The sequence below is a fragment of the Blautia sp. XA-2221 genome, from assembly GCF_028767025.1.
GTDB lineage: Bacteria > Bacillota > Clostridia > Lachnospirales > Lachnospiraceae > Blautia_A.
The window spans coordinates 1-99,131 of sequence record NZ_JAJQXX010000013.1 but is presented as its reverse complement, the minus strand read 5'-3'; the positions used below and the strand labels follow the sequence as shown (position 1 = coordinate 99,131).

At 41.9% G+C, this 99,131-nt stretch carries 95 protein-coding genes, 1 other RNA gene, 4 pseudogenes, 1 riboswitch and 1 other annotated feature; of the genes and pseudogenes, 16 read left to right on the top strand and 84 right to left on the bottom strand.

What is annotated here, in order from left to right; all coding sequences use genetic code 11:
- The 29 genes and pseudogenes from LU279_RS11210 to LU279_RS11075 form a co-directional block, all read right to left on the bottom strand.
- A pseudogene (locus tag LU279_RS11210) lies at nucleotides 1-84 on the bottom strand (TnpV protein); the annotation flags it as partial.
- A 51-nt stretch (nucleotides 85-135) separates the two neighbouring features.
- Nucleotides 136-522, bottom strand: coding sequence for a relaxase/mobilization nuclease domain-containing protein (locus LU279_RS11205; RefSeq protein ID WP_002860781.1), 387 nt, complete (start codon nucleotides 520-522; stop codon nucleotides 136-138).
- Nucleotides 483-575 (bottom strand): hypothetical protein, encoded by a 93-nt coding sequence (locus tag LU279_RS13565; RefSeq protein WP_231307149.1) that lies wholly within the window; start codon nucleotides 573-575, stop codon nucleotides 483-485. Before LU279_RS13565 ends, LU279_RS11205 begins: the two co-directional genes overlap by 40 nt.
- A 145-nt stretch (nucleotides 576-720) precedes the next feature.
- Nucleotides 721-888 carry a transposon-encoded TnpW family protein gene (locus LU279_RS11195; protein WP_072447490.1) on the bottom strand — a complete coding sequence of 56 codons (168 nt, stop codon included), beginning with the start codon at nucleotides 886-888 and terminating at the stop codon, nucleotides 721-723.
- A 440-nt stretch (nucleotides 889-1,328) separates the two neighbouring features.
- On the bottom strand, nucleotides 1,329-2,738 hold the full coding sequence (locus LU279_RS11190) for a DNA primase family protein (RefSeq protein ID WP_227222458.1): 1,410 nt from the start codon (nucleotides 2,736-2,738) through the stop codon (nucleotides 1,329-1,331).
- The gene (locus LU279_RS11185; RefSeq protein ID WP_072447161.1) at nucleotides 2,668-3,303 is read right to left on the bottom strand and encodes a CHC2 zinc finger domain-containing protein; all 636 of its coding nucleotides are present in this window, start codon (nucleotides 3,301-3,303) and stop codon (nucleotides 2,668-2,670) included. The genes LU279_RS11190 and LU279_RS11185 overlap by 71 nt, the downstream gene beginning before the upstream one ends.
- A gap of 66 nt (nucleotides 3,304-3,369) precedes the next feature.
- Nucleotides 3,370-4,791 (bottom strand): serine/arginine repetitive matrix protein 2, encoded by a 1,422-nt coding sequence (locus tag LU279_RS11180; RefSeq protein ID WP_072447163.1) that lies wholly within the window; start codon nucleotides 4,789-4,791, stop codon nucleotides 3,370-3,372.
- 504 nt (nucleotides 4,792-5,295) lie between these two features.
- Nucleotides 5,296-7,179 (bottom strand): recombinase family protein, encoded by a 1,884-nt coding sequence (locus LU279_RS11175; protein WP_072447165.1) that lies wholly within the window; start codon nucleotides 7,177-7,179, stop codon nucleotides 5,296-5,298.
- 412 nt (nucleotides 7,180-7,591) lie between these two features.
- Nucleotides 7,592-8,698, bottom strand: a pseudogene (locus tag LU279_RS11170) (type IV secretory system conjugative DNA transfer family protein); the annotation flags it as partial.
- Nucleotides 8,695-9,186 carry a PcfB family protein gene (locus LU279_RS11165; protein WP_274422585.1) on the bottom strand — a complete coding sequence of 164 codons (492 nt, stop codon included), beginning with the start codon at nucleotides 9,184-9,186 and terminating at the stop codon, nucleotides 8,695-8,697. The gene LU279_RS11165 and the pseudogene LU279_RS11170, both read right to left, overlap by 4 nt.
- 83 nt (nucleotides 9,187-9,269) lie before the next feature.
- Nucleotides 9,270-10,067: an ATP-binding protein gene (locus LU279_RS11160; RefSeq protein WP_274422584.1), complete on the bottom strand. Its 798-nt coding sequence runs from the start codon at nucleotides 10,065-10,067 to the stop codon at nucleotides 9,270-9,272.
- On the bottom strand, nucleotides 10,064-10,882 hold the full coding sequence (locus LU279_RS11155) for a replication initiator protein A (RefSeq protein WP_274422583.1): 819 nt from the start codon (nucleotides 10,880-10,882) through the stop codon (nucleotides 10,064-10,066). Before LU279_RS11155 ends, LU279_RS11160 begins: the two co-directional genes overlap by 4 nt.
- 10 nt (nucleotides 10,883-10,892) lie before the next feature.
- Nucleotides 10,893-11,774 (bottom strand): replication initiator protein A, encoded by an 882-nt coding sequence (locus LU279_RS11150; protein ID WP_274422582.1) that lies wholly within the window; start codon nucleotides 11,772-11,774, stop codon nucleotides 10,893-10,895.
- Nucleotides 11,767-12,159 carry a hypothetical protein gene (locus LU279_RS11145; RefSeq protein WP_274422581.1) on the bottom strand — a complete coding sequence of 131 codons (393 nt, stop codon included), beginning with the start codon at nucleotides 12,157-12,159 and terminating at the stop codon, nucleotides 11,767-11,769. Before LU279_RS11145 ends, LU279_RS11150 begins: the two co-directional genes overlap by 8 nt.
- A 16-nt stretch (nucleotides 12,160-12,175) precedes the next feature.
- Nucleotides 12,176-12,574: a single-stranded DNA-binding protein gene (locus LU279_RS11140; protein ID WP_274422580.1), complete on the bottom strand. Its 399-nt coding sequence runs from the start codon at nucleotides 12,572-12,574 to the stop codon at nucleotides 12,176-12,178.
- A 13-nt stretch (nucleotides 12,575-12,587) separates the two neighbouring features.
- Nucleotides 12,588-12,986, bottom strand: coding sequence for a hypothetical protein (locus LU279_RS11135; protein ID WP_274422579.1), 399 nt, complete (start codon nucleotides 12,984-12,986; stop codon nucleotides 12,588-12,590).
- A 126-nt stretch (nucleotides 12,987-13,112) separates the two neighbouring features.
- Nucleotides 13,113-13,424, bottom strand: coding sequence for a DUF6050 family protein (locus LU279_RS11130; protein ID WP_274422578.1), 312 nt, complete (start codon nucleotides 13,422-13,424; stop codon nucleotides 13,113-13,115).
- Complete coding sequence (locus LU279_RS11125) at nucleotides 13,414-13,581, bottom strand: hypothetical protein (protein ID WP_274422577.1); 168 nt, start codon at nucleotides 13,579-13,581, stop codon at nucleotides 13,414-13,416. The genes LU279_RS11130 and LU279_RS11125 overlap by 11 nt, the downstream gene beginning before the upstream one ends.
- 4 nt (nucleotides 13,582-13,585) lie before the next feature.
- A pseudogene (locus tag LU279_RS11120) lies at nucleotides 13,586-14,506 on the bottom strand (ParB/RepB/Spo0J family partition protein).
- Nucleotides 14,496-15,281 (bottom strand): ParA family protein, encoded by a 786-nt coding sequence (locus tag LU279_RS11115; protein ID WP_274422575.1) that lies wholly within the window; start codon nucleotides 15,279-15,281, stop codon nucleotides 14,496-14,498. The pseudogene LU279_RS11120 and the gene LU279_RS11115 overlap by 11 nt, the downstream one beginning before the upstream one ends.
- 284 nt (nucleotides 15,282-15,565) lie before the next feature.
- Nucleotides 15,566-16,268 (bottom strand): annotated as a pseudogene (locus LU279_RS13560) (tyrosine-type recombinase/integrase); the annotation flags it as partial.
- A gap of 167 nt (nucleotides 16,269-16,435) precedes the next feature.
- Complete coding sequence (locus LU279_RS11105) at nucleotides 16,436-17,197, bottom strand: nucleotidyltransferase domain-containing protein (RefSeq protein WP_274422574.1); 762 nt, start codon at nucleotides 17,195-17,197, stop codon at nucleotides 16,436-16,438.
- Nucleotides 17,166-18,437 carry an RtcB family protein gene (locus LU279_RS11100; protein WP_274422573.1) on the bottom strand — a complete coding sequence of 424 codons (1,272 nt, stop codon included), beginning with the start codon at nucleotides 18,435-18,437 and terminating at the stop codon, nucleotides 17,166-17,168. Before LU279_RS11100 ends, LU279_RS11105 begins: the two co-directional genes overlap by 32 nt.
- Nucleotides 18,438-18,815: 378 nt before the next feature.
- Nucleotides 18,816-19,727 (bottom strand): WYL domain-containing protein, encoded by a 912-nt coding sequence (locus tag LU279_RS11095; protein WP_274422572.1) that lies wholly within the window; start codon nucleotides 19,725-19,727, stop codon nucleotides 18,816-18,818.
- Complete coding sequence (locus tag LU279_RS11090; protein ID WP_274422571.1) at nucleotides 19,714-20,964, bottom strand: WYL domain-containing protein; 1,251 nt, start codon at nucleotides 20,962-20,964, stop codon at nucleotides 19,714-19,716. The genes LU279_RS11095 and LU279_RS11090 overlap by 14 nt, the downstream gene beginning before the upstream one ends.
- Before the next feature lie 248 nt (nucleotides 20,965-21,212).
- Nucleotides 21,213-21,539, bottom strand: coding sequence for an MmcQ/YjbR family DNA-binding protein (locus LU279_RS11085; protein ID WP_274422570.1), 327 nt, complete (start codon nucleotides 21,537-21,539; stop codon nucleotides 21,213-21,215).
- A 48-nt stretch (nucleotides 21,540-21,587) separates the two neighbouring features.
- Nucleotides 21,588-21,893, bottom strand: coding sequence for a prolipoprotein diacylglyceryl transferase family protein (locus LU279_RS13635; protein WP_442870158.1), 306 nt, complete (start codon nucleotides 21,891-21,893; stop codon nucleotides 21,588-21,590).
- A 117-nt stretch (nucleotides 21,894-22,010) separates the two neighbouring features.
- The gene (locus LU279_RS11080; RefSeq protein ID WP_274422569.1) at nucleotides 22,011-22,769 is read right to left on the bottom strand and encodes a TraX family protein; all 759 of its coding nucleotides are present in this window, start codon (nucleotides 22,767-22,769) and stop codon (nucleotides 22,011-22,013) included.
- A complete protein-coding gene (locus LU279_RS11075) occupies nucleotides 22,766-23,542 on the bottom strand; it encodes a 4Fe-4S binding protein (RefSeq protein WP_274422568.1) in 777 nt (258 codons plus the stop codon). Before LU279_RS11075 ends, LU279_RS11080 begins: the two co-directional genes overlap by 4 nt.
- A 210-nt stretch (nucleotides 23,543-23,752) precedes the next feature.
- Between LU279_RS11075 and LU279_RS11070 the strand changes: the two genes are divergently transcribed.
- Nucleotides 23,753-24,625 (top strand): phosphoribosylaminoimidazolesuccinocarboxamide synthase, encoded by an 873-nt coding sequence (locus LU279_RS11070; protein ID WP_274422567.1) that lies wholly within the window; start codon nucleotides 23,753-23,755, stop codon nucleotides 24,623-24,625.
- Nucleotides 24,626-24,728: 103 nt separating this feature from the next.
- Here LU279_RS11070 and LU279_RS11065 read toward each other — a convergent pair whose 3' ends face one another.
- The 11 genes from LU279_RS11065 to LU279_RS11015 form a co-directional block, all read right to left on the bottom strand.
- The gene (locus LU279_RS11065) at nucleotides 24,729-25,556 is read right to left on the bottom strand and encodes a TrmH family RNA methyltransferase (RefSeq protein ID WP_274422566.1); all 828 of its coding nucleotides are present in this window, start codon (nucleotides 25,554-25,556) and stop codon (nucleotides 24,729-24,731) included.
- Nucleotides 25,544-26,287: a DNA alkylation repair protein gene (locus tag LU279_RS11060; RefSeq protein WP_274422565.1), complete on the bottom strand. Its 744-nt coding sequence runs from the start codon at nucleotides 26,285-26,287 to the stop codon at nucleotides 25,544-25,546. Before LU279_RS11060 ends, LU279_RS11065 begins: the two co-directional genes overlap by 13 nt.
- Nucleotides 26,288-26,645: 358 nt before the next feature.
- Nucleotides 26,646-28,064, bottom strand: coding sequence for an alanine/glycine:cation symporter family protein (locus LU279_RS11055; RefSeq protein ID WP_274422564.1), 1,419 nt, complete (start codon nucleotides 28,062-28,064; stop codon nucleotides 26,646-26,648).
- 104 nt (nucleotides 28,065-28,168) lie between these two features.
- Nucleotides 28,169-28,267: riboswitch (glycine riboswitch) on the bottom strand.
- Between the two features lie 150 nt (nucleotides 28,268-28,417).
- Nucleotides 28,418-29,380, bottom strand: a complete 963-nt coding sequence (gene dapA, locus LU279_RS11050) for a 4-hydroxy-tetrahydrodipicolinate synthase (RefSeq protein ID WP_274422563.1) — start codon at nucleotides 29,378-29,380, stop codon at nucleotides 28,418-28,420.
- A gap of 55 nt (nucleotides 29,381-29,435) precedes the next feature.
- A complete protein-coding gene (locus tag LU279_RS11045; RefSeq protein ID WP_274422562.1) occupies nucleotides 29,436-29,654 on the bottom strand; it encodes a hypothetical protein in 219 nt (72 codons plus the stop codon).
- A gap of 18 nt (nucleotides 29,655-29,672) precedes the next feature.
- Nucleotides 29,673-30,026 (bottom strand): cyclic-di-AMP receptor, encoded by a 354-nt coding sequence (locus tag LU279_RS11040; protein ID WP_274422561.1) that lies wholly within the window; start codon nucleotides 30,024-30,026, stop codon nucleotides 29,673-29,675.
- A 173-nt stretch (nucleotides 30,027-30,199) separates the two neighbouring features.
- Nucleotides 30,200-31,228 carry a bile acid:sodium symporter family protein gene (locus LU279_RS11035; RefSeq protein ID WP_274422560.1) on the bottom strand — a complete coding sequence of 343 codons (1,029 nt, stop codon included), beginning with the start codon at nucleotides 31,226-31,228 and terminating at the stop codon, nucleotides 30,200-30,202.
- 54 nt (nucleotides 31,229-31,282) lie between these two features.
- Nucleotides 31,283-31,511 (bottom strand) — a binding site (T-box leader).
- Between the two features lie 176 nt (nucleotides 31,512-31,687).
- Nucleotides 31,688-33,673 carry an ABC transporter permease gene (locus LU279_RS11030; RefSeq protein WP_274422559.1) on the bottom strand — a complete coding sequence of 662 codons (1,986 nt, stop codon included), beginning with the start codon at nucleotides 33,671-33,673 and terminating at the stop codon, nucleotides 31,688-31,690.
- On the bottom strand, nucleotides 33,670-34,353 hold the full coding sequence (locus LU279_RS11025) for an ABC transporter ATP-binding protein (RefSeq protein ID WP_274422558.1): 684 nt from the start codon (nucleotides 34,351-34,353) through the stop codon (nucleotides 33,670-33,672). Before LU279_RS11025 ends, LU279_RS11030 begins: the two co-directional genes overlap by 4 nt.
- A gap of 89 nt (nucleotides 34,354-34,442) precedes the next feature.
- Nucleotides 34,443-35,267 carry a sensor histidine kinase gene (locus LU279_RS11020; RefSeq protein WP_274422557.1) on the bottom strand — a complete coding sequence of 275 codons (825 nt, stop codon included), beginning with the start codon at nucleotides 35,265-35,267 and terminating at the stop codon, nucleotides 34,443-34,445.
- Nucleotides 35,254-35,913 (bottom strand): response regulator transcription factor, encoded by a 660-nt coding sequence (locus tag LU279_RS11015; RefSeq protein WP_274422556.1) that lies wholly within the window; start codon nucleotides 35,911-35,913, stop codon nucleotides 35,254-35,256. The genes LU279_RS11020 and LU279_RS11015 overlap by 14 nt, the downstream gene beginning before the upstream one ends.
- Nucleotides 35,914-36,201: 288 nt before the next feature.
- Between LU279_RS11015 and LU279_RS11010 the strand changes: the two genes are divergently transcribed.
- Complete coding sequence (locus LU279_RS11010; protein ID WP_274422555.1) at nucleotides 36,202-37,482, top strand: O-acetylhomoserine aminocarboxypropyltransferase/cysteine synthase family protein; 1,281 nt, start codon at nucleotides 36,202-36,204, stop codon at nucleotides 37,480-37,482.
- Between the two features lie 131 nt (nucleotides 37,483-37,613).
- Here the strand turns inward: LU279_RS11010 and LU279_RS11005 are convergent, their stop codons facing one another.
- On the bottom strand, nucleotides 37,614-38,447 hold the full coding sequence (locus LU279_RS11005) for a DegV family protein (protein ID WP_274422554.1): 834 nt from the start codon (nucleotides 38,445-38,447) through the stop codon (nucleotides 37,614-37,616).
- 131 nt (nucleotides 38,448-38,578) lie between these two features.
- Here LU279_RS11005 and LU279_RS11000 point away from each other — a divergent pair, with 131 nt between their 5' ends.
- A complete protein-coding gene (locus tag LU279_RS11000) occupies nucleotides 38,579-39,151 on the top strand; it encodes a TetR/AcrR family transcriptional regulator (RefSeq protein WP_274422553.1) in 573 nt (190 codons plus the stop codon).
- Nucleotides 39,152-39,153: 2 nt separating this feature from the next.
- Here the strand turns inward: LU279_RS11000 and LU279_RS10995 are convergent, their stop codons facing one another.
- Nucleotides 39,154-40,221 carry a 3D domain-containing protein gene (locus LU279_RS10995; protein ID WP_274422552.1) on the bottom strand — a complete coding sequence of 356 codons (1,068 nt, stop codon included), beginning with the start codon at nucleotides 40,219-40,221 and terminating at the stop codon, nucleotides 39,154-39,156.
- A gap of 283 nt (nucleotides 40,222-40,504) precedes the next feature.
- Between LU279_RS10995 and LU279_RS10990 the strand changes: the two genes are divergently transcribed.
- Nucleotides 40,505-41,374, top strand: a complete 870-nt coding sequence (locus LU279_RS10990) for a lysozyme family protein (RefSeq protein ID WP_274422551.1) — start codon at nucleotides 40,505-40,507, stop codon at nucleotides 41,372-41,374.
- A 183-nt stretch (nucleotides 41,375-41,557) separates the two neighbouring features.
- Here the strand turns inward: LU279_RS10990 and tsf are convergent, their stop codons facing one another.
- The 8 genes from tsf to LU279_RS10950 form a co-directional block, all read right to left on the bottom strand.
- Entirely contained in the window at nucleotides 41,558-42,496 is a 939-nt protein-coding gene (gene tsf, locus LU279_RS10985; RefSeq protein ID WP_274422550.1) for a translation elongation factor Ts, read from the bottom strand.
- A 45-nt stretch (nucleotides 42,497-42,541) separates the two neighbouring features.
- Nucleotides 42,542-43,288, bottom strand: coding sequence for a 30S ribosomal protein S2 (rpsB, locus tag LU279_RS10980; RefSeq protein WP_022067527.1), 747 nt, complete (start codon nucleotides 43,286-43,288; stop codon nucleotides 42,542-42,544).
- 194 nt (nucleotides 43,289-43,482) lie between these two features.
- Complete coding sequence (locus LU279_RS10975) at nucleotides 43,483-44,280, bottom strand: pseudouridine synthase (protein WP_274422549.1); 798 nt, start codon at nucleotides 44,278-44,280, stop codon at nucleotides 43,483-43,485.
- A complete protein-coding gene (locus LU279_RS10970) occupies nucleotides 44,273-46,495 on the bottom strand; it encodes a DUF6449 domain-containing protein (protein ID WP_274422548.1) in 2,223 nt (740 codons plus the stop codon). The genes LU279_RS10975 and LU279_RS10970 overlap by 8 nt, the downstream gene beginning before the upstream one ends.
- Nucleotides 46,470-47,372: an ABC transporter ATP-binding protein gene (locus LU279_RS10965; protein ID WP_274422547.1), complete on the bottom strand. Its 903-nt coding sequence runs from the start codon at nucleotides 47,370-47,372 to the stop codon at nucleotides 46,470-46,472. The genes LU279_RS10970 and LU279_RS10965 overlap by 26 nt, the downstream gene beginning before the upstream one ends.
- Nucleotides 47,369-47,695 carry a GntR family transcriptional regulator gene (locus LU279_RS10960; RefSeq protein WP_330684661.1) on the bottom strand — a complete coding sequence of 109 codons (327 nt, stop codon included), beginning with the start codon at nucleotides 47,693-47,695 and terminating at the stop codon, nucleotides 47,369-47,371. Before LU279_RS10960 ends, LU279_RS10965 begins: the two co-directional genes overlap by 4 nt.
- Before the next feature lie 212 nt (nucleotides 47,696-47,907).
- Nucleotides 47,908-49,674, bottom strand: coding sequence for an arginine--tRNA ligase (gene argS, locus LU279_RS10955; protein WP_274422546.1), 1,767 nt, complete (start codon nucleotides 49,672-49,674; stop codon nucleotides 47,908-47,910).
- Between the two features lie 35 nt (nucleotides 49,675-49,709).
- Nucleotides 49,710-50,579, bottom strand: coding sequence for a DegV family protein (locus LU279_RS10950; RefSeq protein ID WP_274422545.1), 870 nt, complete (start codon nucleotides 50,577-50,579; stop codon nucleotides 49,710-49,712).
- A gap of 254 nt (nucleotides 50,580-50,833) precedes the next feature.
- On the opposite strand from LU279_RS10950, the gene LU279_RS10945 reads away from it, so the two are divergent.
- Nucleotides 50,834-51,334: a methylated-DNA--[protein]-cysteine S-methyltransferase gene (locus tag LU279_RS10945; RefSeq protein WP_274422544.1), complete on the top strand. Its 501-nt coding sequence runs from the start codon at nucleotides 50,834-50,836 to the stop codon at nucleotides 51,332-51,334.
- A gap of 33 nt (nucleotides 51,335-51,367) precedes the next feature.
- Here the strand turns inward: LU279_RS10945 and LU279_RS10940 are convergent, their stop codons facing one another.
- The 7 genes from LU279_RS10940 to LU279_RS10910 form a co-directional block, all read right to left on the bottom strand.
- Nucleotides 51,368-52,981 carry a putative polysaccharide biosynthesis protein gene (locus tag LU279_RS10940; protein ID WP_274422543.1) on the bottom strand — a complete coding sequence of 538 codons (1,614 nt, stop codon included), beginning with the start codon at nucleotides 52,979-52,981 and terminating at the stop codon, nucleotides 51,368-51,370.
- Between the two features lie 10 nt (nucleotides 52,982-52,991).
- Complete coding sequence (gene ung / locus LU279_RS10935; protein WP_274422542.1) at nucleotides 52,992-53,675, bottom strand: uracil-DNA glycosylase; 684 nt, start codon at nucleotides 53,673-53,675, stop codon at nucleotides 52,992-52,994.
- A gap of 224 nt (nucleotides 53,676-53,899) precedes the next feature.
- A complete protein-coding gene (locus LU279_RS10930) occupies nucleotides 53,900-55,453 on the bottom strand; it encodes a sensor histidine kinase (protein WP_274422541.1) in 1,554 nt (517 codons plus the stop codon).
- Nucleotides 55,450-56,133, bottom strand: a complete 684-nt coding sequence (locus LU279_RS10925; RefSeq protein ID WP_274422540.1) for a response regulator transcription factor — start codon at nucleotides 56,131-56,133, stop codon at nucleotides 55,450-55,452. Before LU279_RS10925 ends, LU279_RS10930 begins: the two co-directional genes overlap by 4 nt.
- A gap of 276 nt (nucleotides 56,134-56,409) precedes the next feature.
- The gene (locus LU279_RS10920; protein ID WP_274422539.1) at nucleotides 56,410-58,134 is read right to left on the bottom strand and encodes an ABC transporter ATP-binding protein; all 1,725 of its coding nucleotides are present in this window, start codon (nucleotides 58,132-58,134) and stop codon (nucleotides 56,410-56,412) included.
- 122 nt (nucleotides 58,135-58,256) lie between these two features.
- Nucleotides 58,257-59,645, bottom strand: coding sequence for a sensor histidine kinase (locus LU279_RS10915; protein WP_274422538.1), 1,389 nt, complete (start codon nucleotides 59,643-59,645; stop codon nucleotides 58,257-58,259).
- Complete coding sequence (locus tag LU279_RS10910) at nucleotides 59,642-60,358, bottom strand: response regulator transcription factor (RefSeq protein ID WP_274422537.1); 717 nt, start codon at nucleotides 60,356-60,358, stop codon at nucleotides 59,642-59,644. The genes LU279_RS10915 and LU279_RS10910 overlap by 4 nt, the downstream gene beginning before the upstream one ends.
- Before the next feature lie 180 nt (nucleotides 60,359-60,538).
- Here LU279_RS10910 and LU279_RS10905 point away from each other — a divergent pair, with 180 nt between their 5' ends.
- From LU279_RS10905 to ssrA, 4 genes are all read left to right on the top strand, one after another.
- Complete coding sequence (locus tag LU279_RS10905; RefSeq protein WP_274422536.1) at nucleotides 60,539-61,453, top strand: ATP-binding cassette domain-containing protein; 915 nt, start codon at nucleotides 60,539-60,541, stop codon at nucleotides 61,451-61,453.
- Nucleotides 61,450-62,211, top strand: a complete 762-nt coding sequence (locus LU279_RS10900) for an ABC transporter permease (RefSeq protein ID WP_274422535.1) — start codon at nucleotides 61,450-61,452, stop codon at nucleotides 62,209-62,211. The genes LU279_RS10905 and LU279_RS10900 overlap by 4 nt, the downstream gene beginning before the upstream one ends.
- 3 nt (nucleotides 62,212-62,214) lie before the next feature.
- Nucleotides 62,215-62,946, top strand: coding sequence for an ABC transporter permease (locus tag LU279_RS10895; RefSeq protein WP_274422533.1), 732 nt, complete (start codon nucleotides 62,215-62,217; stop codon nucleotides 62,944-62,946).
- A 207-nt stretch (nucleotides 62,947-63,153) separates the two neighbouring features.
- Nucleotides 63,154-63,502: a transfer-messenger RNA gene (gene ssrA / locus LU279_RS10890) on the top strand.
- A gap of 236 nt (nucleotides 63,503-63,738) precedes the next feature.
- On the opposite strand, the gene LU279_RS10885 is transcribed toward ssrA, so the two are convergent.
- Nucleotides 63,739-64,431, bottom strand: a complete 693-nt coding sequence (locus LU279_RS10885; RefSeq protein WP_274422532.1) for an LrgB family protein — start codon at nucleotides 64,429-64,431, stop codon at nucleotides 63,739-63,741.
- Entirely contained in the window at nucleotides 64,412-64,822 is a 411-nt protein-coding gene (locus tag LU279_RS10880) for a CidA/LrgA family protein (RefSeq protein ID WP_274422531.1), read from the bottom strand. The genes LU279_RS10885 and LU279_RS10880 overlap by 20 nt, the downstream gene beginning before the upstream one ends.
- A 314-nt stretch (nucleotides 64,823-65,136) precedes the next feature.
- Here LU279_RS10880 and LU279_RS10875 point away from each other — a divergent pair, with 314 nt between their 5' ends.
- Nucleotides 65,137-66,453, top strand: a complete 1,317-nt coding sequence (locus tag LU279_RS10875) for a Na+/H+ antiporter NhaC family protein (protein WP_274422529.1) — start codon at nucleotides 65,137-65,139, stop codon at nucleotides 66,451-66,453.
- Between the two features lie 75 nt (nucleotides 66,454-66,528).
- Here LU279_RS10875 and LU279_RS10870 read toward each other — a convergent pair whose 3' ends face one another.
- The 5 genes from LU279_RS10870 to LU279_RS10850 all read right to left on the bottom strand — a co-directional run bounded on the left by LU279_RS10870 (nucleotide 66,529) and on the right by LU279_RS10850 (nucleotide 70,741).
- On the bottom strand, nucleotides 66,529-67,536 hold the full coding sequence (locus tag LU279_RS10870; RefSeq protein WP_274422528.1) for an aldo/keto reductase: 1,008 nt from the start codon (nucleotides 67,534-67,536) through the stop codon (nucleotides 66,529-66,531).
- 171 nt (nucleotides 67,537-67,707) lie between these two features.
- A complete protein-coding gene (gene efp, locus LU279_RS10865) occupies nucleotides 67,708-68,265 on the bottom strand; it encodes an elongation factor P (RefSeq protein ID WP_274422527.1) in 558 nt (185 codons plus the stop codon).
- Between the two features lie 63 nt (nucleotides 68,266-68,328).
- Nucleotides 68,329-68,853 (bottom strand): shikimate kinase, encoded by a 525-nt coding sequence (locus LU279_RS10860; RefSeq protein WP_274422526.1) that lies wholly within the window; start codon nucleotides 68,851-68,853, stop codon nucleotides 68,329-68,331.
- Nucleotides 68,850-69,353 (bottom strand): YqeG family HAD IIIA-type phosphatase, encoded by a 504-nt coding sequence (locus tag LU279_RS10855; RefSeq protein ID WP_022066826.1) that lies wholly within the window; start codon nucleotides 69,351-69,353, stop codon nucleotides 68,850-68,852. Before LU279_RS10855 ends, LU279_RS10860 begins: the two co-directional genes overlap by 4 nt.
- A gap of 26 nt (nucleotides 69,354-69,379) precedes the next feature.
- Complete coding sequence (locus LU279_RS10850; protein ID WP_274422525.1) at nucleotides 69,380-70,741, bottom strand: citrate/2-methylcitrate synthase; 1,362 nt, start codon at nucleotides 70,739-70,741, stop codon at nucleotides 69,380-69,382.
- Between the two features lie 335 nt (nucleotides 70,742-71,076).
- Here LU279_RS10850 and gdhA point away from each other — a divergent pair, with 335 nt between their 5' ends.
- Entirely contained in the window at nucleotides 71,077-72,411 is a 1,335-nt protein-coding gene (gene gdhA, locus LU279_RS10845) for an NADP-specific glutamate dehydrogenase (RefSeq protein ID WP_274422524.1), read from the top strand.
- Nucleotides 72,412-72,503: 92 nt separating this feature from the next.
- Here gdhA and sigG read toward each other — a convergent pair whose 3' ends face one another.
- Entirely contained in the window at nucleotides 72,504-73,283 is a 780-nt protein-coding gene (gene sigG / locus LU279_RS10840) for an RNA polymerase sporulation sigma factor SigG (RefSeq protein ID WP_274422523.1), read from the bottom strand.
- Between the two features lie 103 nt (nucleotides 73,284-73,386).
- Nucleotides 73,387-73,650, bottom strand: coding sequence for a PRC-barrel domain-containing protein (locus LU279_RS10835; protein WP_022066822.1), 264 nt, complete (start codon nucleotides 73,648-73,650; stop codon nucleotides 73,387-73,389).
- Between the two features lie 161 nt (nucleotides 73,651-73,811).
- Between LU279_RS10835 and nrdR the strand changes: the two genes are divergently transcribed.
- Nucleotides 73,812-74,264, top strand: a complete 453-nt coding sequence (gene nrdR, locus LU279_RS10830; RefSeq protein WP_274422522.1) for a transcriptional regulator NrdR — start codon at nucleotides 73,812-73,814, stop codon at nucleotides 74,262-74,264.
- Nucleotides 74,265-74,444: 180 nt separating this feature from the next.
- Here nrdR and LU279_RS10825 read toward each other — a convergent pair whose 3' ends face one another.
- The 3 genes from LU279_RS10825 to rsmH form a co-directional block, all read right to left on the bottom strand.
- The gene (locus LU279_RS10825; protein ID WP_274422521.1) at nucleotides 74,445-75,272 is read right to left on the bottom strand and encodes an HAD family hydrolase; all 828 of its coding nucleotides are present in this window, start codon (nucleotides 75,270-75,272) and stop codon (nucleotides 74,445-74,447) included.
- Between the two features lie 137 nt (nucleotides 75,273-75,409).
- Nucleotides 75,410-76,879 carry a polyphosphate:AMP phosphotransferase gene (gene pap / locus LU279_RS10820; protein ID WP_274422520.1) on the bottom strand — a complete coding sequence of 490 codons (1,470 nt, stop codon included), beginning with the start codon at nucleotides 76,877-76,879 and terminating at the stop codon, nucleotides 75,410-75,412.
- 440 nt (nucleotides 76,880-77,319) lie between these two features.
- Nucleotides 77,320-78,366: a 16S rRNA (cytosine(1402)-N(4))-methyltransferase RsmH gene (gene rsmH, locus LU279_RS10815; RefSeq protein ID WP_274422518.1), complete on the bottom strand. Its 1,047-nt coding sequence runs from the start codon at nucleotides 78,364-78,366 to the stop codon at nucleotides 77,320-77,322.
- Nucleotides 78,367-78,751: 385 nt separating this feature from the next.
- Between rsmH and LU279_RS10810 the strand changes: the two genes are divergently transcribed.
- Nucleotides 78,752-80,176, top strand: a complete 1,425-nt coding sequence (locus tag LU279_RS10810; protein ID WP_274422517.1) for a phospholipase D family protein — start codon at nucleotides 78,752-78,754, stop codon at nucleotides 80,174-80,176.
- Nucleotides 80,177-80,369: 193 nt separating this feature from the next.
- Here the strand turns inward: LU279_RS10810 and LU279_RS10805 are convergent, their stop codons facing one another.
- The 4 genes from LU279_RS10805 to LU279_RS10790 all read right to left on the bottom strand — a co-directional run bounded on the left by LU279_RS10805 (nucleotide 80,370) and on the right by LU279_RS10790 (nucleotide 85,299).
- Nucleotides 80,370-82,265 carry an ABC transporter ATP-binding protein gene (locus LU279_RS10805; RefSeq protein ID WP_274422516.1) on the bottom strand — a complete coding sequence of 632 codons (1,896 nt, stop codon included), beginning with the start codon at nucleotides 82,263-82,265 and terminating at the stop codon, nucleotides 80,370-80,372.
- Entirely contained in the window at nucleotides 82,258-83,991 is a 1,734-nt protein-coding gene (locus tag LU279_RS10800) for an ABC transporter ATP-binding protein (RefSeq protein WP_274422515.1), read from the bottom strand. The genes LU279_RS10805 and LU279_RS10800 overlap by 8 nt, the downstream gene beginning before the upstream one ends.
- 108 nt (nucleotides 83,992-84,099) lie before the next feature.
- Nucleotides 84,100-84,771 carry a YkgJ family cysteine cluster protein gene (locus tag LU279_RS10795; protein ID WP_274422514.1) on the bottom strand — a complete coding sequence of 224 codons (672 nt, stop codon included), beginning with the start codon at nucleotides 84,769-84,771 and terminating at the stop codon, nucleotides 84,100-84,102.
- A 30-nt stretch (nucleotides 84,772-84,801) separates the two neighbouring features.
- Nucleotides 84,802-85,299 carry an N-acetyltransferase gene (locus LU279_RS10790; protein WP_274422513.1) on the bottom strand — a complete coding sequence of 166 codons (498 nt, stop codon included), beginning with the start codon at nucleotides 85,297-85,299 and terminating at the stop codon, nucleotides 84,802-84,804.
- A 103-nt stretch (nucleotides 85,300-85,402) separates the two neighbouring features.
- Between LU279_RS10790 and LU279_RS10785 the strand changes: the two genes are divergently transcribed.
- Together LU279_RS10785 and LU279_RS10780 are read left to right on the top strand one after the other, a co-directional pair.
- On the top strand, nucleotides 85,403-87,178 hold the full coding sequence (locus LU279_RS10785) for an ABC transporter ATP-binding protein (RefSeq protein ID WP_274422512.1): 1,776 nt from the start codon (nucleotides 85,403-85,405) through the stop codon (nucleotides 87,176-87,178).
- 4 nt (nucleotides 87,179-87,182) lie between these two features.
- Nucleotides 87,183-88,940, top strand: a complete 1,758-nt coding sequence (locus tag LU279_RS10780) for an ABC transporter ATP-binding protein (RefSeq protein ID WP_274422511.1) — start codon at nucleotides 87,183-87,185, stop codon at nucleotides 88,938-88,940.
- A gap of 32 nt (nucleotides 88,941-88,972) precedes the next feature.
- On the opposite strand, the gene LU279_RS10775 is transcribed toward LU279_RS10780, so the two are convergent.
- The 10 genes from LU279_RS10775 to LU279_RS10730 form a co-directional block, all read right to left on the bottom strand.
- Nucleotides 88,973-89,401, bottom strand: coding sequence for a C-GCAxxG-C-C family protein (locus LU279_RS10775; protein WP_274422510.1), 429 nt, complete (start codon nucleotides 89,399-89,401; stop codon nucleotides 88,973-88,975).
- A 69-nt stretch (nucleotides 89,402-89,470) separates the two neighbouring features.
- Nucleotides 89,471-90,106, bottom strand: a complete 636-nt coding sequence (locus LU279_RS10770) for a sugar O-acetyltransferase (protein WP_274422509.1) — start codon at nucleotides 90,104-90,106, stop codon at nucleotides 89,471-89,473.
- Nucleotides 90,097-90,537 carry an NUDIX domain-containing protein gene (locus tag LU279_RS10765; RefSeq protein ID WP_274422508.1) on the bottom strand — a complete coding sequence of 147 codons (441 nt, stop codon included), beginning with the start codon at nucleotides 90,535-90,537 and terminating at the stop codon, nucleotides 90,097-90,099. The genes LU279_RS10770 and LU279_RS10765 overlap by 10 nt, the downstream gene beginning before the upstream one ends.
- A gap of 205 nt (nucleotides 90,538-90,742) precedes the next feature.
- Entirely contained in the window at nucleotides 90,743-91,747 is a 1,005-nt protein-coding gene (locus tag LU279_RS10760) for an asparaginase (protein ID WP_274422507.1), read from the bottom strand.
- A 390-nt stretch (nucleotides 91,748-92,137) separates the two neighbouring features.
- Nucleotides 92,138-92,941, bottom strand: coding sequence for an ABC transporter permease (locus tag LU279_RS10755; RefSeq protein ID WP_274422506.1), 804 nt, complete (start codon nucleotides 92,939-92,941; stop codon nucleotides 92,138-92,140).
- Between the two features lie 13 nt (nucleotides 92,942-92,954).
- Nucleotides 92,955-93,740: an ABC transporter permease gene (locus LU279_RS10750; protein WP_274422505.1), complete on the bottom strand. Its 786-nt coding sequence runs from the start codon at nucleotides 93,738-93,740 to the stop codon at nucleotides 92,955-92,957.
- Complete coding sequence (locus tag LU279_RS10745) at nucleotides 93,727-94,650, bottom strand: ABC transporter ATP-binding protein (protein ID WP_274422504.1); 924 nt, start codon at nucleotides 94,648-94,650, stop codon at nucleotides 93,727-93,729. The genes LU279_RS10750 and LU279_RS10745 overlap by 14 nt, the downstream gene beginning before the upstream one ends.
- 146 nt (nucleotides 94,651-94,796) lie before the next feature.
- The gene (locus LU279_RS10740; protein WP_274422503.1) at nucleotides 94,797-94,973 is read right to left on the bottom strand and encodes a chorismate--pyruvate lyase; all 177 of its coding nucleotides are present in this window, start codon (nucleotides 94,971-94,973) and stop codon (nucleotides 94,797-94,799) included.
- A 91-nt stretch (nucleotides 94,974-95,064) separates the two neighbouring features.
- Nucleotides 95,065-95,628 carry a CDP-alcohol phosphatidyltransferase family protein gene (locus LU279_RS10735; RefSeq protein WP_274422502.1) on the bottom strand — a complete coding sequence of 188 codons (564 nt, stop codon included), beginning with the start codon at nucleotides 95,626-95,628 and terminating at the stop codon, nucleotides 95,065-95,067.
- A 150-nt stretch (nucleotides 95,629-95,778) separates the two neighbouring features.
- Nucleotides 95,779-96,279 carry an HD domain-containing protein gene (locus LU279_RS10730; RefSeq protein ID WP_274422501.1) on the bottom strand — a complete coding sequence of 167 codons (501 nt, stop codon included), beginning with the start codon at nucleotides 96,277-96,279 and terminating at the stop codon, nucleotides 95,779-95,781.
- Nucleotides 96,280-96,587: 308 nt separating this feature from the next.
- Between LU279_RS10730 and LU279_RS10725 the strand changes: the two genes are divergently transcribed.
- Nucleotides 96,588-97,943, top strand: coding sequence for an MATE family efflux transporter (locus LU279_RS10725; RefSeq protein WP_274422500.1), 1,356 nt, complete (start codon nucleotides 96,588-96,590; stop codon nucleotides 97,941-97,943).
- A 253-nt stretch (nucleotides 97,944-98,196) separates the two neighbouring features.
- Here LU279_RS10725 and LU279_RS10720 read toward each other — a convergent pair whose 3' ends face one another.
- The gene (locus tag LU279_RS10720) at nucleotides 98,197-98,820 is read right to left on the bottom strand and encodes a DUF4317 family protein (RefSeq protein ID WP_274422498.1); all 624 of its coding nucleotides are present in this window, start codon (nucleotides 98,818-98,820) and stop codon (nucleotides 98,197-98,199) included.
- Nucleotides 98,821-99,131: the final 311 nt, after the last annotated feature.

The window sequence follows — 99,131 nt, the reverse complement described above, 5'->3', positions numbered from 1 at the left end:
GGCGGGTACAGTTAAGCACGGTATCAAATAATCCCCTTGCCTTTCGTATTTGCCGCCCAGTTCCTCAAATAATGATTTTGCCATTGTCTGTTACCTCCACATTCTTTTTTATTTTGAATGTCCGCAAAATCCGTCCTACATCCATTGGAGCTTATGACCGTTCTCATAATTTACGGAATTGACAATAAAGTGCGTGTGTATATGCCCCTTGTCTATATGCGTGGCTATCAGAACTTCATGCCCTTTCCATGCCTTTGTATGCTCTGCCAGCTCGACAGCGTTCTTGTGAGCCTGCTCCGGGGTTATTTCCTCGTCCTCATGGTAGGATTGCACATAATGCTTATAGGTTCTTCCGTCCGTCTTGCCCCACAGCTCCTTTGTGGCTTGCATTTCCTCCTTGACCGTCTCCGGCTCACAATGCAGACCGCTGACAAGCTTCTCCTCTGTCTTTTCTTTTTTCGTCACATAATCTATTGCGTGCCCTATGCCCGCCTTTGAAGATACCGCCTTAATGACTGCCATACTTTGTTCAGCTCCTCTCCATGCTTCCGCACTTCCGCTTCACTCGGCAACATTCCCCCCTCATTACACCTCTTTGCTATTTGGTTGAGGTTGTTCCCTATCCGTTTCAGTTCCGGGATAAGTTCTTTGATACCGTCCGTATTCTAATTTGTTACTCGCATGATATCATATTTTTTCTTTAATTACATCCCCCTAATTTTAATACACTGCCATTCGGCTTGCTTCTGTAACTAGCATCCGGTTAATTTTCTCCTGCATTGTTTCCGTTGCATCTTCATTGAAATGATAACGAACAACATAGACCGTCTGTCCTATTTTCTTTGTAAATATGTTTTTCTCTGTTTTTGTATTCATCATTTTTTCCATAATCATTTTTTTCCTTTCCTTTTGGATCCCGGCGAAGAGCCATTCCATTTGTCTCTGTCAGGACATTATTATTTAAACTCGGCTCAAAATAAGCACTTGCAGTTTCATAGGCTACCTATATATAGGCTTCTCTTTTATGCTTACAAAAATCCTTGTGATCACAGCACTTTTTTACCATAGAAGGCATTTTTTATATGCTTATATCTTGTTATACTGAGAAGCCCGACAAGGAGTAGGCACTTAAAGGTTATTCTCAGGCCCTTTATAGGCATTAAATAGGCACTTAAAAATACCTGTTTCTCCAGTGTTTATCATACTTTAGGCACTTAGGCACTTCATTTTTAAAATTAATAAGAAAAAAACATATACTTATAAAACCCATATATTTAAGCAGAATATATTTTAGGCTTTTCTAGTGCCTAATGCCTTTTCCAGCCAGATCAATAATTGACATCTTTCGTCCTCACCTTGACATGGATCCCACGAAATCCTCGGCAAAAACGACCATTTCCTACCGAGATATTCTTGTCATAAGTCATTCCATAATCAGATGACCGTTCCTTAAATCTCCTTGCAAAGGATCTTTCGCTTACGGGTACATCCAAGTTATCATTGCACCATCTGCAATAAGCAATATATAAATCTTTTGACGTAGCATGAGTGCCTTTTTCCAGTCTGATATATCCGGTTGATTCCAGGAACGATAGGATATTGTCATCATCCTCCTGCATTTCATCCATCAATAATTGGGATTTATTACTGATAGTAAACTGATAATCATTACGAATCAGTCTCTCTAATCCCTCAATACACCATAAAACTATGCCTTCCACTTCCTCCATCATCTTATCTGCCAAATAGGGATCATTGATTCTATCTGGCGGTACATCTTTTGTTTCCAGAATAATCTGACGTCTGTAAAAACCTTTACTCCTGTCAAAAAGCGACTTCAATGTACCATTTCCAAATGCCAGTATTCTGCAAACAAGCAGTCCCTGATAGCTTTGTTGGTTTTTTTTCTCTAAGTCCATTTCATCCTCAGCTGTAACAATTGCTTTAATCACATTAGTTGATGGTAATGCTTCTGTTTTCATATCATCATCCAAATACAACAGCTTGCCTTCCTGATCGGCTCTGGCAAACTTGTCGGTTTCCAGTTTCTGAAGACTTCCTGAATTCATGTTATGACCAAATATTCTTTTTAAAATTCTGCCAATACGGCTTTTACCTTCACCACCTTTTCCGATAATCAGCAGCATCTTCTGACCTCTATTGCTGGGAATGAGACAATATCCCATAAACTCCTGCAGGCAGACAATATCATCCTCTTCGAGCAATCCATCCAGGAATGCTAGCCATTTTTTTGGTTTAGATGCATCCTTGTTATAATTAACCGTCAATCGGTTTTGCGTCCATTCTTTCCGATTGATGAACTTCTGATTTACAAAATAGGTTCCATTCCTAAAATGAACCCGATCTTCTTTTATGGGAAGCGGATCTGAACGGGTGTACATCTTAAATCCATTTAAAATAGCCGTTACTTTAGATGAAATCCCGCTGGTCCAATAATGTTCAATAATATCCAGAATCTCTTTCTCCATTTCATCATTTGGAATTGAACGGTCTATATCATACAAGATTCCATTGATACACTTAATTTCATGTTGCTGTAGAATTGTCTGATACAGAAGGATTTCATTGATATGCTTGCCATCGAACCAGATTGGCAGTTCCATTTTGGATAAATTCTTTTCCACCTGTGTCTCTTCGGTTACTTCTTCAACTTTTTGTAATGCTTCCAGACGTGCAACCAGGTCGTCTGGAAGATTCTTCCTTAATTCGTTGCTCAATGCTCTTCACCTCCTCCTGACAGTCCAAAATCAATCTTGCACGATCTTCTAGTGAACCACTAAGAAGCACATCCATCTTGTATTCAATAAGTGTGTATTTTTCCATTGCTTCAACAAATAACGGATGCCAATCATCATCTTCAATTCTGGGAGCATAATCAACCTTCCATTTCTTTAAAAGATGGTAGTAGTCACTGTATACTCGAAAAAAACGAATCTGTTGTTCGTGAAAGAATTGATCCAGTGTCTGTTTCTTTTGTTTTGATTTTGGGTAATCTTTCGTCTTGTTATAGCTTTGGTATTTTTCATAAGGTACAGAAAAATCTTCTGCCAGTTTTTCAGCTGAGTCTTTTACAGAAAGATTGAAATATTTGGCAACAAAATCAATCACATCTCCATCTGCCTGACAGGCAAAACAATGATATCTTTTATCAAGCTTCATACTCGGATTCTTGTCTGGGTGAAACGGGCAGACGGCCATTCCATTTCGTCCTACTTTGATTCCATAATATTCTGCAGCACTTCTTGCAGTAACAGCTTCCTTTACAGCTTCAAATAATTTCATACCTGCTCCTTTCCGAGAAAATAAAAAGCACTCCCATTGATTCAATAACAAATACAACGGAATGCTCTATATCTCTAAATCACTAGAACGTGACTCTCCTTTATTCAATTTTCTTCTCTCTGCCTCTTCTCTCTGGATTTTTGCTACATTCTGTGCAAGTCTTTCCCTGATAGATGGCTTCACTTCCTTTTTGATTTCTTCTACAACAGTTTTTTTCTTCTCTGGCTGTTTTAACTGGTTGGTGATCCGTATGACCACTTTCTCCATTGCTGTTTCTATTTTTCTTATCAGACCATCCAGTCTTTTTATTGCATAATCCTTTTCTCTTTTGGAAGCCTTGTGTTTCGGATCCTGAATCCACTTTTTAGAATCTTCTGCCAGGCGAATATCATCTCTTCTAGTAGCCAACATTGCTTCTTTTGCAACTTTCTCTACTGCCTTGTCGTATGCTCCACTGGATACTTCGTCAAGTAAAGTTTCCACATCTTCAATACGGACTGTAAGCTGTTGCAATTCCTCTCTCTGTTCTTCAATCAGATCACCCTGCTTGAAAATACGGTCGGAATTATTAGCGAATTCTATATCCTGCTGTTTTATTTTTTCTTCCTGAGACCGAATAATTTCTTCGTTTGCACGAACATGACTTGACTGTTTTGCAAGCTCCAAACGATTTTCGTTTACCTTATCAATCTGCAAAAGGATTGTTTCCTTCTGATCCGCAATTTCTTCTTTCTGCTTCATGCGGATATAATCTTGTTTTTCCAGATATTTCCGTCCACCATATGATGGTTCTTCATCAAGTTCCAATCCATGCCGTTTACAGATATCTAAAAACATTGTCCGACAGGCAGAATCAAAAACAACCTTGCGGTTATTTGTCTTTGATCTCTTCTTTTCCGAATTTGGAAGTTCAAATCCAAGTTCCTTCAACGCTGCTTCCTGCTTCGGCTCAATCTCTCCATATTGGTTTGTAGCATCGAAAACATGACGCTCATGGATATGAGGCGTTGCTTCGTCCATATGCAGTGACCAGTCGATGATATGCACATTAGAACCAAACCGTTCATCGAACTCTTTCTTAAATTCATCAAAAACTAAAACCAGCAGTTCCACAGAAGCGTGTTCATCTATCGTCCCAAGCTGATAGATACTTTCTTCCGGACAGGTCTTTTTGTTTTTCCAAACATCTTCTACTTCTTTGCATCTGTCGGGGTGTCTGGCTTTCACATGTCTTTCATTTTGCTTCATAACGTAATTTCCATAATGCTCTTCATAGAATGCCAACTCAATTTGTTCAAAAGAAAAATTATCCTCTTTTCTCTGATCTTCCATTGTGGTATATCCCTGATAACAGTCCCAGTAAATATTTTGTCGAACTCTTTCATTGTCGATATGCTCACTGTGTTCTGGATTAAATCTTCGATCATTGTGAAGTGGATTATAAACTCCATTTTTCCCAGACCTACCGTTATGCCTTGTTCCTTTCATTTCACATTTTTCCTTTCTTTTAAGTTGTTTTCCCGAAGGGATTGCAGCGAAGCTGCTAAAAGGCTCTGTCGCTGTTACAGATAGTACCCAGTACCATATGGCGAAACGCCATATCACTGGGCAATGGCTGCCGCCCTTAACCTGCTAAGGGCTTTGCCCCTTAACCCCAGCAAGGTGTTGCCACCCTTTGCATTCCTGGCACAAAGGACTTCCAGCCCTCTGCACTCCCGGCAGACAAAACGAAACTCCTGCCGCTGTCCCTTCGGCATGTTCTCCGTTCTGTCTATTTTTCAAAAATCCTCTATTTCGGATTTTGTAAAATAAAAAAGCCGACGCAATTTCAACCTCATACAAAAGTCCAAATACATCGGCTCAATCCTTTGACCTGATCGGTCTTTATTCATTTTTCTGACTGGCTCATACAGTCCATTTTTAATAATGAGCAAAACAAAAGGCACTAATCCAGACCGTTACTGTCATCATGAATGATTCTTTCTAATTTGTTCATGCTGATGCAACTCCTTTCTTTGGTTCTGTAGGTGGAAGCAATGATACTGGAACGAACACACCTTTTGCAATATCTTCCTGACGGATTCCCTCTTTTTTTGCGTCCATCGCCGCTTTCTTTTTGGCTTTCGTACGTTCATAGTATTCTTGCTGCTTGCCATTTGCTTTTCTTTTCAAGTAATTCTGATGAAGCCTGTCTTTTCTGGCTTCCCGCTTCTTCATTTCTTCAATTTCTTCTAGTGTCATTTCTACCTCACCGAAATGTGGAGGTAAATATTTTCCAATGAAATTGAAATAGATTTCCACTTCCTGTGTTGTTTCAATGCTTCCTTTTCGATCACGCTCATGAACCACAATCTTTTCAACAAATTCGTTCAGCATATAAGTAGTCAATTCATCAAAGTTTTGGTATTTATCAACCAGAGCAATAAACTTCTCCGCCGATCTGCGACCTTCTTCATAGCCTGATAATTCAGCTTCCATATCTGCAATTTCTGCCGACAAATCTTTCTGTTCTTTAGAATACTGTCCGTCAAGAATCGCATAGCGTTTATCTGGCAGTTTTCCAAGAATATTGTCCTCATAAATTCTACAAATCAGTTTTTCCAGTTCCTGCACACGCTTTTTTGCTTCTGCTAATCTGCTTTTCAATCTCGTAATCTCACTGGACTGCTGTGAAGTCTGTGCCTTTTTTACTGTTTCCAAAAATTCTTCACGATTCAATTGTGAATACTCTGCAATAGCCCTTAACAGTTCCTTAATGAGTTCTAAAACCACATCAGCATTAATTCTGTGCTGTGTCCGGCAGAGTGTCCCAACCGGAACTTTAGAATATGCAGAACAAGTATATTGTGGTACTCGCTTGCCATTATTTACCCGGTGGACATACATTTTGGAACCACAATCTGCACAGTACATCAGACCTGTCAGTGGGTGGGCTTCTCCCCATCCATCTGGATATCGTTTCACATTGCTTCGAATTCGCTGAACATTATCAAAAGTTTCCTGATCTATGATTGCTTCCTGTGTATTTTCAAATACCGTCCAGTTATCCTCAGATACATAATGGCTTTTCTTATCCTTGAAATGCTTTCTGGTTTTGAAGTTCACTGTATGACCAAGATACTCCCTTTTCTTCAGAATACCTGCGACGGTAGAAGAGCCCCATCCATAAGGATCTTTTATTTCTTCTACTCTGCCTTTCCATAATCCAGCATCTTTCTTTGCCATATGAACAGCTGGTATCTCAACCTTATCCTCTTTCAGCGCCCTGGCAATCTGATATGGTCCGTATCCATCCATTGTCATGTGAAAGATTCTCCGTACAACTGCAGCTGCTTCTTCATCAACAATCCATATATTCGGATCATCCTTGTCTTTCAGATATCCATACGGTGTTGTGCTTGCCACATGCTTGCCGGATTTTCCTTTAGCCTTGAAAGTAGATTTTATCTTTTTACTGGTATCCCTTGCATACCATTCATTCATGATATTTCGGAATGGAGTAAAATCATCGTCCTCCCGGAAGCTGTCTACGTTCTCGTTGACTGCAATCAGGCGGACATTCTTCTGTCGCAGCAATTCCATATACTGTCCGACTTTCAGATAATCTCTTCCCATTCGGCTCATATCTTTAATCAGGATCGTTCCGACTTTCCCCGATTCCACTTCTTTCATCATGGCAAGGAAACCTGGACGATCAAATCTGGTACCCGATATACCATCATCAGTAAAATGAACAAGATTGGTAAATCCATGTTCTTTTGCATATTGTTCTAATAATTTCTTCTGGTTTGAAATACTGTTGGATTCTCCGTTTAATTCATCATCACGACTAAGACGTTCATACAACGCTGTCAAGAATCCCTGTTTCTCTGTCATAGTCAGATGTCCTCCTTCCTTCGTTTATTGATTTCCTGTTCTCATCCCATATCCGTTCCTGTACCGGGTTCTGATGTTTCCGGGACGTATTAACCATAAAAGACATGCTGAATGCCTATTCAACTCTGGTATCACTATGGGCAGGCTGTTTCGTTTTCAAGGTTCGTGTAAGAAGTAAAAAAGTTCCTTACACTAATCGAAATGCTCAGAGGTCTTTTTACAGGCTCTTATTGCAATTTTTTTGATTTTGTGCCAACTTTTTAAAGTTCCTTACACAATCTCTTTACTGACGAAACAAAATACGGACATATTTTGAATTTTTACAAAATACAATTTTGTTCTTTAAGGTAAAAAAATAAGCCTCAAGAGACTTTTTAATCATTTTGGGGCTCCAACTCTTTAAAATTAATTGATTAAGAAGTCTCTTCAAACTTACTACACCAGCCGCCATTTTGTATTTTTTATACTGTCTGACCGCAAAGTGCTGCGGCTCTCTACCTTCCAGTTCCTGGAACATCATATCCACAGGATTCTGGTAAGTTTCATCCTCTTCACGGGTTTCACTTTCATTCAAAAGATCCAGAAGGGTATTCAGATTTTTCTCTTCCTCATCCCCCTCATACCAGATAAAAGCAATCAGCGCTGTATACAGCAATTTTTCCGCTTTTATCCAAAAATCCTCGGTGGATTTTTCGCCTTCCCCTTTGGTGTTGGCAATGATTGTCGTCACCAGTTTCAGGATATCTTTTTCAGACCGTATATAGGCAAACGGGTTGTAATGCAGGGATTTGGAAAAGTTGATGGTATTCAAGACCTTAATCACATAAGGTTCATGTACCACTTTCCCAGATTTATCTTTCAGGACATTTCCAGCTTTATCCCTCTTAGGCGGTCCCTTCGCCAACATCTTCCCACACTCCTCGATCAAAGTGCCTTTTGGATCAGTAATTACCATGGAACAGTTCATCTGCATGACCGATGGTTTTACAAAAAAACGTGTCTTACCGGAACCACTCCCGCCGATGACTACAATATTTTTATTTCTTGCGTATTTCGGCTGTTTCGGTCTGCTTTCCATGGTCAATGCTTCTGTTGCTGTCAGGGGAATGTTCATCCATGGATCTTCTGACATATAAGGCTTGATATCCTCTGCATTTCCCCATCTGGCTGAACCATATTCGATTCCTTTCCGAAGTTTCTTTGCATCCGACTGTTTCTGCCAGACTAAAAGTTTCAGAACCACTGCGACAGTAACTCCAACCAATAGGTCTCTCAGGTCAAAACTTATCAGAATCCCCGCAAAGATCCGGTCAGCATGTTCCATCGCATACAACAGTTTATTCCCCATATCTTCACCTGGGCTGCTTCTGTATAGGCAGTATGCCCGATCCGCATAAAAAGCGGTCAGAATATAGGGGAGATTTGTAAGAACCAGTTTCTTTTTATCCAGGGCGGACAGCCTGACCCCAGCCTTATTCTTCCACTTTTGCATCAGCTTATTGCCGTTTTGTTTCTTCATCGGCTCTGTTCCTGATGCCGGTTCTTTACTTTGTCCTTCGTCCTCTTTGGCATCATTGCCCGGTAAGCTGCAAGACGCTTATGAATGGAAGGCTTATTCGCTTTTTGAATCTGTTTCTGGGAAAACTCACGGAAGGCAGCATTGAGGGCATCCTGATCACGTCCCTTGAAAAATACCAGATAAACCGGTGGTTCCTTGCTCTTGTCTTTTTTCAGAGCATAATTGATTCCATATTTTCTGGCATACCGTTCAAAAGACTTGATATTTTTGTTCGTGATCTCGATATTGACCATCCCGGCATTCTGCTTTGCCAGCTCTTTTACCGTGACCTTTCCCTGTTTCGGCTGATTTCTCTGTGCTTTCTTCTCTACTGATTTCTGCTTCTGATGACGCAGATACGCAGCAAGAACCTTTTTCAACAGGTCTGCCGTAATTTTAGTAGCCCGAATACAGAATGTGACCGTTTTCTGAGTTACCTCTTCCTGCATGGCTTTTCCCTCCTTTCACCGATTCAACTGCTGTCCGGATCTGTCATCATGGCAATCACCCCCCTTCAATGAAAAAGGACAGATTAACCGGTAATCAGGTTCTGCACCTGTACAAGTTTTTCTGTCCCTTCTTCTTTTCTCCTGTCTTCCCCTCCGCAATAGATGGGAACACACATTTCAAGTATCCGGCTGTAAATACGCTGATGGGCGGTATCCAAATCTGCAGCTTTCATTTCAGCCAGTCCCAGATTTGTTGTTACGATCAACGGAAGCATTTTACAATAGCGGCTGTCTATCACATTATAGACCTGCTCCAAAGCAAACTCGGAGTTTCGTTCTGTTCCCAGATCATCAATAATCAGCAGCGGATAATCCACAAGGTTTTGTATAATCTGGTTCTTATCTGCCTGATAACTGGTCATTTCATTTAAGATTCTTGAAAAATTCGTCATCATAACACGTTCGCCCTGTTCCAAAAGTGCATTTGCAATACAGCCTGCAAAGAAACTCTTCCCGGTTCCTACCGGTCCCATCAGAAGCAGCCCAACATTTTTTCTCTTCATATCTGGCCAGTTTTCTACATACTGCCTGGCAATCATGATCTTCTGGTTTCTTCCGTTATCATTTTCAAATTTCCATTCCCAAAATCTCCTTTCCCTCAGTCCTACTGATTTTCTCTGATAAAGCTGCCTCTGTGCTTCTTCCCTCTGCATCTTCTCATCCAGTTCCTGTCGGGCTTTCGCTTCGCATTCGCACAAACAGGAAACTACATGCTCAAATCCCATCAGACTGACTTTCATCTGTTTTCTTTTTCCACAAATACCACAATGAAGACATCCCTCTTCATCCATATAATCTTCTGTTACTTCATTTTCTTTCACAGGCTTTCTCCTTCCTGAAATTCATATTTGTCCATTCCTGTCCTGGTTCCATCCCGTTCTGCCCAAAGACAGATTGTTGCAAAATGGTTCTGATACTCTTTTCCACTAGATTTCATATAAACTGAAAGATGGTCGATCCGCTTCTGATAATCCCATGGAAATAGCGTTATCAACTCCTGCAGTTCCGCTTCCGACAGGACAACATTTTTAAATCTTCCATACTGACTGATTTTTTCTTCCAAAGCGGAAGTATTGCCCTTACTCTTATCCGTATGGTTCTTTTCAGTCTTATTTATCTTAGTATTACTTCCTTCCAGATTCTTGCAATCCGGACTTCTACTTTTTTGCGGTCCGGATTTCCAATTTCTTGCAATCCGGATTTCCAATTCCTTGCAGTCTGGATTTCCAGGTTCTTGCAATCTAGAAGTATAATATCTTACTGGCTTTCCACTGCTCCGTTTTACAAAATTTTTCACGTATATAACAGAGGGACGATTATTCCCCTGACGATACCGTTCGATCAATCCAATCCCATGCACACTGTCAAGCTCATAAAGAAGTTTTGTCACGGTCGTATGCGACATACGCAACAGCTCCTGCAGTTCTGCGATCGTATAAATGATATAGACGTAACCATCACTGTCAATCCATCCATTTTTCTTGGATAAGCTGATACGGTCTAACAGGATTCCATAAAGGAGCTTTGCATCTGTGGAAAGACAGGCAAACTCCTTTTCTGTAAACAGCGCTTTTGGTATCCGAAAAAAAGAAAACTGGTCAGATTCTTCTGCTCTGAAATATTCAAAATCTGCCATAGCTTAATTCCTATTCTTTCTGATTTTTAACGTCACATCCTGCCGCACAGCCTGTGCCCTGCCACATTTCATTAAATACAAAATTAAAACACATCATTAACTCACTCAGATAATATGCCCTTGCTTCTTTATTGCAGGCATACATATCTTCGATATAAACATCCTCATTTCCATTCATCCGTGCGATTGTTTCCAGCACTTTCATAAACTTCTTCTTTGAACAGCGCTCATACTGTTCATTCACATATTTCTGGATCTCCAGCACACGTTCAGGCTTTCCATCATTAACAGATAACACGCCAAATGCAAGACCCATACCAAATTCATAGCCATCTGCTTCTATGGCGTCAATATCAAGATTGCCTTCTTCATCATAATAGCCACGCTCTTCCATAGGAGTCAGTGGTGTGTCATATTCATCCAGATATCCCATGTCTGCGATCGTGTCCAGAATATCCCTGGACGCTTTTACCATCTTGTCCATAATCATTTCTTTTTTTTCCATTGGCATATTCTCCATAATACTGTCTAATGTCATCATTGATTCTTCCTCCATTTCATTTTCATAAATATCATTGATATAAAAATGGTTCGCCTTCCCATTATTCGGAATGATACGCACCAGATTTCCAGCCTTAACCAGCTCCTGCACCGCCTGATCCACCCCATATCGTGTCGTATTCAGGTCTTTCTTCATTTCACTTTTTGGATAGATAACAAACAGATCCCCGTTATGATCCACCCAGCCATTCTGTACCGCAAATTTCAAACGGTCCAGAAATAAGCTGTATAAAATCTTCGCTGTATTTGACAGATTCTTGTATTTTTCCATCTGGAACAGCATCTTTGGCACCTGCAGACAATCTACCGGCATATACTCCATCTTACTCATTGGTCGTTTCCTCCTTCTGTTTGTACAACACTTCGGCTGAATTGATATTGATTTCCAACATTCCTACAAAAACCTGATAATACAGCAGGCAGATCTGTTCATCCTCCCTTGCAAGATATAATCCTTCCAGTTCCTTGGATGGATGACGCATCGCATATACTGCCTGACAGATATCATGGATTTTTTCACATTCCACGCTTCTCAAATGCATATTTAACGTGTGGTTAAATCTCTGCCAGTCGTCCAGTTTCTGATTGATTTCCATCATACACTGGAACAATTCTGCTGCTTCACATGCCGCAGACAGCACTACATTTTTGTTATTGAGACTTCCATTTGCATTTCTCATATGCCCAATCATATACGCCTTATCTACTGAAACCATAATTCGTTCTCCTCCACTATCTAAACGGCATTTCTTCTTCCATGCCCTCTGGTACCTCCAGAAATCCTTCCGCATCTTCCGGAAGCGGCTGTCTTTCTGACATTTTTGCACCTGCAAATTCAATCCTGTTTGCATACACTTCGGTGGTATAAATCTTTTTCCCAGTGTCCTTATCTTCATAATTACCTGTAACAATCTCACCTTCCACCATAACCTTGGTTCCCTGCACAAGATAATCTCTTGCAAACTCAGCTTTCTTTGCAAAAACTTTCACCGGAATGAAACTTACTTCATCGGAGTAATTCCTTCTGACTGCCAGTACAAACTTGGCAATCTTATGAAGCCCTTTTTCATTCTCCACTTCGTTATATCCGGGATTTCTTACCAGTCGCCCGGAAATAATTGTTGTATTCATTCGCTCCAACCTCCTATGCTTTCAATTTTTTGTAACAGATACCGACGCATGGACCACATTTTCCATATGCACATCCGTAGCATTCATCCTTTTCCAGCTCTTCCTGCCGCATTTCTTCTGCAAACATATCCATCAACGTGGAATAAATCTTTTTTTCCGTTAGATATTTTTCTTCTGCTTTTTCCATCTTCTCCTTGTAAAATGGAATCAATTCTCGAAGAACCGGGTGGAAACGTTCCTTTTCATCATCCCAGACACAATTTTTCATCATGCAACGGGGCTGTTTCTCATAATTCCCCAGATAATACGGACAGAACGTACAGCCTCTTTCTTTGATAATCTCCATCGGGATCACCGGCATCTGACTTTTGATTTCCTTGGTGACATACTTGTTTTCAATTCGTTCTCTCATCTAAAAATCCTCCAAACTATATATTTGCAAAAGGGATTTACCCTGAATTGCCTGATTATTGGCACAAAAAAAGAGGCAGACTTACGATTTTCTTTTCGCAAGCCTGCCTCTTCTCAAACTATTATTTTATTTTCCAACGATATACCTTATAAGAACATATAATGCTCTGACCACATACACCGGAATCATGAAACTTCCAATCAATGATCCGATGATGACACTTAATGCAGCCATTCCAAGTGTTGCTGTGGTATCCATCCCTTGCGGAATCAGGATCAGCCGCATCTTATGTATTCCAAATGGAAGTCCGGAAAGAAATAGCCACCAGAATAAATCTGTCTGTCCACTGACTTTCATAATCGTTTTTGTCATCCAAAACCAGAACACCATGAATGCTAATGGCAAAATCGTTTTTTTGATTACGTCTTCAATCGTCATCTTTTCTCTCCTTCTGCCTGATTCCCTCCGCTATCTCTCTATTAAGATTTGCCAGTATATCTCTTACTACAGGAGAATCCGGTCGGAAGGTTTCCAGATCTTTCTCAGTAAGCTCATTTCCGTTAGCATCATATCTTCGCACAATTTTCAATGCCATACTTTTACTTCCTTTCTCCAGTTAATTTACCTTCTCTTTCTGCCCACGATGCAAGAAGCATGAATATTATTTCTTCCATCTGAGCCTTTGAATATGTCTCTGGAAAAAACTGTTTCAACTTCTTCGCGGAAATCTATACCTGAACATTTTCAGTATTCTTATTTATACATATTTGGTCAATATCAGAATACGTCAGTATCCGTTCTTTTGAAATCTGCTTTAATTCCTTTGCCTGCTTCATGGACGGTACCATATTATGATTGTTCATATACTGAAGCAATATTTGTTGTTCTTCATTTCTTAAATAAGAAATTTCAACTGCTGTATTAAAAGGAAGCTTCTTTTCGTCTGCTAATTCTAACAGCTCTGATATTAGCTCTGTCAGATGAATATATCGAAGAATCTGTCTGGCACTATCCCCTGTATTCTGGCTGACTTCCTCTGCCGCCAACCTCTTGCCAACTTGGCAAGGAGTTAAATCCGTTCTCTGTCCTTGCCTTTTTAATGCCTCATACTTCATTTTATAAGCAAACGCCTTTTCACTGATCAATAGCTCTTCTCTTTGAATGTTGGAATCTACCATGATCACCGTCGCTTCATCATCTGTAAGATCTTTGATGATAACAGGCATTTTCTCTAATCCCGCAAGTTCACATGCTCGTTTTCGCCTATGACCAGCTACCAGCTCATAACCACCGGACTCTCTCAATCGCACAATACCAGGAACCAACACGCCATATTGTGTAATGCTTTTTGATAATTCTTCCATTTTCTTATCATCTTTTACTTGAAACGGGTGATTTGGAAATGGATGAAGGCTTCCTATTGCTATCTCACAAATTCCATTGTTTGTTTCTTCGTTTGTTCCAAACAACGCATCAAGTGGCTGTAAGGAAATGGGAGTTGCTTTTTTTTTAGATGGCATCTTTCAGCACCTCCTCCGTCACTCTCCGATAAGCTTCTGTAGCTTTGCCTTTCGGATCATAAGAGAAAATACTCTGTCCTTCTCTGACTGCTTCCTTCATTCTTACAGAAAATGGAATATAATTATCAAAGATATGAATTTGACTTCCATATACATTTCTGAGAAGTTCCATATTATTTCTGGCATCATTTGTATGCGCATCGACCATAGTGAACAGAATCCCACCGACTTGCAACTTCGGATTAATCTGCTTACGAACCTTACCGATCGTTTTTAACAACTGCTGCAAGCCTTTGATTGGCAGGTAGGACGCTTCAACTGGAATGAGGACTTCATCTGATGCAGCCAGCGCATTGATCGTAATCATTCCCAATGATGGCATACAGTCAATAATGACTGCATCATATTGATCCTTGATACCATATAAAATCTGTTTCAATACATATTCCCTGCTCATTGCATTTACCAACTGTACTTCCGTACCTGCCAGTCCAATGTTAGAACAGATAATGTCTATTCCCTCTGCCTGATGTCTGATATAACAGTCTGAAGGAATATCTTCATCTTTCATTACTGAATCCATAAGAGCTGTAATTGTTTCATTACTGTCATCACAATCACGATATCCAAATCCTGCGGATACATCAGACTGTGGATCGGCATCTACAATCAACACTTTCATATTCTTTTGTGCTAATCCTACTGCTAAATTAGCTGTACATGCGGATTTTCCCGTTCCCCCTTTTTGGTTTACAATAGAAATAATTCTAGCCATTTTTCATCACCTTTCATCGTCGTCAATCAAAAAGAGGACTGAATTAGACAACCGGAATCTATATTCCGTGCGAGCTAATTCAGTCCTATAATTACAATAATTCTGTTGTTTTTACTCTTGTCTTACACAAATCCATTTCCAGTCTGGATCTGTAATAATTCATATTCTGGAATGACAGCGCTGCCTTATTTTTCCCTTTTCAGGGAGTTAAAAATAAGGACTAAATTAGTGCAACCCCTTGTATTTACTGGAGTTTTCTAACTTGTCCTTATTATAACTCGACCATGAGGTGTAATTTTAGGTAATTCCTGTTTATATATTTTTTTATACTTCTCGCAAATATGCTGAAGATATTTCTCCCGATGCAAAGCAACCATAGACATATCATTTTTGTCTAAATACAGGAAACCACTATTACCGTCTGTTACAGGTTCTGATTTTGGCATTTTACGGTTTTGAATAATTTTACGAAAACACGCCTTTACATCATCAGTCATAGGCACAAGTCTTGTACCGCTGTCTGTCTTTGCGTCCTCTATAATATATTCCATATTACGCTTACGTTGCAACGAGGATTGCCATTGATAACACCTTTTTCTAAATTAATATCAGAAATCGTCAATCCAACAAATTCGGAAATACGAAGTCCTGTCTTAAATAAAATGCAATTGCCCTCATAATACTTACGAAAGCGCTTGTCATGCTTTACAAATTCAAGAAAAGCTCTCTCCTGCTTTTTGTAATGGTCTCTCTTGTTACGCTATCATTAACAACCACCGTTGCAAGCTGAAATTCAAAAGGGGTCTTTTGTATCCAATCATCAACAGCCATTTAAAACGCTGGTCTTACAACACCACGGATAGAATGAATACTGCTGTACACTCTACCGGCTGCCTGCAATTTAATGAGCCAACCTTTTGCGTCTGATAGTTTTACCTTGTCAATCCGTTTCTTTCCAAAGACTTCTTTGGCAATGATATTGATAACAAATTACTTGTTCTCATCATAACATATACCAACTCCTTTTTCACTAAATAGCGTCCAATTTATCAATAATCTTAACCACATAACATCAGTTGCAGGAATCAATCCTGCGTCCTTCGTCGATACTTGACACTGGGCCTCTCCGCTTCTCTATCCTGATACTTTGCAAGTTACTCCCAATTCCTCAGTTCTCGCAAGAATAATTGATTCAACTCACTCCAATCTGGTGTGTGACTATCCTCCAGCGATCTCACTATATTTTTGATACTCGGAATACTTTCATCAAGATATTCATTTATTTCCGGAATCCTTGGGATCGCCTTCACTTCTGGAGATTTCATCTTTAACTCCAGCAATTGGTTCACTGCACCGATTAATTCTGCTGGCAACTCTACTTTCATTAACTCTGAAAACAACATAGGAGGAGGCGTTCCTCGGTCTAATATCCATTGGCATGCTAGCACTGGGCGTAAAACATAGAAATATTTCTTTGCTCTGACAAAATCACCTTTAAGATATTCTCTATAGTTTCCTTCAGCCATACTGATATAGTGGTACAACGTCTTCTTTGATGAAAAGTAATGAATCATCAAATCACGAAACCTGTCGGCAAATTCTGTTTCCTGATAAACAATTGGAGAAGAAAACCATTCAAATAATGTTGGGTTTGACTTGTACAGCAATCTTAATGTCTTTTGCAAGTCCCATCCGTTGATATCCCAAACATCATCTATCGGAAGTTCAATCACATCTCGAACCGCATCCAGTTTCAGATAATCTTCGATTCTTCTGATATAAATAAAACGCACATCATAGTCACTGTCCGGGGATGCAAATCCCCAGGCGCGACTTCCCGATTCTACGGCTAATAGTATTTTTATACGTTCCTCTTCTTCAATCTTACGAAGCTGAGTCTGTATCTTTTCTCTCATTTATGTCGCCTTTCTTTTTCCAGGGTACCTCCCCATCCGAGGCTTTAAAGTTATACACCGGTTTCATGATATCAATGACATCTACTGAGTCCCTGATTACATCACTAATATCCTCAAGCGATTTATATGCCATTGGTGCCTCATCTAATGTATCTGCATTTACTGACGTAGAATAAATCCCCTGCATGGATGCTTTGTATTCTTCTAAATCAATGGTCTGTTTCGCTTTTGTTCTGGACATGATTCTTCCGGCTCCATGTGGTGCTGAATGATTCCATTCCGAATTTCCTTTTCCAACAGCAAGAACGGAGCCATCTCTCATATTAATCGGAATCAGTACTTTTTCACCGGCATGTGCGGCAATTGCCCCCTTTCTGAGAATCATCTCATCGACATCTATATAATTATGAATGGTATGGAAAGCTTCTAACGCCGTCATTCCGGTTCTTTCAATAATAACTTCTGCCATGCGCTCTCTGCTTCTTTTTGCAAACCGCTGGCAGATTTCTGCATCGTGCAGGTAATCATCCATAAATGATCCGTAAAGCCAGCAGATATCATTTGGCGCATCTAAATCCTGTGTCTCATAATTCTGTTTTAACTGCTTCAATGTTTCCTGGATTTCCGATCTTCTTCCCTGCTCTTTGTAAGTACGAATAATCTCATCCCGCTCTTTGAAGTACGCTTCTTTTCCCGCATGCAAATCGATTGCCAACTGTTGATAAATCTCAGCCACCTGTTTTCCCAAATTTCGGCTTCCTGAATGAATAACTAAGTAATATGTACCATCCTTTGCCTGATCAACCTCTATAAAGTGGTTTCCTCCACCCAATGTTCCAAGTGATCTCTCTAATCTCTTTGCACCTCGTAAAGATCTATAACATTTAAGCTGCGTCAGATCAAATCGCTCCATTCTCCCTTCCCATACATTCATTCCGGAAGGAACATAATGGCATGCTTCATCTATTTTTTCAAAATCAATCACCTGATCCTTCAGTTTTACCGTATACATTCCACAGCCAATATCGACTCCGACAATATTAGGACAAATCTTATCTGTGACTGTCATAGTTGTCCCGATCGTACATCCTTTTCCTGCATGGACATCAGGCATAATCCGCACCTTGCAGCCTTTTGTCAGATCATAGTCACATATTCTTCTTATCTGCTCAATTGCCTCATCTTCTACGACTTTTGCGTAGCAGATTGCTGTTGTAACTTTTCCCTTTATTTCAAACATTTCATACACATCCTTTCTCGTCAATCTATAGCTTATATTTTTCATAACAATAAGACGCCACCAGGACTTGACTCTGTACAGAAAATAAATATTCTTTTGCCAGTGTATTGCTGTAGATGCCTTTCAGACACAAGACGCTGCCTTTTGGTTTCTTGAGCAACTCATCAACACTTTAAACTTTGCTTCCTATAAAATCATTAGAACTATTTTGCTGTATGCGCCTTTATTGGCAAAGCACACCAGGCAGATGTTACGACGTTCATCTGCTGCCGATGGATTTTCAGTCCATCGGCAAGTTCCTTTCCCCTCACGTGCTTTACTATGATCTAAGTCTATCGTTTCTGATTCTTTTTATCATGGAAAAAAAGTTGCGAACTTCTACAGTCCACAACTTTTTTGTTCTGACAATCTGTCCTTTATTAAATTAATGAATGCCGCAGGCTTCACAACGCGAATCATCGGTCCAAACGAAAGAACACGAATTAAAATCTCTGTTTCGTCCTCTTTATCATAGTGTAACGTCACCTTATACTTTCGCTCATCTATTTTCTCCACTTGCTTTTCGAAGTATGCAAAATGCATCAGAACACGTTCCAAAGCCTTTCGATCATCTACTAATTCAAATATTATTATTCGTGGATGCGGACGATTCCTTTTACCAGGCTTAGCGGTCTGTTCATCCTCGCATTTTTCACATGAAATGATTCTCCCAAGATTGATTGTATTTCCCAGCTTACTACCTGTTCCAATCAAACGGAACTTATCATCTTTCTCAGAATACTCCAGATATTCCGGAACCGTTCTGGCTGTTACTTGTTTCCCGTGACGATTCATAATTCTGATTTGAATCGGATACTGATGTTTGATCGCATCCAATATTAAACGGAAGTTCCGAATGTATTCTGCATCCTCATACGGATCACCATCTGAATATTTGTCAAAGACGTAAATATCTTCCAGAAGAAATAACGGTTCGACATCCGAAAATACAACTGGATGATCTGTAAACAAACGTACTCTTGGATCTAATGCGACTGCGTTGATCCAGCGTTTCTGTAAAATTGTAAGTGGCATAGTCGGCTTCTTTCCAAGAATAGTTGTTCCATCTTCTTTCAATAATTGCCAGCGTGCCACTCCCAAAGACTCCGGAATATTTAATATGCTTTCTTCAAATGCATTGTTCTGAATAATTAAATTAATTTCTCCCGTCGTAAGCGGATGATCCACTGCTTCTGTCAAAATCTTCGCAACAGTTTGAAAATATGTACTGTAAATTTCATGAAACAGCATAATCACCTTCTCCTTCCAATCCATACATCTCATACATCGCCTGCAAGTCTTTTTTTAACTGTGTTTCTAAGGCTTTATTGGAAATTGAAATATCCGTGATGCGACAGATAAAGGTACGTACCCATGGTATCAACTCACTTGCATCGTAAACATCCGCAGAAAATCGGCATGTATGTTCATCAATGTATTCCAGCTGTCCGATTCGTTTTTCTCGCTCCAAGCGTCTTGGTATATGCTGCTCTCCCTCTTCATACTTAACTGTAAATTCAATATGTTCCATACGATTTCCCGATCGGCTGTCTGTAGCGACTCCCCACATGTGTTTCTGCATTTCATTTAGTTTATCTCTCAGTTCATCAAACCGATCTGCAGTCTCGCCTTTTTTAACAGTGACAATATTATCAAGGCGATACCCTGTTATTCGCTTAAAATATGGGACATGGACCATTATATACTGTCTTCCACTCTGTACACTGATCATTATTCGAAGTGGAACAACATTCGTTTCCGTAATACGATCTTTCTTACGATTGATCATTTCAACTGTTATATTTCTTTTTTCATGAATTGCTTCCAATATCGTACACAAAACTTCACTATCCATTGCATCGGTTATGTAATGATGTTTAAATGCAAAATGGTCAGCTGTGTTATTTGTTTTATCTTTCAGAAACGATCCAATCACACCGCATGGCGCAGTTTCTGAAAAGAAATCCAAAACATCCATACCTGACATTTCCAGCTCTTCTGTACGACGGTATCGCATTGTCTTACCGCTTTTCCTGCTTACCAGTAATCCTTCTTTTACATATTCGTTAAGTTTTTTTCTGATTGTAGAAACATCAAATACTCTTGCATGATCAAAAACAGACAGATATTCGTCCACCTGAGATGCAATATCCACAAGTGACAGTTCCTGTCCATCCGAAAGGATATCCATAATGATAAAATGCAGGGTAATATCTCCGTCTGTAAAGCTCTTCGTCTTCCATGCCTTATAAAGCGGATTATGTCTGGTTACCCTGCTATCAATTGACAAAAACACATTCTTCCCATCAGCGGTCTGATGAAACTTCATATAATCGCCAAGCCAGCTCTCTATTCGACGTTTCTCGTCATCATAAGACCTGGCACTTTTTTTCGTATAATCATCCCGACTCTTGAAACCATAGACATAAAAATCCCGCATGTAATCACGGATCTTATTAAAGTTTTTGATTAGTTCACTGTATGCCATGGTTCCACCTCACTCTTAATAGCTCTGAAAAATTGGAATACTAATGTTCCATAATCGTTCGCTACATATACCTCTGTTTCATCTTTTAATACATATAATATGCATTCAGTAATGCGTCATGACCTCTTTCACATATGACACCTTTTCCAGAAAGTGCTTTTACCACCTCTGCATATTGTCCATTATTTCATGATTAAAATTTGCAACCGCATTTTTCCACGGTTGTCCCTCCCGTGTATATTCCATTTCTAAATGACTAAATCATAACTTTCTGCAATCATTCTCTGGATCTCATGTGTTGGTATCGTTCCATCAAGAATCACCGTATTCCAGTGATTCTTATTCTGATGATACCCCGGCACCACAGACGCATATGCATTTCTCCAAAAGTCACGCCACTCCGGATTCACTTTTATATTTATGCACAGTTGTCCATTTCTTTCATAAGTCCATAAAAATGCTTTCTTATTTTTTCTCACCCTTACCAGGATCCAATTCAGATCATGAAATGGAGCGTCTTGATATGTATCTGGGAAAGAAAGGCCATACTCTAATACTTCTTTTCTGGTTTTCATACACTACAGCCTCCAGACTCTAAGCCTGCATCAATGATACTGTCTTTTTCAGAAACTACTTGATTTTGTTCTCGTTGGATTTTGTATTTCCTTTTCTCTTCTTAGCCGAACTCTCTTCAAATGCAGAACCCATACGAGTCCCACACTAAGAAAAAGCGCTATACTAATCCATTGGGATGTGGAAATTCCCAGCCAAAATCCTCTTTCATTTCTATCATACCTAAAAAACTCCAGCAAAAATCTCATCACACTGTAAATGGCTACATACAAATAGATATTGCAGATATTTATTCCCTGTTTTAATACAACACAAAACAATATCAATGCGATTAGAAAATTAATTCCTGCCTCCAAAATAACCTTACTTTATCTTAATTATACCTATTTGTCAATCAGAAACCGCATAAAACACCATTTTCAGACATTTAAGATACACTTTAGAGTTTTCCTGCATTTTATAGGCGTAAATCGTCAGGCAAACAAAAACACTCTCACAAGTCCCAGGATCAGAAGATGCATTGGATAGAACCAGTAGAAAAACCACTTGGAAAAGTTTCTGTGTTTTTCTGACCGTCTGCCATTATAAAATCGCAGGATACAGATGCCAGCTGCCGCCGGACCTGCCATACTCAGAATTGTATGTAATATATTTATTCCCATGGAAGAGTTTCCAGCTTCTCCCAGAAAATTGAAAACGCCAAACACCAAAGTTCCCGTAAGGAACGCTTTTTTTAGCTTTCTGTCATCTCGCCCTGCATTTACAAAAAGAATGGTAAACATCGGAGCCAGAATTGCCCAGTCACAGAACATAGACAGCAGAATCAGTCCTGCAAGGGCAAGACTTTTGCCCAGAGGATTTATCATCTCTCTCATCACCCTGATAATCAGAAAGCACAAAAACAGTGTAAACAGCATGTTCATTCCCACAAATCCTATGATCTTTTCCCCTGTCAGTGCCAGGCAATAGGGAAGCTCCGAGATCACGGCAAACAAAAGCAGTCTTTGTCCATATTTTTTCGAAGATCTGGTATATCCCATTCCCTCCACCAGAAAATAACACATCACAGGAGCAGTAAAATATCCCACAGCAGTGAATAGCTCAGCCAATAAGGTTCCCGGTTCCAGAAAAATAAAAGAAATATGGTTCAAAAGCATGGTAACCATGGCAATATATTTGATGGTATCCCGGTTCATTCCTCTGTTTTGTGTACAATTTCCTTTATCTGTCATGCATTTTCTCCCAGAAACAATTCATTTTCTTTTCTTGTTTCAAACAGCTTTGCCATTTTTTCTTCTACCGCACAAAGAATGTTTCTGTCCAGGCTGCGGGCGTTTTTCGGACAGACTGCGATACAGCGCATACAGGAAATGCATTTCTTTTCATCTACCCTTTCTACATGGTCCGGATCAATGGCTCCAACCGGACAAAGTGCCGCACATCGTCCACAGGAATTACAGTCTTTTCCCAGTTTTGGAATGAAAGAAGTTGTCCCAAGCTCTTTATAAGGATGATTTCCCGGAACATTGAGTTCTCCTGGATTTTCCTGGCTGTCCAGATATTCTCTGATTCTCTGTCCATACTCCCGAAGCTCTTTCTGATCGGTTTCATCCGGTCTTCCCTGTGCAAATCTGTGCATGATAGAATGCTCTGCAATGGCCGCTACTGCCGCTGCCGGAACAAATCCCGCTTCTCTGGCAGCATCCTTCAATTCCATCAGCGTATCCTCATAAGCTCTGTTTCCATAAACACATACAAGAACTGCCCTTGCCTGATTTCCTTTCATCATTCCAAGCCTTTTTACTGCCTCCTGAGGGACTCTTCCCCCAAAAGAAGGTACTGCAATAAAACAGATATCCTGGCTTTTAAATATGTGTTTACTGTAATCTTCCTTTTCCGACAAAAGACTCAGCATCTTTTTCTCGCCGTCCATTGCTTCCATCAGAAGCTCTGTTACCTTGTCTGTTCCCCCTGTAGGGCTGAATGTGATTCCATATACTGTCATAATTACATCCCTCCATATTTTTGTTGGATATTATTATACTGCAAACAAATTCCCTGTTCAATCGGAAGCCTGTTGAATTTCTCCGGTCACTTTGTATTTTTAAAAGAACCAAAAAAGAAGTTTTGAAATTGCTCTTGACAGCAACTGTCAAACAGTGCTACTTTTTACAGGGAAACGAAAAACAAAAATCTAATGATGAGGTGTGAACACATGCAGAATTTAAAACCGATCAAAGAAGGTAAGGTACGCGAGATCTACGATAACGGCGACAGCCTGATCATGGTTGCAACGGACCGCATCAGCTGCTTTGACGTAATCCTGAACAATGAAGTTACCAAAAAAGGTACTGTACTGACACAGATGTCTAAATTCTGGTTTGATATGACAGAAGATATTCTGCCAAACCACATGCTTTCTGTAGACGTAAAGGATATGCCGGAGTTTTTCCGGAACGAAAAATATGACGGAAAATCCATGATGTGCAAAAAGCTGAACATGCTTCCTATCGAATGTATTGTCCGCGGCTATATTACAGGCAGCGGCTGGGCAAGCTATCAGGAAAATGGCACTGTCTGCGGCATCAAACTGCCGGAGGGACTGAAGGAATCTGACAAGCTTCCTGAACCTATCTACACACCATCCACAAAAGCTGAAATCGGAGATCATGACGAAAATATCTCCTTTGAACAGAGCGTTGATCATCTGGAAAAATATTTCCCGGGAAAAGGTCGTGAGCTTGCTGAAAAGCTTCGTGACAATACCATTGCTCTGTACAAAAAATGCGCTGAATACGCACTCAGCAAAGGAATCATCATTGCAGATACAAAATTTGAGTTTGGTCTTGACGAAAACGGAAACATGGTAATCGGTGATGAAATGCTCACACCGGACAGCTCCCGTTTCTGGCCTGCTGACGGATACGAACCGGGACATGGACAGCCTTCTTTTGACAAACAGTTTGCCCGTGACTGGCTGAAAGAAAACAAAGGTCATGACTGGACTCTTCCTCAGGAGATTGTCGACAAAACAATCGACAAATATCTTCAGGCATACGAAATGCTTACAGGAGAAAAACTGAAATAAATTTTACCGGCAAAAAACACTGTAACGGTTCTCTTTTACTGAGCAGCCTTTACAGTGTTTTTCTTATGCATGCTTCTCTCTGTTTTCTGAAGCCTGCCGCATCTTATTTTCTTCTTTTTCCAAGCTCCCAGAAAGCCACCGCACTGGCAGCTGCCACATTCAGAGAATCCACCTGATGGGACATAGGAATTCTCACCGTATAATCGCATCCGGCAATAGTATCAGAAGCCAGACCGTCCCCTTCTGTCCCCATGATCACTGCCAGCTTTTTTTCTGCCTGCAGTTCTGAATCGTCAATGTTTACCGAATCCTCACAAAGAGCCATGGAAACTGTTTTAAATCCCCTATCAGCCAGGCATTTCATTCCCTTTTCCGGCCAGTCTTTTTTTCCAAATTTTGTCCAGGGAATCTGAAACACGGTTCCCATACTGACCCTGGCCGCTCTTCGGTACAGTGGATCACTACATCCTGCTGTCAGAAGAACCGCATCCATATTCAGGGCTGCCGCCGACCGGAAAATTGCTCCAACATTTGTGGGATTTACCACATCTTCCAGAATGACTATGCGCTGTGCTTCGGCGCATATGGCTTCCACAGACGGAAGTTCTTTTCTTTTCATAGCGCACAGCATCCCTCTGGTAAGAGCAAAACCGGTCAGCTGTGTCAAAACATCCTGTGTCGCTGTATAAACCGGAACTTCCGTAAATCTTTCCGTAATCTCTCCTGCCAGTCCTTTTAATTCCTGTTCTTCAGCCAAAAAAGAAACCGGATCATATCCTGCCTGAATAGCTCTCTCGATCACCCTTGGGCTTTCTGCAATAAACAGTCCGGGATTTGGCTCACAGGCTCTCAGAAGCTGTACCTCTGAAAGCCTTGCATACACATCCAGCTCCGGACTCTGAAAATCTTTTATTTCTATTATCTTCTGCATTCGTTTTCCTCTGTCTTATTTTTTTGCACCCGGACTTTTTTCACCTTCAAAGTTCGCAGATAGGCTTTCTGTTCCTGCGTGATCCGATAACTTTCACAGGACTTCTGTATCGCTTTATTGTGAGTCCAGTCATCCAGCCTTTTCTCTTCTATATATGGAAGCGTTTTTTCATACTGTTTTGCCAGAGCTGTAGCAAAATACCAGGCGATCATCATATTTATATAATACTCCTGAGAACGGATACCTGATACAAGTTCCAGATACTCCTCCCTGAAATCTTCATCCAGAAAATGCTGCATCAACATCCCAATCCCATAGCGGACTGTATAAGTTTCATCTGACGTGATCCAGCGCCGCACAGATACCAGTAGCTGCTCTTTATGTTTTTTGAATATTTTAGGCGACATCATGTCGCAGGTAGCCCAATTATCTATATAAGGAAGAAATTTTTCTGTTTCTTCCAGGCATTTTTCAAAATCCCTGATCTGCTCGATCAGAAAAGCGTGAACATTGTTTTCCTCAAAATATTTATGAGGCAGGTCACTGAAAAAACTGCCGATCTCTTCTTCCTTTGCCAGTGTTCTGGCATATTTCCGAAGAATCGGAACCCGGATCCCGATCACAGTATCCTTATCCACAGTGGGCATCAGCTTTGCATGAAAATCCCGGTAAGGAAGGTCCTGCATTTCCAGAAGCTCCTTTCTGATTTTCTCTATCAGATTTTCCCCCATAATCTCCCTCTTTCTATACGTTTCTAAAACTGCAGCACATTTTCTGCAGTTGCTGCTCATGTTCCAAAAAACGGCATTACTCAGAATTTTTCAATATCCGGTTATGGATTCTCTCTAAATTCATCCTGCGTTTTCTATCCGAAGCATGAAATATTTTTATCATACCATAGATATAAGACTCGATGTTCGCATTACTCAGCTTCGTTCCATATCCAGGCATATCTTCTCTCTGGATTCATTAAGTGTTCATATTATACCATGTTCTTTCTTCTGCTCAAAGCATTTTATATCAGAAAAGGCAGATATAAAAGCAGGAACAGTCTCGCCCTACTCCTATATCTGCCGTCAGACAAACGTATCAGTCTCTCTTATGTTTCTGAGCCTTAAAAAAGCTTTTTGTTTCCTTTACTACTACACCACTTAACGCAAACATGGCAATCATATTCGGAATTGCCATCAGGCCGTTAAAGATATCTGCAATGGTCCACACAGCGCTTACTGTCATATAAGGTCCAATGAATACTGCAAAAATATAAAGCCAGCGATAGGCAAGGATTGTTTTTCTGTTCCCTTTTGTAAGATATTCCAGACAGCGTTCACTGTAATAATCCCATCCCAGTATTGTAGTAAAAGCAAAGAACACCAGACACATCATCAATATAAAAGAAGCCACCTGCGGATGAATAGGAAGACCATGCTGAAATGCATAAGTAGTCACCTGTACACCTTCCAAACCTTCCACCTGCCAGGCTCCTGTCAATACAATGGAAAGTCCTGTCATAGTACAGATAACAATCGTATCGATAAAAGTACCTGTCATACTTACAAGTCCCTGACGTACCGGCTCTTTTGTCTGTGCAGCAGCTGCCGCAATAGGTGCGCTTCCAAGTCCCGCCTCATTGGAAAAAATACCTCTGGCAACTCCCTTCTGCATTGCCACAATCATACTTCCCACAACGCCACCGGTTACTGCCGACGGGTTAAAAGCACCGTTAATCACTGTCATAACTGCTGATGGAATTTCTCTGATATTAAATAAAATCAAAGCAATACTGAATCCGAAATAAATAACAGCCATAAACGGTACAATAATCTGGCTGACTGTAGCAATTCTCTGAAGTCCTCCGATCAGGATCGCAGCCACACAAAATGCCAGGATCAATGAAGAAATCACAACTGCCCAGGAATATTCTCCCAGATACGGAATGTTGATACAGCTTGCTTTTTCCGGATCAAAAAAGTTTTGGATCGCACTGGAAATACCATTTACCTGACTGAAGGTTCCAATTCCAAAAAGCCCTACACACACGCCGAAAAAAGCAAACATCTTCCCAAGCCATTTCCATTTGGCTCCCATTCCCCGTTCAATATAATAAAAAGGTCCTCCAAGGCTGTGTCCATCTGATGAAACCACACGGTATTTCACCGCCAGAAGTCCTTCTGCATATTTGGTCGCCATTCCAAAAAAAGCAGCCAAGGTCATCCAGAAAAGCGCTCCCGGGCCTCCTGTACACACTGCGGTTGCCACTCCTACAATATTTCCGGTTCCAATAGTAGCGCTCAGGGCTGTACACAGGGCTGCAAAACTGGAAATTTCACCACGGCCGCCTTCTTCTTTTTTAAACATCCATTTTAATGCCAGCGGTAAATGCCGGATCTGGAGAAGTCCCAGACGTATAGTAAGTAAAATACCCCCTGACATAATCAGGACCATAAGAGGTACACCCCAGACAAAATCATCTACAGTTACAAGGATTTGATTCATCATACTCCACATAGTAAAAGTACTCCTTCTGTATAAAATTTTACAGCCTTGGGATTAAAATAAGATCATTTCTAAAAAGAGATAAAAGACATATAGAAAAAATAGCATATCTTCAGATAGCATACTCTGTCCTTTTGCCTGAGAGATTCAAGACGCATTCTGCATCATTTGCACCTTCGGCCCCTGTAAAAACAGGTGTCTCCAGAGAAACGATCCATCTACAGTTTCTGCCCGAAGCACGGGTACCTGAGAGTTTTACTCCTTCGGTGGGCTAAAAGCCTCTTTCCTGTAGACTTCATCTCGTTATTGCTGTTAATATGCTATAGTATAGCGTTAATTTTTTAATTCGTCAATATTTTTTTATTTTAAACATTTCCACGAAGAACATTTCCTGTACAGGATACATTATGTATTGTAAGAGATCCTGCTTTTATACTGGGATCCAGGAGTCCATGATGTTTTAACGTACGATACAGTCTTTCCGCATTTGTAGGATCCATATTACATAACGGCAGACGACACGGTCCCACATCAAGTCCCATAGCTCTCATTGCCTGTTTTATTGGAATTGGATTCACATCAAAAAACAACGCTTCAATAAGATCCAGATATTCTAACTGCAGATTATCACTTTTTTCCGTATCTCCGTCAAAATAAGCCTGGCAGATTTCATGGGTTTCCCTTGGACAAATATTAGCTAATACAGAGATTACGCCTTTTCCTCCTATAGCAAGCGCTGATGTAATCTGATCGTCATTACCTGAATAAATCGCAAGATCATCTTTACAGAGAGCTGCAATTTTAGCAATTTGTGAAAAGTTTCCACTGGCCTCCTTACATGCTACAATATTATCTATTTCACTTAAACGCTTATAGGTTGCAGGAAATATATTCACTCCTGTTCTTGAAGGAACATTATATAATATAATCGGAATTCCCGATACATCTGCACAGGCTTTAAAATGAAGATAAATTCCTTCCTGAGACGCCTTGTTATAATAAGGTGTGACATGAAGCAATCCATCTGCACCTACCCGCTCACACTCTCTGGAAAGCCATACTGCATGTCTGGTATTATTGCTTCCCGCTCCGGCAATTACCGGAATTTTTCCATTTATCTCCCTGACAGCATATTCTACCAGTTCCAGATGCTCATCATCTGTAAGAGTTGCTCCCTCTCCGGTTGTTCCTGCAATTACAACCGCATCTGCCCCTCCTGCCAGCTGCATATCCAGCATCTTTTTAAATACAGGATAATTGATATTTCCATTTTCTTTCATAGGGGTAACCATGGCAGTTCCCACGCCTTTAAAAATTAATTTTTTCATAATTTCCTCTTTCAATTATCAAAAATAACTTTGGTTTCGCATATAAATACAACTATTAGAAACACATACAGCAAATTCTCCATCCTGCTGCATCCTGTTCCTTACATACCTGTATCTTATATTTTTTTCCATCGATCTGATAGATCAGTTTCTCAGGGTTTCCTATTCTTTCATATTCCCTGCTGTGTTCTCTACAAAAGTGAGCGATAATGTCGCATACTTCTTTATAAGAGGGTTCCTCTTTCCTGAAAATAATAATTTCTTTTTTTATCATAGTACTGCTCCATTTTCATCAGATTCTCTCATAACAACACACATCTACCGCAAAGATTACAGCGCCTCCTACCTCTATTTCTTTCTGCACACCTGAGTACCAGCCTGGAATAAAATTATTACCAGGACCTGCCGAATAAGTAACACATGGAATGTTGTATTTAATCTTATGGCGTTTCCCACAGATATGTTCTATTTTCTTTATTACACACTTGACATTTTCATCCTCTGTACAGATCATCAGTGTAGTATTTCCCCTTTTCAAAAATCCGCCGGTACTGGAAAGCTTCGTTACCTTATATCCATATTTATTAAGTTCTTCGATCACTTTATCTCCATCGTCATCGCTGACTATTGCATAAATTAATTTCATTTTTCTGCCTCCTGTTTCTGTGCATTATAGCATACACTCAATTAAGGACGTATTAAATAACCACTGACAGATATTCAGAAACCATAAATTTCCATTACAAAATATATTTTTTTCAAATAAAACAGGGGCGTGTAAAAAATGAAAAATCATTTTTTACACGCCCCTGAAAACATTCAGTTTTCTGCTGCTACTTCATTTTCGCTCTGTGCTTTTTCTTTTTTCTTATCAAAACCTGCAAACAGTCCTGCAATGAGAGTTCCCGAAATAGAGTGCCATACGCAGGATACCGCGCAGATCACTGCCGACTGAGGAGCGCTTGCAAACTGCGCTGTTGTGGTGGCAAGGTTTGTAGCTAGACCTGCATTCTGCATTCCCACTTCAATAGAAATAGTTCTCTTTTTCGCTGTATTCATTCCTGTAAGCTTACCGGCTCCATAGCCCAGAAGATATCCCAGTCCGTTGTGAAGAAGAACTGCCACAAAAATCACTACGCCGGATGTAAAGAAGTTTGAACCCTGGGAAGAAATAACTCCTCCTACCACACAGGCAAGTCCCAGCACTGCCACACCGGGCATAACCTTCTGAACCTCCTGAAAAGCTTTTTTCTTTCCAAGGAAACGGTTTAAAACAAATCCCAGTCCTACCGGAAGAATTACTGTCTCAATAATGGAAACAAACATTGGAAGTCCTTCCACATTGATCTTGGTTCCACTGGCAAGGAAAGAAACAAGAAGAGGTGTCATAATGGGAGATAACAGGGTGGAAACAGTTGTCATACCCACAGAAAATGCCACATCTCCTCCACACAGATAAGACATGATATTTGAGGAAACACCACCGGGACAACAGCCTACCAGAATCAGTCCCAGGGCAATGGCATCCGGAAGCTGAAGCATTTTGCTGATTCCAAGCGCAAGAAACGGCATGATCAGATACTGGGCTGCCGCGCCAATGCAGATATCAAACGGACGCTGCGCCAGGATTTTAAAATCCTCTGCGGTCAGTGTCAGTCCCATACTGAACATAATAATACCGATGATCATAGACTGACTGGTAAATTTGTTTCCAACCATGTCTGTAAACAGCTGATAGTTTACCCAGCCCATCAGCTGCGGAACCAGAAAAGTAACCACTGCAATTGCAATCACTACCGCAGAAGTATAATCTGATAAGAATTTGCCTGCCTTTTGTAACGTTTTCATAATGCTTCCTCCATTCTTTGCGCAAGCACCAAAAAATCCCCTCCGGCTTCTGCCGGAAGGGACGAATAGAATCCGCGGTACCACCCTGTTTCTGCATAAAACTGCAGCTCTCACGTACTTCATACGTTTTCCCTGTAACGGAGGATTCCGGCATGACTTACTGTTGTTTCAGTCAGCTCCTTCGAGATGATATCCATATTCCCTGGTATATCTGCTTTCACCAAACGCAGACTCTCTGAAATACCATTACGGAACACAGCTTTGTTCTCTTCATTGGATTTCGGTGCTTTATCACATTAATTTATTGTTATGTTAGATATTATAATCCTATTTTTCCAAAAGTCAAGAACTTTTTATTTTTATTACTGTTCTTTTCTTTCCTGCTGCATCCGAAAATACCTCTCCAGCAACCTCCCAAAATAACTGTTATTCCGAAAATAAAATTTAAAGGAACCTCCCTTAAAGAGTCCGTATTGTTTCTATAATATTCTGTTTTTTTAACGTATTCAACGAGACTTTTACCGTACCCCAGATAACCCCAAAAGACACTACGATCGTGATCAGAATGGCTCCCCAGGGCATATGAAAGGAAATAGGAAAAACTCTTTTTACACAGTAACCCATAATAAGAACAAGAACCACTCCCACCGGAAGTCCTGCGATCAGTGCCTTTCCGGAACAGAGGATACTTTCTATATTCAGCATTTTTTCCAGCGACTCTGCAGTAATTCCCACACTTTTCAGAACTGCCAGTTCCCTTGCCCTTATCCTGATCTGGAAGCTGACTGCGCTGATCACATTGAGAATCCCGATCAGTCCCAGCAGGAATACAAACGCATAAATGAAAAAAGCTGCAAGCACAATGGCAATGTTCATAAATTTTGAATAGTCCTCAGCCCCATAGACCCGGGTGACATATCCGGCTTCTGCATACTCCATTCCATTCTGCGGAAAATAATTTTCCAGAACCTGTCTGGCATACTCCATATATCCATTTTCATTCTCCGGCGTAGTCATCCAGTTATATCCTCTTACGTCTCCATAAGGAACAACAATACGGATTGGGTTTGTGTTCGGATACAAAAGCTGCTTCGGAATCTCTTCCAGGCTTAAAACAGCATCAATCTTTATCTCCTTGCTGCTGCCATCTGCTTTTTCCAGTTTCAGAGAGGTAATGGATTCCGGCAGAGGCTCAACGTGTCTTTCTGTTCCGTGATCATTATACTTATAATCGTTCAGCAGCAAAATCCCACCATACTTCACTCCTGCCTGTTGGCACAATTCTCTGTAATGCTTTTTATCCAGTACGATTCTTTCCACATCCAGCAGCATTTCTCCATGCTCTTCTGCAATTTCTTTTTCCAGCGCTTTCTGCATTTCCGTAGTCAGATCCTCAGAACTTAAAGGAGTATCATAAGTTGCATAGTCCACTCCGCTTCCGTATACTTCTGTTCCTTCATATTCTGAAAGTTCTGACAGGATTTCCTCTGCAAGCTCTGAGCTGATGGTCTTTGCATGTTCCTCTCTCCGACCGGTTTCCGGATTGATAGTATATTTACGATTTGCAGAATAGTCAGCCACCACAGAATATCCATAATCAAACGTCATATATTCCTGCACCCCATCTGCAATCTCTTTAAGGCCACTCATGGAAACAAGTAAGATCATACTGGCAGACAGAGCCATAACCGCAGATTTCATCTGTTTTCGATTAGAGGCAACATTCTTACGGGCAAGCTGGTATTCAATCCCCCTTTTTCCGTTAATCTGAATTTTTGTATGAACATTCATGTTCTCTCTGATTTCTCCGCCGTTTCTGAGACAGACAAGCGCTGATACTTTCATGGCCTTTTTTGCCGGAATCATAGCTGCCAGAAAAACTGTACTACCGGAAATCAGAACAGCTGCCAGAAGAGCCACCGGAGAAAAAATAAAGGACAGCTTAAAATTTACCTGCTTGATCATAACTCTTACCAGAGTATTCATCTCTTCCATAAACTGATTTGAAATTCCGATCCCCACAAAGCTGAGAACATACCCCAACACAACACCCAATGGAATTGCCACAACACACAGAAGCAGACATTCATACATTATGGTTTTATATATCTGCTCCTTTGTAGCTCCCACACATTTCAGAGTGCCAAACTGAGCCATCCGTTCATTGGCGCTCATCCTGAAAACATTTGAGATCACGATCACAGACATTGCAATGATCAAAGTCCCCAGAATTACCACCGGCACCAACAAAAGCAGGGTATATGCGCCTCCAAAATCTCCGTAATCCTCCCCCAGGAACCCCTGAACCATGGTATTTCCGCTTACCGCAAAATTAATCACTGCCGTAAGAAGAGCCGTGGATAAGCAGATTGCTGCAATGGTGATCACAGTTCTGGATTTTTTTCGTTTGATCTGGCTGTAAGCCAGTTCGCACAAAATATTCATCCTCGTATCACCTCATCTCTTATGATCCTTCCGTCACTGATTGTAAGGATTCTGTCTGCCTGCAGCGCAATATTTTCATCATGGGTGATCAGGATCAATGTCTGGCCGGCTTTTCGATTTGCAGCCATAAGAAGTTCTATCACTTCCCTTCCTGATCTGCTGTCAAGATTTCCTGTTGGTTCATCCGCCAGAATAAAAGCCGGATCATTAATAAGGGCTCTTCCTACCGACACTCTCTGCTGCTGACCTCCGGAAAGCTGTCCCGGCAAATGTTTTCTCCTGTGGGATAACCCTGTCATTTTCACGATTCTCTCCAGCTTTCCTGCATCCGGTTTTCTCTGATCCAGAAGGCAGGGCAGCATAATATTCTCATCTACGGTCAGATTTGGAATAAGATTATAGAACTGATATACAATGCCAATATTTCTGCGCCTGAAAATTGCCATTTCACTTTCATTCATGTCAAAAATCTTTTTTCCGTCGATCACCACACTGCCGGAGGTGGGACGGTCAATTCCTCCCAGCAGATTCATCAAAGTGGACTTACCGGACCCTGACGCCCCAACAATAGCAACAAATTCGCCTTTTTTTACCTGAAAGCTCACATGGTCAAGAGCAATGACCTGATTTTCTCCGCTGCCATAAATTTTTGTCAGTTCTTTTACTTCCAAGACTTCCATACTTTACCTCTTTTCTCATTTTTCCGGTCATAGCATCTGTCTGACCGCTTTCATATTCATGATAAATAAGAAAAGTGACTCTTCCGTGACTATTTATAAAATTTCATCACAAATGTAGTTCCTTCTTTTTCCATACCGGACTGTACTTCAATTTCCCCATTTTGAGCCCGCATAATAGAAAGAGCCAGAGGCAGGCCGATCCCATATCCATTTTCTTTATGAGTACCCTCAAATCTCCGGAACAATCCCGCAATCTGATCTTTTTTCAGCCCTTTTCCCTGATCTGTAACTGATATCCAGCAATAAATTGGATTTTCTCCTGAGTCCACCAGAATTTCACTGTTTTCGTCCGAACATTCTGAAGCGTTTTTTAAAAGATTGATAAGGGCCTCTGTTGTCCATTTCCTGTCACAGACAAGCTGTATATCCTCCTTTAACTTCACCGTCTGATTTCGGATATCCAATATGATCTCTATGGATTCCATAGCATGATCCAGAAGCTCCCCCACCTGTACCTTATCTTTATGAAAATTTACGTTCATGGAATCGATTTTTGCCATTTTCAGAAGCGCCGTTACCAGCCACTCCATATGCCGCACTTCTTTTTTGATGCAAAAAAGAAATTCTTTCTGTTTTTCCTCCAGGGCATCTTCCATAAGCTCAGTCATCAGAAGAATCGATGAAACCGGCGTTTTTAACTGATGAGAAATATCAGATAAATATTCTGACAGATGTTCTTTTTCTTCTATCGCAGCACTTCTCTGCTCTCGCTCCAGGTTCATCAGTGTATAAATATCATTTTTAAGAATACTCCAGGAACCTTCCTTCTCATCCCTTGGATCAAAACATTCTCCCTCAATGGCTTTCTGGATTCCCTGTGAAAGTTCCAGAATCTCTTTTTTACTGATCCACACGATATCCAATCCCCCTGACTGTTGAAATCTGAACAGCATTTCCCAGCTTTTTCCGCAAACGCTTCACATATACCGTCAGCGTATTATCCTCCACAAAATCTCCACTGATATCCCAGATCCGTTCCAGAAGCTGCTCTCTTGTAAGAAGAATGGATGGATTTTCCGCAAAAATAAGCAGCAGGCGATATTCCAGAGCGGTCAGTGAAATCTGCTGATCTTTTACAAATACTTTTCCTGCTTTTGCATCAATCAAAGCCTCCCCCAGCCTCAGAACCTGCTGTTCCTCTGTTTTTATCTTCAACGTCCTTTTGATCCGGACCATCAGTTCTCTCATCCGAAAAGGTTTCGTAATATAATCAGCAGCGCCGTCTTCCAGCGTCCGGACAATTTCATCCTCATCATCAACCACGGTCAGATAAATTACCTTTGTCTGATCTGTCTGAAGCTTTTGTCCGATTTCTTTCCCCAGCCCGTCCGGAAGCTGCATATCCAGAAGCGCAAGGTCAAAGTGGATATTCTTTATTTTTTCAAAGGCCTGGGAAATTTCTCCACACTGAGTCACAAGATAGCCCTCTTTTTCCAGCGCATAGCTCAGACCCGCCGCAATAGAAGAATCATCCTCCACCATCAATATTTTATAAGCCATAATTCTGTCACCTCTGTTGTTTTAATGGTTTTCAAATCTGCTTCTCCTGCCTCCATTCCGGAACAATACTGCCATTTGCCCGGTATTACTCCATAAAAACATTTTTATCCGATGTGATTACTTTAACATAGATCTTGAAACCCAACAACTACCTATCTTTTTTATCCCTTCTAATTGTCACTGAACCTTTTTTGTGCTATGATAAATCCAGATTATTTCTTCACCTGTTCACAGCGGTGCAATACTGTTCTGCGGACAGAGCTTACATCTCAGAAAGGACTGAACAACATGAGCGATTACAGACTTGAAACCAAATGCCTCCACGCAGGCTACACTCCTTCCAAAGGAGAACCTTGTGCGCTTCCGATTTATCAGAGCACCACTTTTAAATACGACACTACAGATGAAATGGGGCAGCTTTTTGACCTGAAGGCTGAAGGTTACTTCTATACACGACTTCAGAATCCCACCAACGATGCCGTTGCTGCCAAAATTGCCGAGCTGGAGGGCGGTGTTGCAGCGCTTCTCACCTCTTCCGGACAGGCTGCAAACTTCTATGCAGTATTTAATATCTGCGAGGCAGGAGATCACGTGGTAGCTGCTTCCACCATTTACGGCGGAACCTTTAATCTTCTTGCTGTTACCTTCAAAAAACTTGGCATTGACTGTACCTTTGTGGACACAGATGCTTCTGCTGAAGAAATTGCAGCTGCTTTCCGCCCTAACACCAAGGCTCTTTTTGCAGAAACCATTGCCAACCCAGCTCTTGTAGTTCTGGATATTGAAAAATTTGCCAATGTTGCCCATCAGCACGGAGTTCCTCTTATTGTTGACAATACCTTTGCCACTCCTGTCAACTGCCGTCCCTTTGAGTGGGGCGCTGATATTATCACCCACTCCACCACCAAATATATGGACGGTCACGGACTTCAGGTAGGAGGCGCTATCATTGACAGCGGAAACTTTGACTGGGAAGCTTACGGTGACAAATACCACGGTCTTACCCAGCCGGATGAATCCTATCACGGAGTTGTGTATACAAAGCAGTTTGGCAAAAAAGCCTATATCACCAAGGCAACCTCCCAGCTTATGAGAGATCTTGGTTCCATTCCTTCCCCCAACAACTGTTTCCTTCTGAATATCGGACTGGAAACACTTCCTCTCCGTATGGAACGCCACTGCAGTAATGCACAGAAAACAGCGGAATTCCTTGCATCACATGAGAAGGTTTCCAAGGTTATTTACCCGGGACTTCCCGGAGACAAATACCATGCCCTTGCAGAAAAATATCTGCCTAACGGCTCCTGCGGCGTAATCTCCTTTGAGCTGGAAGGCGGACGCGAGGCAGCAGTACGCTTCATGGACAGTCTGGATCTTGCCAATATCTGCACCCATGTTGCAGCATCTAAGACCATGGTTCTCCACCCGGCAAGTCATACTCACCGTCAGATGAAGGATGAACAATTACGGGAGGCCGGCGTTTCCCCGGGAATGATCCGCTTGTCTGTAGGAATTGAACATATTGATGATATTCTTGCTGATATGGAAAAAGCTCTGAAAAACGCCTGAATGATCATATAGTAGCTTTATCAAATACATAAAAAGGCTGATAAGCAATGTTCCATCATAAGAACGCTGTTTATCAGTCTTTTCGTTTTCATAAAAAAGCTGCTGAAATTCTCCACAGCTCAGATTATGTTTTACAGGCTGCCTTCCACCCCTACAAGAACGCCTCCGCTCTCTGCATAGTAACTGCAAAGTCCCCTGGCTTCATACACAAGGATCTCTGCCTGTGGAAACCGCTCCAGTATCAAATCTTTAATCTTTTCTGCAAGGGAAAGATTATCTACATGGCTGATCCGGATCCTGCCTTTCTGAAATCCTGTTTTGGTGATCTCCCTGAGAAATTCTTCCACTACTTTTTTTCGTCCTCTGCACTTTGCAGAAGGCTCCAGGGTTCCCTCCTCGCTGGCAGTTCCAAAAACACTGATTCCCAGTACCCCTGCGGCTGCGGCAACCACTTTGCTCACTCTTCCATTCTGTGCAAGATTATGTAAAGACTTCAGTGCAAAAAACAGTCTTGTTTTTTTCATATATTCGCATCCCAGTCGTACCACTTCTTCAAACGTTTTTCCCTCTCTGTCCAATTCTGTCAGTTTTTCCATAAGAAGTCTCAGCTCCGGCCCTGCACTTAAGGTATCAAATACATGGATCTTTGCTTCCGGATGTGACTGCTGATACATATCCTTTGCCACCAGGGCTGAATTATAAGTTCCGGAAAGCGTGCTTGTCATTGTTCCCACATAAATAACATCTGCTCCCTCAAAAGCCTTCAGCCAGCTTTCCACTCCGGGACAGGCAGTGCATGATTTTCCTTTATAACCTGCCAAATCCTCAGTCATTCCTTTTACATCTAAATTTTTATCATCCACATAGTCCCTGGCATCTGTGGAAATTGTAAGCGGAACCGCCACAAAATCCACGCCTTCCATCTGAAGCATATCACTGCAGGAGTCCGCAATAAATCTTGTCATTGTATCATTTCTCCTAACTCTGTATTTTTATCAATACCTGTCATTGTATTCTATCTCTGTACATGATACAATTTACAAAATGTTTCTTTTTGTAAGGAAACCGCAAAATAAGAACTATTCGAGGGATTTACATGGAAAATACAACTTATTCCGGCAGCAGATACAAAACCGGTCAGAAAACAGAACGTTCTCTTTTTACCCGCATGTGCATTGGAGAAGCCATTATTGAGCTTATGCAGGACAGAGGGATGAGCGGTGTAAATGTTTCCGCAATTGCCAAAAAATCCGGGGTATCCCGTATGACGTTTTATTATTACTACGATTCTGTTCAGGAAGCCCTTACTGATTATATGAAAGAGATTGTTGCAGACTATTTAAAGGCAAGAAAAAATACTCCCGGTCTTGGAAATTTCCAGGAGTATTCCCATGTTATCTTTTCCCTTAAATTCTTTGATCAGTACAAAACGTTTTTTCTGACAATGACACAAAACGGACTGCATTCCATTCTCATGGACGGAATCAATGAATTTATGCTTTCTTATCTGCCAAAAGAAACTGCACAGTCTTTATATGACATCTATTATTATGCAGGCGGCCTGCTGAATACCTTCCTGAAATGGGAGGAAAACGGTCAGAAAGAAAGCGCGGAAGAGGTTGCCAGAATCATCTGCCAGCATACACAGAGCGAAACATACAGATCATAAGGTTACTGGATCAAATATACATCTGTATAATAAACGCCCTTTGACTCACCTTCCTCATGAGTTGCCACATAAATATCAATACAGTTGGTCTTAATAGCTCCTCCACAGTCCTCTGCCACATATACCTGCCCGTTGATCACTACCTGACTTCCATAAGGAATCTGGGACGGGTCAACTGCTATCGTATGATTTGTGGTTGCTGTTACACCTGTAGATGTAATCCCGTTGGCCCACGGACCGCAGCAGATACTGCATGGACAGTAATGTGTGATCCGGAAAGTTCCCAATGGCTTCAGATTTGCATCCGAGGAAGCTGCAACCGGGGTTCCCACCTGTACTCCGTTCACTTGGCTGATGCTTCCACCTGCCTCCACTGCTTCTGCAAAAACACCTTCTCCACTGCTTTTTGAAAGCGTTCCCGCATCCAGCTTTTTATCAATCCCTGCATCTGCAGTCTGTACCGTTTCCGAAAGATCCAGGGCGCTGGTCGGGATATAGCCGGTCTGTTCTGCCCCGTTTTCGTCCTCATAGGAAATTCTGCTCCACACTTCATTTACAGTTCCTGTACGCTTCACCTGATCAAGCTCCAGTACCTCTCCTACCACTTTTCCGTCTTTTTTGCCCGGATAGTCAAGAATACTGCTGTCTGTTTTTACCTCCACCTGATCGTCCTCCGGCTGGATCTGAATATCAGAGCTGAGCATCTGATTCTGTATGTAACCGATCACTTTACTTCCGTTTTTTTCCACAGAAACCTTGCTCCAGTTATTATCACACACAGCGCTTCTGGAAACCTCATCTCCAAGACTGACCTCTGCAAGCTCCTCCCCTCTGTCACCTGGCACTGACCGGAGCGCTGCAGTCCTGGCAGTTACATAAAGAACATCGCTGCATGCCGCAACCTTTACAGAATTCCCCTGTCCGTCATCCGTTTCAAAAGTGTGTATGGTTTTATTTTCTTTCTGATCTTCCTGCGTCACTGTTTCATAATCAGCAACATCCGCATAAACAACAGTTCCTCCCCAAAAAAGAACCGCTGATAACAGAAGAAGACAGAACCTGTTTTTCATGCTTTTTCACCTTCTCTTTCTGACTGCGCTCCCGTAACATTCAAGTTTCTTTACCGACACAGCCTTTCTGTCACTTTCCGGTACAACGGATATTCCATCTTTGCTATATTGAAATAGAATCATGTTTCATATTCGTTGTAATCAGTTGTTCTGTGATACTTCCTACAAATCATACCACAGACCTTTTCTATTTTCAATTTTCCAAGTGATGTTCACCAATTTTTAAGACTTTCATAATAATTCTTTTCTTTTCAAAACAGGGTTTTCCCGATACAATAATGCTATGAATACATCAGATAAAAAAACTCTAAAAACACAACAGAATCGTTCCACTGCCGGACATAAAAAAAGCCGGTCTGTATCGTCAGCCCGTACACCTTCTGCCAGAACTCAGAACAGAACGGTTAAAAACCAACCCTCTGTTTCCAGTAAAAAAAGAGTTTCCGGTAAAAAGCCCAGTCCTTCTGCCCGACAAAAAAGGGCCTCCAGATCCAACCGGGAGATCCGCACGCACCGCAGAAAACAGCTAAGACAAAAGAAGGTAAGAATACAGAAAATATTCCTTGGAACAGCCGCAATCATTCTGCTTTTTGCTGTCATAGGGGGAATCGCTGTACTGAAGCAAAAGCCGGAAGAATTTCTTGCCATTAATTCTGCCTGTGAATCCTATCGTCAGGATGTGGAAAATATTGCCGCCGAATACGAAATGTCCGATTATACGGACCTGATCCTTGCCCTGATGATGCAGGAAAGCTCTGGCAGCGGTCCTGACGTCCTTCAGTCCTCTGAGGGCGCATACAACAAACAATATCCCCAGGTTCCCAACGGAATCACAGACACTTCATACTCCATTGAATGTGGTATCCAGGAACTGAAATATGCAATGGAAAAGGCAGGTGTATCCAATCCCTCAGATCTAAACAGAATCCGTCTTGCTCTTCAGGCTTATAATTTCGGTGCAGATGCTTACTTCACTTACCTGAAAAAGAATGGCATCACCTCCTGGTCTGAAAAAACTTCAGAAGCTTTTGCCAAAATGGCCAGCGGCGAAACTGCTCGTTCCGAGGATGATCCGTTTTATGAAACTGCCGGCCCGTGGGATTACGGCGACCAGAAATATCCGGAGCATGTACTGAGGTATTATCATCCGTGAATTTTTTCTGCTCTTCAAGGATGAAGGGAAGGAAAAATTCAGATTAGCGTCTATCCCAAAATCCAATAATAAAATACGGTATTTTATGATAATTTACGATTTTCCCTTAAACTTCAAAAAACCCTTGAAAATGCCCATATCCTGGGATTTTCAAGGGTTTTAAAATTCATGTTATCTAGGAAATTAGTTTCCCATCTGTTTTGCAACCTCAGCTGCAAAATCCTCTTCCTTCTTCTCGATTCCTTCTCCGGTTTCGAAACGAACGAAGCCTTTGATTACAACGTTTGCGCCATTCTCTTTAGCAACCTGCTCTACATATTTAGCAACAGTCTGTTTTCCATCCTCTGCTTTAACGTAAACCTGGTCAAGAAGGCAGATTTCTTTCAGCTCTTTGTTGATACGTCCGGTGATCATGCCCTGGATAACCTTCTCCGGTTTCTGAGACTCTTTCGGATCGTTCATGATCTGAGCAAGAAGAATCTCTTTTTCATGAGCGATGTAATCAGCGCTCACTTCAGAGCTGTTTGTGTACTGTGGTTTCAGAGCTGCGATCTGCATTGCAACGTTCTTAGCCATTTCTTTTACAGCATCGTTTACAACGTCTGCCTCTACGTCAACAAGAACTCCGATTTTTCCGCCCATATGTGTATAGGAAGCAACAAAACCGTTCTCTTCTTTTACCTGAGCAAATCTTCTGATGTTCATGTTCTCGCCGATAACTGCGATCTGAGCTGCAAGAGCTTCTTTTACAGTCTGCTCGTTGTTCAGTGCCCATGGCTCTGCAAGGAAAGCTTCGATATCAGCTGCTGTAGTAGTAAGTGCCTGTGCAGCAACGTCTGCAACATAGCTCTGGAATTTTTCATTCTTTGCCACGAAGTCTGTCTCTGCATTAACCTCAACAACTACTGCGCTCTTAGCATCCTCTGCAACAACAGTCTTGCAAAGACCCTCTGCTGCTACACGGCTTGCTTTTTTCTGAGCAGTTGCAAGTCCTTTTTCACGAAGGAATTCTACTGCTTTATCCATATCGCCTTCTGTAGCTGTAAGAGCTTTCTTACAGTCCATCATTCCGGCGCCGGTCATTTCTCTTAACTCTTTTACCTGTGCTGCTGTAATAGCCATCTCTATTTCCTCCTGGATATTTTTAATCTGAATAATTTAATAAAATTACTCTTCTACTGTCTCAGCAAACTCCTCAGACTCTGCCTCGATCTCGCCGTCAGCCTCAGCTGTACCCTGGTTTGCCTCGATAACAGCGTCTGCCATCTTGGAAACGATGAGTTTTACGGCACGGATAGCATCATCATTACCCGGAATTACATAGTCAAGTTCTTCCGGATCACAGTTTGTATCACAGATACCGATAAGCGGAATACCTAATGTATGAGCTTCCTGTACACAGATTCTCTCTTTTTTCGGGTCAACGATGAAGATAGCGTCCGGAAGACGTTTCATCTCTTTGATACCGCCAAGGTTTTTCTGCAGTTTTGTAAGCTCTTTTCTTAACTCAATAACTTCTTTTTTAGGAAGCACGTCAAATGTTCCGTCAGCCTCCATAGCCTCGATCTCTTTCAGTCTTGCAATACGGCTCTGGATTGTCTTGAAGTTTGTAAGCATACCGCCAAGCCATCTCTCGTTTACATAGAACTGTCCGCAACGCTCTGCCTCAACTTTGATAGCGTCCTGAGCCTGTTTCTTTGTTCCTACGAAAAGGATGTTTCCGCCGTTTGCTACGATGTCAGCGATTGCATTGTAAGCATCGTCAACCATTCCTACAGACTGCTGAAGGTCGATGATATAGATACCATTTCTCTCTGTGTAGATGTACGGAGCCATTTTAGGGTTCCATCTTCTTGTCTGATGTCCGAAATGAACACCTGCTTCCAAAAGCTGTTTCATTGAAATAACGCTCATGTTTTTGTTCTCCTTTTTTGGTTAAATTCTTCCGCGCAGATCATTTTCTATCTGGACCCCGCCGTCACACCGTATGGGCACCATCCTTCGGAATCTCCACGCGTGATTATTTTGCAACTCTTGGAGTATAACACATAAAAACCCTCTGTGTAAAGAGGGTTTTCCTGTTTTCGGCTGTATTTTCAACATTTTTTCTATTTTCCCGTGGAAGAGCAGCCTGCATTTTTTAATTTTTGTACTTCTTCCGCTGTCAGAGGACGGTATTCGCCTTTTTTCAGCTGGTCCGGAAGTGTAAGTGGTCCCATTGAGAGTCTTTTCAGATAAATCACAGGCTTTCCCACTGCCGCCATCATCCGCTTAACCTGATGAAATTTTCCCTCGCTGATAGTAAGAAGCAGCTCTGTATAGCTTTCCGGAAGATTTTCTGTTCGTACCCGGCGCAGCAGTTCCGAATTTTCCATGTCACTGCCATCCCGGGGAAAAAGCTGTACTTTTGCCGGAAGGGTCAGTCTTTTTTCTCCAATGTCAATCCCCTGCTCCAGCTTTTGTCTGTCCTCTTCTGTTATTGCGCCTTCCACTCTCACAAAATATGTTTTTTCCACATGGCGGGCCGGTGATAAAAGATCATGGGCCAACGCTCCATCGTCTGTGATCAGAAGAAGGCCTTCTGTATCTTTGTCCAGACGCCCTACCGGAAACATTCCCTTTCTCGGTTCCGTGATCAGTTCCATCACGGTTCTGTCATACCTGTCCTCCGTAGCGCTTACATAGCCTGCCGGCTTATTAAGAAGATAGTATACAAACTCCGGAGCCCTGGATACAGGTTCACCCAAAAGCTCCACCCTGTCCTCTTCTGTCACCTTCTGCTCCGGCTTTTTTACAGTCTGAGAATTGATCTGTACCAGACCTTTCTGTATGTATTTTTTTACTTCACTTCTGGTTCCCTTTCCGGCATCAGCCAGAAATTTATCCAGTCTCACTGCCTTACTCATCTGTTACCTCTCTTTTTTCTTCCTCAATAGAAATCTCTGTGGGGCCGTCGGCCTCTCCTACAACCTCTGTCCTCTCCGAATTTCCTGTATCCGTCTGTGTGTTTTCTTTTTTGTCTGTACTTCTACTTTCCTGACGAACAAATTCCGGAGTACGGTCTTTCAGAAACTCTGCATAACATTCTTCTCCCTGCTCCGTCTGGAAGATCACCATTACATCCGGTTCATATTCTATCCAGGAACAATCACCAAAGGATGGATTTGCTGCCTGAACCAGAGCTTCTATCTGTTCTTTTTCCGTATATTCTGCGGTTTTTTCTTCCTCTCCTGACTCATCATAATAGACAATCTTTGCCTTTTTGATGTCTGTATCTTTAAGACTCAGAGGATATCCGGTTTCTTTAAGAACTGCAATCGTATTTTTATAAGAAGGAAACAGTTTTATTTCCCCATATGCCTGTCCTTCTGGGTTTTTCTCCCCGGGAACCAGACTGTATATATCCTGGGCTACCGGAAGGGTATATCCCATTTGAAGCTCGGCAAACGGAAGTTCAAGCAAATCTTCCGGAGCAGCTTCCTGAAAATCCTTTTTTACTGCCTCGATCAGTTTTTTCTGTTTTTCCAGCTGATCCTGGAAAATCGCATAGTCCCTTCCGTTTCCGGAGATCAAAGTAATATTGTCCAGGTATGCGGTATCCAAAGCCAGAAACTGCTCTGTTTTGTTTTTCAGATTTTCTTCCTTATAAAGAACACCCAAAAGCTCATCACATTCTTCTGTATTTACCATATAACTGCGGTTCACTTTTCTGCCTGACTGAAGCTGATATCCCAATAATAGACGACGAAAAGTTCCCTCTTCTGTCTGCTCTCTTTCCTCTCTGAACTTTCTGCTTTTCTGATTTTCAACAATTTTCTGAAGAACTGTATAAGTTTCATTTCCAATTCCGTCTTTTCCGGAAAGAACCGTTTCTCTTTGTTCCCATGACGTACTGTCTTTTATACGGAATGTACCGTCCGCCTGTTTTTTTACATAATCAGTCATGTCATCTGCCAGAACCATCATGTCTATGTTAAGCGCTTTAATTTCTTCCTGTTTGGGAATATAGGCGTCAAAACGCAGAAGATCCTTCTGATAAATCAGCGCACACACTGCAACAAGAGCTGCCGCTGCAAACAGCTGGGCTTTTTTGGAAAAGAATGCATGAAAGTCCATCTGATACAGGGTTTCTGTCATTCCATGAGCAAGTACAGTTCCAAGCACCAGTCCAAACACACACCAGATATTCCGTGCATGACTTGTAGGAATCAAATAAAAAATAAATCCTGTTCCTATGCCACATGGCACAACAACCATAAATTTTAGCACTGTAGCCAGTTTCCCATATACCATTGGCTTTCCTGCCGCCTCAGATGGTCTGCGTATGTAAGCAATATAAGAAACAGCAAGAAAGATCAGGGTCAGCACAACCAGGACAACTGCCAGAACCATCCCCCGGCCCTCTCTGTACTTTTGTACAAACTCATCTGCCAGAGTAAGAGGCGATGCATAACTCTCCAGAATTTTAAAAATACCATATGGATAGCCTGCAAAAAAGGTGTCAAAAAAACTGTAGGCACAGGATGACAGCAAGATTCCCAACACCGGTCCATATAACTGCATACCGGCCAGACATAAGCCTCCCATCAGAAAATTTCCGGTCACGCAAAAAATAAGGATCACGCTGAAATACAGCATTAAATACAAAAGCAAATGAACAAAAAACAGACTGACAGCCAATCCCATAAGTTTCAGGCTGAAGAAACCTCTTGCCGCTCCTATGCACACTGCAAAAAATTCTGCGACAGCATAAGGGATCAGGTAATACAAAAGGCCTGTGTATACACGACTCCAGAACATCCGTGACCGCTTTATGGGCAGGCTATGATAAAAATCCACTTTTTTGCGGGAATAAACATAGCTGAATCCATTTATGCTGTTCATGATGGCAGCCACTGCTGCTACCATCCCTCCCGTAATAACAAGTTTTCCCTTCCAGAGACTTTCATAAAGAAGAGTCATCTGATCCTGTGTATATCCGGCAGCGCTCCAGTTTCCTATCATAAGAAGCAGAACAACCGGAAATGCAAGGAAAAGTCCAAGGCTTAAAAAAGCAGGAATCCAGCTTTTGCCACGGGAAACCGTTTTTACATATTCAGAAGAACAGATTTTTAACTTCATATCCAGCCACCTCCGTTTCACTGATAAAAATTTCCTCCAATGTCAGTGGAAGAATTTCGCAGAACAGAGGATTTTTCCCCTGTATCTTCTCCATGATCTGTTCCCGGGTCCCTCTGACTGTCAGAAGCAGCAGAGATCCCTGGTGCTCCATCTTCAATACATCCATTTCTTTCTGAAGCTGACGTTCCTGCTCTTTGTCTTTCAGTACACACTGGATCTTATGGATATGAAATTTCATATCCTCCAGATCTCTGGAAAGCAGGATTCCTCCTTTGTACAGAAGTCCCACATGATCACAGATATCCTCCAGTTCTCTCAGATTGTGAGACGCGATCACCGGTGTAAATTCCCTGCTCATGATCTCTGCTGCAAAAAGGCTTTTTACTGCCTGGCGCATAACCGGATCAAGTCCGTCAAAAGTTTCATCACAAAGCAGATATTTTGTCCCTGCGCTGACTCCAAGAAGCACAAGGAGCTGTTTTTTCATTCCTTTTGAAAAAGTGCTGATTCTTTTTTTATCATCCATGCGAAACTGTCTCATAAATTTTGAGAATCTCTGTACATCGAATTTCGGATAATAATATCTGTAAAAATCCGCCATATCCCGTGGTGTGTAATCCGCCGGAAAATAACTGTCGTCCGATATGTAAAAAAGACTTGATTTTGCGTTCTCATTATCATATACACATTCGCCGTCTATCTGTATTTCTCCCTCATCCGGCTTCAGGATTCCTGCTGCCATACGAAGAAGTGTACTTTTACCTGCGCCATTGCTTCCCACCAGACCAAAAACTTCTCTTTCTCCTATTTCAAGAGAAATTTTATCTGCTGCTTTGACAGTGCCAAAGGATTTACTGCAGTTTTTTATCTCTATCATTGGTCTTCCTCCTCATAACAGACGTTTATTGCCTGCACCATCTCTTCCATCTGTACACCCAGGTTCTTTCCTTTGCGTACAGTCTGCATAAATTCTTTGTGATAATCTTCTTTTTTTATTTTCAATATCTGATCAGACTCTGCCACAAAATTCCCTTTTCCCTTGACCGGATAAATCAGCCCCTCCTGCTCCAGTTCCGTATAAGCTCTCTGTATGGTATTGGGATTAATAGAAAGCTCCATGGCAAGCTGACGGACAGATGGAAGTCGGCTTCCTGCCGGAAGAGCTTCCCTATAGATCAGCATGCGAAATTTTTCTGTCACCTGCTCATAAATGGGCCTGCGATCCTGATAATCTAAAATAATAATAAGACTTTCCTCCCTTCCGGCCTACAGTGTATTAACTGTATTGATACACTTATCGTACCACACATTTACAACCAATTCAAGATTTTTATATCAAAAAACCGCCAGAAGGCCGGGCATAAGCCGCAGCGCAGTCTGACGGATATTAAAAAATAAATCTCTGTAATATTTTACATACGATCCGGTGCGGAAAATCCCAGAAGATCAATGCTTGTCTCCAGAATTCCTTTGGTCACATCAAGAAGCTTCAGGAAAGATTCCTTCTGTGCCTGATCTTCCTCGCTTAAGATCTTTGTTCCATGATAAAAGCTGTTAAATGCATTGGAAACCTCATAAATATATGCGCAGATCTTATGAGGCGCTTTTTCCTCAAAAGCATTCTCCACGGTTGCGCCGAATTTTGTCAGCTCCAGCATCAGGTTCTTCTGACTGCTGTTTACTGCCGGAAGCATCCTGATCCCTTCGAGGCTTCCTCCCTCTTCCATATAACGGTTCAGAATAGATTTGATCCGGACAATCGTATAAAGAATGTACGGGCCTGTATTTCCCTCAAAAGAAGTAAAGCGATCAATATCAAAAACATAATCCTTGGTTGCCTGATTGGAAAGATCCCCGTACTTAATTGCAGACAAACCTACAATCTGAGCTGTTTCTGTGGCATCCTTATCTTTTACACTTCTGTTTTCTACAATTTTGCTGTACATTTCCTGGTCAATATCTGCAATCAGGCGTTCCAGACGCATAACACCGCCTTCTCTTGTCTTGAAAGGCTTGCCGTCTTTTCCGTTCATGGTACCGAAACCAAGGAAAGAAAGTTTGGTGTCCTCTTTCACAAGACCGGTCTTTCTGGCGCAGCGGAACACCTGGATAAAATGAAGCTCCTGACGTTTATCCACCACATAAAGAATCTCGTCCGGCTCATAAAGTTTCATACGCTCTACGATGGTTGCGAGATCAGTTGTTGTATAAAGGGAGGCGCCGTCTGATTTTAAAAGCATACAAGGAGGAATTTCCTTCGTATCTGTATCTTCCTTTACATCTACAACAAGAGCGCCCTGATCTTCATATGCAAATCCCTGATCCTTCATTGCCTGAACCATATCCGGAATATAAGGCTGTGCGTCCGATTCCTTTTTCCACAAGTCAAAGGAAACGTTCAGATTATCATAATTTCTTTTAAGGTCTGTTACAGAAACCTGCATGATATGGTTCCAGAGAGCCATATATCCCGGTTTTCCCTGCTGCAGAAGATGAGTTGCCTCCAGGGCCTCGTTGCGGTAATCCTCATCCTCTTTGGATTTTCCGCTGGCACATGGATAAATCTCTTCCAGTTCCCCAATGGTAAACGGCGCTTCTGCAGGGTATTCTCCCTGATAGCTGTCATCAAAATATACCAGTTCCGGTTTACGGTGTTTCAACTCTGTGATGATCAGTCCCATCTGAAGTCCCCAATCGCCCAGATGTACGTCACCGATCACTTTATGACCTACAAAACGACCGATTCTCTTGATGCTCTCTCCGATAATGGCAGAACGAAGATGACCTACATGAAGTGGTTTTGCCACATTTGGTCCGCCATAATCAATAATGATCGTTTTGGGATTTTCTGCCTGGGCAACAGAAAATTTAGGATCTTCCGCCATTTCTTTCAGATAATCCGCAAGAAACTCTTCTTTTACTTTCAGATTGATAAATCCCGGTTTTACCACCTCTGCCACAGAAAATACCTGGCTGTCTTTTAAATATTCCACCACATCATCAGCGATCATAAACGGAGCTTTTTTGTATGCCTTGGCTCCTGCCATTGCCCCGTTGCACTGGAACTCACAGAGATCCGGTCTGTTGGATACTGTTACCTTTCCGTATTCCGGATCATATCCGGCTTTTTCAAAGGCTGAGGAAAGCTCCTCTGCCATAATTTCCATCAGTTTTTTCATGTCTTATGACTCCTCGTATTTATTCTTTTCTTTTTTCAGACTGTAGCCTTTTTTGTTAAAGCAACTGCAAGCGCACCATGTCCGATATGACAGGCAACACTTAAGGAAAGAGGATCCATCTGAATTTCATAATCCGGAAACATTTCCTGAACCTCTTTTTTGAATTCCTCTGCTTCCTCCCGGTTTCCTGTATATGCCATTTCAAGGCACATATCACCATTTTCTGCATATTCTGCAAACCGATTGTCAAGATCCTCTTTCAGAGCCTTCAGCATTACTCTCTTTGCCTGCTTTTTGCCTCTTACCTTAGAATAAGCATCCAGCTTTTCGCCCTGTATCTGAAGTACCGGCTTCAGGTTCAAAACTGTACCAATCGCTGCCGCAGCCGGAGTGATACGTCCGCCTTTTTTAAGATATTTTAGGGTTTCCAAAGTAATATAAATACTTGATTCCAGCTTTTCTGCCTCCAGGATCTCGCGGATCTCCGCAGCATTTTTACCTGCCTGAGCAAGAGCAAGAGCATCCAGTACGGACTGTTTCTGAGTTACAGAAATTCTCTGATTATCCACAACCTGAACTTTACCCTCATAGTCGCGGGCAAGTCCCATAGCTGTCTCACAGGAAGCGCTCAGTCCGCTTGACATGGGAATATGCACGATTTCATCATATTCCTTTAAAAGTGTATCCCACAGTCCGCAGACTTCGCCCGGATTTGGCTGCGAAGTGGAAATAGGCTCGTCTTTTTTCAGGCGCTCATAAAATTCTTCCTGAGAAAGAGTAACTCCCTCCAGATACATCACTTCATTAATATAAAAGGGCATCGGCAGAACAGAAATCCCAAGCTTTCTTCCCTCGTCCTGCGTAATGCCACTGTTGCTGTCAGTTACAATAGCAATTTTCCTCATACTGCATTCTCCTTATTTTCTTTATCCTGAAAAATACATGCTGTATACAGTTTAACATACTTTTTGGGGTATCTCAATTAAAAATTACCGCAGAGCACAAACAAACATCAAAAAGTAAACTGACAAATGAAATCAAGTAAGTTTTTTACTGAAATTAAATTTTCTTGTTTATATTTTGTACAATATACGTGTCTTGTTTTTCCTCCCAGAAAGAATTATAATACGCCCATAAAACACACTTACATGGAGGTATTATGCAGTATATCAGCCGTTATCAATCTCCTCTTGGCAAAATTCTTCTGGCTGCGGACGATATGGGACTGACAGGATTATGGTTTTACGGACAAAAATATTTTGCTCTTCATCTGGACGAAAGTCATGAGGAAAAATCATATTCTGTATTGGATCTGGCAAAGCGCTGGCTCAATCTTTATTTTTCCGGACAGGAACCGGATTTTTCTGTTCCTCTACATCTGAAAGGAACAGAATTTCAGAAAGAAGTATGGAAAATTCTTTGTGATATCCCTTATGGAACCACGGTCACTTATGGAGAAATCGCTGCTGTTCTTGCACAAAAACGAGGTCTGGAACGCATGTCTGCACAGGCTGTAGGAAATGCGGTTTCTCACAATCCGGTTTCTGTTATCGTGCCATGTCACAGAGTGCTTGGAAGCAATGGAAGTCTTACCGGATACGCCGGAGGACTGGAACGCAAACTAAAGCTTCTGGAACTGGAAAAAGTCCCCCGATACTGAGGGACTTTTTATCTGTTCTACATTTTCATTAACTTAAAACATTCTTCCAAATATTTTTACCAGAACAGCGCCTCCCGGCATTCTTCTCAGCCACTCCTGAGAAGGTTTTTCCAGCAGAATATATACCATAAAATAGGTAGCTCCTGCCAGAGCAATGGAAAGGCACAGACAAATTACATTTGACTGGATCAGTCTGTACAGGCCATAATATACAAGACCTGCCACAGCTCCCATAGGAACAGATGCGAGAATCGGATTCAGATACGCAGATCTCCACGGATTTTTGTATCGAAGATATCTTTTCATAGCTCTGTCATTCAGGATACATACAACAACCGCATAAATAATCATTGCAACCAGCAAAGAATAAATTCCAAGATCTGTAAAAAGTAACAGCAGAACAACTGCTATCACATCTACCACCAGCGCTACTGCAGCGGTGATCATTGGAATCTTTGGTCTTCCGATTCCCTGAAGCACTCCGTTTGAAATATTTGACATTCCATTTAACAGGATCGTAAAGGAACCCAGCATCAAAAGCTTTCCGGCTATACCATTGGTTCCTCCAAACAGCAGAGACACAATGGGCTGCGCAAGAACAGCCAGTCCCACTGCACAGGGAACAGAAATAAACATGGAAAGCTGTACTGTCTGGTCAATTTTTCTTCTGGTTTCTTTTACTGCGCCTGTAGCATAAAGAGCGGAAACCTCAGGTATCATAGAGGTGGGCGCAGCGCTGGAAAGTGTCAGAGGAATATTGATGATGCTCATAAAATATGTTGCATACTCCGCATACATCATACTTAACTGGTCTGCATCTGCCCCCTGCGTTCCAAGGATTTCCGAATAAAGAACCCCGTTCAGATACCCGTTTACATTATAAATAAATGCGCTGAGGATAATAGGAGATACGATCAGCATGATCAGTTTCAGAATATCCCCATATGATTTTTCTCTGTGTCTCCGATCGCTTTTTACTCTGGCACGAATGCCTTTTCGGTTCATTCCGTAAACCATTATCATAAACAAAAGCGCTGTCACTACTCCGGCAGTTGTTCCCACTGTCGAACCGGCAGCTCCCCATTTTGCCACCTGTTCAGGTGTCCCGTCTGAAAGATTTCTGATAAAAAGCCATGCCGCAAGAAGACTTACAATGGCATTAAAAATCTGTTCCAGGATCTGAGAAACTGATGTGGGAAGCATATTTCTGTATGCCTGAAAATATCCCCTGTACACGCCAAGAATTCCGGAAAGGAATATGGTAGGGGATAAAATCTGCAAAGCCAGAACTGCATTCGGCTGATTACGGGGAATAATAAATCTGGCGCCGAAAAGGCAGAAAAGAGCTACTGCTCCGCCTACCACAGCCGCATAGATCATAGATCCCCTGAATATTTTCTGTGCATTTTTGTAATCTCTTAAAGCAATCCTTTCGGAAATCAGCTTCGATACTGCCTGAGGAATACTGAAAGATGCGATCATCAAAAGGATCATATATGCATTCTGAGCAAGGCTGATATAACCCATTCCCATATTTCCAACAATAGAGGATAAAGGGCTTTTATACAAAAGACCTATGATCTTGGATATCATTGCCGCGATCATCAAAAAGGAGGCATTTCTTACAAGATTATTCTTTTTTCCCATGATGTCTCCTTCACACCTGCTCTTTATTTTCGATCTGCCAGTCAACTGGCTCCAGACCGTTTTCTCTTAAAAATTCGTTTGTCCTGCTGAAATGTCTGCATCCGAAAAATCCTCTGTACGCAGACAGCGGACTTGGATGAGGCGCTTCCAGGATCAAATGCTTCGGATTGTTCAGCATGGATTTTTTCATCTGGGCCGGACGTCCCCAAAGAAGAAATACAATTGGACGATCCTGTTCATTGAGAATACGGATTGCGGCATCGGTAAACTGCTCCCAGCCGATCCCTCTGTGAGAATTGGCCTGATGCGCCCGTACAGTAAGCACAGTATTCAGCAGAAGCACTCCCTGATGAGCCCACTTTTCCAGATATCCGTTATCCGGAATATAACAGCCCAGATCATCATGGAGCTCCTGATAAATATTTACAAGAGACGGCGGAATCTCCACATCTTTTTTTACAGAAAAACACAGGCCGTGAGCCTGTCCGTCGTTATGATAGGGGTCCTGTCCCAGAATCACCACTTTTACTTCGCTGAGCGGCGTAAAATGAAATGCATTAAACATATCTTCTGCAGGAGGAAAAATCTTTCGAGTATTATATTCCTGCATAACTGTTTTGTATAATTTAGTATAATATGGCTGATGAAACTCGCCTTTCAGCGCTTCCAGCCACTCTCCTGACAAAGGAGCCATAATTGTCACCTCTTTATCTTATTACTGAAATTCCTTTTTTCTGCCAGATATTTTCAGCTGACTGATTTCAGAGAATGGATTTCTACTTTTTATCCTGTCCAAAATCACTGAAACCAACTCGTATCTGTATCCATTTTCCATGGGCTACGTCAAGTATACCCTAAAAAACGACAGATGCAAAGAGCTTTCTTCACATCTGTCGATTTTTGTTTCTATATTCTGTATTAATTTACGCAGTCAAGAGTAAACCAGAATTCTACACCATTATCATAATTGCGAACACCGTACTCCTGATTATGGCTTTCCATGATTGCCTTAACAATAGAAAGTCCGATTCCACTTCCTCCATATTCTCTGGTTCTTGCTTTATCCACTTTATAAAACTTTTTCCAGAGATTGGGAATATCTGCTTCCGGTATTGGGCTTCCCGTATTAAACACAGTAATTTTCACTCTGTCGCCTTCAGGGCACACACAGATTTCGATTTCTCTGTCTCCATCCAGATGATTCAGAGCATTGCTGGTATAGTTGGTAACAACCTCTTCAATCCGGAATTCATCTGCCCACACATACACGGGGTTCTCTGTATCAAAGCTGACTTTTGCCTCTTTCTGCTGAATCATAATGTCCATGGACTGAAGAACACCTTTTATCAGACTTACAATGTCAAAGCGTTCCATTTTTACTTCGTCCCGGCCTTCTTCCAGATGGTTCAGCGTCAGGAGATTTTTCACAAGTTTATTCATCTTGGCCGCCTCATCCATGATCACATCACAGTAAAATTCTCTGCTTTCCGGATCATCTGAAATATTTTCCTTCAGGCCCTCTGCATATCCCTGCACAAGAGCAATGGGAGTTTTCAGTTCATGAGACACATTATTCAGAAATTCCTGTCTCTGCTGGTCAATACGGATCTTATTCTCTATATCTTTCTGAAGCTGATTATTTACAGATTTCAGCTCTGAAATAGTCTTTTCCAACTCTTCTGACATTTTGTTGAAATTTTCTCCAAGCTCATCGATCTCATTACCTGCCCTGCATTTATATTTTGCATCAAAATCAAGATTTTTCATTCTGCTGGAAAGAACCGTCAGCTCGCTGATGGGATTGGTGATCCTTTTTGTCACTGCCCATAAAATAACTGCGCTGATGGCAATGATCAGTATCCCTACAAAAAAGTAAAAGCTGTTGGAAATAAACACACTGTCACGAATGCTTTCCAGTGGAGTCCGGATCAGGAAGAAGCACCCATTGTCCAGGGTTCCCCAGCTTTCTACATAATCCATTTCCACAAATCTGTCGCTGACCTGCTGGATCACATAGGTATCTGTTGAATCCAGAATTTTTGTCCTGTCATTTTGCTCATCCAGATCATATGCATAACCAATAAGACGGGCCTGCAGCATTTTTTCATTGCCGCCTTCCGAGGCAACCTCTTTGCCATCCACTGTGATTATGATCCAGGTGAGGTTATTTTCCGAACATTCTCTTTTCAGACTGTCAGAAATTTCTGCCGTACTTTTTCCTTCCGGATCTGTTACAATCTTCAGTTTTTGAAGATCATTGACCGCTGCCTCCAGAACCTCTGTTTTTTTTGTAATATAATACCGTTCCAGAAACAGAAAGTTAATGGCAGTAATGGTACACATAGAAACCACAAGCAGTCCAATAAAGAAAAATTCCAGCTGATGCCTCAGAGAATAAATTTTCTTCTCGTGACTTTTTTCCTGTTTTTTTATCCGAAAACTCTTCTTTTCAGAAAACAGTTTCCTGCTCATGCCTCATCAACCTCAAATTTATAGCCCATTCCCCATACGGTCTTAATATACTCACCTTTTTCTCCCATTTTGCTTCTCAGCTTCTTTACATGGGTGTCAATGGTACGGGCATCTCCGAAATAATCATAGTTCCATACAGAATTGAGGATTTTTTCTCTGGAAAGAGCAATCCCCTCATTTTCCAGAAAATATGTGAGAAGTTCAAATTCTTTAAAACTCAGTTCCATAGGCTCTCCGTCTACAGTTGCCTGATGAGCCGCTTTATCTATAACGATCCCTCCTGCAGAAAGAATATTTTCCGCAGTATCCTGTCCTGTTCTTCTTAAAATCGCCTCTACTCTTGCCACAAGGATCTTCGGACTGAAGGGTTTGGAAATGTACTCGTCCACGCCAAGCTCAAATCCCAGAAGCTCGTCCCTCTCATCCCCTCTCGCTGTCAGCATAATAATGGGAACTTTGGAATTTTTACGGATTTCACGGCATACCTCCCATCCATCCATTCTCGGCATCATGACATCAAGAAGAATCAGAGCAATATCCTTTTCTCTATAAAAAAGATCCATGGCTTCCTCACCGTCTCCTGCTTCCAGAACCTGAAATCCTTTTTTGGTCAGGAAATCCTTTACCAGCTTTCGCATACGGCTTTCGTCATCTACTACAAGTATTTTCAGGGCTTCCATATGAATACCTCCTGTTTTGATTTATAATGATTATAAGAGATTTTGACAGGCAAAACAATTTTTATTTTGCCAATCTTCCTGTTCTGTGCTAAAGAAGCATACCTTCGTTCAGCCTGTCCAGATCTGCCTTTTCTCTTTTTTATTTATGATACCAGAAGTTTATGTTTCTTCTGTGAACGCTAAAACAGATTTTAAAAAATTTTGTACTTTAAAAATATCCCGGAGCAAAATTTTCTGGCAGACTCCAGAAATTTTTCTCCGGGATTTATCATTTTATCAGCTCATCTGATAATAATGTGCATAGATTCCGTTTTTCGCAAGAAGCTCCTCGTGAGAACCACGCTCTGCAATTCCATTATCTGCAACCACAAGAATCTCATCTGCATTCCGTATGGTGGAAAGACGATGGGCAATGGTAATGGTTGTTCTGTTTTTTGAAAGCTCCTCCAAACTTTTCTGGATCCAGCGCTCACTTTCATTATCAAGAGCGCTTGTGGCTTCGTCCAGAATAAGAATCGGCGGATTTTTCAGAAATACTCTGGCAATGGAAATCCTCTGTTTCTGACCTCCTGACAGTCTTGTTCCGCGTTCTCCTACAAAAGTGTCATATCCGTCAGGAAGGGACATGATAAAATCATGGATATTTGCTTTTTTCGCAGCCTCAATAATCTCATCCATAGATGCGGATGGTTTGCCGTAAGCAATGTTTTCTTTGATGCTTCCTCCAAAAAGATAAATATCCTGCTGCACAAGACCGATCTGGCTTCTCAGTGATTCCAGAGTCAGCTTTCCAACCTCTTTGCCATCAATCGTAATCCGACCTCCGGTTACATCATAAAATCTTGGAAGCAGGGAACAGATGGTGGTTTTGCCACTTCCGGAAGGACCTACCAGCGCAATGGAACGCCCTGCAGGAATGGTAAATGAAATATTATCAAGAACCAGTGTCTCGTCATCACTGTAATGGAAGGACACGTTTTCATAGGACACCTCTCCCTTCACATCAGTAAGAGGCTCTGCATCCGGGGCATTCACAATATCCGGCTCTGTTTCCATCACGTCCAGAAAACGGCGAAATCCGGAAAATCCTTTCTGCATCATTTCGATCAGCTCCACAAGAATCTGGATAGGACTTACAAAAATGCCAATATACAAAGCATACATCGCCAGATCTCCGGCATTCATTTTTCCTCTCGCAATGAGAAGTCCGCCGAACACCAGAGTCACCAGATACATCATTCCCTGAAAGAAACGGTTCCATCCCATGAAATTTCCCATACATCTGTAATTTGCGTTCTTGGAATGAAGAAAAGCCTGATTGCTTCTGCCAAATTTTTTGCGCTCTACTTCTTCGTTGGCAAAGGACTGTACCACACGGATTCCTGCCAGAGTATCCTGAAGGCTGGAGTTCACATCACCGATTTTTCTGCGGTTGTCCATAAAAGTTTCCTGCATTCTCCGGTTCTGTTTCATGGAAAATACCAGCATGATAAATACCAGGATCAGAAGCGGGATCGCCAGTCTCCAGTTAATAAGAAACAGAAAAACAAAGGAACCCACAATCTTGATCAGAGAAATAAACAGGTTCTCCGGACCATGATGGGCAAACTCCGCAATATCAAAAAGGTCTGACACCAGCTTACTCATCATCTGACCGGAATTATTCTGATCGTAGTAGGAAAAAGACAGCTTTTCATAATGGTCAAAAAGCTGCTGTCTCATATCCCGCTCCATTTTTGCGCCCATCATATGGCCCTGATAACCCACATAATACACACAAAAACTCTGAATGACGTACATGAGAAGAAGACACAGTCCGATTGGAAGAAGGGCCTTCAGGATAGTAGAAGGCTCTTCTGTAAAAATAGTTGCTGTCAGTGTTCTGAGGATCTGCGGAAATGCCAGATCCACCATACTGATAATGGCTGCGCACAGGAGATCCAGAAAAAACACTGTTTTATAAGGTCCGTAGTAACGGATAAATTTTTTAAGCGTGTACATAAATACCTCTTATCCTTTCGTTTTAGTCATACATATTATAGACGCTATCTTCACGAAATACAATCGAAAAATAGCTTCTTCCGGGTTCTGAATCCCGTCCAAAACAAAAAGAAGTATTCTCCTTACGGGCGCAGCTTCGATACCGATAATTCCAGAGTCGCATCATAAGTACCCGAATCTCTTTTCTCAAAAATCAGCTCCCCTCCATGGGCTCTTATAATCTGTCTGGCAAGCCTTAATCCCATAATATGGACTTTATCCGTCTGATTGTCCATGTTCTGCACTACGAGTTCCGGAATTCCTTTTCCCGTATCCTTCACCGAAATATATATTTTTTCATTTTTTCTATACAGCTTTACCGTTACCTGACATCCATCAGGATTATGTCTTACACTGTTTCCGATCAAATTCCGCAGCGCGCGTTTAAGAAGACCGCTGTCTGCAAAAATATAGACTTTTTCCATATCTGCCGGAATCAGAAGTTCCACTTCCGGTTCCCGATTCTTTCCCTGTTCAATCTTTTCATTATAAATATCTGCCGCACACTCCCGGAGAATGAAAGCCGGAGAACATTCCTGTCTGTTCAGTGGCTGGGCCTCATATGCCAGTTTTGATGTAAGATTCAGGTCAGTGATCAGCTGCCGGATCACCATACTCTGTCTGCACACCGCATCAGCTAAAGCTTTCTCCTCCTGGTTAAGGTTGGGACTTTTGGAAATCCGGTCCGTATAACCTACAATCAAGGCCAGAGGCGTACGGATATCATGTGAAACACCTGAGATCCACTCAGTTCTTGCCAGATCTCTTTTTGTAAGCTTTTGCTTCTGTTCCTGAAGAATTTCAGAAGTTCTGTTAATCTGAGCTGCCAAAACCCCCGTCATTCCCCTTTCATGCAATTTTACCTTCTCTTCCCTGGACAGTTTTTCTATTCCTCTTCCCAAAGGCTTTAATGTCTGATAAAACCGATAGCCAAGAAGAACAACAAAAAGTATAATTACAATGGCATTTACGATCAGTCCCCATTTGATATACTGAGGGATCATCATAATATTGCCCAACGTAAAGATCTCACTGTATCTGGAAAAAAATTCCGGATCCAGCCCTACGACCAGAAGCAGTTCTTCTGCTTCCCAGACTGCTACCGGATAATCATGAAGATACCATCTTGTAAATTTCGCCACATCCGAAATCGTGTACGAACGCTCAAAATCTGAAGGAAGTTTCCATTCCCAGGCAACCTCCCCTGTTTTATCCAGAGCCATGCACCATTTAAAGTCCGACTCTTCCAGTTCCCGTATACCATTCGCTGACAGAGCCCAGTTTTCACCTGTTCTGTAAAATTCCTTTCCCACTTTTTCCAGAGAACTGCTCTTAAAATCCTGCTGTTCTGAAGCAATGATATTATGGTAGCCTATCGCCATAAAAACTGCTATATTGCTGAACAGTATGACACTGATAATCACGCCGGCTGTAACAGAATATCTGCTGATGATCTTAAAAAGACTTTTCATGCTCTCCCTCCCGGTTTCGCTGCCAGCCGGTAGCCCAGTCCCCGGGCAGTAAGAAGCCACTGCGGATGCGAGGGATCGTCCTCAATTTTTTCTCTCAGATGCCGGATATGTACCATCAGCGTATTCTCATATCCATAATAACCATCTCCCCATGCAGCATTGCATAAAGCATCAAAAGTGACGATTCTACCTCTGTTTTCCTTCAGCTTTAAAAGCAGCGCCAGCTCCTTTGCCGTAAGGGAAGTCTCATTTCCCTGAAAACGTACAACTCCATAATCAAACAGTATTTCATGACTGCCCAGACGCAGAATATGTTCCTCCTGGATTTTTTCTATACGATAGGTTCTTTTCAGTATAGCAGTAACTCTCAAAACCAGCTCCGGCGGTAAAAATGGTTTGGTAATATAGTCGTCAGCTCCAAGTCCCAGTCCAAAAAGTCTGTCTCTGTCCTCATCTCTGGCGGACAGAAAAAGTATAGGAATCTCTGAATTTTCTCTCAGTTTCTGAAACAGATGAAATCCGTCTCCATCAGGCAACATCACATCCAGAACTGCCATATCCGGATTCTCCGCCCGAAAAACCTCCAACGCCTCCTGCACGCTTTTGGCTTTTACCACATTTCGATAACCGCTCTGTTTCAAAATGTCTGCAATCATCTCCAGAAGCTCCTGATTGTCATCTACAAGCATAAGTTTACGTTCATATATATCCATAAAATCCCCCTCCCGCTTATCCATTTATTTTCTTATTATAGTTTATTTTTTTACCCATTCCAACTGCTCCTGTGCAAATTTAAGCTAAAAATAAGGTATAGTTAAGTCTCACATAAGTCTGATATTCTATACTGTCATCAATTCAGAAAATAACAATTAATTTTACAGGAGGAACTTTATATGGGACCTGTCATTACCACCGATTCTCTTACAAAAAAATATAAGGATAAAACAGTTGTAGATCAGTTAGATCTGCGTGTTCCGGGAGGAAGCATTTATGGCTTTCTCGGACCAAACGGCGCAGGAAAATCAACAACTCTCAAAATGCTTCTTGGACTGATCCTGCCTACAAAGGGAAATATCCAGATTTTTGGAAAGGAAGTCTGCTCCGGGAACCGCCTGAGCATCCTCGACGCCACAGGCTCTCTGATTGAGTCGCCTGCCTATTACGGGCATCTTACCGGAAAAGAAAATCTGCAGATCATCTGCACGCTGAAGAATGTTCCCGAAAAAGACATTTCCAGAGTTCTTTCTATCGTTCGTATGGAAGAACAGCAAAACAAAAAAGTCAGTCAGTATTCTCTTGGAATGAAACAGCGCCTTGGACTGGCCGCAGCTCTTCTGGGAAAGCCCAAGCTTCTCCTTCTGGACGAACCTACCAACGGACTGGATCCAGCCGGAATCCAGGAAATAAGGGAACTGATCTGTTCTCTTCCCGATGCCCTGGGTATTACGGTTCTTATTTCAAGCCATCTTCTTTCAGAAATAGACCAGATGGCAACTCACGTAGGAATCATCAACCAGGGAGAACTTATCTTTCAGGACAGCCTTCATGTTCTCCATGAGCACAGCCGCTCAAAAATACTTCTCCATACCTCTGATAACCAGAAAGCCCTTCAGTATCTGAAACATTCCGGCATTTCCTCACAGTGGCAGGATGGCCGGATCATGCTGAACACCCTGGAAGACAACCGGATCATGCAGGCTGTTTCTCTTCTGGTAAATTCCGGCATTGGAATTTTAAGGCTGGAAGAACATCAGATGAGCCTGGAAGAAATTTTCCTTCATCTTACAGGAAAGCAGGTGAGCTTATGACTTCTGTAACACTGAGACAAATACGGGCAGAACACAAGAAGCTCCGTCATACAAAAGCCTTTCTTGTTCCACTTGGCTTTCTTATTTTTGAGACACTTTGGACAATGTGGCAGATCAACTCTGCGAAGTCCTCTGACATTTCGCAGGGATATCTGATGATGTTTTACAATCTTCCTATTATAAATACGATCCTGATGCCATTAATGATATCTGTAATCGCCAGTCGCGTCTGTGATATGGAAGTAAAAGGAGATACTCTAAAAATCCTTTATACTATGCAGAAACAGGGCAGTTTTTTTGACTTTAAATATCTGAGCTGTCTCCGGTATATAACATTTTTCATTATCGGACAGGGGATCATGATTCTTTTCCTGGGAACAGTAGAACATCTGGGCGCCTTCAGCCTTTCCAGATTTTTCATATATCTGATCACAGTCTTTGCAGTCAGCGCTGTAGTTCTCTCCATACAACAAACGCTGTCACTGGTATCCCACAGTCAGCTTCTTCCTCTGGGAATTGGAATTGCCGGCAGCTTTCTTGGACTTTTTTCCCTGTTTTTCCCAAAGCCTGTAGCGTATCTGGTACTCTGGGGATATTATGCGAATTTCTCTATGATTGGTATGAACTGGGATCCTGATACAAGAATTATTGACTATTATGTGATTTCCTTCCCATTATCCCGGTTTTTGATTTTTCTGGCAGCAGGCGTTTTAATTTATATGATCTGTCGCATGATTGTTGTAAAAAAGGAGGTTTAATCTATGCTTACCCGCTGTATTCTTACCGAGCGCAGAAAGCTTCATCATTCCCTGATCCTTCCTGCGTGTATTCTGATTCCCATTATCCCGGCAATCATGGGAACCTTTAATTATCTTCAGAATCTGGAGATTTTAACCTCTCAATGGTATTCTCTCTGGACACAGCATACTTTATTTTATGCAAGCTTCTTTTTTGCACCGCTGATCGGACTTTACTGCTCCTATTTATGGCGTCTGGAACATCGAAACAATAATTGGAACTCCATTATGACTGCTCCTGTTCCTGTATGCTGTATTTATTTCGCAAAGCTTGCCATTATCCTGGCAATCACACTGCTGACACAGCTCTGGACAGGAATCTTATATCTGATCTGCGGAAAAATAGCCGGTCTTCCCGGATTGTTTCCTCCTGATATTTTTTTATGGCTTCTCCGAGGTACTGTAGGGACACTTCCCATATGCGCTCTTCAGCTGTTCCTTTCTATGAAAATACGAAGTTTTTCCATTCCTATTGCTGTTGGACTGGTGGGAAGTGTTCTCGGCACAGTACTAAACAGTGAAGGGGCAGGTTTCTTCTGGCCCTATTGCCTGATGCTCCTTGGCATGAACGCCAACAAATCTGAGAATGCCATGTCCGGTGAACTGCTGCCATTTCTTATTTTTGTATGCCTGTTTACCATTGTATTCAGCGCCGCATCCATATGGGAGCTGAACCACAGAGATATCCATACCTGAACAGAAACTTTTGTCATCCCCGTGATATAACGGATAAACTCCCATACCGGAAACACTTTGTCCTTTTTGCTTTTAAAGCCTAGAAAAACAAAATCCTGTCTGGAAGAAAAACAAAAACCACCCTTGACATATGACTGAATTTCTTCTAATATATAAAGACAGAAAAGCTTACGTTCGTCTGTTTACCGGCAGTCATCTTATTTCTAAGGGCTTGTACTGGTTTCGACGGGGGCTTTGAAGTTGGGGAAGCCATCCGCAGACTCCTGGACTGCGTACCAACCGGGAACCTAAATATAAACGCAAACGAACAGTACGCGTTAGCAGCCTAATTGCTGCTCGTCAGCCCTGATGCACTCACACATCAGGAACCTGGCGTCAACTATGTGAGAAACCTTGCCGGGTAAGCTTTGCCCCGGTAGATGTATTATGAAGCTACTGAAGTAGCAAGCCTGTCGGTGGGCGTGTTGCCGAGGGAATGTTAAAACAGCGACTGTGATGGGAGATGCCGCAAGGGATAGGCTTTCGGACGCGGGTTCAATTCCCGCCAGGTCCACTTTTAAGAAAACCCAGTAAGTACAGGAATGCCTGTATTTACTGGGTTTCTTGCTTTTATTGCAGTGTTTGAATTCTCGCCAAAACGGTGCTTTTTACGCCAAAATAACCCCCTATGCAACACGAAAATTATCATAAAGCGCTGTAAAATAGCTGCACAGAGGAACTCTATGCAGCATGAAGATGATACAATATGTTCCCGACAGACGGATCCCGCCGGGATGTTTTTTTACTGTTTTTTCACAGGAAATTGGCAAACACAGAGGCTCCAACCACTGTGCAAAGTCCGCATACTACGATTGCAAGGCTGCTCATAGCCCCTTCTACTTCTCCCATTTCCATTGCTTTGGCCGTTCCTACCGCATGAGCCGCCGTTCCGATTGCCAGCCCTCTGGAAACTGCATGACGGATACGGAACAGCTTACATAATGACTCTGCAAAAATATTTCCAAGAACACCTGTAATAATAATTGTGGCAACTGAAATTGTCACATATCCTCCCAGTTCTTCAGAAACGCCCATTCCGATAGCTGTTGTAATAGATTTTGGAAGAAGAGTCACATATTCTTTGTGACTTAACCCGAACGCCATAGCCATAGCCAGGATACTTCCCAGGCTTGCAGCCACTCCTGATAAAATTCCCACCATAATGGCAACCACATTCTTTTTCAGAACATCCAGTTGAATATACAGAGGAATAGCAAGACAGACAGTTGCCGGAGTAAGCAGATAGCTCAAATATTGTGCGCTGGCATTATAGCTGTCGTATTCCACATCAAATAAGATCAGAACGCCGATAACCAGAAGAATGGAGATCAGAAGAGGATTTAAGATTGCCAGTTTCCATTTTTTCTTTACTGCAAGTCCAATCTCATATGCCAGAAGACTGATCACAAATCCCAGCGTTGCCGAATTAAGCACCATGTTTTCCATCTTTTTTCATCCCTCCTATCGTTTCCTGTTCTCTTTCCTTATTTTTTTCCTTACGGTCCATCATAAAATCCGTTACTTTTCCTGTCACAAAAATAACAATAAAGGTGGTAGCTACTGTGATCACAAGAAGAGGCACTAGGAATCCCTGCAGCTCTCCCCAGGATGCCATCAGCCCTACGCCTGCAGGAATAAACATTAGCGGCATGATCTCGATAAGAAACTCCCCTACATCCTTTACCTGTTCCACCTTGATCACTTTTGTAAAAAGCAGTACAAACATAAGTAAAAGTCCATAAATGCTTCCCGGAATCGGAAGTGGGATAAAATATTTCATCAGTTCCCCTGCGCAGGTGACACCCAGGATGATCCCGAATTGTCTCATATACTTCATATCCTGTCTCCTTCTCTATGGATAATTCAATATTTGATACAGTAAAATGTTACAGTTGTAACTTTTAAATCAGCGTTTTTCATTATAGCACATATCTTTTTTTGCACAATAGGAAAACTGACTGATATCTGCCCGTTTTTCTTTAATGAATATGTCAACAACGTCTAAATTGGTCTTACCAGTTTTGCTTCCATGGAAAAAAATAATTTTTATGTAGTATCACAGCATATTTAATGTTACAATGAAGTATACTTTCCGCATCCGCAATATGTTTGTACACGGAAAGCATGTTACTTTTATGGAGGAAAACGAATATGAAGAAAGGAAACTGGAAGGCACTTCTTCCAATTGCAGTATTCCTGGTTATGTATCTGGGACTGGGAATTCTTTTTGAGTATGTTCTGAAAATTCCCATGGGATTTTATAATATTCCCATTGTGGTTTCATTTCTGACTGCTCTTCTGGTTGCATGTATCCAGAACCCCCAATTAAGCTTTGACGAAAAGCTTTCTGTAATGGCACAGGGTGTAGGTAATAAAAATATTGTTACCATGATCCTGATTTTTATGGTTGCAGGTATTTTTGTAGGAGTTGTAGGACGGGAAAGTGCAGAAAGCGTAGCATATTTTCTGCTTTCTGTGATTCCGGCACGCTTTGCAGTGATCGTACTGTTTGTGGTAAGCTGTTTCGTGTCACTTGCCATGGGAACTTCTGTTGGAACCATCACTCTTATTACTCCTATCGCCCTTGCCGTGTCCACAGCTTCCGGCTTCGCAGCTCCACTGTGCGTAGGCGCTGTTATGGGCGGCGCTATGTTTGGCGATAATCTTTCTTTTATCTCCGATACGACCATCGCTGCCTGCAATGGTCAGGGGTGTGCAATGAAGGATAAATTCCGGGCCAACTTTAAAATTGCCCTTCCTGCTGCTCTCGTGACTCTGGCGATTATTTTTATCCGTACTTCAGGCGGTACAGACAGCGCAGCGATCATCAAAGATTACAACCTGATCCGCATCATCCCCTATCTTCTTGTGCTGGTGGGAGGTATTATCGGTATCAATGTTTTTGTAGTTCTTCTGATCGGAATTGCTTCCGGTTCTGTTATTGTTCTGGCAACAGGAGCAACTCAGGCAACGGACCTTCTGGCAAACATGGGAACCGGGGCCGCCGGTATGTATGAAACCACAATGGTGGCAATCCTGGTATCTGCCATCTGTGCGCTAATCCAGAAGTATGATGGATTTACTGCACTTTTAAACTTTATCCGCCGTATCTTTAAAACCCAGAAAGGCGGAAAGCTGGGCATGGGACTTCTTGTAGGCGCTATGGATATTGCAACAGCCAATAATACAGTTGCCATTGTTATGGCTAACCCAATCGCAAAGGAAATGGCAGAGGAATACGATGTAACGCCTCAGACAACCGCTTCTATCCTGGACACCTTTTCCTGTGTATTCCAGGGCGTGATCCCCTATGGAGCTCAGATGCTGATCGCACTTTCTACTGCTGCGGAGCTTGGATTTGAAATGTCAGCCTTTGACATTATGCCAAATCTTTATTATCCATATATTCTTCTTGTAAGCGCTCTGTTCTTTATGTTCTTTGAGCCAGGAAGAAAAAAAGCAAACTAAACCGTACATAACAAAAAACTGTGGATGTTTTCAGAAATTTTCCTGAATCGTCCGCAGTTTTTTCAGCTTCACACTCTACTCGCCCATATCCTCAGCGCATTTTTTCAGTTTTTCTCTGATTGGAAGATGATACGGGCATCTCTTCTCACATTCTCCGCATTCAATACATGCAGACGCCTTTACCGGCAGTGTACTGTATCGGTCTTTTGCCCAGTCTGCCAGATTATATCTCTGAAGGTATCCCGCAAACAGAAATACACTTGGAATATTAATTCCCACCGTACAGGGAGCGCAGTAATTACATCTTCGGCAAAAGTCTGTACCCAGCTGTTTTTTTATTTCTTCTATTTTATGAAGTTCTTCTTCTGAGAAAGGAGATTCATCCTCACATGCCTTTATATTCTGATGCAGTTCTGTTATCTCTGCCATTCCCGGAATTACAACTGTCACCGCTCTGTTGGCACAGATATAACGAAGAGCAAGGGAAGAGTCCTCAATCGCGCCTCCTGCCAGAGGTTTCATATCAATGAATCCAATATTTTTTTCTGTACAGCGGCGGATCAGCTCCTCTCCCTGATTTTCTACGATGTTATACGGAAACATGATCGTTTCCACCCAGTCAAGCTCCAACGCCTTTTCAAAAACGGCTGTAGAGTGAGCGGTAAGACCAATATGTCCGATTTTCCCCTCCTCCTTTGCCTCCTGAAGAGCCTGAAGGGCGCCGTCCTCCCCCATAACCTGCTCCAGCTGTTCCATGCTTGGATTATGCACCTGATAAAGATCAATATAATCTGTGCGGAGATTTCCAAGGCTTGTCTCAATATCTGCTTTCATTGCCTCTTTTGTTCTTGCCATGGATTTTGTTGCCACAACAAATTTATCACGGATTCCTTCCAGGGCATATCCCAGGTATTCTTCGCTGACTGTATATCCTCTTGCCGTATCAATATAATTAATTCCTTTTTTCACCATTTCGTGAAGAAGTTTTTTTGTTCCCTCAGCATCAATTCTCTGAATTGGAATTCCTCCAAATCCAAGTCTGGAAATTTTCAGCCCTGTTTTTCCTAAAATTCTGTATTCCATATTTTTTCTCCTTATATCAGAACGAGGCTGTTATCAGCCTGTCTCTACAGTATATTTCAACACATTTTATTTCCGAAAGCCTACAGCTCACAGAAAAAATGTCCAAAAATACTGCTGAGATCACTTCTGATACAGCCTCTTACTTAAATACGTTTTCAGATTTTATCCAAATCAAACGCGGGACAGATACTCGCCTGTTCTTGTATCAATTTTTAATTTATCTCCCTGATTTACAAACAGCGGAACCTGTACCTGTGCGCCTGTTTCAACAGTTGCCGGTTTAGTAGCTCCCTGAGCAGTATTTCCTGCAAAACCAGGCTCTGTCTCAATTACCTCAAGCTCAACAAAGAGAGGCGGCTCAATTGCAAATACATTGCCGTTATGAGAACAGATTTTAACAATCTCGTTCTCTTTTACAAACTTCAGAGAATCTCCAACCTGCTCTGCTGTAAGCGCGATCTGATCATAGGTCTCCACATTCATAAAGTTGTAAAGATCACCGTCATTGTACAGATAGCTCATATCCACGCGGTCAATACGAGCCTGCGGGAATTTCTCTGTAGGACGGAAGGATTTCTCCAGAACAGCCCCTGTAATAATGTTTTTATATTTTGTTCTGACAAAAGCAGCACCCTTTCCAGGTTTTACATGCTGAAATTCAACGATCTGACATACATTTCCTTCAATTTCGAGTGTGATACCGTTTTTGAAATCACCTGCTGAAATCATAATTTAGTTCCTCCTTATTGTAATGTTCACTACCCATCATTCTATAATACCATAGCGGTTTTTTCAACTGTTTTTTTCATATACCGCTAATTTTTCCTCAATTTCATGAACCAGATCCTCAAATGGCTTCTCTCCTGTCACCACCTGAATATCCGCAAACTTCTGATAAACAGGATCTCTCTGCTTAAGAAGCTTTTTGATCTTATCATCCCGGTCATCTCCATCCAGGACCGGATCCTTACTGGAGCCTTCCAGTCTTCTTTTCAGTGTTTCCAGTGATCCTTTAAGGTATACCACTGTTCCCAGTTCTTTCAGATATTTCTGATTCTGTTCCTGAAGCGGAAGCCCGGAACCCAGAGAAATCACTCTTCTTTCACTGTCATTGATCAGCTCTTTCAGCGCCATTGTCTCCAGTGCCCGGAAAAACGGCTCTCCAAATTTCTCAAATATCTCTCTTACTGAGAGGTTCATTTTCTTTACAATTAGTTTTTCAAGATCTACAAAAGGCAGTCCCAAATCCCTGGAAAGCTGCTTGCCTACTCTCGTCTTACCTGAACCCATAAACCCGATGATCACCACATGGTTCATAAAGTCCCCTCCTCTTTCCTGTAAAAATAAAGTACGATTCTTTCCAGATATCGTTTTAAAACGATCTGAATCTCTTCTTTCGGATGGATCGGCTTTACGAGGATATTACGGATTCCTGCTCTTTTTGCTCCGTAGATATCTGTAAAAAGCTGATCTCCGATAAAAACAGTGTTGGAACAGTCTGTTCCCAGCAGTTCCATCGCCTTCTGATAGTTGCGAACTGCCGGTTTATGTGCGTTTTCAATAAAACGCTCCCCTATTTTTTCATTAAAAGAAGCTACTCTCTGAATCTGGTTATTTGATAAGAAGCAGCTTTTAAATCCGATTTTGCGGAGGCGCTCAAAGAGCTCCACTGCCCGTTTATCTGCCGGCGCCCCGTGAGGCACCAGCGTATTATCGATATCGAACAGAAGCCCTCTGACTCCCTCCTGATATAATTTTTCATAGTTCACTGCATAAGCAGATTCCAGATATTCATCCGGGAAAAAACATCGAAACATTTTTATCTCCTGCTCTACGTTGTTTTTCAGCGCTGGTCAAGCGGCACATACTCCGCTGCTTCCAGCACGTTTTTGTATGCGGGGCGGATAATCTTGTCTGTATTGATCAGCTCCTCCATACGGTGAGCACTCCAGCCCACAATACGCGCCACCGCAAACATCGGTGTATAAAGTTCCAGAGGAAGATCCAGCATACTGTACACAAATCCACTGTAAAAATCCACGTTGGCGCTTACGCCCTTATAAATACGCCGTTCTTCTGCAATAACTTCCGGCGCCATTTTTTCTACCATGGAATACAGCTTGTAATCCTTCATCCTGCCTTTCGCTTTTGCAAGGCTTTCCACAAAGCTTTTAAGGACTTCCGCTCTGGGGTCAGATACAGAATAAATGGCATGGCCCATACCATAAATAAGCCCCCTTCTGTCAAAGGCCTCTTTGTGGAGAAGACGTCTCAGATAATTGCGTACCTCGTCCTCATCCTCCCAGTCATGAACTTCTTTTTTCATATCCTGGAACATACGGATCACCTTTATGTTAGCGCCTCCGTGCTTTGGTCCCTTCAGAGAACCCAGAGCTGCGGCAATGGCAGAATAGGTATCTGTTCCAGAAGAAGAAACTACATGAGTGGTAAAGGTGGAGTTATTACCTCCGCCGTGTTCCATATGAAGGATCAGGGCAAGATCCAGAATTTTTGCTTCCAAATCTGTATATTTCTTGTCCGGTCTCAGAATACGGAGAATATTCTCTGCTGTAGACAGTTCTTTTTTGGGATTATGAATATACAGACTCTTTCCTCTTATATAGTGATTATACGCCTGATATCCGTAAACAGACAAAAGCGGAAATACACTGATCAGGTTCAGACACTGACGAAGTACATTCGGAAGAGAAATATCATCCGGATTATTATCATAGGAGTACAGAGTCAGCACACTTCTGGAAAGAGCGTTCATAATATCTCTTCCTGGAGCTTTCATTACCACATCACGGACAAAGTTTCTCGGAAGTGAACGCTGATTCGCAAGAAGCTGCTTAAACTCTTCCAGCTGCTTTTTATCTGGCAGTACACCGAATAAAAGCAAATATGTAGTTTCCTCAAAACCAAAACGATTGTCCTTTACAAATCCGGCTGTAAGATCTTTGATATTGTATCCTCTGTAATACAGACTGCCTGCACAGGGAACTTCTTTTCCATCAACTACTTTCACTGCCTGAACGTTGGAAACCTGGGTAAGTCCTGCAAGAACACCCTTTCCGTTAATATCACGCAGTCCTCGTTTTACATCATATTTCCCGTAGAGTGACAGATCTATACTGCTGTGATCTTTACACATTTCTGTCAGCTGTTCAATCTCCGGTGTTACTTTCATGTTAAATCCTGTCATACATGATTTCTCCTTTCACATTTCACTTCTGTCCGATCAAGGCCCCTCCTCTTTCCTTTCTCTCTGTTATTGTTCCAACAATATCCTCAGTTGACAGTATACCATTTTTTTTCATTCTGGTCTACAGAAAATCAATTCCGGCCTCAGAAAACATTCTCATAAATTTTTTACAATAAACAGATCCTTCTTTTAAACAGCTCCTTCTTTCTTATAAATTTTTTAAAAATTTTCCGCTGTTCTCTTTTCAGCCTTATCACTTTAGTGTATAATAGCATCAATGCTGACAATATCTGTCAACAGACAACTCGGATAAAAATGGATGAGGAGGAATTATTATGTCTTACACAGAAGAGGTATACGAAAGAGTCGTAGCACAGAACCCGGGTGAACCGGAATTCCATCAGGCAGTAAAAGAAGTTCTGGATTCCCTGAAGGTAGTCATTGACAAAAATGAAGAAGAATACCGCAGACTTTCTATTCTTGAACGTCTGGTAGAGCCGGAACGAATCATCTCCTTCCGTGTTCCGTGGGTAGATGACAGCGGAAAGGTACAGGTAAACAAGGGTTATCGTGTACAGTTTAACAGCGCGATCGGACCATACAAGGGAGGTCTTCGTTTCCATCCGTCTGTAAACCAGAGTATTCTGAAGTTCCTGGGCTTTGAACAGATTTTCAAAAATTCTCTGACAGGACTTCCTATCGGCGGCGGCAAAGGCGGTTCCAACTTTGATCCCAAGGGCAAATCCGACAGAGAGGTTATGGCTTTCTGCCAGAGCTTTATGACTGAACTGTGCAAGTATATCGGCGCTGACACAGATGTACCGGCAGGCGATATCGGTGTAGGCGGACGTGAGATCGGGTATCTTTACGGCCAGTACAAGCGAATTCGTGACCTTAGCGAAGGTGTTCTTACAGGCAAAGGACTTACCTATGGCGGATCACTTATACGTACTCAGGCTACCGGATACGGTGTTGTTTACATGCTTGACGAACTGATGAAAGCACACAATGATGAACTCAGCGGAAAAACTGTAATCGTTACAGGCTCCGGAAATGTTGCAATCTACGCTGCCGAAAAAGCAACACAGCTTGGCGCAAAGGTTGTTGCAATGTGCGACTCCAACGGATATATCCATGATCCTGCAGGTATCAAGCTTGATATTGTAAAGGATATTAAAGAAGTAAAACGCGGACGTATCAAAGAATATGCTGATCGTGTGGAAGGTTCCTCCTTCACAGAAGGCGTTGGCATCTGGAATATCAAATGTGACGTATATCTTCCCTGTGCAACTCAGAATGAGCTTGCCCTTGATGCTGTTAAGACTCTTATTGCCAATGGCTGCAAATACATTGTAGAAGGCGCAAATATGCCTACTACTTTGGATGCTACTGAATATGCTATGGAAAACGGTGTTCTCTTCCTTCCGGGAAAAGCTTCCAACGCAGGCGGCGTGGCCACCTCAGCTCTTGAAATGAGCCAGAACTCCATGAGACTTTCCTGGAGTGCAGAAGAAGTAGACGAAAAACTCCACGGCATCATGAAAGATATCTACAGAAAAATCGATGACGCTGCACAGCGCTATGATATGAAAGACAATTTCGTCGTAGGCGCTAACATTGCAGGATTTGAAAAAGTTGTAGAGGCAATGAAAGCCCAGGGTGTTGTTTAATCCTCCAATTCTTATACAGAAAACTGCCGCAGGCAAAGTGCTGAATAAAACTCTCACTTCTGCTCTGCGGCAGTTTTTATTCTTTTTATTTTTTATGTTCCCAGAAAGTTTTTCATACTTTTCAGCGCATTTTTTTCCAGACGGCTGACCTGGGCCTGAGAAATCCCTACTTCCTCTGCCACTTCCATCTGGGTTTTCCCGTCATAAAAACGCATTTCTATAATATGCCGTTCCCTGTCCGAAAGCCTTTCCAGAGCTTCCCGAAGAGAAAGATTTTCCACCCATTTTTCTTCCCGGTTCTTTTTATCACTGATCTGATCCATCACATACAAAGTATCTCCGCCCTCTGTATACACTGGTTCAAAAAGACTTACCGGATTCTGAATGGCATCCATTGCATAAACGATCATTTCCTTTTCAATTCCTGTTTCTTGAGAGATTTCTGCAATCGTCGGCTCTCTCTGATACTGCTTTGTATAATTTTCTCTGGCATAAATGGCCTTATAGGCAATATCTCTCAGGGAACGACTGACACGGATACTGTTATTATCTCTCAGGTATCTCCGTATTTCACCAATGATCATAGGCACTGCATAGGTGGAAAATTTAACCTGCAGTGTTGTATCAAAATTATCAATTGCTTTCATCAGTCCGATACAGCCGATCTGAAACAGATCATCTGCATTTTCATTACTGTTCTGAAACCGTCTGATCACACTTAATACAAGTCTTAAATTTCCTTTGATGTACTGCTCTCTTGCTCCTTTATCCCCCTCCTTAATCCTGCGGAACAGTTCCTCCTTTTCCTCCGGCTTCAAAACAGGAAGCTCAGAAGTGTTTACTCCACAGATTTCTACTTTATTAAGCGCCATCGAAACATCCTCCTTCTCTCTTTTGCTTACTAAAAGCTTTCTCAGAGACAGGAAGAAATATACTTTTTTCAGAAAAATATAAAAAATATAAGCCCTTGACAGCTTATGTCAGATGTTCTTTGCGAAAACATTTTTCCTCCTGGATCTGAACCAGAATAATGTCATCGCCAATCTGGCAGATACATTTCCAGGGGATCACATACTCGCTTTCTCTTCCAAAAAAGCTGCACAGCCGTCCCGGTCCGGGGACCACCAGCGCTGTGATCTGTCCGGTCTTGCAGTCAAATTCCACATCAATGGGACAGCCCAGACACCGACAGGTACAGGTATTAATGATTTCTTTTTGTTTCAGCTCACATAAGCGCATAACAGCAACCGTTTTTTCTCAAATATATGAAAAAAAACGCCTGATTATGCTTTTCCATTTGTTGACATAAAAAGCAAAATTATAGTATAATATGCCCATAACAGCAGGGTTTGGAAGCTTTTACATATCTCTGCTCAACTGGATAGAAAGGGGACAATGCCATGAAATGTCCGTTTTGTGGTCGGGACAATACCAGAGTTGTAGATTCCAGACCTGTAGAAGATACCAACTCCATCAGAAGAAGACGTATGTGTGAATCCTGTGGAAAGCGTTTTACCACTTATGAAAAGGTAGAAACCATTCCGTTAAGCGTTATAAAAAAAGACCAGAGCCGGGAACCCTACAGCCGCAGCAAGGTCCAGGACGGTATTCTCCGCGCCTGCTATAAACGGCCAATCCCGGTGGAAAAAATAGAAGAAATCATGGACTCCATAGAAGGAGAGATCTTTGACCGGGCTGACAGAGAAATTTCCAGCAATCAGATCGGTGAAATCGTCATGGAACATTTACAGGCGCTGGACGCAGTTGCCTATGTTCGTTTTGCATCTGTATACAGAGAATTTAAAGATGTCAGCACCTTTATGGAAGAACTTAAAAAATTCATGGAGCCATAAGTCGTAGTAAATCACAGCCTTAACCTGTCAAATAAGTGCAGCTGCCGGAGTTAATCCTTCCTGACATCTACACTTTTATAGCACTGACAAAGCCCCTGGAAAGACCGTCTAATATTACATTGTCTTTCCAGGGGCTTTTTTCATAATGATATTCTCAGGCGCATTGAAACTCAGATTCCATTACATCAGATGATGCTTCTGAAATGCCTTCCAGATTCCGTCCTCTGTTACCTTTGGGCAAACCTCGTCCGCAATCTTTTTTACAGCTTCGCTGCCATTTTCCATACAGATACTTAAACCGGCGATTTCCAGCATTTCTCTGTCGTTCATACTATCTCCAAATCCAACAGAATCGCTGATTGGAATATTCAGATACTCACAGACCTTTTTCACTGCTGTTCCCTTGTTAAACTTACGGTTGATAAGCTCCAGGTTTACCACTCCACGAGAAACGTCCTGAATACAGAACAGAAACTCATTCTCAAGTACCGCTCTGGGCTTATCCAGTTTTTCCATGGAAGGACTGGATGCCACAAATTTATAAACCGGCTGATTTCTGTATTCCTTTATAGACAGAATAGAAAAAGTCTTTTTTACAAATTCCTTCCAGCGAAGAAATTCACTGCTCACCTGTTCATCTACATCTTTTTCCATAAATGCTTTAAAGTTATCACTGGCATAAGCCTCATCTCTGCATTCTGCAATCCAGCATACACCGCTTTCTTCCAGAACTTCCATGGCTTTTGCCTTCTGTTCTTCTGTTGCAGGACAGTCATAAATAACTTCTTCTCCGCACAGGATGTATCCCCCGGCGCTTGCCACAACTCCGTCAAACCCGTACTTCAAAAAAGATGACAGCATACCATAATTTCTTCCACTGCACAGAAATACCAGATTTCCTGCTGCCTGCGCCTTTTTTACTGCCTCAATAGCTGAAGCCGGCGGCTCACTGTGTCCCGGCTCCGCCAGAGTACCGTCTATATCCAGAAAAATAACTTTTTTGCTCATATATTCTCTCCTGAAACTTCTTTTGTTCTGTGAAATCAATTCCACATCTCTCAAATTATATTTCCGGAATTGAATCTTGTAAACCGGCATTTTATATTAATCTGAATACTTTTCACTTATTTCTTTATACATTTCATTCAAATATGCTTTTCCAGTTCTCTTATAACAATTTTAAGTGCTTTGATCCGGGCGTATTTTTTATCCACGGATTCCAGAATATGCCAGGGCGCAAAAGTGGTACTTGTCTTTTTCAGCATTTCATCCACTGCCTCCTCATACGCTTCCCATTTTTCACGGTTTCGCCAGTCCTCGTCTGTAATTTTCCACTGTTTCTCCGGATTGTTCTGTCGTTCTGTAAATCTGGCAAGCTGCGTATCCTTGTCGATCTGAACCCAGAATTTAATGATCACTGCTCCCCAGTCATAAAGTTCCTTCTCAAACTCGTTTATTTCATTATATGCCCGCTTCCAATCATTTTCCGTGCAAAAACCTTCCAGACGTTCCACCATCACTCTTCCGTACCAGGTGCGGTCAAAAATTGCAATATGGCCGTCCTTGGGAAGTCTTGTCCAGAAACGCCAGAGATAATGTCGCGCTTTCTCATGAGGCTCCGGGCTGGCAATGGGATGTACCTCATAGCCTCTGGGATCCAAAGCTCCTGTTATCCTCTTGATATTTCCGCCCTTTCCTGCCGCATCCCAGCCCTCATAGGTAATGATCACAGGCACACGTTTCCGATATAAGCGGTTGTGAAGCTCCCCAAGACGTTTCTGAAGACGTTTCAGTTCATGGCGATACTCTTCCTCACTCAGTTCTTTTCCCTGAAGTTCTACTTCTGCCAGCTTAGGCATTTTTACCAGCGGAAAGACATTCTGAAGCAGAGGTGAGGAATGCAGGCGGTTCTGCATGGCAATCTCAATACTATTGATCATGGTATCCAATACCTGAAACTCCGCCCATTTCCGGTTTCCTGCATCAATAATATACCAGGGTGAGGAGGGAAGGTTGGTATCTTTCATATAACGGTCAAACACTTTTTTACATTTTCCGTAGTGTTTATTCTGCCACTGATCATATTTCGTTACACGCCACCTTGTATCTTCCTCTTCCATAAGGCTTTTCATACGGGAATCCTGTTCTTCTCTGTCAATGTGCATAAAAAATTTCAGCACAAGATACCCGTTATCCGTAAGCTGACGCTCAAATCGCCGGACACTTTCCATTCTTTTTTCATATTCTGGTTCTGTAAGTTTTTTCTTCAGGACCTCTTCTGTTATCTGCTCCATCCATCCGGAATCCAGAAAAGTAAATTTTCCTTCTTCCGGAATCTGCTTCATATACCGGTACAAAAAAGGCTTTCGGCTTTCCTCCTCTGACGGTGCGGCCATAGTTGCAACCTTAAAAAATCTGGGATCAATATTTTTGATCACCTTGCCGATGACACTTCCCTTTCCAGCTGCCGCCCAGCCTTCAAAAAGTACCAGCACCGGAAGCCTGTGTTCCTTGATCTTTGTCTGAAGATCATAAAGCTTTTTTCTGCTTTTATCAAGTTGCTCCTCAAGTTCCTGTTTTTCCGGGATCTCTCCCGGTGTCCACTCCTTCAGCATACGCTCACCTCATTTCTCAGAATCATCACCTACATACAATTAACTGTTTTTATTCGTATTATAGCATTATTTTCTGTTAAATTCTATGAATATATTTTTTTATTAGATATACCGAGGCTTTTTCCAGTCTGCTCCCTCATAAATTTATATTTCAGAAAAGAAATCTTCCTCTATAACCAAATTTTTTTTGCCCGATATCTTTGCCTTATTATTTCCATCTTATATCTAAATACTCATGCAAATAAGTTCCAGCACAGCAGGTGGTTTATTTATTTTTCAAAGTTTCGTTTTTCGGAACAACGAAAAACTCCACAATGTAAAACAGGGCCTTGCCCTAACAACAAAAAATGCAGATCATATACTACTTATCTTTCAGTAATACATGACCTGCATTTTCTTTCTTATATTTATGCACTTCTTTTTATTTTATTTCAAATTTCCTATGCCCGGATTGCCCACCGCATTTTCGTACATTTTGCACGGCTGTTTCTGGCGCACTCCTCCTGTGAAGGCCGAATCACATCTTTGCAGATATCGCTGTAAATTCCCTCTTTATAAAACTGTTTAAAAGATTTTTTTACCAGACGATCCTCTCCTGAATGAAAGGTAAGAATCGCAGCTCTTCCATTTGGCGCCAGAACCTGAGGAAGCTTTTCCAAAAAATCATAAAGCACCTCAAACTCACTGTTCACATCAATACGAAGAGCCTGAAAACTTCTCTGGCAGGATTTTTTCACAGCCTCCCTGCGTTCCTTTTCCGGAATAAAGCTTAAAGCCTGTTCAATCACGTTCTTAAAATCTGTGGTAGTTTCAACAGGACGGATCCTTCTCTGTCTGATCACAGCCTTTGATATTTCTTCCGCATAAGGCTCATCTGCATTTTCCAGAAGCATTCCGTAAAGCTCCTCCTGCGTTACCTCTTTCAGACGCTCTGCTGCACTGATTCCTTTCTGCGGATTCATGCGCAGATCCAGAGGTCCGTCCACTTTATAGGAAAAGCCTCTCTCCGGATTGTCTATCTGCATGGAGGATACCCCCAGATCAGCCAGAACAAAATCAAATTTTCCAGCTTCCTCTGCTACCTGATCAATATTTCTGAAATTCAGAAGTTTAACTGTAAGGATATCTTCTCCAAATCCCTGCTTTTTCAGTCTCTCTTTTGTCTTTTCTGATTCAATGGGATCCACATCCAGACCGTAAATGTGCCCCTCTCCTTTCAGACATTTCAGCATCTCCAGCGTATGTCCTCCATATCCCAGAGTAGCGTCCAGACCGCGCTGTCCCGGCTGTATCTGAAGAAAATCCAGAATTTCCTTCACACAGATAGAAATATGCATCCCTGCCGGAGTGCTTCCTTTTCGGATTACTTTTTCCACAATATCTGCATATTTTTCCGGCTGATGCTCCTTATATTTCTCACTGAAATGCCTTGGATGAGTTCCTGAATAACGCACGCGGCGCTTATGTGGTTTTTCCTGATTTTCCATTATCTATTCTCCTGTTCCTGTTTTTTTCATAAAATCATTTTTTCACCAGTTTGCAGCTTCTAAAATCATGCATATTTTATAATAAGCAATTTTATCTTTTTCTGCATCCAGATAAAATATGTATGTTTCCATACCGATACAGCACATACTTATCTACTGATATAAAAGCTGTTTTATAGATTTTCTTTTATTAGAATAAAAACAGCTTGTCACTTTACTAGAATATCAGAAAATCTCTGAAATCACAATGAAAAGAATCTTCTTAAAAAAATTGGCTTAAGATTAGCATTTTTCTTCTTTACATTTTTCCTGATTTGTCATAGAATGTTTCATTACAACCATAAAACTGTCATACCAGTTAGAAAAAAGAAAGTGGTGAATAAACATGAAACGCAGATTTTTCTTCGGTCTTCTGACCCCGGGCAGGATTATTTTTCTTCTTATTTTAATCTATATCGCCCTGCTTACCGTGCCTTATCTGCGGCACAAAAAGGTTTCCGAAAATTTTCAGAATGATTTCAGCCAAAGAGAATTTTACAGCTCCCAGCCAGGAAGCGAGCGCATCGCCTACATAAACGATAATACAGATGCTCTTCTTTATCGTCTTCAGATGATTGACCAGGCAGAACAGGAAATAATTCTCTCTACCTTTGATTTTAACGCTGACAAAGGTGGTAAAGATGTTATGGCAGCTCTTTTAAACGCTGCAGACAGAGGTGTAAAAGTCCGGGTGATCATTGACGGCTTCAGCGGTTTTCTGGATGTAAAGGGAAAAGGAACCCAGTGGTTCCAGGCTCTTGCTTCCCATAAAAATATTTCTCTTCGCATCTACAATCCGATCACACTTTTAAAGCCCTGGAAAGTACAGGCTCGCCTCCATGACAAATATCTGATCATTGACCATCAGATGTTCCTTCTTGGAGGAAGAAATACAACCAATCTGTTTCTGGGCGACTATTCCAGCTCAAAAAATATTGACCGGGAAATTTTTGTGTATGAAACTGAGGATCAGAAAGACTCCTCTCTTTATCAGCTCAGAACTTATTTTGAAAAAATATGGGCTCTGAAGGACAGCCGGGAATTTACCTGCAAAAAGTTTTCCGATAAAATTCAGGAATGTGTCAGTTCTCTGGAAAAACGTTACCAGAAGCTGAAAAAAACGTATCCGGAAGCTTATACAGACTGGGATTTCCGGAAGCTCACCTTTGAAACAAATAAAATCTCCCTTCTCTGCAATCCTCTGGAAGCAGAAAACAAGGAACCATGGATGTGGTATTCCATCCACCAGCTTATGCTTCAGGGAAAGGAAACTCTCATCTATACGCCTTACATCATCTGTGGCAAAGAAATGTACCGGGATCTCACTGAACTGAAAGAAAACAATATTCCTCTTGAGATCATTACCAACGATGTGGCAAGCGGAGCCAATCCCTGGGGATGTACCGATTACCTGAACCAGAAAAAAAAGATCTGGAAAACCGGTGCAAAGGTATATGAGTTTATGGGCGGTCATTCCTGCCACACAAAGGCAGTTCTGATCGATGACAGAATGAGTATTGTAGGCTCCTACAATCTGGATATGAGAAGTACCTACCAGGATACAGAGCTGATGCTTGCCATTGACTCGGAAAAATTAAATTCCATGATCCGCAAGGAAGCAGAAACTGATAAAACCTACAGCAAAACCATAGGGTCTGACGGGAACTATATTCAGGGTGAAAATTATGTTCCCAAAAAACTGAGTACAGGAAAGAAAATCTTTTACGGGGTTCTTCGGGTTCTGACTGTTCCTCTCAGAAAGTTCCTGTAAGTCCTCTGAGGTGTCAGACTAAAAGATTCTTTGGATCACTCTGTACCTGTAAGCGTTCTGCTGCACAGGCCAGTACGTCCGCAGAATTTATTTACAGAAGAAAAGACACTGCATCCGGAAATGCTCTCCGGGGAAAATTTCCCGGAACATTCATTTCCTGTGCAGTGTCTCTTTTTTGCACGAATATATGATTTTACGAAAGCTCCAGCTTTCCTGTATAAAGCTGGTAGTAGGTTCCTTTCATTTTGATCAGATTCTCATGATCTCCTCTTTCGATAATCTTTCCATGATCCAGAACAATAATAGCATCGCTGTTTCGGATTGTGGAAAGTCTGTGTGCGATCACAAATACCGTACGTCCTTTCATCAGATTATCCATACCTTTTTGTACAATACTCTCAGTCCGTGTGTCAATGCTTGATGTAGCCTCATCAAGGATCAGTACCGGCGGATCTGCCACTGCTGCCCTGGCAATAGACAGAAGCTGTCTTTGTCCCTGTGAAAGCTCTTCACCGTCACCGCTGAGCATTGTCTGATAGCCATTGGGAAGCATCCGGATAAACTTATCTGCGTGAGCAAGGCGCGCTGCCTGATAAACCTCATCATCTGTGGCATCCAGTTTCCCATAACGGATATTGTCCATGATCGTACCTGTAAACAGATGCGTATCCTGCAGGACAATTCCCAAAGACCGGCGAAGATCATCTTTTTTAATCTTCGTGATATTGATCCCATCGTAGCGGATCTTGCCTTCCTGGATATCATAAAAACGATTGATCAGATTGGTGATCGTAGTTTTTCCGGCTCCTGTGGAACCTACAAAAGCAAGTTTCTGTCCCGGCTTTGCATAAAGGCTGATATCCTTCAGAATTACTTTGTCCTCATTGTAACCAAAGGTTACATCCTCAAAAACAACATCTCCGGTCAGCTCTGTATAAGAAACAGAACCGTCTGCAGAATGAGGATGCTTCCATGCCCACGTTCCTGTACGCTCTTTACATTCTGTAATGTTTCCGTCTGCATCCTTTCTGGCATTTACAAGAGTCACATAGCCTTCGTCTTTTTCCGGTTCTTCGTCGATCAGCTGAAAAATCCGCTCTGCTCCTGCAAGCGCCATAACAATAGAGTTAAACTGCTGAGCCACCTGCATAAACGGCTGAGTAAAGCTTTTGGTAAACTGAAGGTAGGAAGCCATAACGCCAAGAGTGATTCCTCCCACTCCCATAACAGAAAGGAAGCCCCCCAAAACTGCTGTAAGAACAAACTGAAGATTTCCAATATTTCCGATTACCGGTCCCATCATATTTGCAAAAGTATTTGCGCTGGAAGCGCTCTCAAAAAGAGCCTCATTTAACCTGTCAAATTCTTCTTCTGATTTTCTTTCGTGATTAAATACCTTGACAACTCTCTGACCGTTCATCCGTTCCTCAACAAAGCCTGTCACATCTGCCAGCGCCATCTGCTGGCTGACAAAATATTTTCCACTGTTTCCACCGATCTTTCTTGTAACAAAGGTCATGACGAAAATGACTGCAACAGCCAGAACGGTCAGCAGCGGGCTTAACGCTACCATGGAAATAAAGGTGACGATAATGGTAAAAAAGGACATCAGAGCCTGGGGGATCGCCTGACTGATCATCTGTCTCAGCGTATCTGTATCATTGGTGTAAAGACTCATAACAGAACCGTTTGTCCTCTGGTCAAAATAGCGGATCGGAAGTGTCTGCATATGCTCAAACATATCGTCTCTCACTCTTTTCAGCACACCCTGTCCGATATAAACCATCATCCTTGTATAGATAAAGGTAGAAATCACACCCAGAAGGAAAATGCATCCCAGAACAGCAAGTGCCTGATAAAGTTCTGTAAAATCCGGACTCTGCTGTCCGATCAGCGGGATAATAAAATCATCCAGCAAAAATTTCAGGGACAAAGATACAGAGATCGTTGCTACAGAACTGATAAGAATGCAGATAAACACCAGAATAAAACGCATTTTATAAGTTTCTGTTACATATTTCAGAAGACGCTTTGCTGTCTTTAAAGTATCTTTGGACAGCTTGGGGTTTCTATTTTGTTTCTTATTCATTCTCTTCACCTCCCCGAACCTGAGATTCATACACTTCTCTGTAAATTTCATTTGTTTCCAGAAGTTCCTGAGAGGTTCCCACGCCTGCAACTTCTCCTCCGTCCAGAACGATGATCTGGTCCGCATCTTCAATGGAAGCAACTCTCTGGGCAATGATGATCTTTGTGGTATCCGGAATTTCCTCTCGGAATGCCTTACGGATCAGTGCATCTGTCTTTGTGTCAACTGCGCTTGTAGAATCATCCAGGATCAGGATCTTCGGTTTTTTCAGAAGCGCTCTTGCAATGCAAAGCCTCTGCTTCTGACCTCCGGAAACATTGTTTCCTCCCTGAGCGATCTGAGTTTCGTATCCGGACGGAAATTCGTTGATAAATCCGTCTGCCTGAGCCAGTCTGCACACTCTCTGTACCTCTTCATCACTGGCATTTTCATCTCCCCAACGAATGTTCTCATAAATGGAACCTGAAAACAGCACGTTTTTCTGAAGAACCATAGATACCTGGTCACGCAGAGCTTCCAGATTATAATCCCGTACATCAATTCCGCCAACTTTCACGCTTCCCTCTGTCACGTCATAAAGACGGGGGATCATCTGTACCAGTGTGGACTTTGCACTTCCTGTTCCGCCAATGATCCCAACTGTCTGTCCGGATCTGATATGAAGGTTAATATCCTTCAGAGAAAGATTTCCGCCTTTTCCTCCATAACTAAAATTCACATGATCAAATACGATTTCTCCATTTGGAACATCTTTTACTGAGTTCTCTTTATCCGCCATTTCCGGTACTTCATTCAACACCTCAGTGATACGGTCTGTAGATGCCTCTGCGATCATGATCATAACAAATACAAACGTTACCATCATCAAAGACATCAGAATCTGAAGCGCATACACGATCACACTGGTAAGTTCTCCTGTTGCCATACTTCCCAGGACAATGCTCTTTCCTCCGATAGCAACCAGCAGAAGAACCACTGTGTACATGGTAAACTGCATGACCGGAGAATTCCATGCCACGATTTTCTCTGCTTTTGTAAAAAGGTCGTACACATATCTGGAAATTCCATGAAACTTGCGAATCTCAAAATCTTCTCTGACAAAAGCCTTAACCACACGGGATGCATTGACATTTTCCTGAACAGAATTATTCAGAACATCATACTCATCAAATACCTTGACAAAATGGGGATGCGCTTTTTTAGCAATAAAGATAAGAGTTCCTCCAAGAAATGGAATCACGATCAGGAATAAAAGTGCGATTTTTACATTGATCATCAAAGTCATGACCCATGAAAGCAGCACCATGATCGGGGCTCTTGCAAGCAGACGGATACTCATCATGTATGCCATCTGCACGTTTGTAATATCTGTTGTCATTCTGGTAACAAGCCCTGAAGTGGAAAAATGATCGATATTCTTAAAAGAAAATTCCTGTACCTTATAAAAAATATCATGTCTCAGATTTTTTGCGTAACCGGCTGCTGCCACTGCCGCCATTTTCCCTGCGATCACACCAAACCACAATGCCAGCATAGCCATAACCACAAGGAGCAGTCCCCGCTGCACAATGTAATGGATGTTCCCTTTGGCAATACCCACATCAATGATCTTTGCCATTTCCATGGGAATGAGAACCTCCATCAGCACCTCAAGGATAACAAATAACGGAGCCAGCACTGACTGTTTTTTGTATTCCCTGACTGATCTTAAAAGTGTCTTATTCATTTTTTCTGTCTACCTCCTTATTCTCCCTGTTTTGTTCCGCAGGTTAGTATCCTGACTTTTTCAGAACTGTTTATCATTTAATTTCATTTTCTAACCGTTCCTTTTCTGTTATACACCAAGGGCTAAAAGCTTTTTCGCTTCCTCTAACCGGACGTAAAACTGCGGATAAAAGTCTTCCTCTTCCTTATATGGAGTATAATAAAATCTGCTGAGAACATACATATTCAGGTTTTTAACCAGAGTTTCATCCTCTGTGTCATAAAACACTTCCTGAACCTCCAGAAGAAAATTATGCCAGTCCAGGACAAACTTTTCATATTGTTTGAGATCTGGGGTGTCCAGCCATTTTTTCACCTTGATTTTGGAACGGTTTTTCTTTTTACATTCATGGATCTGAAGAATATACTTAAACCCGTCCTCTGTATAATAACGTCCCAGAGGAAACAGCCTGCAGAATCCCGGTCTGATATCATGTATGGAACAGCGCCCCTCTGTATTCAGGAATACACAGCGTTCCTCCTGCCCCTTCATTGCAAGATGAGGAAGAATGTTTCCATCTGTGACTCCAAGTTCCAGAACACTTCCCAGAAGCTCTTCCGGTGATTTTTTTAATCCCTCACAAAGTCTGTGCACATCTAAGGGATCAAGAATCACCGTATCTCCCATTCCCTGACAGCAGTCGCTGCAGCCTTTGCAGTCCTGACAGTCAGCCTTTACCATATCGTTTGCTCCATATAAATTTCCGTCAGAAATTTCTTCCAATGTAACATTTCGCTTCATGATAAAATTCTCCTCTGTAATATTTTCCTCTCAGGCTTCCCAGTCATAGGCGATTCTCGGGGAACCATCGTTGGTATCGTCATAAGTGTCAATAATTCCGCATTTACGGAACCCGTTTTTTGCCAGAGTATTCTGCATGGGAATGTTGTCTTTATGTGTATCAATCCTCAGATAATCACAGTGTTCTTTTGCAAAATTAAAACAAAGCTTTGAGATTCCCTTTGTACTTCCGTCAGAAGCAACTCTGTGCAGCACTCCATAGGGGATGTTCCTGTGCCATTTTCCCTCCCGGATAATACGGTATGTGGGGTCCTCTCCCTTAAAAAACACAAACACACCTGCGATATGTTTCTCTTCTGCACACACATAGCAGATCCCTTTTTCTATATCTTCCCGGACCATCTCCAAAGAAGGATACACATTCCCCCACTGATCAGGGTTTCCGTTTTCTTTCATAAACGATCTTGCATATGCATAAATTCTCAGAATATCTGAAAGATCTTTTATCTCTGCCTTTCTTATTTTCATTTGTTTTTTCTCCTTTTCTATCTCATTGTACAGGAGTATAATATTGGTTGTCAATCAGGATTCCCCCCTGAAAGAACCTATATAGAAACGGAGGAAACACAACATGCGATCTCTCGCTGTCTATTTAAAAAACTACAAAAAGGAGACCATACTGGCTCCTTTTTTCAAGTTTCTGGAAGTTATATCTGACCTTATGGTTCCCATTGTGATCGCCCATATGATCGATGTGGGAATTGCCGAAAATAACCGCAGCGTCATTATCCGATGCTTTTTTATTCTGATCCTTATGGCAGGCGCCGGTCTGACTGTCAGTATTACAGCCCAGTTCTTTGCCGCAAAAGCAAGTACAGGATTCGCTGCCCGGCTTCGTCAGTCTGTGTTTGACCATGTGCAGGGACTTTCTTATTCTGAGCTTGACCGTCTTGGAACCTCTACTTTGATCACAAGGCTGACCAATGATATCAATCAGGTACAGAACGGACTGAACATGGGACTCCGACTGCTGCTTCGCAGTCCTTTTATTGTTCTCGGCTCTATGGTTATGGCATTTACCATTAATGTACGCTGCGCTCTGGTTTTTGTTGTAGCGATCCCGGTTCTCTTTCTTGTTGTTTTTATTATTATGTACCTCAGTATTCCGCTTTTCCGTAAAGTCCAGGGAAGGCTTGACAGAGTAACAGGACTTACAAGAGAAAATCTTACCGGTGTCCGTGTGATCCGGGCTTTCTGCCGTGAAAAAGAAGCTGTAAAGGAGTTTGACGAGAGCAACCGGGAGCTGACAAAGCTTAATGAATTTGTTGGACGGCTTTCTGCTCTTCTTAACCCCGCCACTTATGTACTCATTAATATTGCCACGGTTTTTCTGATCAGTACAGCCGGTATCCAGGTAAATATCGGCAGTATGCAGCAGGGGGAAACCGTAGCTCTTTACAATTACATGGCTCAGATGATCGTTGAGCTTATTAAACTTGCCTCTCTGATCATCACACTGAATAAGGCAGCCGCCTGTGCAGGCCGTGTAGCTGACATTCTGAACCTCCGTTCCTCCATGGATTATGTTGCGGAAACAGAAACGCAGACCGTTTCAGACTGTGCAGTTGCTTTCCGGAATGTTACTTTTTCCTATGCCGGAAGCAACGCCCCCAGCCTTTCCGATATCAGCTTTTCTGTAAAAAAAGGTCAGACTGTCGGCATTATCGGCGGTACCGGAAGCGGAAAAACAACTCTTATAAATCTGATCTCCCGATTTTATGATGCAGATCAGGGAACCGTTCTTCTTAACGGTCAGGATATCCGCAAATATTCTCAGACAGATCTCCGCGGCAAAATCGGAATCGTTCCGCAAAAAGCTGTACTGTTCAAAGGTACTATCCGTGAAAACATGAAGATTGGCAGGGAAAATGCTTCTGATAAGGAAATCTGGGAGGCTCTTTCCATAGCACAGGCAAAAGAAATTGTAGAAAAAAAACAGGGACAGCTTGATTTTATTTTAGAACAAAACGGAAAAAATCTTTCCGGAGGTCAGCGCCAGCGTCTTACCATTGCCCGGGCTCTGCTCAAAAATCCTGAAATTCTGATTCTGGATGACAGTGCCAGCGCTCTTGACTTTGCCACAGACGCAGCCCTTAGAAGATCACTTCACACACTCAGCCAGAAAGTAACCACTTTTCTTGTGTCCCAGCGTTCTTCAAGTATCCGGCAGGCTGATCTGATCCTTGTTCTTGATGACGGAAACCTGGTCGGCCAGGGAACGCACCAGGAGCTTTTAAAAATCTGTGCTCCTTACAGAGAAATCTTTTTCTCCCAGTTTCCCGATGAGAGAAAAAATTATAACACAGCACAAAATGCCGGAGAACTTTCCACGAAAAGAAAGGGGTAAACACATGAGCGCAATAAATAAAAACCAGACAGGCAGCATGAAAACTCTGAAAAAAGTGCTGCGATTCATTGGAAGATACCGTTTTCTTCTGTTTGTCAGTATTGTACTGGCTGCTGTTTCCGTACTTCTGCAGCTTTATGTTCCGATTCTTTTCGGAAATGCCATTGACCAGATCATTGCAGAACACCAGGTAAATTTTTCTCAGATGTGGTGCTGGCTCCGTCAGATTCTCCTTGTTGTTTTCCTGTCAGGCGTTTCCTCCTGGAGCATGAATCTCATCAATAACCGCATGACATACCGCACAGTGCAGGATATCCGCGCAAAAGCCATTCGTCATATTCAGCATCTGCCGCTTTCTTACCTTGACAGTCACAGCACCGGAGATATTATCAGCCGGGTGATCGCAGATACAGACATCCTTTCAGACGGACTCCTTCTGGGCTTCACCCAGCTGTTTTCCGGCATTGTCACCATTATAGGAACTTTGATTTTTATGCTGTCCCAGAACGTGATCATTACAATTATCGTAATTGTGCTGACACCTTTGAGCTTTTTTGTGGCAAAATTTATTTCTTCCCACTCTTTCCAGATGTTTCAGCGTCAGAGTAACGCCAGAGGGCAGCAGACAGCTCTCATTGAGGAAATGATCGGAAATCAGAAGCTGGTACAGGCCTTTGACTATCAGGACAAAGCTTCTGAACGTTTTGCCCGTATCAATGAAGAACTGAGAGAGTCAAGCCAGCAGGCCATTTTTTACAGCAGCCTTACCAACCCTTCCACCAGATTTGTTAATAATGTGATTTATGCAGGAGTCGCTCTGGTCGGAGCTCTCCTGATTCCGGCAGGTGCGCTGACTGTAGGCGGACTTTCTGTGATGCTTGCCTATGCCAACCAGTATATGAAACCTTTTAATGATATCAGCTCCGTAATCACAGAGGTTCAGAATGCATTGGCCTGTGCCTCCAGAATCTTCGCTCTTCTGGAAGAAACACCGGAAAGTCCTGATCCTTCAGAATCACTTTCTGATGTAAAAGGCGCAGTTGAAATTCATCAGGTTTCTTTCCGATATGCGCCTGACAAGCCTCTGATTCAAAACTTTAATCTGAAGGCGGAACCTGGCAGGAGAATTGCGCTTGTAGGTCCTACCGGTTGCGGAAAGACTACCTTTATCAATCTTCTGATGCGGTTTTATGATGTAAATTCCGGAACCATTTCTCTGGATGGAAAACCTGTAGATCAGATTTCCCGTCACTCTCTCCGAAGCAGCTACGGAATGGTACTTCAGGATACCTGGATCAAAAACGGCACTGTCCGTGAAAACATTACGATCGGAAAACAGGATGCCACTGAAGAAGAGATCATCCAGGCGGCAAAAATGTCTCACAGCTGGGAATTTATCCGCCGTCTTCCTGACCGGCTGGATACCGTTATCACAGAAGACAGTCTCAGTCAGGGTCAGAAACAGCTTCTCTGTATTACCCGGGTTATGCTGTGCCTACCGCCAATGCTGATCCTTGATGAAGCTACCTCCAGCATTGATACACGAACAGAAATGCTGATCCAGGAGGCATTTGACCGACTGATGCAGGGGCGTACAAGCTTTATTGTGGCTCATCGCCTGTCCACCATACGCAATGCTGACGAAATTCTTGTGATGAAAGACGGAAATATTATTGAACAGGGAACTCATCATGAACTTATGGAAAAAGGCGGTTTTTATCATACCTTATACAATAGTCAGTTCGTAAACACAGCAGAATAGCCAGCAGGACAAATAAGCTTTTCCATACAAGCTTATTTGTCCTGCTCTTCCTTTTTACTGTTCAAATACTCCTCTGTCAGCGCCACTGCATCCAGAATACATTTGTCACAGGTACAAAGCACTTTTTTGGTTTCAACTCCTTTTAATTCACGGCAAATATAGGAACCATTATTTTCTTTAAATTTATTTACATACTTTTTCACATCTTTATAGGTCTGTCCCTTTGTAAGCGTTCCCTTTTCAGGATTGCCCACACTGTTTTCCAGGCCTATGACCATTGCCATTCCGGAAAGGGCGCCGCACATTTCCATCATCCCCATTCCAAATCCAAACCCCTCTGAAATTCTGAACATTGCTTCCTCGTCAATGCCAAACTCCTTACAGAAGGTACAGGCAACCGCCTGCGCACAGTTATATCCTTTTTTATGTAACTCAATAGCATGTTCTGCTTTTGTATTCATCCTTATTCTCCTTATGTAAATTATCTATTATTGTTTTTATCTGGATTTCAGATTTTTTCCTGTACTCTGTTATTTTTTATTCTGAGTGCGGGATAAAATATCCTCCCAGGCTTCCTCATCAATCTCCTCATCTCTGAACAGTTTTCTTCTGTCATCCTCTGTGATCTTCCGGATCACCCGGCAGGGATTACCGGCTGCAACAGACCAGTCAGGAATGTCCTTTGTTACCACACTTCCCGCACCGATCACTACGTTATTTCCAATATGAACACCAGGACATACCACCGTGTTTCCCCCAATCCATACGTTGTCCCCCACTGTCACTTCTTTTCCATACTCATATAACGTATTTCTGGTGTCCGGATGAACTGGATGACCTGCTGTATAAATAGCTACATTTGGCGCAAACTGACAGTTATCGCCGATCTTTACCTTTGCCACATCCAGGATCGTACAGTTATAATTTGCAAAAAAATTCCTGCCGGTTTCAATATTTTTTCCATAATCGCAGTAAAATGGTGGATTGATAAACGCTTTATCCGATTTACCCAGAAGCTCCTTTACTACCTCTGCAATCCCATCAAAATCTGACCTGTCCATAAAATTCAGTTTCTGAAGAATTTTCCTGCACACAATCTGCTCTTCAAATATACTTTCATCAGAAATATAAGCAAGCTGCGCATCCCTGCGTTTTCTCATATCCATTCTTTCTGTCTCCTTTTCCACCCCATTTCCAGGGCCCAGTTCTGCATATCGGAATACAGTTTTCCTTTTATTTCTTTATAATCCGCCCAGATCAGACAGTGATCCTTTTCTACAGGTTCCTGTACTTTATCCAGGAGTTCTCCCAGATAATATCTCTGTATTGGATGAAACAGCCCTTTGGTATCATGGATACTGAAAGCTTCCGCTGAAGCCAGATAATCTTTTACCCTACATTCGCATCCACATTCCTCCAGACATTCTCTTCTGATACATTCCTGATCATTTTCAACACCCTGGATTCCTCCCCCAAGAAGAAATAACCCTCTATGAGTGCGCACTACTGCTGTTTTCTCCCCGGAAAATGTAATCAGATAAGCGCCTGATCTGTCATAATATTTACCGTTTTCTCTTTTGCCAAAAATTTTATGCACACTTTTCACGTCCTTTCCTGCCTTTCCAGTCCGGAGCGCATAACCTGCTTATAAAAATCCATTTTTACTTCTTCCCCTTCCTGAAAATCCAGTTATATCATACCATAAAATTTTCTGCCAGGTAACTGGTAAATCCCCAAAAACATCCTTCATTTTTCATCATTCCAGACAGCAGCCGTCCCTGAAAACATTTCTGTGCCCACACTCACTCTTTAGGAATCGTAACCTCTCCCGCAATATCCACAGAAAAATATTCCCTGATTTCTCTCAGACTGTCCGTCTGTCCAAGAACCCACATCAGCTTTGCCATGGCAGCCTCCGCAGTCATATCATAGGCCTGCAAAACACCGCTTTCCAGGGCTCTTCGCCCTGTTTCATACACAGAAAGATTGCTTCCTTCATATCTGCACTGGCTGCCTGCAAGTATAACCATTCCATTTTCTACAGCCTTTTTCACAGCTCCTATAAAATCATTTTTTAAAAACGGCATTCCGCCAAGTCCAAATCCTTCCACATAAACACCCCGACAGCCTTTTTCCTGAAGATAATCCAGGATCGAAGGGTCTGTTCCCGGGTATAATTTCAGCAGAAATACCTTGTCTGAATAGGAAACCTGCGGACGGAAGATTCCCCTTTTTGCCACCAGATTTTCTCTGCAGATATGAAGTCCCAGAGAGCTGATTTCGCCAATATAAGGATAATTAATGCTTTCAAACGCATCAAAGCTCATGGTCCGTACCTTCGAGGCACGGCATCCCAGCATCACCTTACGGTTAAATGCCACAAATACACCCGGGCAGCCGCTTGCCGCCATATGTATCCCACAACGGCAGTTCTCCATAGCGTCTGCCACAGGATCTGCAATAGACAACTGACTTCCTGTTACCACTACCGGGATAGAAATATTCTGAAGCATAAACGACAGCATAGACGCCGTGTATGCCAGCGTGTCTGTTCCATGAATCACTGCAATTCCCTGGTACTCCCTGCTTCTTTTTGCAATCAGCTCCGCAAGCTTTGCCCAGTCCTCCGGAAAAATATTGGCGCTGTCCACTGAGCAAAAATCCTCTGTTTCCAGTTCCAGATTCCTGGAGACCATGCGGAGTTCCTCCAGCATATCTCTGCTTTTCATTCCCGGCATCAGACCGTTTTCGCCGTTTACAGAAGAAAGTGTACCGCCTGTATTTATAATAAGGATTCTTTTTTTCATATGACTTTTTCCTCTTTTCTGCATAAAATCTGTTGTCTGCATTCTTAGCATGTCCTTTATTTTAAATATGTAATCAGCAGTAACTCCTACCTCTCTATCACTCCATACTGCTACATACATAAAGTCATTTTTTATCTCATCATACTGCAACGCAAAAACAGAAGCCATAGAAAGTCAGCTTCTGTCTTAAACTTTATTTCATTCTCTGTGTATGCACAGGCTGTCCCTTTAACAGGTAACAGAAGGAGCGACAATCATACGCCCCTGCTGTTTTTATATCCTCATCACTTTTGATTTATCTGAATTTTATCGTATTTAATTTCTAAAAGCAACAAGTTTTTGCATATCAGACCTATATCTCCACTGTGCAGTATCTTTTTGTATTACCTGTCATGCTCTTTGCCCGATACTCTTTCTTCTGCCTCCTGTTTTTTTCCGTTCCCTGTCTTCCTGAGGCGCCCTACAGAACCATACTAATATCACAGAAATAAAAAGTATAATTCCCAGTACAAGAAACGCAAGCCCCCTGTTCCCAGGCGTTGTTGTACCTGTGTAGGCTTCCATATCAAATCCTGCCACTGTCAGTGCGGCAGATACCGGATAGACACTCCTTAAAAGCCCTGTTTTAAAAAACAGGCAGGCATAGCCAATGAGAAATGCTGCAACAGAACCGCCCATAAATCTTCCCTTTTTCCTGCTGTCAATGATAAGAACAGGAAGAACCACAATATAAATACATATAGAAAGCACTGTCATCTGACAAAAATATCCCAGAAGTGCTGCCAGGCTGACTTTTGTAAGTCCTGCACAAAAACCTGTAATAATCGCTGCCAGAAAGCTGTAAATCCCAAAACATACAGCCAGTATTCCGGAGGTTAGAAGTTTTCCTGTAAGAAATCTTCGGAAAGAAACCGGCACAGTGAGAATATTTTTTAAGGTATCATCTGTATACTCTCTGTTGATCAGATAGCCTCCTGTCAAAGTGATCATCACAGGCAGGAATATCTGAGCATTTCCCCATATGGTACTTTCCAGAAGTGCGGCAAGATCATAATTGGGATTTCTTAAAGCATCGTCCATTACAACCTGTGAAAAAAGCTGAAGCAGCGGCGAACAGAACATTCCTATAAGCGCAATCAGCAAAATATGATACCTTTTCATTTTCTGAAACTCTGTTTTTATAATAGCAGTCATTTCCGTTCACCTCCTACACATCCTGTTTTTTATAAACCTGTATGATCAGTAATATGCAGACTGCCGCCTCCGACATCAGAACTGCAAAAACCAGTGACCCGGAAACAAAATACGGGCGGAAACTCTGATAAAATTCCATCAGTACCTCCCCGGCATTTTCCATGGAATGAAACTGATACAGCCACCGAAAGATCATCGGAACAGGCAAAAGGGTAGGAAGATTAAGTCCTGCCGGAACCATGAGAAAGCTGTCATTAATACGCAGAATATAATTCAGAGTTACATATGCAAAGGCAATGATCACAGAAATAATATAGGACTTGTTGCACCACACAACGATCAGAATACAGGGCATAGAAGCAGCCCACAAAAGCACTCCTGTCGCAAGCGTAAGAAACAGCTGCTGCCACATTGCCTCCAGAGGTATCCCGGATATAACAGACATCAGAACCCCTATCATATATCCTGCGGCTTCATAGGCAATATCAAAAATTAAAAGCACAGACAGCTTTGCTATAGTAAGGCTATTCTTTGTAACAGGAACACACAGCAGATTTTTTAAAGTGTCATAATCCTGTTCTTCAAAAAACAGATTTGCCGCAAGAACAACAGTCAGAGGAATCAGCAGCATAAATCCGTTTTCCTCCCGTATGATGCTCATGATATCGTCAAAACTACTGTCTGACAGTAACAGCGAATAAAGCACGGGCATTATAAAGGTAGTAAAAAAAGCTGCCTGAAACAGCCTTTTTCTTTTCAGCTTCATAAATTCACATCTGACCAGTTTAAGCAATGCCATCACCTCCGGTCACACGTCTGAAATAATCTTCCAGGCTTTCCTCACAGGTATAGGCTTCCCATATTTCCAGGCCATTTTCTACAAAAGCCTTTATGATCTGTTCTACCGGCAGATTCAGATTATATACAACCAGCTTATGGTCATTTTCTATGGTAAAACACTTCTCATGAAATCTCAGCTCCAGAATTCTTCCTGCCTGGGCAGTGTCCGATACCATGAATCGAATATGTTTGCTGCTTTTCTGTTCCAGCTCCGCAAAACTTTCTTCTTCCAGAAGCACTCCATGATCAATGATCCCTATATCATCTGCCAAAAGAGCAATCTCTGAAAGGATATGGCTGGAAATCAGGATTGTCTTTCCTCTTTCCCTGCAAAGAGCCTGAATAAAAGAGCGCACCTCCGCAATTCCAATAGGATCCAGTCCGTTGACTGGCTCATCCAAAATCAAAAGCTCTGGATCATGCATGACTGCCAGAGCAATTGCCAGTCTCTGTTTCATTCCCAGAGAATACTGAGAAAACAGTTTTTTATCTTTGTATGGAAGCCCTACAAGCTCCAAAGCATCTCTTATGACATTTTTGTCAGAGATTCCTCTCAGAGTGGCAAAAATGCTGAGGTTTTCTGTTCCTGTAAGATTGGGATAAAATCCCGGAGCCTCTATCAGGCTTCCGATTCCTGGAAGAATCTTTTTTTCATTTCCCGACATAGATTTTCCAAAAATCCTGATCTGTCCGGATGTTGGCTCAGTAAGTCCGAGCAGCATTTTCATTGTAGTTGTTTTTCCTGCCCCGTTTCTTCCCAGAAGCCCGTAAATGCGCCCTTTTTTTACATGGATGCTAAGATCAGAAACGCATTTCTGCTCCCCGTACTGCTTTGTAAGATGGTCAGTTTCAATCAGATATGAGTTCATTCTGTATCCCTCCTTTTCTGACTGAAATTATAACAGCTGAACCTTATGCCAACCTTATCCTAATCTTACAAAATCCTTATTTTTATTCTGCCAACAGAAACATAAATATAGCTTCCTATGATTCCCATAAGAGAGAAAACATCATTTCATTCTGCCATAAAATACTGAAGCATTTCGTAAGCCACCCTGCTTCCTTCCATGATTTCCGGAGGAAGCAAAGCCATTGCCACACATTTCAGTTCCTCATCTCTGTTTTCTGTATTCTGAAGATACGCATAATCTCCGTCAATTCTTTTTACCTCATAATCAATACGCTCAAACATTATGATTTCCCTTTTCTGTCTTATTTTGTTTTATTTCTTTTCTGTAATCCTTCATAAAATTTCCTGCATAAGGAATTTCTTGGATTCTCTTTCACATTTTTTCTTCTTTCATCTTTTTAAATACTGGTACATACATGCACAGCGTCACAAGCATAACTGCCATCATCACACAGATCATACCATTAACCAGCCATAATGGAAGAACCGGAAACAGAAACAATACCAGCATACCCACAAAAAGCGTTGCTGTACAGACCTTTCCAAACCACATTGCGCCATTCAGCATTTTTCCTTTTTTCAGGAAAATCAGTCCCTGAATTCCCATATATCCTTCTTTGATTATCATAAGCGCGATCAAAACCCACATTAATGGATATCTTGTTGCAAGGCACACAGCAAGGGCGCCATGTGTCAGCTTATCTGCAATGGGATCCAAAGCTTTTCCCAGTTCTGTTATCATATTAAAACGTCTTGCTATTTTTCCGTCAAAAAGATCTGTAAGGCTGGAAACAAGAACTACAAAAGCAGCATACAGATATTCTCTTTCACTTTCTGCTGTAATATATAAATAGCAGAACACCGGAATCAAGAAAATTCTGAAATATCCCATTATATTGGGAATAGAAAAGATCTCTTTTTTTGTAAATTTTTTCATTCGTGTACCTCATTTCATAATCCAGTTGTTTTTGTAATCCCCTCTGAAAATACATTATTTCTGACAACACCGTAGATTTCTTCTTTACATATCCGAAAACAGGACATAAGAAGCCTGCTGTCGGAGACAATCCATACAGCAGGCCCTGTTTTATACCGGAGCGGATACTATAACCACCCGGTTGCGTCTTGCCAGAGCAACCGCAATGTGGCATAACTCCAGGCTGGCGCATATCTTATCTGCCATGGTGATGATCCATGCTTCTTTGTTCTTTGGAATCGGTCCCAGAGGAAACATATGTGTCAGAATTGCATTCCATTCCTTTTCGCTGATATCAAAAGTCCTTGCACTATTGTCAGCTGCAGCTTTGGGATGATAGAATGCCTGATGTTCTCCCGTAGGCGTCTTCTGACGAAAATCATAGGGACAGAAATCATGTAACAGTCCGGCTCTGGCAGCCACCGTAGCGTCACATCCAAATTTTTTTGCCATTTTCCATGATATATAGGAAACATTCAGACTGTGCATGAATCTATTTGTCCACTGATGATGTTCATAGAGGCTGAGAGAAAGAAATTCTTTATTTTTAAGAATGTCCTCAACCTCTGACAGATACGCCTGTGAGACTTCATCCGATAACTGAATATCCATTGGCAATCACTCCCTTCTTTGTTCTACTTACATTATGACAACTCCTGCTGAAAATGCAAGGGATTTCACATAATTTATATTCTTTTTATATTCTGTCTGTTACTGCTCGCTGCATTTACAATAACTTCTGTTTTTCTGCAGACTGTCAATAAGGAATTTCATATACAGTCCAATAAGGTAAACAGTTTTTTGACATTCACTCCTCAACCAAACTTTTGCTGCTTGACAACTCCCTGAAATCATGTGAAAATAGCCATGTTTGCCTGATTTTCATACAAAAATAATGAAACAACAAAGGGGGAAATATTATGTCAGGTCAGGTTCGGGATATGACAAAAGGATCACCTGGCAGACTGATCATTCTGTTTGCCATACCATTAATGCTGGGAAATATCTGCCAGCAGCTTTACACTATGGTAGATACCATCGTTGTAGGACAGATTGCAGGCGTTCAGGCTCTGGCAGCCCTGGGAGCTGTTGAATGGATCACCTGGATGGTTCTTGGTGTTTCTACTGGCGCCACACAGGGATTTTCTATTCTGATCTCTCAACATTATGGTGCAAAAAAAGAGACTCTTCTGAGGCAGGCTGTTGGACGAAGCTATGTACTTACCGCAGTTATTTCAGTTCTTCTTCTGACTATCAGCCAGTTTTTTGCCCGGGGAATCCTGGTATTTTTGAATACTCCCTCTGACATTATTGGCATGTCTCTGATTTATCTGAGAATTGTATCTTGCGGAATTCCTGCAGTTGCAGCTTATAATGTGTTTGCCTCTGTACTGCGTGCCGTTGGAAACAGTCGTGCTCCACTGACAGCTATGATCATTGCAGCTTCTGTTAATGTAGTGCTTGACCTTTTATTTGTGGCAGGCTTCCACTGGGGAGTTGCAGGTGCTGCCATTGCTACCGTTACTGCGCAGATTTTTTCTGCAGTATATTGTTTTCTTGTTGTCAGAAAAATAGAACTGCTTCACATTTCTCGCCAGGATCTTCATCACCTTCCAGGACTGGATCAAAAACTCCTGAAGCTTGGTACACCTGTTGTATTTCAGAACACAATCATTGCAGTTGGAGGTCTGGTAGTTCAGTATGTTGTTAATGGCTATGGATTTCTCTTTGTTGCCGGTTTTACCGCAACAAATAAATTATACGGTATCCTTGAAATGGCTGCTATCTCCTATGGATATGCCATTGTAACCTATGTTGGACAAAATCTTGGCGCAGGAGAAATAGGGCGCATAAAAAAGGGTGTCCGAGCCAGCACTTTTCTGGCTTTTCTTACTTCAGCGCTGATTTCGTGCATTATGTTTATTTTGGGAAAGCAGCTTTTATCCATGTTTATTTCAGGAGAGCCTTCACAGACCAGACAGGTATTGGATATTGCCTGGAAATATCTTTTTATCATGGCATGTTGCCTCTGTATCCTGTATTTTCTTCATGTATACAGATCTGCCCTCCAGGGACTTGGAAATACCTTTATCCCCATGCTCAGCGGTGTTATTGAGTTTATTGTACGTGTAGGCGTTGCCGTTTTTCTTCCTTTTATTATGGGAACAGATGGTATTTTTTATGCTGAGATTGCTGCCTGGACAGGGGCTGCAGCTCTTCTTATCATCAGCTATTTTTCTTCAATAAAAAAATATTCTTTAAACAGGAATGAATAATTTTTTTAACAGCAATGAATAAAACAAATAGGGACTGCCATCAGCAAAAATCCGTAAATACACTCCGGAGCTTTACTGTCAGCAGTCCCTTATTTTTCTATTATTTTATTTAAAAAGCTAACATTTCAATATATATCTTTCATCGTAGAATATATATTTTTTTACATGGAAGAAGTATACCGTTTTAACTTATTATTGAAAATTCCTGCACAGGAAAATTGTAGCAATTAAAGCCAACAAAATCACAATAACTCTATTTCACTCCCAAAAGATCATATATTTCACTGTGAGGTCTTTCCGGATATTTTTCATAAATATCAATATAGTCCGGATCTTCTGTTCTATCACAAAATGCCGGAAAAATAAAACCAAATTCCGGACTCCCGGCTTCGTAATCACCCGTTACCGGACACACTGCACAGATTAAATATTCATAAACTTCTTCAGAATCCCAAAGGCTTTCCTTATCTGTTCCCTTTACAGGAATATCATATGTGCTGTGAAAAAAGATCACCGCATAATCATAAATAAAATGGCAGCTTTCCCCAATCAACTCATAAAATGTATCTAAAAGCGCATCGTTTTTAAGAGCACATGATTTCAACCCTAAAAGCAGCTGACGTATTTTGACCGAATCCTGTCCTGTAAACTGGTATCTTTTCAGATTCTCATTGGTGTCTGAAAAAGGAATCGCCTTTGCTATGGAAAGGTTTTTAGCTTTGTCTGTAGAAGATAATTTCAAAAAATTCGTGTTAAAAGTCCCGTCAACAAATCCATCTTTGTCCATATAGCAGCCTGCAATACGTGTCATAGCTGTACGTGAAACTGTCATACGTCTGGTAAGTTCCAACATATGCTCACGTTTTATCTTCCGCATAAAATTCCTCTTTTCTTCTCCTGTTTCTGCAAATAAAAAAGTAGCCCTACCGGCTACTCACATTGCACTTTCAAAACTACATACATGTTGACATTGGAATCATTCTGACCTTGCTTACGCTTTCAACGACTCGCCTGATCATTTCGTGACTTCCGTCACTCAATGTCATTTGCTTCGCAAATGTCTGTCACAGTCTGGTAACTTCCCTCTGTGAGTAAACTCACTCCGGTCTGTTCCCTTCCTGTTCCAGCCGCTCGTCTCAGCTTCTTGGTCAAGCCCTCGACCTATTAGTAGCAGTCAGCTCCATACGT

What these genes read in the sequence shown, in the direction of transcription:
- LU279_RS10855 (WP_022066826.1), bottom strand. Translation starts at nt 69,353, where the DNA reads ATGTTTCGATGTTTTTTCCCGGATGAATATCTGGAATCTGCTTATGCA.
- LU279_RS10900 (WP_274422535.1), top strand. Translation starts at nt 61,450, where the DNA reads ATGACTTCTGTAACACTGAGACAAATACGGGCAGAACACAAGAAGCTC.
- LU279_RS10825 (WP_274422521.1), bottom strand. Translation starts at nt 75,272, where the DNA reads ATGAGCAAAAAAGTTATTTTTCTGGATATAGACGGTACTCTGGCGGAG.
- LU279_RS11155 (WP_274422583.1), bottom strand. Translation starts at nt 10,882, where the DNA reads ATGGCAGATTTTGAATATTTCAGAGCAGAAGAATCTGACCAGTTTTCT.
- LU279_RS10835 (WP_022066822.1), bottom strand. Translation starts at nt 73,650, where the DNA reads ATGCGCTTATGTGAGCTGAAACAAAAAGAAATCATTAATACCTGTACC.
- LU279_RS10850 (WP_274422525.1), bottom strand. Translation starts at nt 70,741, where the DNA reads ATGACAGGATTTAACATGAAAGTAACACCGGAGATTGAACAGCTGACA.
- LU279_RS11195 (WP_072447490.1), bottom strand. Translation starts at nt 888, where the DNA reads ATGGAAAAAATGATGAATACAAAAACAGAGAAAAACATATTTACAAAG.
- LU279_RS10925 (WP_274422540.1), bottom strand. Translation starts at nt 56,133, where the DNA reads ATGGAAGCCCTGAAAATACTTGTAGTAGATGACGAAAGCCGTATGCGA.
- efp (WP_274422527.1), bottom strand. Translation starts at nt 68,265, where the DNA reads ATGATTTCAGCAGGTGATTTCAAAAACGGTATCACACTCGAAATTGAA.
- LU279_RS10720 (WP_274422498.1), bottom strand. Translation starts at nt 98,820, where the DNA reads ATGCGGAAGATAAAACGTGAGCATATGTTGGAACTTACCAGACGTATG.
- LU279_RS10880 (WP_274422531.1), bottom strand. Translation starts at nt 64,822, where the DNA reads ATGAAGTATATGAGACAATTCGGGATCATCCTGGGTGTCACCTGCGCA.
- LU279_RS10805 (WP_274422516.1), bottom strand. Translation starts at nt 82,265, where the DNA reads ATGAATAAGAAACAAAATAGAAACCCCAAGCTGTCCAAAGATACTTTA.
- LU279_RS10910 (WP_274422537.1), bottom strand. Translation starts at nt 60,358, where the DNA reads ATGGATATATATGAACGTAAACTTATGCTTGTAGATGACAATCAGGAG.
- LU279_RS10975 (WP_274422549.1), bottom strand. Translation starts at nt 44,280, where the DNA reads ATGAGTAAGGCAGTGAGACTGGATAAATTTCTGGCTGATGCCGGAAAG.
- LU279_RS10730 (WP_274422501.1), bottom strand. Translation starts at nt 96,279, where the DNA reads ATGGATATTCAGTTATCGGATGAAGTCTCACAGGCGTATCTGTCAGAG.
- LU279_RS10745 (WP_274422504.1), bottom strand. Translation starts at nt 94,650, where the DNA reads ATGAACTCATATCTGATTGAAACTGACCATCTTACAAAGCAGTACGGG.
- ung (WP_274422542.1), bottom strand. Translation starts at nt 53,675, where the DNA reads ATGGCTCCTTTGTCAGGAGAGTGGCTGGAAGCGCTGAAAGGCGAGTTT.
- LU279_RS10945 (WP_274422544.1), top strand. Translation starts at nt 50,834, where the DNA reads ATGCAGTATATCAGCCGTTATCAATCTCCTCTTGGCAAAATTCTTCTG.
- LU279_RS11145 (WP_274422581.1), bottom strand. Translation starts at nt 12,159, where the DNA reads ATGGTTTCAGTAGATAAGGCGTATATGATTGGGCATATGAGAAATGCA.
- LU279_RS10795 (WP_274422514.1), bottom strand. Translation starts at nt 84,771, where the DNA reads ATGAAGCGAAATGTTACATTGGAAGAAATTTCTGACGGAAATTTATAT.
- LU279_RS11025 (WP_274422558.1), bottom strand. Translation starts at nt 34,353, where the DNA reads ATGGAAGTCTTGGAAGTAAAAGAACTGACAAAAATTTATGGCAGCGGA.
- LU279_RS10785 (WP_274422512.1), top strand. Translation starts at nt 85,403, where the DNA reads ATGCGATCTCTCGCTGTCTATTTAAAAAACTACAAAAAGGAGACCATA.
- LU279_RS10870 (WP_274422528.1), bottom strand. Translation starts at nt 67,536, where the DNA reads ATGGAATACAGAATTTTAGGAAAAACAGGGCTGAAAATTTCCAGACTT.
- LU279_RS11060 (WP_274422565.1), bottom strand. Translation starts at nt 26,287, where the DNA reads ATGGGGGAAAATCTGATAGAGAAAATCAGAAAGGAGCTTCTGGAAATG.
- LU279_RS11150 (WP_274422582.1), bottom strand. Translation starts at nt 11,774, where the DNA reads ATGAGTAAGATGGAGTATATGCCGGTAGATTGTCTGCAGGTGCCAAAG.
- LU279_RS11000 (WP_274422553.1), top strand. Translation starts at nt 38,579, where the DNA reads ATGGAAAATACAACTTATTCCGGCAGCAGATACAAAACCGGTCAGAAA.
- LU279_RS10940 (WP_274422543.1), bottom strand. Translation starts at nt 52,981, where the DNA reads ATGGGAAAAAAGAATAATCTTGTAAGAAATGCCTCCTTTTTGATGATC.
- nrdR (WP_274422522.1), top strand. Translation starts at nt 73,812, where the DNA reads ATGAAATGTCCGTTTTGTGGTCGGGACAATACCAGAGTTGTAGATTCC.
- LU279_RS10875 (WP_274422529.1), top strand. Translation starts at nt 65,137, where the DNA reads ATGAAGAAAGGAAACTGGAAGGCACTTCTTCCAATTGCAGTATTCCTG.
- LU279_RS11125 (WP_274422577.1), bottom strand. Translation starts at nt 13,581, where the DNA reads ATGGCATTGAAAATTGTGCGAAGATATGATGCTAACGGAAATGAGCTT.
- LU279_RS11075 (WP_274422568.1), bottom strand. Translation starts at nt 23,542, where the DNA reads ATGACAGTATATGGAATCACATTCAGCCCTACAGGGGGAACAGACAAG.
- LU279_RS13565 (WP_231307149.1), bottom strand. Translation starts at nt 575, where the DNA reads ATGTTGCCGAGTGAAGCGGAAGTGCGGAAGCATGGAGAGGAGCTGAAC.
- LU279_RS10915 (WP_274422538.1), bottom strand. Translation starts at nt 59,645, where the DNA reads ATGAAAAGTCTTTTTAAGATCATCAGCAGATATTCTGTTACAGCCGGC.
- dapA (WP_274422563.1), bottom strand. Translation starts at nt 29,380, where the DNA reads ATGAAAAAATTAATTTTTAAAGGCGTGGGAACTGCCATGGTTACCCCT.
- LU279_RS11080 (WP_274422569.1), bottom strand. Translation starts at nt 22,769, where the DNA reads ATGACAGATAAAGGAAATTGTACACAAAACAGAGGAATGAACCGGGAT.
- rsmH (WP_274422518.1), bottom strand. Translation starts at nt 78,366, where the DNA reads ATGGAAAATCAGGAAAAACCACATAAGCGCCGCGTGCGTTATTCAGGA.
- LU279_RS10920 (WP_274422539.1), bottom strand. Translation starts at nt 58,134, where the DNA reads ATGTACACGCTTAAAAAATTTATCCGTTACTACGGACCTTATAAAACA.
- LU279_RS10755 (WP_274422506.1), bottom strand. Translation starts at nt 92,941, where the DNA reads ATGACTGCTATTATAAAAACAGAGTTTCAGAAAATGAAAAGGTATCAT.
- LU279_RS10740 (WP_274422503.1), bottom strand. Translation starts at nt 94,973, where the DNA reads ATGTTTGAGCGTATTGATTATGAGGTAAAAAGAATTGACGGAGATTAT.
- LU279_RS10800 (WP_274422515.1), bottom strand. Translation starts at nt 83,991, where the DNA reads ATGAATAAGACACTTTTAAGATCAGTCAGGGAATACAAAAAACAGTCA.
- LU279_RS11030 (WP_274422559.1), bottom strand. Translation starts at nt 33,673, where the DNA reads ATGAATATTTTGTGCGAACTGGCTTACAGCCAGATCAAACGAAAAAAA.
- LU279_RS10950 (WP_274422545.1), bottom strand. Translation starts at nt 50,579, where the DNA reads ATGAGGAAAATTGCTATTGTAACTGACAGCAACAGTGGCATTACGCAG.
- LU279_RS10810 (WP_274422517.1), top strand. Translation starts at nt 78,752, where the DNA reads ATGAAACGCAGATTTTTCTTCGGTCTTCTGACCCCGGGCAGGATTATT.
- LU279_RS11175 (WP_072447165.1), bottom strand. Translation starts at nt 7,179, where the DNA reads ATGACAGAGAAACAGGGATTCTTGACAGCGTTGTATGAACGTCTTAGT.
- LU279_RS11070 (WP_274422567.1), top strand. Translation starts at nt 23,753, where the DNA reads ATGCAGAATTTAAAACCGATCAAAGAAGGTAAGGTACGCGAGATCTAC.
- LU279_RS11010 (WP_274422555.1), top strand. Translation starts at nt 36,202, where the DNA reads ATGAGCGATTACAGACTTGAAACCAAATGCCTCCACGCAGGCTACACT.
- LU279_RS10775 (WP_274422510.1), bottom strand. Translation starts at nt 89,401, where the DNA reads ATGAATACAAAAGCAGAACATGCTATTGAGTTACATAAAAAAGGATAT.
- LU279_RS11100 (WP_274422573.1), bottom strand. Translation starts at nt 18,437, where the DNA reads ATGTTTGAAATAAAGGGAAAAGTTACAACAGCAATCTGCTACGCAAAA.
- rpsB (WP_022067527.1), bottom strand. Translation starts at nt 43,288, where the DNA reads ATGAGCGTTATTTCAATGAAACAGCTTTTGGAAGCAGGTGTTCATTTC.
- LU279_RS11095 (WP_274422572.1), bottom strand. Translation starts at nt 19,727, where the DNA reads ATGCTGTTTCATGAAATTTACAGTACATATTTTCAAACTGTTGCGAAG.
- LU279_RS11185 (WP_072447161.1), bottom strand. Translation starts at nt 3,303, where the DNA reads ATGAAATTATTTGAAGCTGTAAAGGAAGCTGTTACTGCAAGAAGTGCT.
- LU279_RS10995 (WP_274422552.1), bottom strand. Translation starts at nt 40,221, where the DNA reads ATGAAAAACAGGTTCTGTCTTCTTCTGTTATCAGCGGTTCTTTTTTGG.
- tsf (WP_274422550.1), bottom strand. Translation starts at nt 42,496, where the DNA reads ATGGCTATTACAGCAGCACAGGTAAAAGAGTTAAGAGAAATGACCGGC.
- LU279_RS10970 (WP_274422548.1), bottom strand. Translation starts at nt 46,495, where the DNA reads ATGAAGTTAAAAATCTGTTCTTCTGAATATGTAAAAACGGTTTCCCGT.
- LU279_RS11090 (WP_274422571.1), bottom strand. Translation starts at nt 20,964, where the DNA reads ATGGCATACAGTGAACTAATCAAAAACTTTAATAAGATCCGTGATTAC.
- LU279_RS11165 (WP_274422585.1), bottom strand. Translation starts at nt 9,186, where the DNA reads ATGCAGGAAGAGGTAACTCAGAAAACGGTCACATTCTGTATTCGGGCT.
- LU279_RS10790 (WP_274422513.1), bottom strand. Translation starts at nt 85,299, where the DNA reads ATGAAAATAAGAAAGGCAGAGATAAAAGATCTTTCAGATATTCTGAGA.
- sigG (WP_274422523.1), bottom strand. Translation starts at nt 73,283, where the DNA reads ATGGCGCTTAATAAAGTAGAAATCTGTGGAGTAAACACTTCTGAGCTT.
- LU279_RS11040 (WP_274422561.1), bottom strand. Translation starts at nt 30,026, where the DNA reads ATGAAATTAATTTATGCAATAGTCAGCGATGACGATGGAGATAAAGTG.
- LU279_RS11055 (WP_274422564.1), bottom strand. Translation starts at nt 28,064, where the DNA reads ATGTGGAGTATGATGAATCAAATCCTTGTAACTGTAGATGATTTTGTC.
- LU279_RS11130 (WP_274422578.1), bottom strand. Translation starts at nt 13,424, where the DNA reads ATGACGATTGAAGACGTAATCAAAAAAACGATTTTGCCATTAGCATTC.
- LU279_RS11065 (WP_274422566.1), bottom strand. Translation starts at nt 25,556, where the DNA reads ATGCAGAAGATAATAGAAATAAAAGATTTTCAGAGTCCGGAGCTGGAT.
- argS (WP_274422546.1), bottom strand. Translation starts at nt 49,674, where the DNA reads ATGAAAAAACTGATGGAAATTATGGCAGAGGAGCTTTCCTCAGCCTTT.
- LU279_RS10895 (WP_274422533.1), top strand. Translation starts at nt 62,215, where the DNA reads ATGCTTACCCGCTGTATTCTTACCGAGCGCAGAAAGCTTCATCATTCC.
- LU279_RS11105 (WP_274422574.1), bottom strand. Translation starts at nt 17,197, where the DNA reads ATGAGAGAAAAGATACAGACTCAGCTTCGTAAGATTGAAGAAGAGGAA.
- gdhA (WP_274422524.1), top strand. Translation starts at nt 71,077, where the DNA reads ATGTCTTACACAGAAGAGGTATACGAAAGAGTCGTAGCACAGAACCCG.
- LU279_RS10930 (WP_274422541.1), bottom strand. Translation starts at nt 55,453, where the DNA reads ATGAGCAGGAAACTGTTTTCTGAAAAGAAGAGTTTTCGGATAAAAAAA.
- LU279_RS10885 (WP_274422532.1), bottom strand. Translation starts at nt 64,431, where the DNA reads ATGGAAAACATGGTGCTTAATTCGGCAACGCTGGGATTTGTGATCAGT.
- LU279_RS11045 (WP_274422562.1), bottom strand. Translation starts at nt 29,654, where the DNA reads ATGATAAAAAAAGAAATTATTATTTTCAGGAAAGAGGAACCCTCTTAT.
- LU279_RS10905 (WP_274422536.1), top strand. Translation starts at nt 60,539, where the DNA reads ATGGGACCTGTCATTACCACCGATTCTCTTACAAAAAAATATAAGGAT.
- LU279_RS10760 (WP_274422507.1), bottom strand. Translation starts at nt 91,747, where the DNA reads ATGAAAAAAAGAATCCTTATTATAAATACAGGCGGTACACTTTCTTCT.
- LU279_RS10770 (WP_274422509.1), bottom strand. Translation starts at nt 90,106, where the DNA reads ATGGATATGAGAAAACGCAGGGATGCGCAGCTTGCTTATATTTCTGAT.
- LU279_RS11035 (WP_274422560.1), bottom strand. Translation starts at nt 31,228, where the DNA reads ATGAAAACGTTACAAAAGGCAGGCAAATTCTTATCAGATTATACTTCT.
- LU279_RS11205 (WP_002860781.1), bottom strand. Translation starts at nt 522, where the DNA reads ATGGCAGTCATTAAGGCGGTATCTTCAAAGGCGGGCATAGGGCACGCA.
- LU279_RS10990 (WP_274422551.1), top strand. Translation starts at nt 40,505, where the DNA reads ATGAATACATCAGATAAAAAAACTCTAAAAACACAACAGAATCGTTCC.
- LU279_RS11135 (WP_274422579.1), bottom strand. Translation starts at nt 12,986, where the DNA reads ATGAGAGAACGAATTGAAAACAAGTATGTCACCAAGGAAATCAAAAGT.
- LU279_RS10725 (WP_274422500.1), top strand. Translation starts at nt 96,588, where the DNA reads ATGTCAGGTCAGGTTCGGGATATGACAAAAGGATCACCTGGCAGACTG.
- LU279_RS11115 (WP_274422575.1), bottom strand. Translation starts at nt 15,281, where the DNA reads ATGGCTAGAATTATTTCTATTGTAAACCAAAAAGGGGGAACGGGAAAA.
- LU279_RS11180 (WP_072447163.1), bottom strand. Translation starts at nt 4,791, where the DNA reads ATGAAAGGAACAAGGCATAACGGTAGGTCTGGGAAAAATGGAGTTTAT.
- LU279_RS11005 (WP_274422554.1), bottom strand. Translation starts at nt 38,447, where the DNA reads ATGACAAGATTTATTGCGGACTCCTGCAGTGATATGCTTCAGATGGAA.
- LU279_RS10860 (WP_274422526.1), bottom strand. Translation starts at nt 68,853, where the DNA reads ATGAACCATGTGGTGATCATCGGGTTTATGGGTTCAGGTAAGACGAGA.
- LU279_RS10780 (WP_274422511.1), top strand. Translation starts at nt 87,183, where the DNA reads ATGAGCGCAATAAATAAAAACCAGACAGGCAGCATGAAAACTCTGAAA.
- LU279_RS11140 (WP_274422580.1), bottom strand. Translation starts at nt 12,574, where the DNA reads ATGAATACAACAATTATTTCCGGGCGACTGGTAAGAAATCCCGGATAT.
- LU279_RS10735 (WP_274422502.1), bottom strand. Translation starts at nt 95,628, where the DNA reads ATGAAAAAATTTACAAAAAAAGAGATCTTTTCTATTCCCAATATAATG.
- LU279_RS11015 (WP_274422556.1), bottom strand. Translation starts at nt 35,913, where the DNA reads ATGGCTTATAAAATATTGATGGTGGAGGATGATTCTTCTATTGCGGCG.
- LU279_RS10965 (WP_274422547.1), bottom strand. Translation starts at nt 47,372, where the DNA reads ATGATAGAGATAAAAAACTGCAGTAAATCCTTTGGCACTGTCAAAGCA.
- LU279_RS11085 (WP_274422570.1), bottom strand. Translation starts at nt 21,539, where the DNA reads ATGAAAACCAGAAAAGAAGTATTAGAGTATGGCCTTTCTTTCCCAGAT.
- LU279_RS10750 (WP_274422505.1), bottom strand. Translation starts at nt 93,740, where the DNA reads ATGGCATTGCTTAAACTGGTCAGATGTGAATTTATGAAGCTGAAAAGA.
- pap (WP_274422520.1), bottom strand. Translation starts at nt 76,879, where the DNA reads ATGCTGAAGGAGTGGACACCGGGAGAGATCCCGGAAAAACAGGAACTT.